Origin of the sequence: Ammoniphilus oxalaticus (assembly GCF_003609605.1) — a bacterium.
Taxonomy (GTDB): domain Bacteria; phylum Bacillota; class Bacilli; order Aneurinibacillales; family RAOX-1; genus Ammoniphilus; species Ammoniphilus oxalaticus.
This window is the reverse complement of record NZ_MCHY01000006.1, coordinates 57,672-172,011: the sequence shown is the minus strand read 5'-3', so window position 1 is coordinate 172,011 and position 114,340 is coordinate 57,672. Positions and strand designations below refer to the sequence as shown.

Below are 114,340 nucleotides of genomic sequence, written 5' to 3'. Positions count from 1 at the left end.
AATAATGCTTCTGGCGCGCCATACTTTGCATATTGTTGCAAAATCGCGCAAATTTGTTCCGCATTGAGACCAGCTGCTGCCGCATTCCACAAACTTAACGGCGTGATTCGATATGTATGAATATATTCCGGGCTTTTGATCAACTCTGTAAAGGGGGAGATGGCGTTACGCGCCTCCTCAAAAAGAGGATGCGTCGCTTCCAACAAAATCGTGCGATCACTTTGGGCAATTAAAGGATTGTTCAGATTAAATTCCATATTGCGCCCTCCTTCTTACATTACTCAAATATTGGAAAAACAATAGCAGACAAAAGGGGTGGTCTGAACAGTTTAGATAATGGTCTCTTATAACGAATCACTAAACTCCCAAGAATGAAAGCGCTTACCTAGTTTCTCCATGAAATTACAGACAAATTAATTCAAAAAAATTGACGATACGTCTTGATATTTTTCCGAAACAAGTCTAGAATGAAAAGTGACAAAGATATAAAAATTCATAAATTATTCACAAATTATTCAAGCAATAGTGATACTTCATCACTAAATAGGACAGAGGAGGTCTTTATAAGATGGCTAAGTATACTTGGGTGGAGAAAGAAACTTGCATTGCATGTGGCGCTTGTGGAGCTGCTGCTCCTGACATTTACGATTACGATGATGAAGGTATCGCTTTCGTAACGATCGATGATAACACGGGAACTGCTGAAATTCCAGAAGTTCTTTGGGAAGATATGGATGACGCGTTGGACGGTTGCCCAACAGATTCCATCAAGATTCAGGACGAACCGTTCAATTTTGACTAATCTTTAAAATATACAAATACAAAGGACCCGAATGGGTCCTTTTTCTTATGCTTCAGGTTCCCCCGCTTTAAAACCCAATCACGCGCCAACACAACCAAGCGATCAATCCGCCCGCCGCTGAGCTGAGCAAGTTAACCGCATCATTGTTACATCCGCCGACTCCTCTAATTCGCCGCGTCTTCGCTCCACAATGCTCGCACCTTTCGGTTTCCCCGCCGCAAATTGAACAGCCATACATCAATTGGACCGTTGCTCCGAGAACACTATCGATCAGCGCCCCAAGCAAACCGCTCAGGAGTCCAATCCATAGCCAAAAGAGTTGCCATCCATTTTCTGCTAAGATCAACTGAAACAACGAGGCAAACAGACCAATCCAAAGTCCCCCCAACGCGGTTCCGAGCGTGCCCCAAACACTGATCCCCCCTGAGGTCCCTTTTTCGACCAGACGTCCCGTAAGAATATGCCGAGGCTTCCCGCGCGATAACACGCCTAACTCTGTGCCCCATGTATCCGCATTGACCGCCGCGATCACACCAACGTAAGCGACCATCCATGGTAACGTATCCATGGACGCCGCGGCAAACCACACAAACAATGTCCCTAACCCGCCATTTGCAAGCACCTGCATCACATCACGCTGTCCGGTCTTCTCAAAAAGATCTTTAGCTACAACATCTTTCTTCTGTTTCTTTAACCTAGAAAGGGCGCTCGAACTGATAAAAAAAGTAAGCAGCAACCCATACCAAAAGAGTGAACCGAACGCGTACACATTCGTCCCGACAACGATGGCCGCAACCGCTCCACTTTTTGACAACGACCGTTTCTGATAGGCAAAAGCGGCGATCAAAAAGCTAAAAAGAAAGCCCGATAAAAGCGAGATCATCATTCTTGTTCTTCCGCGCTTTCAGCGTCGTTTTGCTCCAACAACATCGCGATCGCTGCCATCCCACCTTCCACATTAATTGTTCGAGCATAGCCAAGATGAACGAGATAGTTCGTCACATGCAAGCTTCTCACTCCGTGGGCGCAAACAATATATAAATCCTGCTCTTTGGACAATTGTTCCAGATTTTCAGGAATCGTATTCATCGGAATTAAGCAAGCTTGCTCGAGATGAATCATATCCCACTCATGCTGTTCACGCACGTCGATAATTTTAGACTGCTTTAATCCGTCTTTTTTGTAAAGCGCAACAAAATCGGACGCGCTGATATTGTGTGATTCCATGGCTTCAATCTCCTTCTTTTAAAAAAACATTTCGTTTTATTGTAACATATTGAAGCGTCCGTTGCGTTTTGGGAAACGTTAAAGCGGCACACCCAAATATGAGGCAAGCTGTTGGAGACTAATCGTACACCTGGATTTTATGAATAAGCCCGCGGGCAAACAGGGCCTTCACGGTCCCCTTTCCTCGCTCCACTTTCCCCTGAATCCGTTGGGGGCTCATCCTTTCAACAACGCGAATGAATCCTCTTGACGCTCCCTTTGACGCGTGATAAATTAGTAACCATATATACACTTTACCAATAGTGACAAGACGATGACCAAGATCGTTAACGGATAAAATTTTCTAGGAGTCTGTGATTGCCGCCAACTGATGATTTTCTCGATAAACAGAACGCGCTTTTAACTTTCCAGCTGCGCCTCGCGCTAAACAAGGGTGGGATCACGGAGTCATTCTTTTAAAAAACCTCTCCGTCCCTTTGCTGCAATACGTTTGCCGCGGAGAGGATGGGAGGCTTTTTTAAATCAACTACTATCTTAAATACTTATTATCTATGTCGCTCGCCACATTTACATCGTCTAAAAGAGGAGAGAGGCCATGTTTAAAGTGCTCGTAAGCGACCCGCTTAGCGAATGGGGTCTGCAAAAATTGATCGAAGCCCAAGATGTTCAAGTCGATCAAAAGATCGGTTTGTCTGAACAAGAATTGATCGAGACCATTTCTGAATATGACGCTCTGCTCGTCCGCAGTCAAACCGAAGTAACAGCAGCAGTGATTGAAGCGGCAACTCGCCTAAAAGCGATTGGGCGGGCCGGTGTCGGTGTGGATAACATTGATCTTCCCGCAGCGACGCAAAAAGGGATCATCGTGTTGAACGCCCCCGACGGAAACACAATTTCCACCGCCGAACACTCTTTTGCGATGATGATCGCTTTGGCCCGCCGCATCCCCCACGCTTACTTTTCGATGATGCAGAGCGAATGGGATCGTAAAAGTTTTATCGGGGTTGAGCTCAATCAAAAAGTGTTAGGCATCATCGGACTTGGTCGGATCGGCGCGGAAATAGCTAAGCGAGCAAAGGCATTCAATATGCAAGTGGTCGCCTATGATCCTTTTCTTACCGAAGAGCGGGCTAAAAATTTAGGAGTGCAGGCGGCAACAATTGATGAGCTAGTCCGCCAATCCGATTTTATTACTGTTCACACGCCTTTAACGAAAGAGACGAGACACTTAATTAGTTCCCGCGAATTTGAATTGATGAAACAAGGGGCGCGGATCATCAATTGCGCCCGCGGCGGGATCATCGACGAACGAGCTTTGCTTGAAGCGCTACAGATGGAAAAGGTGGCCGGCGCCGCGCTCGATGTCTTTGAAGTGGAGCCGCCTATTAACAATCCGCTACTCGATCATCCACATGTGATCGTCACCCCTCATTTAGGGGCTTCTACCATTGAAGCGCAAGAAAATGTGGCGTTCGCCGTATCAGAGGAAATCCTGCATGTTTTGCGCAATGAGCCGTTTAAAAATGCGGTTAATTTACCGTCCATCCCACTTAACATTCGGGAAAAGCTCGAGCCCTACTTTAATTTAAGTGAGAGCTTAGGAAAGTTTGTCGCCCAAACGGCAAGCGGTGGTTTACAAGAGGCGCGGGTCACGTATTCGGGCGAACTAACGGAATTCGATACATCTTCGCTCTCCCGCTCTGTTTTAAAAGGGATACTCTCCCACCATCTCGGCGCAGGCGTCAACTATGTGAATGCTCCCCATCTAGCTAAAAGCCGAGGCATCTCGTTTACAGAGCAAAAATCACCTGCTAATCGAGGTTTCACCAACTTGATCACGGTCACCCTTAAGACAAATCAAGACGAAAACAGAATCGCGGGAACGATGATAAATGGATACGGATCTCGCATTGTTAAATTAGACGAATACCGCATCGACATTCAGCCAAAAGGGCATCTCATCTTGATTCATCATCATGATCGCCCCGGCGCGATTGGTAACGTCGGCGCCTTGCTCGGTAACAATGATATCAACATTGCCACCATGCAAGTCGGACGGCGCAACGTAGGAGGGCGGGCCATCATGGTCCTCGAAATCGACCGCCAAGTTTCCGCGCAAGTGCTCGATCAATTGAATGATCTATCTGAAATCATAAGCGTAAGGGAAATCGACTTGACTCAGTAAAAACAAAAAGGTTCTCATTTAAAATGAGGACCTTTTTTACGTTTGCGCCGAATGAGTTGGGTGTAGATGAATGATATTACGATGAATACAAATTTCTCGCCCTCCGCTCTCCTCCGCCGCCCATCTGCCTTGCGCCGAAACAAAAACAGGCGCAGAAAACATTTCGCTTTCCGCGCCTGTTACGCCGGCTCATTCATCTTCTTCTTTTTGTTTACGGTCCAAAATGTTGGCCAGTTCTTCCCAATAGACGCCAGCATCTCGACAGTAAAAGTAATAAATCCCGCCCCACAACATACAGGCGACACATTTCATGCTTTTCAAAATATCGACACGTTCTTCAACCGTAAAGGACATCCCGAACGCTTCGGCTTCCTCCCAAACAATGCGGTATTCATCCTTGATAAATTTTTCATCGATGAATTTTTCATCCCGCATTTCCCACGTTACTTGATAGAAAGGATTACGCACTGGTCGTATAATGTGTAAGCTTAATTTTTTCACTGGGCATCCATCCCTTCATACTTTTCTATTTATATGTAAGGATTCACGATTACGTACACCGCCTCTAGTTTTGCTCCTCGCCAACTATTTCTACAACTTGACGCATGTCGTCTAAGATATAATCGGCTCCGAGCTCCTCAAACTGAGCCCTTGCGGCTTGCCCGCTCAATCCCGTCAAAACGGCGGCAAATCGGCACCCAATACGTTGCGCGGCCATCAAGTCAGCGACGGAATCTCCGACGATTAGCAGTGTTTCCGCTACGTCGATGATCGGTAAGGGTGTCTCCATACATTGTTGTGTCGTCGCTTGCATCCCTAACCAACCTTTAATGTAGCAAAAAGGTTGCGGCTTTGAAAGAGGAGCATATTCAGGACGTTCCCTTTCTGCGTTTAACACGTGACTCGCTGTAACGATGCGGTCCGCTTCGAAATAATCGAGCAAACCCATCTCTTGCAAAGGGATCATCGTTTCTACAGTCGGTCGCCCGGTTCCAATCCCTAGTGTGATCCCTTTTTCTTGCAACGCTGATAATGTGGCTGCCATCTCCTGCGGAGCAACAATCGGGATTTCGTCACTCAAAAATCCGCGTTTCCCCTGCTGGGTCGGAGCCCGACCGATATTGTCCACCACTAATTCATCGCCTAAATACCATTCTTGAAATGTTTCCTGGCAAAGCTGCCAAAGGGAACTGGTTGCCCCAAATAGATGGGTCTCTACTTGCAACTTGCTCAACACCAAGTCGTTTAAGTATAACAGCAAATCCTGCTTTTCAACAGCGCTCTGGCCGAAGTCTGTCAAAAACCGTTCATACTCTATTTCAACCCGCTGATCTTTGAGCAAGCCAGCAATCCGCCTTAATGAATCATACGTGATTTCTCGCTGGATGATGTCTGTAACTTCCTCCCGATGGGCTGGCAACAACTGTTCTAAAATACAAAGCAATTGATGGGCGAAAGAAAGATAGACCATATCCCAATTGGAATTAATCCCGCGATTTTTCATCAGATCTAAAATTTGATCATCGACAAACACTTTTTTGCGGATGGCCCGTATCGTATCCTCGCTTGGTTGCGTCTCGAACGGCTCACCAGGCAAGCCAAGGTAAGTCGGGCTAAACAACATTTCCCACAAGGTTAATGCTGTCGCGTCGAAATAACGCTCCTCGCTTAATAATACGCCGTCTACATCAAATAATATCATTGAAACCATTGTTTGCCTCCCGTTCCTTCTCTTAATACATATTGTAACATAGCCTGTTCTCTATGTCGGCAGATGATTTTTAGGAATGTGAATAGAAAAGGTGGTCCCTTCTCCTAGTTTAGAATGAGCCGCGATTTGTCCGCCGTGCGCTTGCACAATCTGACGCACAATCGACAGCCCCAGTCCCGTTCCTGATTGACCGCGCGTTCTTGCTTTATCCGCTTTATAAAATCGTTCGAACACAAACGGCAAATCTTCTTCGGGAATTCCACTCCCCGTATCTTTCACATCAACAAACAACCCTTGCTCTTTTAAAGCGACGGATAGGATCACTTGTCCATTTGCCTCTGTGTGACGAAAGGCGTTATCAATCAAGTTCGTAAATACTTGTTCAATTCGATCAGGATCCAGTAAAAAATGATCTCCAGGGTTCAGCGTTGTTTCAGCTCGAACAGAAATTTGTTGCTCATTGCCGACGACAGAAAATTTCTTGATAATTTTATCGACCAACGGAATCAACGACACTTCAGTCTTATTTAATTCAATAAACCCGGATTCCATTCTGCCGAGATCGAGCAGGTCATTAACCAACCGTGTCATCCGCACCGATTCTTCGTAAATAATCTGGACCAACTCTTTGGTCTCCTCAGGGTCCGTCGCAATGTCGTCGATAATCGCTTCACTGTATCCTTGCAGCATCGCCAACGGCGTTCTTAACTCGTGAGACACATTGGATACGAAATCTTTGCGCAGTTTATCAAGTTGACGTTCTTTCGTCATTTCACGCAACACAGCAACCGCCCCGCGGACTTGATTTTTATTGTAGAGCGGAGCCATCACAACAGACCAGGTGCGACCTTGGGATGTAATATCGGTCACGGTTTCCATCTCTTTTTTCATCACTTCACAGCTAAAACTAGCGAACGGTTCTGGCAGATTGCTGCCAACAAAGGAGGATTCCGCTCCGCTCCATTCCAAACCTGATTGTTCGAACATGACCGCCTTCATCATCTCCTCTGCTGGCGGATTGGCGATCATGATGTTGCCTTTGTCATCCACAGTGATTACCCCGTCAACCATACTGCGCAGCACACTGGACAGCTGTTCTTTTTCTCGCGATAAAGCATGGATCACTTCATCAAGCTGCTTTGCCATATGATTAAACGTCGATGCTAAGTTTCCAATCTCATCCTTACTGCGAATCGATATTTCGGTCGTAAAGTCCCCTTGCGCAAAAGAATCCGCCGCTTTTTTCATCTGACGCAACGGGTTCGTTATCCGAGTGGATAGGAAAAAGGCAAAGATCGTCGCTAGAATAATCCCAATCGCAGCCGCGTACAAGATGTAGATAGTCGTCTCTCTCGTAGTTTCTGAGAGTTCATCCAAAACTTGATACAAATAGATTGAGCCACCGACCTCATCAGATACGCGCAATGGAACAGACACGGCTAACAGATCCTTCATTTGAGTCTGCTCATTTTCCGGGATGTATATAGGGAAGCGAGAGCGAACGAGTCCAACTTGGCCCCGTTCAGATGCTTTAAGATGCGGGTTGTCAATAATCAACGCCGGATCGACTAACAGTGATCCGCCGATTGCCTCCACCCCTTCGATCCCTTCCAAGCCTGTTACTATCATGTTCATCTGATACGCTCGCAACAGATCGCGGGCGGTTTCGACATGCTCTCGATCAGGATGGGTTTCAATGACTTCCGCAATTTTTACTGCGAGTTGCTGAAGATTGTCTGAACTTTCTTGTATGTAAAAACGGTCCAAAAATTGAACGAGCAATAGGCTCAGCAGCGCAAGAACCACCGCCACTAAGCCTATAATCGTGATCCAAAGTTTTCCTACTACACTATTCCAAAACACTATTTTGGCACCTCAAGTTTATATCCAATTCCCCACACCGTGGCAATCATTTCAGCCGCGTCGGGATTGACCCGATTTAATTTCTCCCGTAAACGTTTGATGTGTGTGTCAACCGTACGCAGATCGCCAAAGAACTCATAATGCCACACGTCGCGCAGTAAATCTTCGCGCGAAAATACTTTATCAGGGTTTTGAGCCAAGTAAAATAATAATTCATATTCTTTTGGCGTTAAATTGACTTCTGAGCCGTTCGTCGACACCCGGTGGGCGTCGTTGTCAATCGTTAGATTTGAAAATACAATCACGTTTTGCGGCGCGCTTTCCTTTGCTAAGAAAGCTGCCGTTGAAGAACGACGCAATAGCGCTTTAACACGGAAGACAACTTCCCGCGGGCTAAACGGTTTGACTACATAGTCATCCGTGCCCGCTTCAAAACCTTGAATACGGTTCGTTTCTTCCCCTTTTGCCGTCAACATAATGACAGGTGTCGTTTTCGTTTCCCTTAATTGATTGCACACTTCCATTCCATCAATACCGGGCAACATTAAATCAAGTAAGATTAAGTCATAATCATTGGCTAACGCCAATTCTAAAGCGGTTTCTCCATCTTCCGCTTCATCAACAATATAATCTTCTCTTTCAAGATACATTCTTAACAAACGACGAATACGTTCTTCGTCATCGACAACAAGAATGCTCTGCGGTTGCTCCTGAACCTCTTGAGCCATTTACTTAGACCTCCTTATGCATATGAATGTAGTCCGACGATCACGAGGTTAACAAATACGAGCGTAATCATGACGACAATGAACCCAATAACTGACATCCAGGCCGACTTTCTTCCTTGCCAGCCCCTCGACAGCCGCAGGTGCAAGTAAGCGGAATAAAATAGCCACGTAATTAAAGCCCACACTTCTTTCGGGTCCCAACCCCAGAATCGGCCCCACGCCTCCGCCGCCCAAATCATCGCAAACACGAGCGCGCCGAGCGTAAAAATAGGGAATCCGATTGCAATCGCGCGGTAACTGATTTCATCGATCGTATCCGGATCTAGATCGCGCACCATCGGAGCAAAAATTTCACCCAATCGCTTGCGGAAAACGAGCCGAATCAATCCATATAATACCAGTCCGCTCGCCATTGACCAGATAATCGTATTTAGCTTTCTTGCCGCGTTAACTCCCTGCATCCAGCCTGGCGCTTCAAACCAGGGCTGCATTTTACCTTCGGTGAGCAACTCACCATTCTGCGGCCCCGCAATCGCTGGCATTTCATACACAACCTGCGATGGCGCTCCATCGACCGTCATCTTAAACTGAGCCTGATAACCCAACGAACTAAAGGTCGTTGTCGCAATAATGAAGCCAATGAGCATTAACATCATGCATAGCACGGCCTCCAACCATTTCGCGTCTCGCTTGTTTTCCTTTTGATTCACCGTGCGCACTAAATACATCAATCCCGCCGCAAAACCAACGGCAAAGGCTCCCTCGCCCAGGGCGGCTACCGTCACGTGGATTTGTAACCAATAGCTTTTTAAAGCAGGAATCAACGGCGCGATCTCACGTGGAAACACCGATGCGTAGGCGAGCATAATCACCCCGATTGGCATTGCAAAAATCCCCAGCACCGACACGCGGTAAACGAGAAAAATAACAAGAAAAGCGACAATGATCGAATAAGCGAGGAAGGCCATAAATTCAAACATATTACTCGTCGGGAAATGGCCCCCCGCATACCACCTTGTAAAAATAAAAGCCGTTTGAAACAAAAAACCAATAGCCGCGATCCAAAAACCGATCCAACCCCAGCGAATCGCCCGCGTATCTTCGGGACTACGGTCTTTCCGTCGGTTCCCCGCAGCTGAAACAAAGAATGTAATCGTTGAAACAACATAGCTAATAAATGCAGCTAACAAAAAATTACTGCTTAAGGCAATCATGACGATTTACCTCCCTTCCCTTGATCTTCTAGTTCGATGGCAAGGTCTGCGCGTTTCATCACATCTTCCATCTCTTTCTTTAAGCCAAACCAGTTTTTATTCGTATGACCCGCATAATAAACCGTCGATCCTTCTGTCTGAATCCAAATGCGACGATGCTGCCAGTAAAAACCCATCACAAGCCCAATCATTGTAATCGAAAATCCAAAGTAGATGTACGGTAAGCTTTTGTCTTTGCGGACCATCAAACCCGTTATGTTCGTTAGGTCTGGCATACCAAACTGAAATCCGTATAGATTTTCCGTCTCAGGAGCTGGGATGTAAGACCCTAAGAATAACCACGATTTTTCACCTTTTGGATTCTCTGGAGAAATGACATTTAAAATAAATGCCGGGTTTTCCGGATTGGGCGTCTTCGTTGATGGTTGTTTGTTTTTGTCCAACTCGAAATCCGGATAATATTTTAACACTTCAATTTTGACTTGATCATCAATTACATAAACATCCTCTGGTTCATATAGGTCAATTTTAAACGCGCCAACTTGCTCGCCGGTCTTTTCTTTCACCAAGCTCATATTGAGCGCGGACAAACTGTTCGGTTTTTGGCCCGATTGAAACAGCATTAAATCTTTATAATGTAAAGGATGATTCACAATGATATCATGGCGATGCACTTCCTTCAGGTCTGGCTCCGCCCCAGCTAGCTCCGCGTTCAAGTTTTCATACAAAATCGCCTTTGTTCGATATTCCTTAACAATTAAATCTCCCTCACTCAACCCGATATCTTCTGGAAATTCATCTTCCTGATAATATTCGACGGTGAACGCTTCGTTTTTAACATAAAATTCGGTGTCGGGCACTTGCCTTGTTTCCCCATCGCGCACCCAAATATATTCATCCAGATGCCAGCCGGGAATCAGACGCATCAAAACAGCGATCAAAAAGATAATCAGTCCGATATGATTCACATACGGTCCCCAGCGACTAAAGCGATATTTCTCCGCAAGCAAAGCTTGTCCATCGCGTCGGATCCGATAACGGCGCTTTTTCAACAGTGTTTCCAGTTCACCTAGTTTTGAAGCTTCCCAATCTTGCGTTGCTTCTAATGTCGTCATTAAGCGTTGACGCGTTAAAAAGTTGACGCTATGTTTGACGCGCTGTTTGTTTAACGCCTTGTAGAGCGGAATCACACGGTCAATACTGCAGACGACAAGGGAGATCCCGATCGCTAACAAGAGCAACACATACCACCATGACGTGTATAGATTATGAAAACCGAGCATATAATAGATTTTGCCTGCTAATCCATAGGCTTCCTCGTAATAAAAGCGAGCGGGTCTGGGCACAGGAATATACATCTCCTGCGGAAAAACAGTGCCTAAAATCGAGGCGAGCAACGCCACAATAATCATATAGACCGCAATTTTTACGGAAGAAAAGAAATTCCATATTTTATCAATTACTGTTCGATTATACGTTTGCGAGCGGCGGGCGACACCTTCATACCTCATATCAATCGGGGCAGAATCCTTCGCCACTTCCTCACTTATCGGATTCCCACAAGCTTCGCAGAGCGCGGTTCCAACGGGACTAACGTGCCCGCACTCACACTTCACATTTTCCAAGCGATATCACCTCTATTCCGGCATAATTTGCTTCATGTTCTCCAGGATGGTTTGCTCAGACATCGGACCGCCAACAATTTTCTTTTGAACGGTTCCATGCTGATCAATAAAATAGGTCGTTGGAATGGGACCAATTTTATAGACGTTGTTAGAAATTTCCTTCTTGCGATCCATTAAAATTGGAAAATCAAGTTGGTATTGATCTCGAAACGGCTTGACGACGACTTCTGGTTCGCCAATATTCAGGGCAATGACCGTCACCCCTCGCTCTTTATAAGCTTCATAAGCTCGGTTCAGATCTGGCATTTCATCTTCGCATGGGTCGCACCAACTTCCCCAGAAATTTAGAACGACGCCTTGTCCTTTATAATCACTCAATTGAAAGGTCTCTCCATCTAACATCGGAAGCACGAAATCTGGCGCGGGTTCACCTGTTTTAACAACCGTTGTATCTTTAATAAAGGCGTTAAAAATAGCAACCCCAATCCCAATAAAAATGATTCCTAATATGGCCGAACGCAGCAATGTTCTTGAGCGTTTCATCATCCGTCCCCTCCACTCTTCTGACCCTATTATTTGACCCGTTTAATTGAAACCAAAACTATTTCAATTATAACTTTACCATTTACATAGTGAAAAAGCGATATATGAACATTGTATGACATTTTTCGAAACGAAAAAAAAGGCTTTGTCGATTAAAAAGCCTTTAGCTTCAAGCATTATTAGCATCCAATCGGAACTTAGGGTCAGGACGGATGCGCGTTTTTTCACAGTTCTCTTAGTTTGTTCACTTCCGCGTCATTTAATAAGCGATATTTTCCAGGCTGTAAATGACCTAACGTCAGAAAAGCAAATTGCGTCCGTTTCAATTCCAGCGCAGGATGCCCGACCGCTTCGCACATCCGTCGGACTTGTCGATTACGGCCTTCATGAATCGTTAATTGAATAACAGCCGAACCGGCGGCGCGGCGCGCAGCGCGTAACAATTTTGCTTGGGCGGGCGCTGTCATTCCGTCTTCTAATAAGACACCCTTCCTTAACGATTCGAGCGCCTCTTGCCGCGGCAGCCCGCGAACCGTCGCTTCATATGTTTTTTCAATTTCAAAACTTGGATGTGTCAAACGATTCGTCAGATCGCCATCGTTCGTTAACAGCAGCAACCCCGACGTATCATAGTCAAGCCGACCGACCGGATAAATCCGTTCTTTTAAATCGATGCAATCAATCACCGTTTTCCGTCCTTGCGGGTCGGTCACACTCGTGATTACCCCTTTCGGCTTATGGAACAACACGTAGCGTAACGTTTCCGACTTAATTGGCTTACCGTCAAGTTCGATGCGATCGCGAACAGGATCGGCTCGAAAACCTAATTCAGTCACCGTCTGTCCATTGACCTTCACTCTGCCAGCGACGATCAACGCCTCGCACTTGCGCCGCGAGGCGACACCTCGTCCCGCTAAAATTTTTTGTAACCGTTCTTCCATCGTTATCCTTCCTTCATCCCAATCTTCCTTCACTTTGTCTATTTTACCGCAAGCGATCGGGATTTATCAAAATAGGGAAGGAATAGAGACGCCAACCGCCTCTATCCGAACACGAGCGTGACAATAAAGATTGAAGCGACGATCCCCGCTAAATCTGCCCAAAGACCCACTTTTAAAGAATACATGGAATTGCGAATCCCAACCGCGCCAAAATAAACGGTTAACACATACAACGTCGTATCGGTTGAACCTTGCATCGTTGACGCTAACCGACCAAGAAACGAATCAGGTCCATAAGTGGCAATCATGTCGGCTGTGACCGCCAACGCTCCCGAACCCGTGATCGGCCGCAACATTGCTAACGGAATGATCTCTCCTGGAGCGCGTACAAGCTGTAGCAGAGGCTCTAGCAATCCCGTCAGCATATCCAAGGCCCCTGACTGACGAAAAATGGAAACGGCAACGAGCATTCCGACGAGATGCGGAATGATTTTGATCGCCGTGCCGAACCCATCTTTAGCCCCGTCGACAAACACTTCATAGACCGGTATTTTTTTATACATGCCGTAGATGAGGATTGTCGCCAAAATAAGCGGAATCGCCCAAATTGACGCGCTGGAAATAATGGCGTACACAGCGCTCACCCTTCCTTTCTACGTAATGTTTTAAATCGATAATAACGGTCCAACAAAATCGCTACGAGCGTGGCGACCATCCCCGCAAAAATGGTTGTGCCAACGATTTCGACCGGATTGGACGACTCATAATTCATCCGTATCGCAATCACTGTCGTCGGGATCAAGGTGATGCTTGAAGTGTTTAACGCAAGCAAGGTACACATTGCCGGCGTCGCCTTTTTCGGATCAGGGTTTAGTTTTTGTAACTCCTCCATCGCTTTCAGTCCCATCGGTGTCGCCGCGTTGCCAAGCCCAAGCAAGTTCGCGCTTAAATTTGACAAAATATAGCCCATCGCAGGATGATCTTTCGGGACATCCGGGAATAAAACGCGCGCAAACGGACCGAGCAGACGCTGCAATTTTGCCAACAAGCCAGATTTTTCCGCGATTTTCATCATCCCTAGCCAAAAAGCGAGAATACTAATCAGCCCAAAACAGACGGTGACCCCCGTCTTTGCCCCTTCAAAAGCGGCCTGACTGACCACGTCAATTTTTCCATTTAAGCCAGCCACAAAAATCCCGATCAAAATCATCCCAAGCCAAATGTAATTGACCATCTAAATCCCACCCCAAATCAACGCTTTAAACAGGGAGAAAAAAGAGTTAGACGATGTCTCCGCGCTGGATGGCTCGATTTCAACTCTCTCTTTCACGAGCCCAATTTTACCGATCAATTGATCCCCTAAGTAGAGATGCAAATAGCCAATCACACCGCCAGGTAACAATTGTTTAAGGTTGCTCTCTTTTTTAACTTCTTGCCTGATGTGATCCCGCTCCTCTTCTTTGAGTGGATAGGAAAAAGAGTTTATCGGGTATAACGGTGATTCTTCGTCTTTAATTGGATCATCCTGATTGACCAATTTCACTTCCGTAAACTGTTGAAAACCGTAGTTTAATAAATTCGTATGATCTTCCCAATCATTCGGCGCGTTTAAGGTCACCACAGCCAGCTGCCTGCCATCCCGCGTTGCGGATGAAACAAGACAGCGACCCGCCAATTTTGTATAGCCTGTTTTGACCCCATCTGAACCCTTATAAAGATGCAGCATTTTATTTTTATTGAGTAATTTACGATCCCAATCGTAGCCTTCATTCGGAATGTTGATTACTTTTGTCTCCGCGATCGTTTGGAATGCGGGATTTTTTAACGAATATGCAGTTAGTTTCGCTAAATCAGCAGCGGTTGAATAATGATTGTCGCTGTCGTCGAGCCCGTGCGGATTGGTAAAATGAGTGCCGCTTAACCCTATGTATTCCGCCTTTTCATTCATCAACCGAGCGAATCCTTCTAACGAACCGCCAATATGATCGGCGATCGATACCGCGACATCGTTTCCAGAACGCAACATCAGCCCGTACAATAAATGTTCAAGACTCAATTTTTCGCCTGGCCGCAAATAAATCGAAGACCCCTCGGTGCCCACCGCATATTCAGGCGTACTCACAATTTCACTCAAATCTCCTTGTTCAATCGCAACGATCGCCGTCATAATTTTTGTTAAGCTGGCGACCCGCATCCGCTCATTGCCTCGCTTGTCATATAAGATCCGCCCTGAGTCCACATCAATTAAAACCGCAGCCTGAGCGGAAACTCCGGGACTCGCCTCCACCTTCCCAAGCGTAAACAAATGCAAAAGTTGAACACAAAGGATGAGCAGGGCAATCTTTCCTTTTCTACTTTTCATGACGTCCTCCTTGCTCGAGCATGTACATTTGTACAAGTATATGGGGGACCCCTTCCAGTTATGAAAAAAAAAGCTGTCCAACTTTCCTCAAAAAAAGAGGAAGTCAGACAGCTTGTCCTTACGCATCTTCGTACATCTTTTCCATCTGCTCTTGGATTTGTTGCTCATTCATTCCTAATTTGACCAGCTGAGCAAACAATGCCTCGACCCAAATGTGGGTCCGTTGTGAAATCTTCTTATACTTTTTCGCCTCGGGAAACTTACGTTGCGTTCGCGATTCGCTGTTCGCTTTCAAATTATCCATGACAAACAACGCATGCAGCCCTTGCTGTTGGTCGTACTTTTCATAATTCGCTTCTAGTTCCCGCAACGTTTGTTTATAATATCCGTCAAACTCTTTAAAGTCAATTTCATCTTCCATATTTAAATACTCTACCATTTTTTCGTACAATGCATTGATCATTTCGTCCACACCCCTTCGTCCTATCTAAGAAACATTCTACTGAATTAGTTCAAACTAATGCAATATTATAACAAAGAAGAAGGGCCGATGGAAAGCTATGTTTCGTTTTGTAACTTCTGGAAAAGAAACTCCACTTCATTTTCCAGCTCCGTATCGAGCGTATAAGACGGCAGCGGCGGTAAATCATCCAACTGTTTCAATCCAAAATACTCCATAAACTCACGCGTCGTTCCATATAAAATAGGGCGACCGATCACCTCGGCTCTTCCCTGCTCTTGCGCTAACCCGCGACTAATTAACGTCTGGATCGACTTTTCCGAGCGAACACCGCGAATATCTTCTATTTCCGCCCGCGTAATCGGCTGTTTATAAGCAATGATCGCTAACGTCTCTAAAGCGGCTTGGGTCAGTCCCGCCCGAGACGCGGCAATCGCTAGTTTTTCAAAATAAGGCGCGTGCTCGAGGCGCGTCGTTAATTGAAACGTTCCGCCCAATTCAATGATTTGCAGCCCGCGTTGCTCGTCTTTAAACTGTTGTTGCAATTCATAGACTAGCTCTAAGGCGGTCTGTGGATCGATGTCAAGCGTCTCCGCGAGAGCGGGGGCGTCGATCCCTTCACTTCCTGATACAAATATACACCCTTCGATCACCCTTTTAAGCTCATCACGCGTCACTCTGCTTTCACCTCAGTTTTCGTTCAAACGGATTACAATCTCAGCAAACAAGGCCGATTGCTCGCAGCGGATTTGCCCTTTCGTCATCATCTCCAAAATAGCCATAAAAGAAGTGACGATTTCCGCTCGATTGGGGGCGGCAGTCCGAAACAATGTTGAGAAACGCAAGCTGCCCGCCGCCATTAACCGCTGCTCGATTTCAATCATGCGATCTGTAATCGAGACTTCATCACGATGCACCGCCACGATCGGCCCATCCCCCTCATGCGCTCGTTTTAAAACTTGCGTGAACGCGCGCGCTAAATCATATAAACTGACTCCCGTAAGAGCGAGCTCTTCTTCGGCGGGACGGTATGGGCTTAAATCGAGGGCTGGTCTGCTAAACAACTGACTTTGTTTCGCTTCCTTTTCTTTCAAATGCTCGGCCATTGTTTTGTATTGCCTATATTTTAACAGGCGTTCGATCAGCGCTTGACGCGGATCCGCCTCGTCTTCCTCTCCATCTAACATCGGTTCCAACGGCGCTTGCTTCTTTTTGGGTAGCAGCATGTTGCTCTTAATCTCAACCAACGTCGCCGCCATCACGAGAAACTCACTGGCAACGTCGATTTGAAATTGTTGCATCGTATCGATATATTCCATATACTGGTCAGTAATCTCTGAAATTGGAATATCGTAAATATCAACCTCAGCTTGATCAATCAGATGCAACAACAAATCTAACGGCCCTTCAAACACATGCAGTCTTACTTTATAGTCCATTTTCATACCCCGCCTTGTGTGTTGCGCTGCTGTTATTATACAACAATCAGGCAGTGGAAGAACTACATTTGCTCGATAGAAAGGAGCCTGATCGATGATGAACTATACTTTTGACGACTTAACAAGGGATCTGATGATTGGACATGAATTACATTTTCGCTACAATGGGAAAAACTACTATATTAGCCAGTCACAAGGAGGATGGGTACTAACAAGGTTTGACCAGCAGTACGAATTGTTTGAATCTCAAGCAGCCTTACTTCAGGGCGGAAAAATTGACGGAAAATCATTGCGAGAAATCTGGGATGAGGTTGAAGTGACCGATCTCTTTTAAATAAAAAGATTGACTCTAGCCTCGGAAGCATCCCCTAAGTAGGCAGCAACACCCCCAAGTTCCACGTCATCGAGCAGTTCTTTCTGTTGGATGCCCAATAGGTCCATCGTCATCGTACAGGCGACCAATTTGACCCCCATCTCTTGGGCGAGCTCAATCAGTTGCGGCAATGACAACGCATTGTGTTTTTTCATCACATGCTTGATCATCTTCGGGCCCATCCCGATCATGTTCAAGTTGGACAAGCCTAACTTATTCGGTCCGCGCGGCATCACCCACCCAAACACTTTTCCCAGCCACCCTTTTTTCACAGTGGGTTGCCGATCTTTGCGCAAAACATTCAAACCCCAAAATGTCGTAAAAATCGTAACTTCATGATCATAGGCAGCAGCCCCGTTCGCAATGATAAAAGCGGCAATCGCCTTATCCAGTTCCCCGCTGAACAACACAATTGTCGTTTTTTGCTTTTGTTCTGTCATCTTTACTCGCTCCTTTTATAACTCAATTAAAAAAATCCACCCATATTTTAATAGCGGTAAACGCCACTACACTCACTAACCCATAACGCAAGGCGGCGACAGATATTTTCCTGCTCATGAATGAACCGAGCGGCGCCCCAATAACACTTCCGAACACAGTAAAGACAGTCGCTAGAACAGGAATTTGGCCCGTTGTCCACTTGCCAATCACCCCGCCAATCGCGGAAATAAACACAATCGCTAACGAGGCCGAAATCGTGACCCGTGTGGGGATTCTTAACACCGTAACCATTATCGGAATCAACATAAACGCCCCGCCCGCGCCAATAATCCCTGAAACGATCCCAATCGAAAAAGCGGACATGACCGCCAGCGGCTTGTTAAAAGAAAGCTGCTTTATATCAGCATCTTCCTCTACTCCTTTCACAGGAATCAGCATCAAGATTACCGCCAGCGTCGCTAATCCGCCGTAAATCAAATGAATCGTTTGTTCGCTTACAAAGTTAGAGCCCACCGCCCCTAGCAGGCTGCCAAACAACGTACTCAGCCCCATATACAACACAAGCTCAAGCGGCGCGGCTGGGGACGACGAATTCACTTTTCGTTGCAGGCGAAAGGAAATCACCCCGCTCAGTGAAGCGAACAACACTTGAAACATGCTCATTGAGGAAACCTGTTGGGCAGTAAAAGATCCGACTCCTAACACATCGGGAACATATAGCAGCAACGGATATAAAATAATTGCCCCGCCAATCCCAAGTAACCCTGAAAAGAAAGCGCCGATCATGCCCAGGCCGAACAGCGCGAGGTAGAGCAATGTCGTCATCGTATCACCTCATTTTTAGTTCCTCCTTACGATGTCGTATGATGTAAGGCGCACCGATTCGGTCCAATTTCTAATTGTTGTTCTTGTTCAGGGCTAACGTGAATTTGGCCGCGATTAATGGCAATGATCTCTTTAAAATTGGGGGGTGTTGCTGTCTCCGCCGCGCCGACAATCGCTTCTATGAACTCAGCTTCGCTCTTGTTCATCATCTGCTCATTCTGTTCTCGGATCTGGCCGAGCGGCGCGCCGATATATCCCGCTTGATTCATCTCCTCGTGAAGATTTCCCGCATGACCAGGTAAGACGATCACTTCATCCGCCATGTTGGCCAATTTATCATACACCGTGCCGTATAGATCTTTTGCCCATTCTTTTACTTTACCGCCTAGGTCAGGGCGTCCTAAGCCACTCACAAACAACGTGTCTCCCGAAAATAACAACGCGTCATTAATCAAGAAGGAAACACTCCCCGGGGTATGTCCGGGCGTTTTTACAGCCAACACTTGCAAGGTAACGTCGGCAAATTGAATTTGCTGGTGTTCCTCAAACGGCAGATGCTCAAACACAGCTCCTTCGCTTTTCATCAAATAGTAATTCGCCCCAGTTTCATCGGCCAGCCTTTTGCCGCCAGAGATATGGTCAGCATGGAGATGGGAATCGACAACATGCGTGATCCGCGCGCCTGCCTTGTTCGCCACTTCTTGATAGACCTCCGTTTGTCTAGCAGGATCAATCACAAGCGCCTCCGTTCCAGAAATAACAAGATAAGACAAGCACCCTTTTCCAACGCGAATCATTTGATAGACTTGCCACTTTTCATCGGCTAAAATGAGCGCCGACTCGATTTGCTCGCTCCAAGCCCGCATCCCGCCAGCTAAATAGAAAACATCTTTTCTACCCGCCGCCACAAGTTGCTCAGCGATAAACATAGATGAACCTTCAATCGCGCAAACAACGAGCGTTTTTTTGTTGGGCGGGATCAACGGCAATACATCGTCCACTCCATCTAGCAACTCAAAATAAGGGATGTTTAACATCTCGATTGAGGGACCCTCAATCTTCCACTCTTCAAAATCAGCTCGATTACGCACATCCAAAATAAAAAGTTCTTCCTTTGTAAACGTCACTTCCGCCACTTGAGCGGCGGTCATCGCTTGCAATTGGCTCATTTTAATCGTCTCCTTCTGCATTTTTTATTCTTTATTCTTTTTCAATTGGTCCTGTCCATTGACTCATTCCAGGCAACACATTTGTCACATTTTTAAACCCAAGTTCTGTTAACAACTGGCAAGCGCGATCACTGCGATTCCCCGTTCGACAAATAATGAAAAGGGGTTGGTCATGATCGAATTGATCCATTCCTCCTTCAAGTACCCCCATAGGTATAGAAATAGCCGTAGGAAGATGTCCAAACAAAAATTCAGCTTGTTCGCGCACATCGATGATCGTTAATGCTTCTGCTTTTTCAAGCTTGGCTTGCAACGCTTCATTCGTGATTGTCTGGGGATGAATCGTTTCCTGCTTCTCTTCATTAGGATCCGCCTTGCGTAGAAAATGTCTGAACACCCCTTCTTTTTCCTTCATACCAAGGTAATGATGCCCTGCGCTTTTTGTCCATCCTTGTAGATCTGCAATCGAACCTTTATCCGTCGCTTGTACTTCCAACACTTGACCTGGCTCAAGTTTCTCTACTGCTTGCTTCGTTCTTACGATTGGCATCGGACACGCCAACTGCTTGGCGTCAATCATTTTATCAACAGATAGATTCATGGAACATTCCTCTTTTCTTTTTATTCTGATACATACCACATAGGGTATTTAAAGGAGTAAAAAAAATAATCAACCGTTATACCCATACCCGTATACTACACCAGCCTTTTATGAGATGTCAACCCTACTATTGAAAAATAAAAAAGGTTGTCTTTGAAAATTCAGCTTGCGCCTTTTTTCTAGACAACCTTTGTGGGTCTTACTCTTCTACAATTTTAACTTCTTTCATCTTATCGCCTTGGTTGATTTGGTCAACATGCTCCATTCCTTCAACCACTTTACCGAACACCGTATGCACCCCGTCTAAATGAGGTTGTGGTTCATAAACGATGAAAAACTGGGAACCTCCCGTATCTTTACCCGCGTGAGCCATCGAGAGCGAGCCACGTTCGTGCTTGTGCGGATTTCCTTGTGTTTCACATTTGATCTGATAACCAGGACCGCCTGTGCCAGTTCCGTGCGGGCATCCGCCTTGAGCTACGAAACCAGGAATAACACGGTGAAACGAAAGTCCATTGTAATATCCATCGTTGATTAACTTTACAAAGTTCTCAACCGTTCCAGGCGCCTCATTCGCAAATAATTCGATTTTGAGCTGCCCGCCTTTTTCTAAATCCATAACAGCAAATTTACTCATATGTATGTACTCCTTCCAAAAATTGAGGTATTGAAGCATATGGTTCGATTATACGCTAAATAAAACCAAAAGGAAAACTTGCAATGGGTTGCGGTGAGATTTGGTCATGATGACTACAATCACAACCATTACAACACGACAACCCGCGAGATTTGGTCATGATGGTATCATTGACGACCGTTGTTTCGCGTATTTGACCAAAAAGCGTCTTCATAACAACATGGATGACCATTTTCCACGAAATTAACTGTCATCACATCGTTCCAGAGGCCGACGCAGCTAGCACCACAATCAGGGCTGTCGAAATGAATGAAGAAGCCACCGCCCTTCCCCTCCCTCCTCGTAAAATCATCTCCATTACATAGTGATCTCACCATCTGTGACCCTATCTCGAACAAACGTTTCTAACAATGCGGGACCCAGATTCGGCTATCATCTTCATGGTTCCAGACAAAAATATCTTCTGTTTCTATTTTTCCATTTAAAATTCAATACCCAAATAAATCGCCGCATCCGTTATCCAAAAAACAAAAAATGATCGAATGGCATGTAAATCTCTTTACACACTTCAAAGCTTCTAAAATTATGTTATCTTAACTCCTATTTCCTCCTTTTTAAGCCGAAAACATCCTGTATTTACCTAATTTAGGTATACACACAATCACCTTCCCTCATTCCATAATAGATTGTGTTGACGATTGAAAAGGAGGATTTGTATGGCGAAAATGAAGCAACAGCAGGTAAGCCCACGATTCAGGAGACTTTGTAGTGAATTCACACGGATTTTGGGAGGTAAATCAGAGATTGAGCAAGGCCCCGTTTGCTTTGTCACTCGAACTCGCTCCCTTCCCGCAACAATTCTTGGGAGAAGGACTCGTTCCTCTTTGGTTAGAGCCCAACTATTTTCATTTGAATCACTGGATAAGTCAGGACGCGCACTTTGCTTAGGGGAGACCGCCGTATTGCAAAATCAAGCCAATCGATTAATTCGAAATCTGCAAAGACAGGGGATTCAAAAAGTAACGGCTTTGCATAATCACTGGCTATTTGATAAGCCTCGGATTATGTACGTTCACTGGGAAGCGATTGATGATCCGGTCGCTTTCGCGCGTAAAACGAAACGATCCATTTCCTTCCTAGGCTAATTTCAACAAGTACCGAAAAGATGAGAGGAGTATGTAAATGGCAAAGATTAAACAACAGCAGGTAAGTCCTCGATTCCGACAACTATGTAACCGATTTAGCAGAACATTAGGCGGGACAGAACACGAAATTGAGCCAGGGCCTGTCTGCTTTGTCAGTCGAACACGAAGGTTTAAGGCTTCTATCCTTGGTAGGCGCACGAATTCTCCTTTAGTAAATTATCAGTTGTTTTCATTCGAATCTTTAGATCGATCAGGACGGGCGCTCTGTTTAGGCGAGACGGCCTGCTTTCAAAATCAAGCCAATAGATTAATTCGTAATTTACAAAAGAGAGGAATTACGGTTACCGCGCTTCATAATCATTGGTTAAATGAATCCCCCCGCTTAATGTATATTCACTGGGAATCAATCGACAACCCGCTGGCCTTCGCCCGAAAAACGAAAGAGTCCATTGCTTTCTTAGGTTAACTCACATAAGCCAACTTTCCCTTGTGAGGGAAGGTTGGCTTTCTTGTTCTATTTTTCTTTTAATAGCGGTATACCTTCTCCTTGCCAGAAGTATTGAGGGAAGAACTTCTCTTCTAATTCCAAAGCAAAAGCGGAATTTCGAATCGGCTGTTCGCGATCATTGTTTTCACCTGCCTCCAAAACCAAGACAGATGTTTTTTTATCATCTGAGAGCATCTTCGCCATAACAGCCCCAGCGGGTCCAGTCCCCACCACAATATAATCAAAAGGTCAATGATGAATTCACATAGATTACACCCTTTCCTTCCTTCAGCTATTCTAGGATATTATGCCCACCCATCCTCGGCGCGCCAATCACCGCCGACAAAACAAAAAAGCCCACAGTTTTCCACTGTGGACTTTCTTCCCTTATTTGGAAGCCATCATTGCTTGAGGGATGCGGTCTCTTTTGATCAAGTCTTCATACGTTTCGCGCTCGACGACGACGTTGGCTTGACCATTTTTAACAAAGACGATCGCGGGGCGAGTTAACAGGTTATAGTTATTCGCCATCGCATACCCATAAGCCCCTGTGCATGATACCGCTAAAGTATCGCCTGCCTTTACTTCTGGCAGTGTGATGTCCCAAATCAGCATATCCCCTGATTCACAGCACTTTCCTGCAATTGAAACGAGGTCATTTTTGTCATCATTTGCGCGATTGGCTAACATCGCTTCGTATTTCGACTGATATAGCGCGGGGCGGATATTGTCTGTCATCCCGCCGTCCACTGACACGTATTTGCGGATGCCAGGAATCTCCTTGATAGATCCGATCGTGTACAAGGTCGTTCCCGCATCGCCTACGATGCTGCGGCCAGGCTCAATCCAAATTTCAGGGAGCGGATAATTTTCCGCTGTAAAACGTGTTTTGACCGCATTTGTAATTGGAGCTATATATTCTTTTGCCGATAGCGGACGATCCTCCTCCGTATAACGAATACCAAATCCACCACCCAGATTGAGCACGGACAATTCATAGCCTGTTTCCGCGCGGATCGCCAACAAGAAATCGGATAACGTTTCAACGGCGGCAACGAAACCGACGGTCTCAAAAATTTGCGAACCAATATGGGAGTGAATCCCAAGCACCTCAAAATGGTCCATTTTTAACGCTTTTATCAATGCTTCTTGCGCTTGACCTTTTGTAACGCTAAAACCAAATTTAGAGTCATCCTGTCCAGTCGAAATATATTCATGCGTATGCGCCGAAACGCCAGGCGTTAAGCGCAGCAATATGTTCACTTTTACATCTTTCTCTTTCGCCAAAGCGTGCAACAAATCGAGTTCATAGAAGTTATCGACAACAAAGCAGCCGATCTTGGCATCAATGGCCATTTCCAATTCCTCAACGCTCTTGTTATTGCCATGGAAATGGATCCGCTCCGCAGGGAAACCCGCTTTTAACGCGGTAAACAACTCTCCGCCCGAAACGACGTCAAGAGATAGCCCTTCTTCCGCGACCAGTCGACACATCGCCATCGTCATGAACGCTTTGCTCGCATAGGCAACTTGATACGTAAAACCTGTTTCTTCAAACGCCTGTACATAGGCGCGACATTTCTCCCGTATCCACTGTTCATCGTAAACAAACAATGGGGTTCCATACTTTTCCGCTAATTCAACGGTATCACAGCCCCCTATTTCGAGGCGGCCTTGCTCATTGATCCTACTGTTTCCATGAAGGTACATAGCTATTGCTCTCCTCTCCCTCCCTTGCGGGCTGTTTCAAAAAAAAGACAGTGATGTTTCACATTTATATTTATAAAATATACCATGGCGCTCCAGAAGTGACAACCCGCGAACGGTTTCCGCTACCCATTCACGCCAGCCGTCATCCGATCAGATCAAACCTTATAAACTCACAAAAAAAAAAGAGGGCAAGCGCCCTCCTTTGTAATGACCTGCGACACCATTCATAATTTCGCCAAGACAATTCAATTAAATCCTGTTATCGTCTTGCGGGTGAACAATGCTCGGTCTGTGTTTCAAGGATGGAATGGCGGGACGAATCAGCACGTGCTTCATCGCTGTCCAATTAAACGGGATAAACGGCCACAAATACGGTGTGTTCAAGGAAGTCGTGGACGCGAGCAATATAATCAGCGCTGTGACGCCGAACATGAAACCAGGAATGCCAAATAAGAACGTTGTCGCCAACAAGGCGAGTCGCGCTAAGCGATTCGCCAATCCTAACTCATAACTCGGTGTCGCAAACATGCCGATCGCGGCAACAGCGAGATAGAGAATCGTTTCGGGCATGAACAAGCCGACGCTGATCGCGACATCCCCGATTAAAACCGCTGCGACCAATCCCATTGCCGTCGCTAACGGGGTCGGTGTGTGGACAGCAGCCAAACGCATCAAATCTATTCCTAATTCTGCAAAAATAAACTGCCAGAAGATTGGAATCTCTCCTGTTTCTTTTGGACCGATAAAAGCTAGCGGAGCTGGTAAGTAGCCTTTATTCAAGGCGTAAAACATCCAAATAGGCAAAACAAACAACGATGTAAAGATACCAATAAAGCGAACCCAACGAATATAAGCCCCAACGATTGGAATTTGCCGATATTCCTCCGCATGCTGTACATGATGGAAAAAGGTTGTCGGCGTAATCATCGCTACAGGCGACGTATCAACAAACACAAGTACATGCCCTTCTAACAAATGGCTAGCCGCCACATCGGGTCTTTCTGTGTAACGCACCATCGGATATGGATGCCAGTTGCGTCGCACGATAAATTCCTCCACCGTCTTTTCCGCCATTGGCAATCCATCAACCTTAATCTTTTTGATCCTCGCTTTTAATAACTCGACCATCCCTGGATCGGCGACATCATCTAAATAAGCGAGACAGACATCTGTTTTAGAACGGGAGCCCACTTGCGTCATTTCCATTCTTAATCGTTCATCCCGAATTCGTCGTCTCGTCAAAGCTGTGTTCACTAATATATTTTCCACAAAACCATCGCGAGAACCGCGCACAACCCGTTCTGTATCCGGTTCCTCAGGAGAGCGCCCCGGGTATTCGCGGGCGTCGATCAAAAGCCCGATTTCTTCATCTTCAATCAATACTAAGACGACACCGGTCAACATGGAATCGATCGCTTCATCGAAGGTTTCCACTTTTTCAACGGATAAATGAATAAAGTACGTTTCTAAAAAGTGTTTCAGTGTATCTGGAACGAGTTGTTCGCGCTTGACCTCGGGCAGCACTTGCATAATCGAGGTCATAATCGATGAATCAACGAGCCCGTTCGTGTAACAAAAGGCGACATCTTTGGAGCCGAAATTCATTTCACGCACTTTTACGTCATAGCTAACCGTTGCCGCAATGCGATCATTAATGATCTTCTTATTCAATTCAATTTTTTTAAAAAGTTTCATATCTTTCTTCGTTTGAATCTCTTTTCGTTGCTGTTTTTTGTCAGGAGTTTTGACTGCCACCATATCCACTCCGTTCTAAGATGATTTCAATTGCTTTCGTGGTAATCGGAGCGCCGCGGAAATGATGGTCTTGACCATGCATTTTCCCGATGTCGCCAACACCGACAATCAGCGGAACGTCGATCTGTTGCAATACATCAACGGTATCCCCTTTAATATGAGGCGGTTGATTCACGAGATCTTGTCCATCTTTATCGACCGCATGATCCACTGCCTCCCCTTTTGCATTCAAACATAAATCAGTGTCGATGCCATCGACTAGCGGCGTATTGGAAGCGACAGCGACGACACCAAGCACATTCATATCGGGATGATTGGCCACATATTCAAGCGCTTTTTCACCCCTACCTCTCTCCGCGTCCCCATTATCATCAAACATCACTAACACGGGATCGCGCTTCGCTTTTTTAATATGTTGAACAAGTTGGACACCACTCAGCGGTGTGGGGTTACCAGCCGACCGAGAGATGCAGCGGCCGCCGACATTTTTTGCGACTTCTTCCACTACTTTTCTGGCAACGTCATCGCCGTCAGTGATCAGCACGATATCACGTTTTTGCTCCATACGCTTCACCCCTTAGGTTTAAATACAAGCGAACCTAAAAATCCGAACACAATTGCGGCGGAGATTCCCGCGCTCGGCACTTCAAAAATACCCGTAATAATTCCAATCAGCCCGTGGGTTTCCGCCTCAGCCCAGGCCCCATGATACAAGGCATGTCCAAAGCTCGTGATCGGCACAGTCGCTCCCGCTCCCGCAAAATCGATCAATGGATCGTATAAACCTAAACCATCCAATACAACTCCTGACACGACGAGCGTACTCATCACATGGGCCGGGGTCATTTTTGTTAAATCCATCATTAATTGACCGATCACACAAATCAAACCACCGACGATAAATGCGATTAAATATTGACTCATGCGCTACTCACCCTTTCTAACACGACGCCATGGGCTATACACGGTATCGATTCACCTTGTTGAAAACTGACTGGACTAAACAATGCGCCAGTCGCGACAACCAACACCCGTTGATAACGGCCCTGATTCAGACCGTCGACAATGTGGCTATAACTGACAATCGCGCTCGCGGCGCATCCGCTCCCTCCTGAAAACACTTCTTGATCGGGACTAAAAATCATAATCCCGCAATCATCATAGCGAGGAGCAACTAACTTTACGTCAACGTCTGCCATCAGATCAACGAGGATCGATGAGCCAACCTTGCCCAAATCCCCTGTCACGATCAAATCGTAATCTTCAGGCGCGCGCGCTAGATCGTGGAAATGCGTAAGTAACGTGTCCGCCGCCGCAGGCGCCATCGCCGCGCCCATATCAAACGGGTCTTTAATCCCCAAGTCGATCACTTTTCCGATCGTTGCATGGGTCACGCGCGGTCCGCTAGATCCCCCAAGCCCAACGACTGTCGCTCCCGCCCCCGTCGTCGTCCATTGAGCTGACGGCGGTTTTTGTCCGCCATATTCGGTCGGATAGCGAAATTGTCGCTCTGCTGTGGAATTGTGGCTGCTGCAACCTGTCAATGCATATTTAGCGAAGCCCCCATCGACAAGGGCGCTTGCCAACGCTAACCCTTGCATCGATGTTGAACAAGCCGCGAATTGACCAAGCAACGGAATTTGCTGATCGCGGGCCGTGTAGTTGGCGGTGATGATTTGATTAAGCAAATCCCCCGCCAACAACACATCCATGTCCTCCGCAGTTAAGCCGCTTTTGTTCAAAGCGACCTCAATCGCCTGCGTCATCATTTTGCGCTCCGCTTGCTCCCAAGTGTCTTCACCCGCATAACTATCTTCAAAAATATGGTCATATTCCTCCGCTAACGGACCTTGACCTTCCAACGGTCCGACCGCAACACCAGAACCAAGCAGTCTAATCTCGTTTTGAAAATGCCACGTTTGCCTGCTAATGCGAGCCGATGCGCGCATAAGATCTCCTCCTTACAGAAAGAGCAGTTTTTTAATTAATACGACGACAAATGAAGCGACCACTCCGAACACGATAACGGAACCCGCGAGCTTAAACATATTTCCGCCCACGCCGAGCACGTAGCCTTCGCTGCGATGCTCTATCGCGCTGGATGCAATTGAGTTTGCGAATCCAGTGACGGGGACAGCTGATCCCGCCCCCGCAAATTGCCCGATGTTGTCGTACACACCGAATCCAGTCAGGAGCACGGCGATAAAAATCAGTGTGGCCACAGTCGGATTCCCTGCCGTCTTTTCCGTAAAATCAAAGAATGTAATATAAAAGTTAGAAATTCCCTGACCAATCGCGCAGATGAAACCGCCAACTAGAAAAGCTTTCAAACAATTGAAACCAACCTTTTTTTTCGGTCGATGTTGTTGCGCTTTTTCACTGTATGCTTCTGGAGTTAATTGCAACGACTTTCGTTGTTTCACTTGATTTTCGGCCATTTTTCTACCTCACATCAAAGATATTGGTAACATTTATCCTTCCTCTGCCACACTCGAACTATTAATGGTAAATTTTCCTGTCGCCCGCCAAAAGGAAAAACCCAAATCGAACTACCATTCGATTTGGGTTTTAATGGACTTTAATATTTTCTTTTCCAATCGCGACACTTGCACTTGTGAAATCCCCAGTCGCTCCGCGACTTCCGATTGGGTTTGATCCTTGAAATAACGCAGGAAGACAATCAGTCGTTCTCGCTCTGTCAACTTATTGATCGCTTCTTTCAAAGCAATTTTATCAAACCATTTACTCTCATCGCTATCCGAAATTTGATCCATGAGGGTGATCGGGTCCCCATCGTTTTCAAACACGGTTTCGTGAATGGAGGAAGGGACGCGATTCGCCTCTTGAGCCAACACAACCTCTTCCGGGGTGACGTCTAGGGCATCGGCAATCTCGACAATCGTCGGTATTCTGCCATTTCGTTTAGACAATTCATCTTTCGTTCGTCTGACTCGATTGGCCATTTCTTTTAACGACCGACTTACTTTAATCGTCCCATCATCCCGTAGAAAACGCTGGATCTCGCCAATGATCATTGGCACCGCATACGTTGAAAATTTAACATCATAGGACAAGTCGAACTTGTCCACTGCTTTCAACAAGCCGATACAGCCAATTTGAAAGAGATCGTCGGCCTCATAACCGCGGTTTAAAAACCTCTGAACGACAGACCACACCAACCGAATATTACAGTTGACTAGTTTGTCACGTGCCCCTTGGTCCCCGTTTTGACTATCTTTAATTAGTTGTTTTACCTCTTCATCTTTCAAATAGGGATGAGTCGCGTTCCTTACATCTGTCTCCATCGGCATATCTCCCTACTAGTTATAGACCGCTTTGTCTTTTACTAGGTTTTTCCTTAGTACAATTCTCGTCCCTCGTTCTTTCCCTGTTACAATTTCAATCGAATCCATAAAATTTTCCATAATCGTAAAGCCCATTCCCGAGCGTTCCAATTCAGGCTTCGTTGTAAACAATGGTTGTCGCGCCTCTTCTATATCAGCAATGCCTGTCCCATGATCTTCAATTAAAACTTCGATATATTCGTCGTCATAACAGGCCGAAATTCGCACCTGTTTAGACGCATCTTCTTCATAACCATGAATAATCGCGTTCGTCACCGCTTCTGAAACGGCCGTTTTAATCTCTTCTAATTCATCCAGCGTTAGATTCAACTTCGACACAAATGCGGCGACAGCGACTCTCGCAAAAGATTCGTTCTCGCTGCGCGCGGAAAATTCTAAATTCATGACGTTCTTTTTGCGCTCCATCATTAAGCCACCCCCAACAGTTGAAGAGCTTCCCCTTCATTTTCTTTGATCTTGATTATTTTAAACAAGCCAGACAATTCGAATAAACGGTGGATCAGCGGATTGATCGAGCAGACGACCAGTTCACCGCCGCGGCTTGTAATTTGTTTATATCGACCTAAAATAACGCCAAGACCAGAACTGTCCATAAAGTGGAGATGTTCTAAACTGAGCACAATATTTTGAACATGGCCGCTCAGAATTTTCTCTTCCATTTGCCGTCTTAAATTTTCAGCTGTGTGATGGTCTAGTTCCCCGCGCAAACGAACAACTAGAACGCTAGAAACGACTTCTAGATCGATCTGCAGACTCAAATTCACTCACTCCTCGTAGGTATCCTTGTTTGTTTTCCTTCACAAGCATAGCTTTCTACATAGGAATAGGAATTTCCTGCCAGTCGACAAAACTAGAAAAAAATCGAGGGCTATGTCGAAAAAAAACTAGCCTCTCGATTTATTAGGCGATTATTCAAAACTAAGGAACATCCGCTTGCTAACACGTTTCATTAACTGCCACCAAGTCGCTTTTTCAACATCGGTTTCAGCAATTAGATCCAACTTACCGACCTCTTTACCATCTAACTTAACGATCATTTCTCCAAGTACATCTCCTTGTTTCACAGGCGCGTTAATCCGCTCATGAATGATCGTTTCTTTTTGCATGTCTTCCGTATTGGTCCCCTTTTTTGTTAAAACGCCAAAGTTTTGCGAGGCGATAATATTCACTTCTGACTCAGCGCCTTTGTTGATCTTCGCTTGCTCAATCAGTTCGCCGCGCTTCACCAACGGGTGGGATTCGTATTGCGAGAACGCAAAATCAAACATCGCGCTGATCTCTTGGTTCCTCGTTTTTGAATCAGGTTCTCCCATCACAACAGATATGACCCGTAAGTTATCCCGTTTCGCGGTAGCGGTTAAACAAAATTTCGCCTCAGACGTATAACCTGTTTTCAGCCCGTCTGCTCCCGGGTAAAAGCGCACTAATTTATTCGTATTCACAAGCCAGAAAGGCTTGTTCGTGTCTTTTCTTAAGTAATCTTGATAGAGACTTGTGAACTTAGTAATCTCTTCATATTTCAATAATTCCTTGGACATCACCGCAATATCATGCGCGGTCGAATAATGGTCTTCTGCTGGTAATCCGCTGGAATTTTTAAATTGGGTGTCTTTTAAACCGAGTTCCTTCGCTCTCTGATTCATTTTAGCCGCAAAATTTTCTTCGGTTCCCGCCAAATGCTCAGCCATCGCGACTGAGGCATCATTCCCTGAAGCGATCGCAATTCCTTTGAGCATATCTTCCACGCTCATCATCTCGCCCGCTTCGAGGAATATTTGTGAGCCGCCCATTGACGCGGCATACTCGCTTGTTCTAACTTGATCTGTCAATTTAATTTCGCCGCGATCCAGCGCCTCCATAATCAGCAGCATCGTCATCACTTTCGTAATACTAGCTGGCGGTAATTTTTCATGGGGATTTTTTTCAAAAATAACTGTCCCCGTATCCGCGTCTATCAGGACAGCAGATTTCGCGTTCGGGGCTAAATTGACCGTTGGTTCCTCCCCGTAACTTACAGCTGGCATCAAACAGAGCAACGCAGTGAGTAATATAATTAACTTCTTTTGCATGATCTCCCTCCAAACAGTTAATCGATCCATTTTCGGTCTATTACTATCCTAGTTTGGACAAAGGGCTGGATAATTATAACAGTAGAAATTGAAATGTGAGGTATGGATTGCGGAGTTCATAAAAAAACGGACATACAACAACATAAGGCTAGCTAGAAAGTCACTTGGGATGACCTTCTAGCTAGCCTCTATTTTTGTTCTTCATATAGATGACACGCAGTAAAATGACCTGATTTCACTTCCTGCCACTTGGGTACAACTTCCGAACAAATGTCCATTACTTTTGGACAACGCTCGCGGAACGGACAACCGGACGGCGGATTAATCGGGCTTGGCACATCCCCTTTTAACATGATCCGTTCGCGTTCGCGTTCAATCGCGGGATCTGGAATCGGAATCGCCGACAACAACGCCTCCGTATACGGATGCAGCGGATCCGAATAAAGCGCCTCACTGTCTGCGAGCTCGACCATTTTACCGAGGTACATCACCGCAACACGATCACTAATATGCTTGACCATCGATAAATCATGCGCAATGAATAAATAGGTTAGCCCCATTTTATCTTGCAAGTCTTTTAGCAAATTGACGACCTGCGCTTGAATCGATACATCGAGCGCGGAGATCGGCTCATCACAAATAATGAACGATGGTTCGACAGCAAGCGCGCGGGCAATCCCAATCCGTTGGCGTTGCCCGCCGCTAAATTCATGTGGAAAACGGCTCATATGCTCGGGATTCAACCCAACCAATTGCAGCAATTGTTGAATCCGTTCTTTTCTTTGTTCACCCTTGGCCAATCCGTGGATATCGAGCGGTTCACCAATAATATCGCCCACCGTCATTCGCGGGTTCAAAGACGCGTACGGATCCTGAAAAATCATCTGAATCTCTTTGCGTGTTTCTTTCAGTTGACGAGGAGAAAGCTTTTGCAGATCCGTCCCGTTAAACAGCACTTCTCCTTCTGTCGCGTCATATAAGCGTAAAATAGTACGGCCCGCGGTTGATTTTCCACAGCCAGATTCTCCCACAAAGCCAAGCGTTTCACCGCGATAGATGTCAAAAGTTAAATCATTGACCGCCTTCACGACTGCGTCGCCACCGCCAAAAAACTTTTTCAAATTTCGAACTTGCAACAACGGTTCGCCTCGTTCAGCCACCAACTGTTGCTCTTTATTTAGCCAAATGACTGACATTTGCTTTCTCCCTCCTTTGCCTGTTTTCCTCCGTTTGCGGCGGTGTCAACCGTTTTTTTGCCAACGGGTGATTTAACCAACATGCAGATTGATGAGAGGGAGTACTCGCCTCCATCTCAGGACTATACTCTAGACAAACTTTCATCGCGTACTCGCAACGAGGCGCAAAAGCGCATCCTTTCGGCGGATTTAATAGATCCGGCGGTGTACCGAGAATCGGGACAAGCGGTTCATCCTTTTTCAAGTCCAACCGTGGCACCGATTTTAATAAACCTTTTGTATACGGGTGTTTAGGGTGATAGAAAATCTCATCAACGGTTCCTGTTTCAATCACTTCGCCGGCATACATCACAACGACGCGGTCACACGCCTCGGCAACGACCCCTAAATCGTGCGTGATCAAAATAATCGAAGCGCCTGTTCGCTGCTGAAGCTCTTTCATCAGATCCATAATTTGAGCCTGAATCGTCACGTCCAACGCCGTTGTCGGCTCATCCGCAATCAACAATTTCGGATTGCAAGCAAGCGCAATTGCGATCATCGCCCGCTGACGCATTCCGCCGCTAAATTCATGCGGGTATTGATCGACGCGTCGGTCCGACATGGGAATGCCAACCAAATCGAGCATCCCAATCGCCTGCTCTTTCGCTTCCGCTTTGGACAATCCTTGGTGTTTAATCAATCCTTCCATAATCTGACGACCGATCGTCAAGGTCGGATTTAAAGATGTCATCGGATCTTGGAAAATCATGCTGATCTCTTTACCGCGAATTTTTTCCATCTCTTTTTCTTTTTTAGGGACGAGATCTTCTCCTTCAAACAAGATTTGACCTTGTTTAATCTCACCAGGCGGCATTTCAATCAATTTCATGATTGTTTGCGAGGTGACCGATTTACCGCAACCCGATTCCCCGACGATCGCGATGGATTCCCCTTTGTTGACATGAAAGCTTACGCCGCGGACAGCCTTCACTTCTCCCGCATACGTATGAAAAGAAACGCGCAAATCTTTGACTTCTAAAATTTTTTCCATTGTGACCGAGTCACCTCCCGTTATTTACGCATCCGCGGATCGAGCGCATCACGCAACCCGTCTCCAAACACGTTAAAAGATAGCATCGTGATGCTGATGAAAATAGCCGGGAAAAACAAGCGCCATGGATAGAAGCGCAAAGCCCCTAAACCGTCGTTTGCCATCGTACCCCAACTTGCGATCGGAGCTTGCACCCCTAATCCTAAAAAGCTTAGGAATGCCTCGGTAAAGATCGCAGAAGGAACGGTTAATGTCATCGTCACGATAATCGGACCCATTGCATTCGGAATTAAATGTTTAAACAAAATTCGAAACGCGCTGGCGCCAAGAGAACGAGCGGCAAGCACATATTCTTGTTCTTTTAATTGTAAAATTTCACCGCGCACAATTCGCGCCATTCCAATCCATCCGGTAATCGTCATCGCGATAATGATCGTAAACAAACCTTGTTCCATGACGACCATCAGCATAATCACAACTAATAGATGCGGCAGACCGTATAAAATGTCAGCGAAACGCATCATCGCCTCGTCCACTTTTCCCCCGTAATAAGCAGCCACGCCGCCCCAAACGATACCAAGCGCCAGGTCGATCAACGCCGCTGCGACCCCGATAAACAGCGAAATGCGCGCCCCGTACCAAACCCGCGTAAAGACATCGCGCCCTAAATCGTCCGTTCCAAACCAATAGTCACTGCTCGGCGGCAAGTTGTTCAACTTCGGGTTGGTATCATAATACGTATGACCGCTCAACCACGGGCCAACAATGGCCATAGCGATTAAGGCGACCAACATAACCAAGCCGAACATCGCTAATTTATTTTGTTTAAGCCGACGCCACGCATCTTGCCAAAAATTCATACTTGGCCGCGTAATTTCTTCCGCTCCAAGCGCCTTTTGGTCAATCGGCTCAAATAATTGTTCAGAAAGTTTCACTTGTTGTTGGGCCATACTCTATTTCCCCTTTCCGGAGAGCTTGATGCGGGGATCGACAATTCCATAAGCTAAGTCAACGAACAGAATCAACGTCAGCAACACAATGCTATAAAAGACCGTTGTCCCCATAATTACTGTATAATCTCGATTACTGATGCTGGTAACAAAGTGACTACCCAGACCAGGAATCGCAAAGATCCGCTCAATTACAAATGTTCCCGTTAAGATCCCAGCGGCAAGCGGACCTAAATACGTAATAACTGGCATTAACGCATTTCGTAACGCATGTCGAACCGTCACCACAAATGGGCTCAACCCTTTTGCTTTAGCGGTCTTGATATAGTCTTGATGCAACACTTCGAGCATATTGGAACGCGTCAAGCGAGCGATAAAAGCCATCGGCAACGCCGCTAGAGCAAAGGCGGGCAATACGACGTGCTGCAAGCTGCCCCATTTGGCAACTGGGAGCACGTTCATTTTCATCGCAAAGAAATATTGGAAGAAGGTCGCCAAAATAAAGCTCGGCACCGAAATTCCAACAACAGCGACGATCATCGCCGTGTAGTCTTGCCATTTATTATGGTTTAAGGCCGCGATCACCCCAAGGATCAGGCCAAAACTAATCGCGATAAACAACGCGGCCGCCCCCAACGTAAAGGAAACGCCAACCCCATCGCTAATAATGTCATTCACCGTTCTACCTTTATACTTAAATGATGGCCCAAGATCCCACTTAGCCACCGACACTAAGTACTTCCCATATTGTACATAGAGCGGGTCGTTCAACCCATAGTGTTCATACATCGATTGTTGAATCTCTTCAGGCACTCCTCGTTCAGATGTAAATGGATCACCTGGGATGGCCTGCATTAAAAAGAATGTGGCGGTAACGATTAAAAAAAGGGTGATAAACACAAATCCGATTCGTCTAACAATATAACGAGCCACCCATTGCACCTCCTCCAAAACCCAATTCATTACAGTTCTGACTATTCAAAAATCCCGATTATAATAGACAAGGTATATGCGGAGACTTGATCTTCCTCACAACATATACCTTGTCGTTTATCCACCTATATTTTATTCTTCGACGTAAGCATATTTGTAATCGATGTCCCCGGTTCCGTGTAAAATAACCCCTTTTACTTTGTCTGTTTTCACATACGATTGTGTGTAAAAATAGATCGGCGCGATCGGCATTTCATCCATTAAAATCTGTTCCGCTTGCGCCAGTAATTCTTTTCGTTTGGCTGGATCTGTTTCTTGATCGGATTGCGTCAACAGTTGTTGATACTGCGCATTTTCCCACAGCGTGTCATTGTTTCCGCCGTGTTTATCTTTGTACAATTCAAGGAATGTAACGGGATCATCATAGTCCGCTAACCAACCCATTCGTCCAATCTCAAAGTTTCCTTGGTGTAAATCTTCAATATATACTTTCCACTCCGCATTAGACAATTTCACATCGACGCCTAGCGCTTGTTTCCATTGATCTTGGATCGCTTGAGCGATTTTCGCGTGGGCCTCGTTCGTATTGTAACTCAACGATACGGATAGTTGATCTCTAGTCATACCAAGTTCTTGTAGCCCTTCATCAAGCAAACGGTTCGCCTCTTCCACGTCATGGTCTTTGAAGTAGTCACCTTCATGCACGGCCACCGTCGGCGGAATCGCTCCCATTGCGGGAATTTCATCTGCTTGTGTTACGTTTTCAATAATCGTTTGACGATCGATCGCATAAGCAAAAGCTTTACGCGCTTTGGCGTTTGTAAATGGTGGTTGTTCTGTGTTGAACTTGTACCAATACGTTCCTGTAATCGGCATGATCACTAAACGATCTTGATCTTTCAACGTTTGCAACGCGTCTTTTGGCAGATCGGATGTCGGTCTTCCCGCCCAATCTAACTCGCCGTTTTCAAACATATTTAATGCGGTAGACTCGTCCTCAACAATGGAGAAGTTAATTTGGTCCAGCTTTACTTTTTCGTAGTCCCAATAATGCTCATTCTTCTCAATTTCTACCTTGCTGCTATGTTTCCACGTTTTTAATTTAAAAGGACCGTTGGATACATATTTTTCTGTCGCATCGTTCGCCCAGTCTGCATTCTCCGTAACGACGGCTTTATTTACTGGCATGTACGTATAAAAAGCAGTTAGTTCAAGGAAAAACGGGGTTGGGTTTTCCAACTCCACTTGTAACGTGCGCGCGTCTAAAGCTTTCACCCCGACTTGTTCAGGGTCATCAATTTGACCTTTATTGTACGCTTCCCCGTTTTTAATGTAGTAAAGTTGGTATGCGTAGTTTGCGGCGGTTGCCGGGTTTAACACACGCTTCCAAGTATATTCAAAATCATTGGCAGTTAACGGTTCCCCGTTCGACCATTTCGCTCCTTCGCGAATCGTAAATGTATACGTTTTTAAATCATCAGAGATTTCTATTTTTTCAGCGGCCGCTTCATGCGGTAGGTCATCTTCTCCAATGCGCGTTAGCCCTTCAAACACTTGACGGATAATCGCCCCTGAGGTGCTATCTTCCGCTAACCCGGGATCGAGTGTTGGCGGTTCGGCCGATAGCGGAATGTTAAGTGTTTGTTCGCTACTATTAGAAGCGCCTCCACCGCAACCAGTTAATAGAATTGCTGAGATAATAACTGTTGATACAACTTTAAATAATGCTTGCTTTTTCACATTCAGTCCCCCTTAACATGTACAGTTCCCCCACCGATGATTTAAAGTCCGTCCCCAGCTGATTGGACGAAAGAAAAGGAATCTTTATATTGTTTAAGTTCAATCGACACATCGGCCGAGATAATTCCTTCAATCTTCGCCAATTCTTGGTTCACAAAATTAACTAGTTCATCATTGGATCGAAAATAGGCTTGTAAAATAATATCATTCCGTCCGGAAAAAGCCCCAATAAATCGCACAGCCGAGAATTCTTGTAACTTACTCGCCACATCTTCTTGAAAGCCAAGTTGAGTTTTAATGCCAATGATTGCTTGCACGAATAACCCAATTTTATTCGGATCGACATGAATGATAAATTCAAAGATGCGATCTTCCAGCATTTTATTGATTCTTGATCGGATCGTTCCTTCGCTCACATTAAGCAAATTGCCCATTTCGGTATAGGATTTTCTGCCATCCCCTTGTAATAACCCCAAGATTTCGAAATCTAACTGATCTAATTTTTTCATATCACTACTCCAAGCTCTGTCTCTATCTCTCAGGCATTTTCTTAAATACGATTATATCATTATTTCGACATGATTCTACGTATTTCGAAACAAACTTTTGTGGAATTTACTGTTTCATTATAAATAGATGTTATTTTTGAATATTAATACGACACTACTTAGTCACATTCCACCCCTATCTAAGACAGTTAGCTTCAAACTTTGTACACAACTGCATGATTATAACTTGACAGAATAGTAGAACTTTTGTAGAAAAACGAAGCGGTTGGTTCAGGGCGAAGTTACTAAGGTTATCACCTTGTTTTGGTTTGTAATGACTTGTTTGTTAGGGCTTAGACTTTAGTTGGATAATAAAAACGCATCGAACGAGGAGACGCTCGGAAAGCGGTCATCATTGAACGAATGAAGACACTTTAGGCGAGATCTCGGGAGGTGAGGCATCCTCATCGAGGTAATGATGACGCGAAACGTGAGGAGTTGGCATATGAGCGCTCTTCATAAGACCGCCGCCATTGAAATTCCAGCAACCAAAAAAGCAGTTGAAGGAAGGGCATTCTCGCCTTTCTCCAACTGCTTTTTTACGCTTGGGCGCGCTGCGTCGGGCTTCACCTGTTTACATTTTTTCGATGATCCCTAACATCAACTTGCTAAATTTCTCTCTTACTTTCTCCGCTGTCTCCACTACTTCCTGGTGGGTCAATGGTTGCGGCAGGATCCCCGCGGCCATATTGCTTATGCAAGAAATGCCTAGTGTCCGCATCCCTTGCTGACTGGCGACAATTACTTCAGGCACAGTCGACATACCGACCGCTGCCGCGCCGAGCGTTCGGAGCATCCGAATTTCCGCTGGCGTTTCATAGCTTGGACCACTTAATCCCGCATAAACTCCGTCACGCAGCTGAACCCCTTGGGCGCTCGCCACGGAATGGGCCAAGTCGGCCAATTCTTTTGTATACGCTTCCGACATATCTGGAAAACGAGCCCCAAATCGCTCATCATTAGGTCCAATCAGCGGATTACTCCCCGTCATATTGAGATGATCGTTAATCACCATCAGATCGCCGGGTTCGAAATCCGTATTAATTCCGCCAGATGCGTTCGTAACGAACAGTGTTTGTACGCCCAAAGCGGCCATTACGCGAATCGGAAACGTTACTTCCTGCAAAGAATAGCCTTCATAATAATGAAAGCGACCTTGCATCGCCACCACGTTTTTCCCTTTTAAGCGGCCAATCACCAATTGACCTTGATGTCCCTCTACCGTTGAAACGGGAAAATGAGGAATTTGTTCGTAAGCAATTTTGGTCGGTTGTTCAATTTCATCCGCCAGGGCACCAAGGCCTGATCCAAGGATTAAACCTAGTTCTGGCTTTACGCTTACCTTACTTTGGATATATTTTGCGCTTTCTTCAATTCGCTCAAATGTTTGCATATCGTTCTCCTCCTAAATCTCCGCTAAAAAACTGCGCCCCCACTTCGGCGGCTGCAGCTGAAAATTGTCCGCGATCGTTGCCCCCACATCAGCAAACGTCTCGCGAACGCCAAGATTCATCCCTTGCGCTAAGCCGGGATAATAGACAAGCAGCGGAACATATTCTCTCGTATGATCTGTCCCATGGTGTGTTGGATCGTTGCCGTGATCCGCCGTGATGATTAACAAGTCATCAGCCCGTAGTTTCCCGATTATCTCAGGTAGTCGTTGGTCAAATTGTTGTAAAGCTTGTCCATAGCCGAGCGGGTTACGACGATGTCCATATTTCGCGTCAAAATCAACGAGATTAATAAAGCCTAGCCCCTCAAACGAACGGTCCATCACGCCTAACAATTGATCGACCCCATCCATGTTGTCTTTCGTTTTAATCGAATCGCTGACCCCTTCACCCGCGAATATATCAGCGATTTTTCCAATCGCAATCGACTCCAAGCGAGCATCCACTAATCCATTCATCACCGTCGGACCTGGCGGTTTAACCGAATAATCGCGTCGATTCGCCGTTCGTTCAAATTGACCTGGCGATGAGCCAATAAACGGTCGAGCGATCACGCGTAAAACGGGATAATCGCTTTGCTCTAACGTCAGTTCGCGCGCCGCTTCGCAAATGGCATACAATTCATCGATTGGAACGACCTCTTCATGAGCGGCAATCTGAAACACCGAATCCGCTGATGTATAAACGATCACATCACCTGTTCGCATATGCTCTTCGCCTAATTCCTCAATAATTTCCGTTCCAGAGGCCACTTTATTGCCTAACACGCCGCGACCAATTTTCGCTTTGAAGGCATCGATTAACGGTTGCGAGAAACCTTGCGGATACGTCTGAAACGGGGTCTCCACTTTTAAACCCATCATTTCCCAATGCCCAGTGCTCGTATCTTTGCCCGCAGACACTTCTGCCATTTTCCCAAAATGCGCCGCGGCTGGATGCTCGGCGCTGACGCCGAGCACGCTCTCAATATGCCCCAGCCCAAGTCGTTCCAAATGAGGGACCGCCAATCCGCCCATTTCTTCCGCGATATGTCCAAGCGTATGGGCCCCGCGATCGCCAAATCGGTCCGCATCAGGCAATTCGCCAATTCCTACGCTATCTAGCACAACTAAAAACACCCTTTTAAACCTCATCCTTTTCCTCCCTAGATTTCATTTGTATCTATCTTCTCCAGAATAGGAATTTTTAGCGCTTTACGCGAACCTGCTATAATCACCGACTTAAGCCGCCGATGCGATCACATAACCTTCTTTTCACTTTTGAGAAGTCGCATTCGCGTAGATTTGCGTCGTTGAAATATCGACATGCCCTAACTTTTTTTGAATCGAACGCAAATCCGCCCCATTTTCCAACAAATGCATTGCAAAGGAGTGCCGTAACGTATGAGGGGTTATATCCGCGCTCATCTGTTCCTGTTCTGTATATTTTTTCATCAATTTCCAAAAGCCTTGTCTCGACAAACGCCGACCGTGATGATTTAAAAAAAGCGCGGCATCCCGCTGCTGCTTCAACATTTCACGGCGAGCGCTTTCTAAATAAAGAGTGATCGCCTCAATGGCTCGGGTTCCAAGCGGGATCATTCGCTCCCCTTGCCTATTCATACACTTCAAGAAACCTGACGATAGGTTGACGTCAGCCACATCGACCCCCAACATTTCTGAAACTTTAATGCCTGACGCGTACAGCAACTCTAACATCGCCCGATCACGTAGTCCCGCCGCATGATCGACAGCTGGAGCAGCCAGCAATCGCTCCACCTCGGACACGCTTAACACTTTCGGCAACCTTTTTTCCACCTTTGGGGCTTCCGCGCCCAACGTCGGATCCTCGTATACGACCCGTTGTTCAAGCAAATACGAATGAAAAGAACGAACAGAGACCAGCTGACGGGAAATGGTAGCGGGAGCCCGTCCTTTTTCTCGCAAAACAAATAGAAAGGCGTTCACATCTTCCGCGGTGACTGCTTTCCAACTATCAGCGCGCCTCGCCCTCAGGAAATGGAGATACGTATGTAAATCCCGTCGATAAGAATCGATGGAGTTTTTGGCAAGCTTTTTTTCCAGCTTCAAATACGTCATAAATCGATTGAGCCACGCTTCCATATGGATGTCTCCTTCTACCAACTTTCTAGAAATCGTGTAACGCGCTGCTCCTATCTGTATTCCACCTCGCTTGCGTTTTTCCTTCACAAAAGGATGAATTATTCTCCGAACCAATAGAAAAACTTGAGCCGATCGACCGCGCTCATATTCGCCGCCGCATAGCCCTGCCACTCAACCTTCATTACCTTAACTGCCCCCCGTTCCGGCTTGCGGTATGGATTGCTTGGTTTGATCACATCAGAAAAGAATGAAATGATACTAAAAAAAATAAAAGTCGTGATGAAAAAGAGGACGATCAATTTGATCGCTTCTAACAACCGTTGAAACGATATAAACATACCCATGCCCCACCCCTCGAACAATTTATCGAAACGCCTCGGAACAAACGGCGCGCCGTTCCAACACGATCTTACGCAACTTCGATATCGACCAATAGATCACACTGGACAAGGTCGGTTCATTCCATGTTATTCCTATCATCGGCAAATTATACGAGGTCTTAACCGCAAAAAAAAAGAAATCATCCGCTCCTCTTTATGAAGACGATGATTTCTTTATGTTGTTCGTTCATTATCGTTCGTTTTATGATTGACATCGGTGACATGTGCCGTGAAAGGTCAGGCGATGATCGACAATCTTAAAATTAAAATCTTGCTCAACGACCTGCTCGACTTCTTCCAACAGATCCTCCTCGATCTCATCCACCGTTCCGCATTGAATACATATTAAATGGTGGTGGTGATGTTCCGCATTTTCCGCCCGAAATTCAAAGCGAGCCACACCGTCACCAAAGTTGATTTTATGAATAACCTTTAATTCACTTAACAATTCTAACGTGCGATAAACAGTAGCTAGTCCGATCTCAGGCGATTTCACTTTCACCAATAAGTAGACATCTTCCGCGCTTAAATGATCCTCTTCGTTTTCTAATAAAACATGTACGGTTGCCTCTCGTTGGGGTGTTAGTTTATATCCTGATGTGTGCAGTTGTTCCTTGATCCGCTCAAGTCTTTCTTTCACGAATATTCCTCCCCCGTGCCTTAACCTACCATTTCGCCCGAATAGGGACCATGGTACTCCATCTCACTCCATATATTATAGAAGAGGCTAGCAAAAGAAGTCAAATGAAAAAGCGATTCCTCCGTCGGGTTAGCCGAGACCGATTTGCTTCATCAGCAACGGGGAAACAAACGTTTCAAATAATGAAGCGACGCTTAAGATGAACCCTAACAGAACAACCAACAACGTATAGCGCAAGAAAAAGGGGTAGATGTGTTCACCCCGACGCATAAAACGAGATCGAATCAAACGCAACGAAAAGGAGACACCTGCTGTGCCCATAATGATAATGACGGGAATGACAAGCAAGTTCTGTGGAAGAACTGACAAACCAGCCATCATTAATCCGCTCCAATGCCATTGATGGGCCAAGAATCCAACGGTAAATCCAACGACAAGCCCTTTTAAGAAAACCATAATTAAAATGATCGGCAAGCCAATAATTGACAACCCGAGCATCCAAATCAACCCGATATATTTTAAATGGTCGCCAAGCGACTGCTGAAAAGCGGCTGTTGGATTGACTTTCAAACCCGAATGCAATTCGCTAAAAAATTGCGTTAAGTACCCCATTAAATCTTGCTTCTGATTCGTGGCGAGAGAGTTGACAAGTATGGCCCCAAAACTTACCCCCATCGTAAATAGAACGATAATAAATAAATAGAGCGATAGATTTTCCTTCAAATGATGCTGCAATGATTGTCCAAACGGTATCCGCCGCAACTCTTTCCCTCCTCAGGCATGGTATATGACATCTTATGCCTGAGGTCGAACCTTTATGTCCACTATTCGAGTACTTTTCCGTAGCGACCGCCGCCGCCAGACGCAATTCGCATTTGACCTTGCCTATTTTTGATAATCGCAGCGGCCAGAGCCGCTCCAACCACATCCGCTAACTGTTGTTCCGTCGCCTCATGGAGCACATTCATTTCCGTTTGAAACTGACCCAATAAACGTTCCATCGTCTTCGGTCCCAATTTGGGGATAAATTCAAGCGGCACTTGATGAATGTAAGGGGGACGGTGCGCAGGATGCAACGGCGCGGGGCGATCGGCGATCACTTGCAAACGATTGAACACCCCTTGAATGAGCTGCGGGTGACCACAATCAGGACACCGTTCGCCCGCTGTTTCAGAAACGAGCTCTGAACAAGCGGCGCACCGAGTCAAATGGTATTTGCCTAGTTTGGGCTGCAAACCGTAGTTAGCGACGATCTGTCTACCCTCTTGTCGCCATAAAGCCATTTTCCATTCCTTAAAATTACACGCCTTCATTCTCATCTTCTGATATTCACGTCCGATTTTTGCTAACGAGTGCGCATCTGAATTCGTCACAAACGATTGATCCGTTAGTTCAGAAAGGCGATCCGCCATTTCCGTATCCGAGCTCAAGCCAAGTTCAACAGCGGGCACTTGACTTAAATCTAACAGCTTTTGTATCGAATCGCTGCAATTACCGTAAACACTTTTGAACGGGGTAAAAATATGGGCGGGGATCAGCACAGCTTGACGCAATTGAACTTGTTCTTGCAACTCTTCCATCGACGCGTATAGTCGTTGCGTACTGAGATGCGGATTAGTCACTTTGGTCGCTAACCAAGCAGAAAAAGCCTTCATCTCCGTTAGCGTTGGACAATACACGAGAAAATGCGCGCTACATCCGAACGCCTCAAAACGCACTTCCACTTCGCATCCCATAATGACTGTCGTCTGCTTGTAACGCAGGCCGCCTTCGGTAAGCTCTTGCACCACGCCTTCGCGGATGAGCAAGTCTACTTCCTCCAACACTTCAGGGGAATGCATGTCGATGATACCGATCAGGTCCAACCCTTTGCGCTCGGAAGCTTCTTCGATAATGTTAGAAAAAGTCAATTGATTCGATGCTGTAATTTTAACCGCTCTCCCAAGATAAGAGCGACCGATGTGAATATGAAAATCTGCAAAGTATTCATTCATATCCGTTAGCCCTGTTTCAGTTGCTGATTTTGCCAATGATAAACAGCAAGAATCGTTTTAGCGTCAATGATCTCGCCCGCTTCAATCCGTTCGAATGCTTCATCCAAGGTCAACTCGACTAATTCAACGAACTCATCTTGATCCGGTTGCGCCTCCCCTTTTGTCAATGAAACCCCTTCATAAATGTACAGGAGCTCATCTGCAAAACCAGGCGATGTGTAAAACTTTGTCACGAACTTCATCTGCTCGGCTCGGTATCCTGTTTCTTCAATCATTTCACGTTTCGCGCAATCAGCCGGATCTTCGCCGGCTTCCAGTCTACCCGCCGGGATTTCCAAAATCGTCTGATCTAATGGCTTGCGGAACTGTCGCACAAACACCATTCGTCCTTCCGATGTAATCGCGATGACCGCCACCGCTCCCGAATGGCGCACGATCTCCCGTTTTGCTCGGTTGCCATTTGGCAACTCCACATCATCAACTTGTACACGAATAATTTTCCCATCGTAAATTTGTTCCGTGCGAATCGTCTTTTCTCGCAAATCACTCATCTTCATCTCTCCTCTTTTTCAGTTCTAGCTTGTACGTCCCTTACATATCTTCTACCAAAACAGTTGCTTGTATCCGGGAGGGATCACATGAAAATTTATTATGATCGTCAATCGATTCGCATGGTTGGGAAAGCGTGGCAAATACGAGCCAGGCTTAGGAGTTGGTCGAAGCGCGCCATAACGATCCAAGATCTGTTGCGGCAAAAGGGGCATCGCGTGAATGATCAATAATCGTTTCCGCAAAATCAGCGGTGGCCGCGACCGATTTGAAAAATAACGGATCTTGTTCCATCCCCCTGCCCATCGTCGTTACATGCAGCGGGTAGGGGGCTAACAGATCGCCCAACGCGCGAATCTTTTCCTCCTCTTTATAATGGAACATATGCCCGTGACTTTCAAGCGGCCATGTTTGCGCCACCTCCGCTAATAGAGGGACATGAATCGGAACTAACGTGTGACGCAAGATCGCCTTCGTATGTTGACTGATTCCATCATGGCGATCGCGACTGTCCGCCCCGCTGACACGCGGGACCAAAATCGGAACGCCCCCTAAAGAATGAGCCGCATGCAACGCCTCGACTTGTTCCATCCCCGTAAAACCTAACGGTGTTGATGTGCCAACGATGCCCGGTCCCATTGCCACAATCGTCACATCCGCCCGCAAAATATGTTTAGCCGCAAGTAAAGCGGTATATATATTCACACATTCCAAATCCCCGCCAAAGGCATGCCCAACCGTAATCGTTCCATCCAACCAGCATAACTCTTTGAGCGCCCGCGCATGCCGACTCAACGCAAGCGGAAGTGAACCTTTGTCGGTCATAATATAAGCCACCCGACGATCACAATCGCCATTTTTAAAATAACCCGCCAAAATAGGAGTCATACTATGTAATCCGCCAACGATCACAGGCATGCCTTCAATCGAATCCTCTTCTAAAAAAACAGCGTGATACGGGCTGCCTTCCTCCTCACAAGAACCGACAGCCAGTTGCAACGGCGTATAACGCAGCTTCATAATGTGTCCTTCTCGCGAAATCGGACCACTTGGCGGATTCGGTCCTTTCAGCACAAAATGATAGCCCCCTGTCCCCAGAGACAACTCGACAGCGGTCGTGTTTAACAACACTTGGTCGCCAATCGCGACTTTCCCCGTTAAGATCGGATAATTAATCGCCTTTTCCATTTTTCCGTGGCTAATGATCTCCAATTCTTGAATTTCATCGCTGTCATACACAATTTTAATGACGGCCGCTTTTCTCGTCTGAAGCAACTTTAGCTCACTCCTCTCATAAGCGTCTTCGATTTAGGGAACATTGAAAGAAACGTTTCTCATATGGAGGTTATGATGAGATGAGCAAACAAATTCATACTACCTTTCGTTCCGCAGAAGACGCCCGCGTGGCCCAACACGTTTTGCATGAGCAAGGTTTTGAGCGCATCCGTATCGAGCAAAACGAATTGATCATGGAAACGGTGGATGAGAATTGGATCGCCGCATTTGAAATTGTAAATAGTCTCGGCGGCGATGTGGAACAGACGATAGCCGAAATTTATGGCCTGGAGGATGAGCAAAGTAAGGGGGAGCAAATACAAGATCCACCTATTCCCGAGCAACAGATGGAACCAAACCTAGTCGACCCACGCGCTTATTTGGACGCAAATCTCGGCTATGGCGATTATGAGCTGATCGAACCGTATATTTTACATCGTTACCAGAAGCTTGACGATGAAGCGGACCCCACTGAACAGCCGTAAATAAAAGGAGCGCCTGATAGATTATCCAGACGCTCCTTTTCCTTCCTAATTTTCAATGGCGGCGCGGGCTAAAGCAACGACAAGTTCCGCCGCTTTATTTAATTCCTCAATCGGCATTCTTTCGCTGGTCGTATGAATTTCTTCATAACCGATCGCCATGTTCACCGTCGGGATCCCGTAGCCCGCGATCACATTGGCGTCGCTACCGCCGCCGCTCGCCAACAACTTCGGTTCGCGTCCAACCGCTCGGACCGCTTGCATCGCTTTTTGCGTAACGACATCTTCTTCACCGTAACGATATCCCGGATACATTACTTCCACATCGACTTCGATATTCGTTTGGAATTCTTCCTCAGCGACAGCGAATGCCTGCTTCATCTTGTCGATCTGGACCTTCATCTTGTCGGGTTCAATGCTTCGCGCCTCTGCTTCAATATCGACCCGCGGGCAAACAATATTGGTCGCTTCTCCGCCTTGAATGACACCAATATTGGCCGTCGTGTCCTCATCAACCCGACCTAACGGCATGCGCATAATCGCGCGACTAGCGACTTGAATGGCGCTAATCCCATCTTGCGGATTGACGCCGGCATGAGCCGCTTTCCCATGCACAACCGCCCTAATCTTCGCCTGTGTCGGCGCCGCGACAACAATCTCTCCTACTTTTCCATTGCTGTCCAACGCAAAACCGTACTCGGCCTGCAATTGCTTTGGATCAAACGCCTTTGCCCCGACTAAACCCGATTCCTCTCCAGCTGTGATCAACGCTTGAATCGTCGCATGTGGGATTTGCTGTTCACGTAAGACTCGCAATCCCTCTAACAATGCCGCGACCCCAGCCTTATCATCACTGCCCAGAATCGTCATTCCATCGGACGTGACATACCCATCTTTGATCTTGGGTTTGATTCCTCTTCCTGGCGTAACCGTATCCATATGACATGTAAAATAAATGGTCGGTCCATCCGTATTCCCTGGTAACGTCGCAAGCAAGTTGCCCGCCCCATGGCCGGTCACTTTCATCGTATCGTCCTCGACTACATTCATTCCTATAGCAATTAACTTTTCCTTTAACGTATCGCAAATTTCCCGCTCAAACTTCGTTTCGCTATCGATTTGAACCAGTTCTAAAAATTCCGCGAGCAGTCTTTCTTCATTAATCAAGGTAAGACCCCTTTCTCGTTGCTAACTAAATATGTACGCCATTTATTATACCGTTTTAGAAGGCCTTTCTCCAAAAAAATGCCACATTTAATTTTCAAATTCGGATCTCATTTGAAACGATTCACACAGTTCAATTAAAACCCCGCGCGTGGAGCTCGGATGTAAAAAAGCGATCTGATTCCCGTCTGCTCCTTGTTTTGGAGTCGGGTCAATCAAATTAATTCCTTGCTCCTGTAAAGCGCGCAATCGTTCGCTTAAACTGTCCACTTGAAAAGCGAGATGATGAATTCCCTCCCCGCGTCGTTCAATAAAACGAGCAATCGGACTATCGGGACTCGTCGCCTCTAACAACTCCAGACGCGTTTCTCCAATTTTCAAAAAGGCGATTCGAACCTTTTCACTATCAACTGTTTCATATCCTTCCAACGTGAACCCTAATACAGTTGTATATAAATGGACTGCCTCTCGCAAATTACTGACAGCAATTCCGATATGAGCGATCTTCTTTGGCCCGTCCCTCTTCATTTTCCTTCACTCCTCACACCGTAAATTCACTGAATTGCTTTATTCTATTCCGAAAACCGCTCAAAATTCCGTTTGCTGCTTAGGACCCGTTGTCCTCCTAGCAAAAAATCGATAAAATAAAGGTATGACTATAATGTGACGGAGGACTGAAGATGATACCGCAAAAATATACAAAGGCTATTGTTTATATCATTATATTCACGATGGTTTTATCGACTTTAGTTATGGGCGTAGGATTTTTTCTTTAGTTGAATGAGATAAGAAGGAGGCAAAAGTTGAAAAAAAGATGGATACTTAGCAGTTTGTTTGCCTTGTTGTTGCTGAGCGCATGCGGCGGCAAACAGCCCGTCACCCAAGACAATGGACCAATCGATGAGATGAGCGAAGTAAATAAAAAGAAGCAAAAAGAGAAAGAATCGTTTGAAATGTATGCATTAGATACGAATGACGCTGAAGCGTGGATGAGACTCGAACCTGGCAAGTACAGCGAAAAGGAAAGGGACTCGGAAGCAATAAAAAAAGAAATCGAAGCTTGGCCAGAAGGATTAAGCGCGGAGGAATATTTCGCGCGCTTGATGGCCTTAACTGCGGATGATTATCGTCCCTATCAAACATTCATAGACGAAACAGAAGTCATCTTTTCGGCGATTACCGACCAACCTGACGGTCTCAATGCTCCAGGTGATGCGGGAGACGCGCCGCTTTTACACACACAAATTTTACTCGATGCGAGTGGAAGTATGGCGGGTAGACTAGATGGAAAAACGAAAATGCAGCTCGCCAAAGAAGCGGTTGCCGAGTTTGTCAGCGGACTACCCGAAAACACGCTCGTATCCTTGCGCGTATACGGTCACAAAGGTTCCAATCAGCCCGCGGGAAAAGAGGAATCGTGCGCCAAAACCGAAGAAATTTATCAATTGAGCGGATACGAACAACAAGCATTTTCAGAGGCATTAAACCGCTTTGAACCGACGGGGTTTACCCCGCTTGCCCGCGCGATTGAAGAAGGAGGCCAGGACCTACTAGCAGCCGCTGTAGATAACCCAAATGTAAAAAGCGTAATGTACGTTGTCAGTGACGGCGAAGAAACGTGTGGCGGCGATCCCGTGGAAGCGGCCAGACAAATTCAAGAATCTGAAATTGAAGCAGTCGTCAATATTATCGGGTTTGATATTGAAAGCCATGAACGCGCCGCGTTAGAAGCGATCGCCTCAGCCGGTAACGGTAAATACTTTCACGCCGACACCGGTAAACAGCTTCGTGATTCTTTCCGAAAAGAAACGACGGAACTAATCAACGCTTGGTACACTTGGGATTCAAAAAATGTCAATACATTTTATACGGAGGAGGCTGACTACTTGAACGCTTCCTATACACATGAGTCAAAAGGGGTTAACCAAAGTTACAGTGAAGAAACGTTTTTAGTGAACCTTACTCGGGAGATGGAAGAAATTAGAGCGGACATCCCATGGCGTCAAATTCGCCCGCTCATTCAAGACCGCGCCAGAGGAATGCGTGTTCACATGAAAGATCACTTTAGGGACATCCGGGTTGAAGCCCGCGAAACAGCGCGTCAACTTCGGATTCAAGTTCGCGATAAAGCCCGCGACGAACGAATCGATTTACGCGAACAACAAAGAAGTCAATAGCAAAAACAAGCCCGCTTCCATACCTCTCTAAAAATGGGGTATTAAAGCAGGCTTGTTTTCTTTTTATTTTAAAGTACGCTTCAAGAAAGCGCGTGTCCGTTCTTGTGTTGGATGATTGAAAATTTGTTCAGGTCTACCCTCTTCAGCGATAACACCGTTGTCCATAAACACAACACGATCTGAGACTTCACGGGCAAACTCCATTTCATGGGTGACGATCAACATCGTCAAGCCTGTTCCCGCTAGTTCCTTCATTATCTTGAGGACTTCCCCAACCATCTCTGGGTCTAAGGCTGATGTTGGCTCATCAAACAGCATCACATCTGGATTCATCGAAAGCGCGCGGGCAATGGCGACGCGTTGTTTTTGCCCCCCCGATAACTGCTTCGGTTTTGCGTTCACAAATTGATCCATCCCAACGACTTTTAAATATTTTAAAGCCATTTGCTCCGCTTCTTCTTTTGACCGCTTTAACACTTTCACTTGTCCAACTACACAATTGGTCATTACGTTATGATTATTAAATAAATTAAATTGCTGAAAAACCATGCCCAAATGGGCGCGATATTTATGAAGATCGTGGTTGTCGTCGAGAATATTTTCACCATTATAAATGATCTGCCCGCCACTTGGCTTTTCTAGTAAATTAATGCAGCGTAACAGCGTCGATTTCCCCGATCCGGAGGAACCGATGATACAGACGACTTCCCCTTTGTTTACGGAAAAGTTAATGTCTCTTAACACTTCATGACTACCAAACGATTTCCTCAAATGTTGAACCTCAATCACCTTTTCCATCGTTTCCCCCTCCTTCCCTTCTAAACTTATCTACGAATTCGTTCTGCGCAACTGATCTTCCGCCGTTTCCACTTGCATCTGATTGCCAATTCGAATGAAGTCTGCCGGCCCATCCAATCTTCGTTCAATGTAGCGCAAAATTCTCGTCACGGTGAAAGTCATCACAAAGTAAAGGATACAGGTGACCAAAAACGCTTCGAATGTGCGATAATTGTTCCCCGCGATTGATTTCGTCTGGAAATAAAGCTCTGTGACAGAAATTACGTTTAACACCGATGTATCTTTAATATTAATGACAAATTCATTTCCCGTAGCAGGCAAAATATTGCGAATGACCTGCGGCAAGACGACATTAAACATCGTTTGCGTATGATTCATCCCGATTGCTTGAGCCGCCTCAAATTGCCCTTTATCAATCGAAACAATCCCGCCGCGCACAATTTCAGCCATATAGGCTCCCGTATTAATCGAAACGATGAAGATCGCAGCCGCAATTCGATTAATATCAAGCCCAAACGCTTGAGCCGAACCGTAATAAATAACCATCGCCTGCACAATCATCGGCGTTCCTCGGAAAAATTCAATATAAGCGGACAGCAATCCATTGACCGTTTTTAATAGGGCTCGCTTCGGCCCGCGTTCTGGCATCGGGACTGTACGAATAACACCGATCAACAAGCCGATAATCGATCCGATAATCGTCCCTGTAATCGAGATGAGCAACGTCACCCACGCGCCTCGCAGAAACATCGGCCAGTATTCCGTAATAATTCTAATGATCCACTCTAAACTCATTTCTATCCTCCTATCCATTACCACCTCAGCGTAACCTACATCCAGATTTTCGCTTCATCTGTGTGATCATCGGTCGGAGGCTCTAACACCTAAAGCAGTTTCTTTCCCTACTTCCCTTTTTTTATAAAAGAAGGGACTATTTACTAAATGTAGTTTTAAAAAAGCAAAACCGACCGCATTACGTTCGCAGCCGGCTTCATTTTATTATTTATTTTGCTGCTGGTTGATTCTTAATCGCCATATTCATAATTTCTGTTCGTTCTTCTTCTGAAATCCCAGCTAAAATTTCATTAATTTTGTCCGTTAACTCGCTGTCTTTCTTAATTCCGACAGCAATGGCCGTTTCGTCCTTAGCGGTGACAAAACCTTCTTCAAGCTCAACCATTTTAAAGTTTGAATTAGCGGCAGATGCGCTGAGTCCCTCGGGACGCTCCGAAACATAGGCGTCAATCACACCTGACTCAAGAGCAACCCGCATTGCAGGGAAATCGTCCATTGCCGTTTGCTTGTTGACCCCTTCAATTTGCTCAATCACACTATAGTGGAACGTATTCAATTGCGCCGTCACTTTCGCCCCATTAAAATCATCAAGCGTCTTGGCATTTTCAAATTTCCCGCCTGTTTTCACAACCATTACCAAATCAGATTGATAGTAATTATCTGAAAAGTCAATCGTTTCCATTCGGTCGGGAGTTGGCGACATGCCCGCCACAATTGCGTCAATTTTACCCGACGTTACCGCGGGCGGCAAACCTGTCCACTCCGTTTTGACGATCACCAGCTCCTTGCCCAAACCTTCCGCAATTCTTTTAGCAATCTCCACATCATAACCGCCCGCAAATTCAGCATTCCCTTCCATCTTGACCGCTCCATTAGAATCGTCCATTTGAGTCCAGTTAAAAGGAGCGTAACCCGCCTCCATCCCAACCTTAAACGTGTCCGATCCTCCTTTTGAACCACTCGACCCGCATCCTGATAGCAAGACGACGGCCGAGAGAGCCATCGTTAAAAAGATAGATAGTTTTCTCATTATATAATGCTTCTCCCTTCTACAACCAGCAATCTATTATTTTATTATTTAAAAATTGATACAACCTCATAAGTAGGTCTATTATAATCCTGAAACCCGCCTAATTCAATCTTGACATTTGAAACTTGTTCAATATGTCTTATTTGCATGTAAAACAGTTTCAAGTGGAGTGAATGTTTGCGTGGGACTTTGGGGTGATTAGGTAAAATGCGCCACAGTGAGCGAGTTTTCCGAACGAAAAGGGGCCGCCAAGCATTAGGCGGTTCAAGCGGCGAAGACGAGGAGGTCGGAGAAAATAGGATTTAGACGGAATTTCTCCTGTTATTTCGATGATCGCAGCTGAATTGACACAGCGAACGAGGGAATAGTGAGATTTAAGCGGAGGTTCTCCTGCTATTGCTCGCGCCCAGAAGGGGTGCGATGGGCCCAGCCGCCCTCTTATGCGAACCTCCTAAATTTGACTTTCTGTTATACTTCATTTTATATCCATAAGCTCTTACACCCCTTGATATGGTTAGTGGCGCGGTTGACCTAGGGATTTTATGTTCATTAGGGATCCGCGCTGGCTATTCTAGTTAAATTCCACTTCCTAAGTTGCACAGTCCAACGACCGCATTTATGTCACATCTTTCCCTTCCATTATCTTCACAGAGCCATAATACGAGAGCGAAAAAAGGAGGGGCGCTACTAATAAAGTGGGATAAAACGCAATCTTTGGCATGCTGAATACGTCGGGTCCAGCGGTGATAAAAGCAGCCAGAGCTAAAGGAACAATCCAACCAATGGATCTAATGAACAACGCCAGCGGAATGTAAACAGAGTTTAACATCAAGTATAACAAAAACATTGCGATCCACAATTCGAGCGAAAAAAAATCGATACTTAAGCCGATAAAAAAGGCTAACGGTAACAAGAAAAAAGTGGTTACTACTGTTGAAATCAGAAACCAAACGATCGCAAGCAAATATTTGGCCCCAATATATTCCCTTTTCGTAATCGGCAGGCTCAACACAAGCTTTCTTGTCGCTTCATGTTTTGTGTTCAACGTGGAAAAACTGGTGATTCCCCACGCAAAGAAAAAAACACTCATATAAAAAGGATGAATCAAGTCACGATTTACGACAAACGCAAAAAAGAACACAGCTGGCAAGAATATGAGATACTCCCATGGTTTAATCATTCGCATTTCGAGTCCCATCACATTTAACATCGATTTCCCACCTTTTATACACGTCTTTTTTTAAATGGTTCCAGGCTTTTTCACCGTATAATACATAATATCCTCAAGTGTCGGTCGCTGAAGTTGGACGCCCCGCTCTTGTAAACTAGAAGCCTGTTGCCTATCGACATCGGCAATGAGCGCTTCGATACTAACAGCAGTTTTTCTAACTCCAATCGGTTGAAGGGATTCGATTTCCTTCGCAAGCGCCGTTGACCCCCGCGCCAGACAGTATTCATCGAACATCGCTTCCTTCTCCTTACTGAACACGATCTTCCCCTGATTCATAAACGTAATATAATCAGCGACTTGCTCTAAATCGGTCGTAATGTGTGTTGAAAAGAATACAGATTTATTTTCATCCTGGATGACGTCCAACAAAATATCGAGCAATTCTCGTCTGAAAATCGGATCCAGTCCTGCCGTTGGTTCATCCAAAATGATGAGTTCCGCATGGTGGGACAACGCGATTGCAACCGCAAATTTCATCTTCATCCCTTTGGACAACTGCTTTACCTTCTTCTTTAACGGCAGTTCAAATATTTCAGCGTATTTGTAAAAAATGGCATCATCCCAATCACGGTAAAAAGGGGCGACAATTCGTTTATTTTTCTTTAACGAAACATCCTCATAAAAGTAGGATTGATCATAAACAAAGCCGATTCGTTGCTTAATTTCTCTCGTATATTGTTGATGGGTCATCCCGAATAATTTTACTTCCCCCGAATCAATCCGATTGAGATTCATCAAACAGCGAATCAAGCTCGTTTTTCCAGATCCATTCGGACCGATCAAGCCCATAATAAAGCCACGTTTAAACTCGAAAGAAATCTGATCCAGCTTGAAATCTTTCAGTCTCTTTGAAACCCTTTTTACTTCCATAATATTTTCCATCACGGTCCATCCTCACTTAACAACTTAAGCATTTGAATTATTTCGTCGACATGAATATTAAACGCTTTGCTTTGCGCCAAAACCTCAGATAACTTCTCTTCAATAAGCTTAAGTTGATTTTCTTTTAATAATTCACGATCTTGCGACGCTACGAACGAGCCTTTACCAGGAAAAGTTTCGATAAATCCTTCGTTTTCCAATTCATCATAAGCGCGCTTCGTTGTGATCACACTGATTTGTAAATCCTTTGCCAACTTGCGTATCGAAGGAAGAGCAACATTTTCTACCAGTTCTCCGTTCAAAATTTGCTCCTTAATCTGCTCCTTGATTTGGTTATAAATCGGCTGATCATTGCTTTTCGAGATGATGATATTCATCTAAACACCTACACATCATTAATAGAATACAACTGTATATACTGATTATATACGGTATATACAACCTTGTCAATTTCCCGTTTTACCTAAACATCAAAAAAAGCCCGCATCCCTGCTTTCATTAAAGCAAAGATGCGAGCCTGATCTCCCCCATTAATTCTTCGGTTGATAATTTCCTTTTATCCAACGATACAAATCATCATACACTTTTCGCAACATTGGAATGTCACTGTTGGCGAGGGTGTGGATCGTTTTGTTGCCGGCGTAATACGCGTTGGTCACTTCCCCATCGAAGCCAAGTTCGTGTCCTTTGTTCAATTGGTTATAGAACGCGTCGTAATGGTAACGGCTGACCAACACCCACTCATCGATTTCGACTTCTACACCCATTTCAAATTTTCTTGCCAAGTTTGCAACATCTGGCATTCGATCATCCTTTGGCACCTCTTTGGCATAAAAATTCGGTTGGATAATGACATGATCAAAGCCGAGTTCCTTCCACTCGGAATAGCCTTTCGCGCCATAGTAAGGAATCCAGAAAAAAGGTTGCTGATGTCGGTGAACAAGACTAGCGGTATGTTTCACGAGCGCCTCTTCGTCCGTATGTTGCATTTCGATTTTTTCTTTCCACCAATAGATCCCGGATAACTCAAGATGCTCATAATTGGCCGCATGCCACTTTGCCATAAGCGTATCTAAGTACCACTTGATCGCCTTTTTCTGGCCGTCAACTGTGTCAATTCCCTCTTTTCCTTCTTCTAGCCAAAAATCAGGTTTGGTCGCATCTGGGAACGGAATGCTTAAAATCACTTTTTGTTTAAAATCACGGTTCCGATGTACTTCCGACGCCGCTTGATTGAGCGCCCCTAATTGCGTTTTATCTTGAAACAAATCGTCGATATACGCAGTCCAAGCCGCTTCTGTACTCTCGACGGCTTCATAAGGCAAAAACAACATCGTATCAAACATCGTGTCTTGCGCGGAGCCATCCTTCATGTAGGCGACGACGGATTTAAATTCGTCCTTATTCCAAATCCCTTTCTCTTCATGAGCGCCCGTATAAATTAAAAGGATGTCCTGATTATTCGGCAAATTCATGTACGAACCTACAGATGCTTGATCGTCTTTGCTCGGTTCCAAAACGACAGGTCCGCTCTCTTGCGCAGTGGGATCGCCCAACACTTTTAAGTTTCGGGCAAACGTCCAAATGTCAACGGGGAAATACATTTTTACATAGCGCGCCTGTAATGGCGCAAACACAAACTGGAACGTACGTTCCACTGTTTCTTCGGGTGAAACAGCGTGATGCATTTGCCCCAACGCGCTCCAGTTTTGTCCGTCCTGGGAAACGTCGACTTTTAGATAGGGCGGCAACATGATCGCTTGCGCAGGATCTTGTCTGAATTCAAGCGAAACCTGTTCAATCGTTTTAAGTTTGCCCAGATCAACGACGACTTCTCGGCCATCTTGGCGAGCAAAGCCTGTCCACGTTGGCGCATTCGAAACAAGTCCTTCGACTGGTCCTGAGTATGTTTTATATTCGAGTTCGCTAAAAGTGGCGTTGGGCAAATCCGCTTTGACCGTATAAGTCGAGCCATACGCAAAATTCTCAAGCGTAGATTCGGGAGACGCGCTTGCTTGCGCTCCCGTGATGGGAAGCATCACTGTCAACAGTATAACTGCGAGCATTAAACGAATAAATCTCATGCCGTCGTCTCCTCCTCTTCCACGTTATTTTCTACTTCCTGATCCAATTCGCGATCCGTCTCTTGATCTACTTCTTCTACGATTTCCTTGGCTGGTTCAATTTTCACAGGAATTTGATACGTTTTATTCCCGATGTTTAAGCTAATCACTCCTTTGCCAGCGGCGGTTGCCGAGAACTCCCCATCGGCCTTGATCGTCCCAATCGCAGGGTTATCCCACCCCCAAACAGGCGTATATGTAAACGTAGTGTTCGTAAACGGTAAAACAATTTGCTGTCGATCACCAACCGTCAGGTTCACTTCGGGAAGTCTTCGAATTTCTTGCGTCTGACGAATCCGCTCATACACTTGCTGGGCAATCACCGCTGTTTCCGCTCGCGACACATTTTTTTGCGGGGAAAAAGTTTGTTGATACCCTCTCATCAACGACATTGCCGCCACACGCTGAACACTTTCTCGCGCATACGGATGAATCTGTTCCTGATCTTTGAATGTAATCGACTCTGTTGATAATGATTGTAATGTCGTTGCTTGCTTAAAAATGTGATCGAGAATCACAGCGACATCCTGCCGTTTTATAAAGGCATCCCCTTTGAATGTGTTGTCATCAAAACCTTGAATGTAACCTAATCTAGCAAATGCCTCAATATAACCAAATTCTACTGACTCTATCGGAACATCAACAAAACTCGGTTCTAGCGGCGTAATCGGCTGAACCCCGATTGTTTTCGCTAACAGCAACACAAAATGTTTTCGTTTGATCGACGCTTGCGGGGCAAACTCATCTTTCGACACACCGCTAATTAAACCTTTTTGATGTAAGGATGCAATCGATGAGTAAGCAAATGAATCAGCTATATCTTTAAATGGAGCAGCTGTTTCAGCCTGAACAGCTGTCATACTCATAGATAGTATAGCCGCCGCTAGGATTGTCCGTTTTAAAAAGACCACGTTTGTTTCTCCCTCCCTAATCTATCTATAAGATTTAACTTTTCAAAATTTGTTTCGTATAATCGGTAAAATCGGTCAAATGTTTTTGAACAATCTGTTTTAAAATTTCAAGATTGATCGTTTGGCAGTCATGGAAAGCAATGTTTCGAAAGCCGACCATTGCTTTCAATCGTTTCGCCATTTCTTCATCTATGATGGAATGAGACTGTAGCATATCAAATGCGTCTCTACTCGTTTGCGGTAAACCAAGCCGTTTTTCAGAGACGATGTGCATAGCGATATCGATCGTGGCTTCACAAGCGCGTTGAATGTTGAGGACAATCGAATCTTGCTTCGTGAAATCTTGAAGATTGAAAGGATTATTCTCGTAAACCTGCTTGATCCGTTGGATACAACGTTCAATCACACTGACTTTATTTAATATTACATCATTCATCATAAATTGATCCTCCTTTTTTAATTTCCCTTAATACGACTGCGCGATCTTCATTCAGTTTTACGTACATGCTCAAGGCCGTCATACGGTGATTTAAATAGAGCGCTTCATCTCTAGCATAAATGAGCGAGCCAGTTGAAAAGATTTGCGCTTTAAAAACGGTGGAGGCGTTCGCTATGTTAATTAAATCAACCTCGACCTGTAGCAAATCAGCTAGTTCTTGCGCAACCAGAAACAAGTCATAAGCATTCGGAGTCTGATCTCTCGTATAAAAAGCGAGATCGATATCACTTTCCTGATGCGCAAAGCCTTTAGCGTAAGAACCAAATACAATGATGTAATCCGGATTTAACTTTTGAACTAGAAATTCTTCTATTTTATCATACATTGAAGTTGTCATGCGCCGCATTCCTCCTTCAAGCGAACACGGTATGCCCCCATCGTCTTCGGGACTCCTTTTATTTCAAGCGTTCCCTGATAAACCAACACTCTTAATCGATATTCCAAAAAGGAGTCCCCGATTTGTTGCTCTATATGGCCGATCACTTCACCAATCACGCGAGCCGCTTTGATAAAATCTGATTGTGGTTGCTCGGCATGTAATCTACTCACCGCGTTTTTGATCACTTCGTCGAAGTAAACTTCATCCACTTCCGCAATTTGATCATCTTCCCATACCCGCGCGACCCCTTTTGAATTTGACAAGACCAACCACTCATGTTCAAGCGCTCTTCTTTGTTGCTCTGTAAGCGGGCTCTCTCCTCGTTTCGTCTGATAGATCTCAGCTAATTTTTCCGGTTCAATTCCGTCTGTTTGGACAAAATGCTGAATTTCATCTGTGTTATATAATTCCTGATAGGCTTTCGTTGCGTTGATAAGGAAGATCTCGTTCGTTTTGTCTCTTAATAAATACAACAAAAAACGCAGTCCTGTTTGTTCATTCGCGTCTTCGGCTGTCCATAGTATGATTGGCGCATGACTGGGGATCGCCTGTATTTGGGAAAGCGTCTCCGCCACTTTTTTTCTATATTCCTCTTGAAAGTAATCGTCAGGATCGCTCAAATGATCCAGTAGCCATTCGAATCGGTTGACCCGCCCTGCTTCTGTATGCAATTGTTCAATCGGTCCCATCTGTAAAAAGTCAGGATAGCCGATGACCTGATTCGCGCGACCGAGTCCAACCTTCATCGATCCAGCGGCTGCTTCTCCGCATACGAGATGGACAGCGGTATAATTGGTTTCAACATGATCTACATTGTTAACATAGCGAATGATTTCATCGAATAGAGAAAACAAGTCTCGCAGCAATTCTGCCTGCTCTATTCCTGTCGCTTCCTTTCCGTGACGGAGACGATACATCAAGTTTAAAAGCAGCGTTCTCGCCTCGCCATCGGTTAACTTTTTGATGCTCTCGCGTAAATCATCCACCGTTTTGCGCCCCCTTTTGCCCATCCCTGCTCATCACATTCAATTATAATTTAAGCCAGTCCTTAAGTACATGGGGTTCACACTGGCTGGCGCTTCGCTCAAAAGAAAGAAAAAACCGCCTAATCAGGCGGCGACGCTAGTTTTATTCAATTAGTGCGTCTTCTAAAATGGTCTGGTAATCATCGACGACGAATCTGCCGTTGTCTTCAGTAAAGATAACTTTTTCTTTCGTTTCGTAAAATGCGGGATTGCTCGTTTGCGTCAGATAAGTGATTTCTGCCGTCATCCCTTCGATTGCGATATCAAACTCTACGACCCAAGGACTAGAAACGCCAATGTTGAAATTCCAGTCTTCCCCGCCTCGAGCGATCTGTTCTAGTTCAAATTTCTCTTTCGCTTTTGCTGACATCATTTCATAGCGCGGTTTGCCATCCCTCGTTTGCAAGGCCGTTGCCCAAATATCCGCTAAGCCCGCGATTTCTTGGGATTGTGGATCATCAGGGATCGGTGTTTTTTCTTTCGTTTCGATGGTGACTGTCCGATTCGCATCATCCCAAACCACTGTTGCTCCGAAAGCGACTGAGAGAAATCGAACAGGCGCAAATACGCGGCCATTGAGATTAACGGGAGGGGCTTCAAGGATCACGTTGATGTTATTTTTGGAAGCGCTCCTCTCTTGCTGAGTCATTCGGATCTGATCCATTCCCTTTACGGCGGTAATCGTCTTTGCCGCGTCATCCCAGCTCACCTGCGCGCCCAACTTTTCAAAAATCGCGCGAACCGGAACCATCGCTTGGCCATTGATCACGACAGGATCATTTTCAAGTTCGAGTTGATTTCCGTTAATAGCCACCTTGATTGGTGTCGGTTGTTGGGACGATTCAGCTTGGACTTGGACGGAAGGGGACATTGCAAAAGAGGTGAGTAATGCTAACGTCATAGAGAGTGAAAGTAATTTTTTCATGTCGGTCTCCTTTAAATCTAATCTAGCGTCTATTATAATCTACTCTGGTAGACTGTCGCGAGAAAAAGCCACGTCGGATTGTAATTAATTAGATTGCAGATATAGGATGGCAAACTTTTAGGCGGAGTTTCTCCTGGTATTCCGTTTCCTCACACCATGTTCCAAGCTCGATCATCGAAGAACTGAAGAAGCGGAACATTTAGGCGGAGTTTCTCCTGCTATTCCGTGCCCTCACAACACGTCCCGAGCTCGATCATCGAAAAACTGGAGATGCGGAACATTTAGACGGAGTTTCTCCTGCTATTTCGTGCCCTCACAACACGTCCCGAGCTCGATCATCGGAAAACTGAAGAAGCGGAACATTTAGACGGAGTTTCTCCTGCTATTTCGTGCCCTCACAGCGCATTCCAAACTCGATCCTTGAAACAGAGGTTGAGAATACAAGGAGGTATCATGATAAATATTTTTATAGTTAGTTTAATCACTTTGTTTTTAGCGGGATGTTCATCATCTGAAAGCGTAGAAGTCGTTGAGCATGTTGAAGTCTTTACTATGGATTATCTCGGAGATACACCTAACAGCGATGGTTTTTTTGAACCGAAAGGGTATAGAAAAGTGAACTCAGTATTGCGTTATGAAACCTCGTCGAGAAGCGGCATGACGACAAAACTATATGAAGTGGCTGATTACTATAATAACGATGGGGTGTACATAAACAGTTCTGTTAAATATGAGATGTTCAGAGGTAGTTCAAACTTTGAAGATTCGAAGGAAAAAATGGAGTTCGATCCACTAACGATTTTAGCTGAAGATCGACCGCCAGAATCACCCGAACCCTCAAAAGAGCTGTCTGAAGATGAAAAAAAGCTTGTCAAAGAACACGTTTTGAAACTAATCAATGCGTTAGATTAAATTCTCCGCTAATCGAAAAAAGGAGAGGCAAAATTGCTTCTCCTTTTTCGAAATCCTTTTCCCCTAGTAGGGCAGCGGATCAATTAAAGCGGAGTGACTCCGACTAGTAGAAGAACTAAGAGTCACACCCTTCGCCTTCCATCTATCACCTTAGACCGCCTTTTCCTCGATCTCAAAACCGAGATCCTCGATCATGCCCCAATCCTCTCTCGCCTCCAGGCCCGACGTCGTTATATAGTCACCTACGAAAATGGAGTTGGCCGCATAGAGCCCCATCACCTGCATCGAACGTAGGTTGACTTCGCGTCCACCAGAGATGCGGATCTCCTTCGTCGGATTGACGAAGCGCATCATCGCCAACAGTTTCAAACATTTGCGCGGATTCAGTTCGCGGCGTCCTTCCATTGGCGTATCATCGATCGGATTTAAGAAGTTGCACGGGATTGAGTCCGCGTCAAGTTCCCTCAAGGAAAAAGCGATTTCGACCGCTTCCTGATCCGTTTCGCCCATTCCGAAAATAACCCCCGAACATGGAGAAATGCCGGCTGCTTTTACCTGTTCAACCGTATCGACACGGTCCTCATATGTATGCGTTGAGGCGATATTTTCATAGTTTCCTTCGTTTGTATTGAGATTGTGATTGTAGCGTTGCACCCCGGCCGCCGCAAGTTTAGCCGCAGCCGTTTCATTTAGGAAACCGAGGCAACAGCAAATCTTCAAATCGGTCGTTTCGCGAATTTCCTCAACGGCGCTGACTACATGATCGATCTCCCGATCAGTCGGACGTCGACCGGACGCAACGATGCAGTAGGTGCCTGCCTTACGACGAACCGCTTCCTCTGCCCCTTCCAAAATTTTCTCCTTCGTCAACCAGGCATATTCATCAATCGGCGCTTCCGATACAATCGACTGTGAGCAATAACCACAGTCTTCAGGACAAAGCCCAGATTTTGCGTTAATGATCATGTTTAACTTCACTTTGTTGCCAAAATACGCGTGACGAATGACATAAGCGGCCTGTAAAATAGCGAGCAATTCCTCATCTCCAGCCTGAACGACCGCCAGCGCTTCCTCCTTTGTCACCTTCCGTCCACCAACAACCTCTTTCGCGATCGATTGCCAATCTTTTTTTACTTCAATCGTTTGTGTCACCTTCGGCTCACCCTCTCTTTTCTATCGAGATAAATAAACAATGATATGTCGCAGTAACCAGATCCTGATCATCGCGGAAATCGCGCTCATAAATGCGCATCATTTTCCTAAACAACGAAGGACGCTGACAGTAGTCGGCCGCATTGCTATTGTTCGCGCCTATTTTTCGAAGCGAGTGAAAAAAAGCCCGCGTATCCGCAAATTTTTCTATCTCGATCCATTCTTGACCATTAACCCGACCGAAACAACCAGCAGCCCCTTCACAAAGCGCAATCAGTTCCCCCAATGTATAAAAAGATTGCCCTGGCGCCGATACACGCGCTTCCAACATCTCGGCAGCTTTTGCAAAGGATGTATGCAATTCATGAAAAGTCGTATCACCAAACGTGGAAAAATGTAGCGCGCCGCCAACCGACAGACATTCAACAAGCCGCCGAACCGTTTGATGCAATTGATTGAACCATTGAAAAGTCGCGTTGGAGAGGATCAGATCAAACGAACCGGATAGTTCCATTTCTTCGATATCCCCGCCAACGAACTCTACCGATTGACCGTCCAATCGCGCCCGCGCCGTTTCCAACATCCCTGGCGCCAGATCGACCGCTGTAATTTGAGCGTTCGGAAAGAGTCGACAAAGCCGTTTCGTCAAATACCCTGTCCCACAACCGACTTCCAAAATACGCTGCGGCGCAATCGATTTAGTCTGCAATCTTTCAAGTAACTGACGAGCCATGATCTTTTGGACGTTAGCATAGCGATCATAGGTTGCCGCATTGGCGCTAAAACGTTTCTCAAGCAATGTTTTATCGATCAACAAATGCACCCCCTTTTACAAATGATTGAATCCAATGCAAGCAAGTCTGCGGCTGCGTATAAAAGGGGACATGACCCGCATCGGGAATCGTTCGCAACATAGCGATTGGCGCCTGTTCAGCGATAAATTGGGCCGACGCGAGCGGACAAACGGAATCTTGCTCCCCGTGAACCAATAAGAGGGGCGGCTGTTCCGACAAGGATAATCGCGCATCAGCCGCGCGCAAATAGTCGAGACCGCCCCCTAACGACGCCACCTCATCCCCCGCAAACTGAGCTTCAACATCAGCGATAAATTGCTGGTCGAAACCTCTCCTCCGCTCTGAGTCAGAAAACATCGATTCGTAAAAAGCATGCAATGTTTGTTGCGGATCGCGAGCAAGTTGTCGTTTCAAACCTTGTAAGCGGCGTGGAGCATAACCAGCTTGCTCATACCCATCCGTTATCGTAAAACGACTCGTCCCGCCAATTAAAATCAGTTTGGAAACAAAGGATGGATAACGTTTGGCAAAATCGAGGGCCACAAGCGAACCAAGCGACCAACCGATCACCATCAAAGGAGCGCGACGACCTATGGCTTTTTCTACGACGCGGTCCATGAAATCAACCTCGCTCCTCACGCCTCGCCAATCGACCATTACCAGCTCACCTAATTCCGCCAGTCCATCCTGAAACGAACGAGATAGGCTCCACACCGCGCTTTCCATTCCCCAACCCGGTAACAATAGAAACGTATTCATCTACCAATCACCCCCAATTCGCGACCGACAGCCGCCAACTGGGCAACCGCCCATTCAAGATCACGGAGCTGGTGGGTGGCCATCACCGTCAAACGCAAACGGGCTTGATTTTCAGGGACCGTCGGCGGACGAACCGCAATGGCGGCAATCCCCGCTTCCTGTAAACGAAGACTGAACGCCACAGTCCTTTCATTAGATCCGATTACAATCGGAATAATTTGTGTATCCCCCGAGCCAAGCTCAAATCCAAGTTGACGCAGTTCACTACGCATGTATTGAGTATGTTCCCACAATTGAATGCGCCGTTCCGCCTTCCTTTGAACGAGTTCAATCGCGGCGATAATCGAACCAAGCGTGGCGGGCGGCAGCGCCGTCGTGTAAATGAAGCTACGCATATGATTGATCAAATAGTCAATCAGCCACTTTTCTCCAACTATGTAAGCCCCTAAGCTGCCAAGCGCTTTACTAAACGTGCCCATTTGAATTTCGACCTGTTCCTGCAAGCCCAATGATTGGACCAAGCCTGCGCCCTGCGGGCCATACAACCCACTGCTGTGCGCTTCATCTACCATCAACATCGCTCTATACCGTTCCTTCAGCGCGACAAGTCCAGCGAGATCAGCTCGATCGCCATCCATACTGAACACACTATCAGTCACAATCAATTTACGACGAGCCGTTGATTTTTTGAGTAGGCTTTCCAAATGATCGAGATCATTGTGGCGATAACGACGATGTTGGGCGCGGCTTAACACAATTCCATCAACAATGCTGGCATGGTTCAATCGATCGCTAAACACAACGTCATTGCGTCCGACCAACGCGCAGATCACCCCTAGATTCGCCGTATAGCCACTATTCAAAATTAAGCCCGCCTGTGACGGTAGATTCCCTTTCCAAGCGTGTAAAGCGGTTTCAGCCTGCTCGTACAAAGGATGATTGCCCACGATCAATCTTGAGGCGGTCGCTCCCGCTCCGTAGACCTCCAACGCAGATTGAGCCGCATCCTTAAGCCGAGCGTCACCCGCCAGTCCTAAATAATTGTTCGAAGCCATGTTCAGCATCCGACGCCCATTGAGCTTCAACCACGGTTCAACCGCCGCTTCTGCAACGCTGAGTGTCCGCAGCTGTTCACGCGCTTTCAACTGGTCCAACTCCTCAATCAATTCACGCCTCCATTGCGGGTCCATGCTTTATTCCCCTTTCGATCGCAGGCAAATCGATGAAGTCCTGAATAGCTTGACACAGTTTCTCGCGAGAGACGTCTTCCAACCAAGGCAACGCTCCCAAAAAGGGAACCTGACTATAACGGGTAATCATTTCCACATTTTCCAACGCAATCGCCGCGCTATCCGCGTAACGATCACCTTCGCAAAAGATAAAACCGAGGATCCAAGCCCCATGTTTGCGGGCGTAATCAATCGTCAGCAGTGTATGGTTCACCGTCCCTAAACCCGGTCTAGCGACAATCAACAATGGGAGCCCCAACTGCCGAACCACATCGATGACGAGTCCATCTTCCGTATAAGGGACAGCCAAGCCGCCAGCCCCTTCGACGATCAGCGCTTCTAAATTGCGGCGTAACCGTTCGTACCCGCGGACCACATCCGCCAAACTCACTTTCCTCCCCGCTCGAGCCAATGCCAATTGCGGAGCTAACGGCTCCTCGACCGCATACGGGCAAATCTGCTCTATACAGCTATCGACGCCAGATAGCATTTTCAAGCGAAATGCGTCCCCGCTCGGGTCTGCCGCAAGCTGTCCGCTTTGGATCGGCTTATAGACGCCAACATCGAGCCCACGTTCGCGCAGAGCCGCTGTCAGACCAGCGGCAACGACCGTTTTGCCAACTCCCGTATCGGTCGCCGTAATAAACAAGCCACTCACGCCGTCCCCTCCGCAATTGCTTGATACAGAATATCTAGCATTTCATTTAGCTCTTCATCCGTGGAAGCAAGTGATGGCATGAAGACGACGACATCTCCGAGTGGTCGCAGCAACATCCCTAACTCGCGGGCTCTGCGGCAAACACGAGCTCCAACTCGATCTTGCCAGGCGTAAGGCTCTTTTGATTGTTGATCAAACACGAGTTCAATCCCGATCATCAACCCAACTTGACGAATATCACCGACATGTTTCAATTCATAAAAACGATGGAGGCGTTGGCCAACCATTTTCGCTTTGCGAGCCACTTCCTCCACTAAATTCGTTTTGCGCATTAACTCCAGATTAGCGAGAGCGACTGAGCAACCTAGTTGATTCCCAGTGTAACTATGACCGTGATAAAATGTTTTTTGTTCTTCGAAATCGGCAAAAAAAGCGTCATATATCTGATCAGTCGTAACGGTGATCGCAACAGGCAAGTAACCACCCGTTAATCCTTTGCCCGCCGTCAAAATATCTGGCGTGACCCCCTCGTGGTCGCAAGCAAACATTTTCCCCGTCCGTCCAAACCCCGTTGCTACTTCATCCACAATTAATAACACGTCATATTTCGTCGCCAACTCACGGATCCCGCGCAAATAACCCGCAGGCATATTAATCATCCCTGCTGCGCCTTGCATCAACGGCTCTACGATGATCGCTGCTGTTTCAGCAGCGTGTTCAATCAATAGTTGCTCTAACTTCCGCAAATGAGCTTGCCCAATCTGTTCGGGATCGTCTCCAAATGGCGAACGGTACAAATACGGATATGGGGCTTTGATCGTCGGAAACATGAGTGAAGCATAGTTTTCATGAAACAGATCGAGCGCCCCAACCGAAATCGCCCCGATCGTATCCCCATGGTACGCCTCTCGCATCGTGATGAACTGCTTCTTATTCGGTTTGCCTTGATGTTGCCAATATTGGAACGCCATTTTAATCGCGATTTCTACCGCCGTCGCTCCCGAGTCGGAATAAAACACTTTGGCCAGTCCTTTTGGCATGATTCCAATGAGTTGTTCCGCCAATAAAATAGCAGGGACGTTTGCCATTCCGAGCAGCGTAGAATGCGCGATCTGGTCCAACTGGTCGCGGATCGCCTGATCTAATTCGGGCACACGATGACCGTGCACATTTAACCAAATCGAAGAAACGCCATCCCAATATTCATTTCCTTGCGCGTCCTTCAGTTTTCGGCCTTCTCCACTGACGATAATAACAGGATCGTCTTCCACATAATCTTTCATTTGCGTAAACGGATTCCAAAGGTATTGTTTATTTTTTTCAAGCAATTGTTCGTATGTATAGGATGTTGTTTGCATCGTCGACTCCTTCCTCAGTTATATGTTAACCAGATTCATATTCAAGTTAACATATAGCTTTATTCTAACATGCCTTCTTGATTTTTCAACAGAAAAAGGAAAATAAAAAAGCTGACCCGCCAAGTTGCTTTTGTTCACAACTTTTTAGATCAGCTCTTAAAAATATCTATAGCATTCAGTTAATAAATGTTTGTGTCTGGGCCATAACTCTCCAACTTACGTTTCACACTTTGCATAAAGTTTCCGCAAACGAGACCGTCCAATACCCGATGATCCAGAGACAAACATAAATTGACCATATCCCGAATAGCAATCATATTGTTGATTACGACAGGCCGTTTGACAATCGTTTCAATACTCAAAATAGCCGCTTGCGGTTGATTGATGATCGGTCCTGATAGAATCGATCCAAATGAACCTGTATTGTTACACGTAAAGGTCCCGCCCGCCGTATCCGCCAACGTTAACTTCCCTGCTCGCGCTTTTTGGACTAACGCGTCGATTGATTTCGCAATTCCAAAAATGCTCTTCTGATCCGCATCGCGAATGACAGGCACATGCAACGCTTCATCGGTCGCCACTGCGATCGACATATGCACCGCTTTTTTCACGATAATCTTGTCGTCCGCCCAAACCGAGTTCATCATCGGAAATTCTTTTAGCGCTTCCACAATCGCTTTCACAAAGAACGGAAAGAACGTTAAGTTTAGCCCTTCCTCGCTTCTGAATTTATCCTTCACTTGGTTACGAAACGCAACCAAATTCGTCACATCCGCTTCAATCATCATCCACGCGTGCGGTACTTCCTGTTTACTTTGCGTCATCCGATTGGCAATCGTTCTGCGAATACCGGACACTGGGATTTCACGATCCTCCGCTTCGAAGTCCGTCGGTTGAGGCGACTTTCCAGCAGCGGATTGCTGCGATGATGGCGCAACTTCTGCCAACGGGACAGATTCCGCTTGGTTGGTTGTTCCTCCCTGTTTTATGAAGGTTAACACGTCTTTGCGCGTGATCCGTCCGCCCGCTCCCGTTCCCGTCAATTGACTCAACTCTAGATCGTGTTCTTGCGCAAGTTTAAATACCGCTGGTGAATATCTTTTTTTAGCTGAGCGATCTGGCTGACGATCACTCACTGACTCCGACGCATTCGGTTCTGTTTCCTTCCGCGTTGTCACGTCCTCCGTTTTCTTCTGCTCAGCCGGCGTAATGTAGCAGATTAACGTACCGACTTTCACCGTTTCCCCCTCGGCGACGATGATTTCAGTCACCGTGCCTGCAACGGTTGCGGGAATTTCCGCGTTGACTTTATCTGTATTCACTTCACACAAGGGCTCATATTTGTTTACGGTGTCCCCCACATTGACAAACCACTTGGAGATCGTTCCTTCTGTCACACTTTCTCCGAGCTGGGGCATCAATACTTTCTCAGCCATAGGTCCCTCCTCGTTGGTTTTAAAATTCAGCCAGTTCTTTCATCGCCTGATACACTTTGTCAGGATTTAACATGAAGAACTTTTCCATCGGCGGGCTATAGGGCATTGCTGGGACATCTGGGCCGCATAATCGTTTGATCGGGGCATCGAGCTCAAATAAGCATTCTTCGGCAATGATCGCCGCCACTTCGCCCGCGATGCCGCCTTCTTTGTTATCTTCATGTATAATGAGCACTTTTCCTGTCTGTTTCGCCGCCGCAACAATCGCTTCTTTATCCAACGGATACAACGTGCGCAGATCTAAAACGTGGGCGCTATAACCTTCTTCTTGCAGCCTTTCCGCTGCCTCCAAAGCAAAATGGAGCGTTAAACCGTATGAGATCACTGTAATGTCTTCGCCGCTCCGCTTTAGATCCGCTTTACCAATCGGCACAACATAATCAGTGTCTGGCACTTCGCCTTTGATCAAACGATAGCAACGTTTGTGTTCAAAAAATAGCACGGGATCCGGATCGCGAATTGCTGCTTTTAGTAATCCTTTGACATCATAGGGCGTTGAAGGGGCGACAACTTTTAATCCAGGAATATTACAAAACATCGCCTCCACACTTTGCGAGTGATACAGAGCCCCGTTCACCCCGCCGCCATAAGGCGCCCGCACAACGAGCGGACACGTCCAATCGCCATTTGAACGATACCTCATTTTCGCCGCTTCACTTACAATTTGATTCACCGCGGGCATAATAAAATCGGCAAATTGAATTTCTGCAATTGGCTTCATCCCATAGGCCGCCGCTCCAATCGCGACACCGACAATCGCCGACTCCGCTAACGGCGTATCCATCACCCGTTGTTCCCCGAACTCCTCATACAAACCTTGTGTAGCTCGAAAGACGCCGCCGCGAACTCCAACGTCTTCCCCTAACACAAAAACATTTTTATCTCGTTGCATTTCTTCGCGCATCGCTGCGGTGACGGCTTCGATATAAGAGATCGTTGGCATTGTTCATCCTCCTCCTACTCAGCATACACCTGACGCAAAACGCTCTCAGGCGTTGGATAGGGAGCTTGCTCCGCATATTCGGTCGCTTCGTCTATTTCTCGATTAATTCGTTCTATCATTTTTTTCTCCGCTGCTTCATCTAGCGTCCCGACTTCTTGCAAATAGCGTTTAAACTTTGGCAGCGGATCATTGCGCTTTGCTTCCTCTAACTCTTCTGGCGAACGATAGGCTCGATCATCGTCGTCGCTAGAGTGTGGAACGAGTCGGTGCATGGTCGCTTCAACGAGCGTTGGACCTTCGCCGCGTCGCGCCCGATCAACTGCTGTTTTCATCATCTGATAAACTTCGAGCGGGTCATTGCCATCAACCGTCACCCCTGGAAAGCCGTAGCCAATCGCCCGATCCGCGATCCGTTCACAGGCTACTTGCTTAGAAAGCGGCACAGAAATCGCATATTGATTATTTTCACAAAATAACACAACAGGTAATTGATGAACCCCAGCAAAGTTAGCGCCCTCATGGAAATCGCCCTGGTTACTTGATCCTTCTCCAAAGGAAGTAAACACGACAGCATCTTCCCCTTGCATACGGGCCGCTAGCGCCAGGCCGACCGCATGCGGAACTTGTGTTGTCACAGGACTGGAACCGCTTAAAATGCGATACTTTTTCCCCCCGAAATGACCGGGCATTTGACGTCCGCCGCTGCTCGGATCTTCCGCTTTAGCAAACGCCGCTAGCATCAGATCCTTTGCTGTCATTCCAAACACAGTCACCACGCCGACATCGCGATAATACGGACAGAGATAATCCTTTTCTCTGTCCAGCGCGAAAGCGGCCCCAACTTGGGCTGCTTCTTGTCCTTGACAGGAAACGGTAAAAGGGATTTTACCCGCTCGATTCAAGAGCCACAAACGTTCATCCACCTTGCGCGAGAGTAACATATAGTAATACATATCTCGTACTTGCTGGTCAGACAAGCCCATTGCCTGATGTCTGTTTTCGCTCATTCAGAACCCTCCTTCACGTATGAATCGCCTTGCCGTCTACCGCTAATGCGGCTTCCCCGATGATTTCACTTAATGCGGGATGGGGATGGATTGTTTTGCCGAGTTCCCAAGGCGTCGCATCCAATAAACGGGCCAACGCCGCTTCCGAGATCAATTCGGAAACACTCGGACCGATCATGTGCGCGCCGAGCACATCGTCTGTGCGGGCATTAGCGATCAACTTTACAAATCCATCCGCCTGCCCATCTATCAAAGCCTTTCCAATCGCTCGAAAAGGGAATGTTCCGATCTTAATCTCAAAGCCTTGTTGTCTCGCCTGTTGTTCGGTTAACCCGATACTGGCTACTTGCGGGCGACTATACGTCACCTTTGGCGCCCGCAGCGGATCGATCAGCAGACGGTCGGCTACCCCCGCCAGATGTTCAATCGCGTAAATCCCTTCATGAGCTGCGACATGGGCAAGTTGAAGCCCGCCGATAACATCCCCTATCGCATATATATGTTGTTCATCGGTTTGATATTGATCATTTACGCGTATCACACCATTTTCTATCTTTACCTCTGTATTGTCGAGGCCGATATTTTCGATATTTGCCTGACGACCGATGGAAACGAGCAATTTATCCGCTTCAAGACGGTGTTGCTGTCCATTTTTTTCAACTACAATCGAAACCCGCCCATTTTCTTTCGTTAGCGTGTTCGCTTCCGCTTTAGCCACAGTATGAATTTTAATGCCGCGCGCCGTCAACAAACGGGTCATTTCATCACTGATCGCCTCATCTTCTAACGGAAGGATTCGCTCCGCAGTTTCGATCAACTCAACTGCAACCCCAAGATCGCTCAACAACGAAGCCCATTCAATCCCGATCGCGCCGCCTCCGATAATCAGAATTGAGTTCGGTAATTGATCTAGTTGTAACGCTTCATCGCTCGTTAATACATATTCCCCATCGATTTCCAAGCCTGATAACAAACGCGGCCGCGAACCCGTTGCAATTAGCAAATATTTTGGCGCTAAAATTTCGGATTCGCCTGTTTCAGTCGTAACCGCGACCGCCCCCGCCTGCGGAGAAAAGATGGAAGGCCCCATGATTCGACCTTCGCCATAAAAAACAGCAATCTTTCCTTTGTCCATCAAGTATTGAACACCTTGATGCAATTGCTCCACGATCTTTTGTTTGCGCTGTTGCGCTTTGGAAAAATTAAATTGGATCCCTGTTGCTTCTACGCCAAATTCCTCGCCATTGTTGATTGTATGGTAAACTTCAGCAGAACGAAGTAACGCTTTACTAGGAATACAGCCGCGATGCAGGCATGTTCCGCCTAATCGATCTTTTTCCACGACAGCTACTTTCAAACCCAGTTGACTCGCTCGAATTGCCGCGACATAGCCCCCGGTTCCTCCCCCGAGCACAACAACGTCATATTCATTCGAAGACATATTCAGCACCCCCCGCTCTCTTTCGTTCAAATCAGCATGATTAGCGGCCGCGATTGAGGAGATGTCTCTCATTTAATAAAAAAGTGTTCCTTGATCTTTTTACGGACGCGATCCGTTCTTCGGCCAAGCGGTCCGCCGCAAGATAAGATGGGATTTGGTCTCTTTTGGCTATTTTAAACACGCGATGAATCGTATCATAAATCGTCTCCACCTTTTTCATCGCCCGTTCACGATTATACCCTAACAGTTCATCGGCCACATTGATTAACCCTCCCGCATTGATCACATAATCAGGAGCGTATACAAGACCCAGTTCCGCAATTTTGTCCCCATGACGATTCTCTTGCAACTGGTTGTTCGCGGAACCAGCAATCACTTTCGCCTTCAATTGCGGAATCGTTTCATCATTAATCACGCCGCCAAGGGCGCACGGAGAAAATATGTCGCAATTTACACTGTAAATTTCATCGATACCAACAGCCTGAGCCCCATACTTTTCGACGGCCCGTTCGACATGAGCTGGATTAATATCGGTGACGATCAAGTTCGCCCCTTCCTCATGAAGATAACCACAGAGATGATAGGCAACGTTGCCGACCCCCTGCACAGCGATGGTCTTCCCTTGCAAGCTATCTGAACCAAACGCTTCCAAAGCAGCAGCCTTCATCCCCCGATAAACGCCATACGCGGTGACCGGCGAAGGATTGCCGCCACTGCCAAAAGCCGGCGAAACACCTGTCACAAACGCTGTTTCCTGATGAATCAAATCCATGTCTGCTTCATTCGTGCCGACATCCTCAGCGGTAATGTAGCGACCGTTTAAACCTTGAATGTAGCGTCCAAACGCTCGAAATAATTCCTCACTCTTGTCTTTATTCGGATCACCGATGATAACCGCCTTACCGCCGCCTAAATTTAATCCAGACGCCGCCGCTTTATAAGTCATTGCCCGCGATAATCGAATCGCGTCGATAATTGCTTGTTGTTCGTTCTCATACGTCCACATCCGCGTTCCACCCAAAGCCGGACCGAGCGTTGTATCGTGGATGGCGATAATCGCTTTTAATCCTGAGTTCTTATCTTGGCAAAAAATGAGTTGCTCGTAGTCGCATTTTTCCAGTTGTTCGAAAATCACGCTTTGTCCCCCTTAATTTAGAATCAACGTATACTATTCTATTAACTTGATCCATTACTATTGATAATAAGCAATTATCATGCCAAATGGGGAAAAATTCTCCTTTAAACGTTTTAGCTCGTGTTTACAAAAGGGCCACAGAGGGATCACCCCGCAAAAAAAATCAAAGGTTCCTGCAACTTATTGCGGGAACCTTCTTTCAACGACGCGACGGATCCTTATTCAAGTCGATTCTTCTCAAACTTATAATACAGGTTGCGCGCGGATAAACCAAACCCCGGAACCCAGAAATTGGTGATCTTAATCTAAGCATAAAATGAAAGTGGAGAAATTTCAAGAAGTAGACAAGAGCAATCTTTTTCTTTATCATAAATGGAGAAGAGGTTATGTAACAGAAAGCGCGGTGAATATAATGCTGCTAGCCCAGCGTCTATTAGCTGTATTAATTATTGTTATCCCTGGAATTATGGCCGGATATGGATGGAACCTGATGCGAGATGCAATCTTTGCCAATTTCACCGCAGCGGGAACACCCTTTCCTGTTTTAAAATTGATTGGCGGATTGACTTTATTTTTACTAGGCACATTTTTTATAGCGGGTTTCTTCCTTTATCGCGATAAAAAGAAGAAATTGTTGCTTTCCCAACACGAAAACCCTGACAGGTAGGCTTGCCACTTGTTCAGGGTTTTTTACGTTTCTCTGCGTCCCAGCCCATCAATCCAAGATAGGATCGCGTTCCGCTGAATCAACGCGGAAATTGACTTTTTTTCAGCATACAATTGAATTAACAAGCTAATCGAAAAAAGGATGAGTTTCAGACCAAGCGAGCCATAAACGACAATCCACATAGCTAACGTAAAGCCGAGCGTATTTGAACCTGTGTCACCCAACATCGCCTGAGCGCGAATATCCTTTTGAAACAAAAAACCAGCCGTAACGAGCAACGGCAGCCATAAATGAAGCGGCATCACGCCAAAAGAATAGGGTAAGAGGACCAGCGCATAGATAAAGAAGCCTTTCAAGGCCCGCCCCGGCCGCAAATCAAGTAAGTTAATCTGATTGATCAGCAACGCAATCAAGCCTGCGTGCAACAGCCACTCCCACCATCCGCGCGCATATAGCCCGCCGACAAACAACGCAACCCATGATCCAACCGCTGCTTTCCACAGGCCTGTGCTCCGTTCACCCGTTTTCCACCAAAGGGAGAGATGACCGCGGATCCCCTTCGTCTGCTTCCCTCCAAACCGATCGTCGCGCCACCCCACATACGCGATCACGAACATGAACAACGTTTGCAACAAATACAAGCTTGCGCTGCCGTGACCGATCAATATCATCCAGGGGATACATAACAAGTAGACGAAAGGAATTACGACGCCGACACCAAGCGGTATCATGGCTCCCTCGTAATTAGAGGCCACCATCCCTTTTTTCTCTAAAAATGAAATTAACGGTCGGTAAAGGGCGGACAGGAGCCACCACAAACCAACCGCCATCAGAAGTGAGCTCATTAAGATTGTATCAACCATTTCTTTCCTAACATCCTTCCTACATCGACCATTTGCCTACCGCGATGCAAAAAACCGGGCAAATCACGCCCTGTCTCGCGATGCGTAAACGGAAGCGGCACCTCCACAATCGACAGCCCCGAACGCAACACGTCGACGGTCATCCCCACTTCAATCCCAAATCGAACATCCCAATCTCGAATCGCCGCAACCGCCTGTTTCGTCAACGCGCGCTGGCCTGAAAGAGGAGATTGTGATTGAAAGCCTGTCAAGCGAAAGATCCCTTGTCGCGCTAATCCTTTTACTAAACCGAAACCGCCCTTACGTTGAGCGGGGGGGAACGCGGCGATACTCATCGCTGCTTGTCCACACAACACGGGCGCCAACAACTGTTCGGCCAACCGAGCGCTATCGCCGAGATCGCTATCCAAAAACAGAAAAATATCCGCATCGAACGCCAGACAGCCTTGTCGCAACGCTTCCCCTTTCCCACGATTGACAGGGAAACGAATTAGCTGATCTGATAACCGGCTCGCCACTTGTCCTGTTTGATCATTGCTGCCGTCGTCAACGACAATGATCTGATCGATCTGATCGATTTCTCTTAAACTGGCAATCGTCTGCGGCAATCGTTTTTGTTCATTATAAGCGGGTAGAATCGCGCTAATATTCATGGTTTTGCTCCTGATACACTTGCTGAATTCGCTCAAGCAATTTCCCTTGCTCCGCAGGTGTTAAGTTCGCTTTTTCAACTTGCAAGGTTAGCTCCTCCGCCCATTCATGCGCCCAGTTTGGCCGCTGCGCGCCGACAAACAAAATCGGATAAGCTGGCAACGGCGACGGAAGCGATTCGTCAATCAAGATTACCTTCATCCCGACCGACTCAAGAAATGGACGAATGAATTCGTCTTTCAATCCTTGATTCATCCATAGTCCAATCGTCTTTTCCTGCAAATCAGGCATAAACCCTTTGCTCACAAACGCGCTGAACTCTTCGTTCGCTTGTTCAATTCGTCCGCTCAACTCTTGAATCTGATTTTGCAATTTGGCATTGCTTTGTAAAGCTTGATCATACTTCTCTTCTAATCCAACCAGTAACGTCTGCTGCTTTTCATTGATCCAATTTTGACCAATACTTCCCCCGAGGATAATACCTAAACCTAACGACAGAAAAACAGCGGCGATTGTGATTATGTGATAGCGAAGACTAATCAATCTCATCACCTACATCACATTGTATTTAATCTGCAGCCATAGTAAATGCCAAAATTGTCTTACAGCAGGGCTAATCAACGTAGCTGCGATTATCGGAAATGAAGCGGCTGTGCTGAGCAAAATAAAGTTTTTCCAACGGACGCGTTTTTGATAAAGCATGCTGACACCTTTGGCGTCAATCAGTCGCGTGCCAATCTTCATCCGCACTAGCACAGTGCTTGCCATCCCTTTGCGACCTTTTTCTAAAAAGTCAATCATGTTCGAATGGGCCCCTAATGCAACGATCCATTCGGCGCCATGTTCATAAGCATATAGCATGGCCGCGTCCTCACTCGTGCCTGGAGCCGGTAACAGATGGCAAGCAACACCGAGCTGGTCCACCCGACTTTTACCTGGGGCTCGGCCATCTGGATAAGCATGGACAATAATTTCCGCCCCACAACAGAGCGCTTGATCCGAAACGCTATCCATATCGCCGATGATCAAATCGGGCTTCCAACCGTTCTCTAGCAAAGCGTCCGCTCCTCCATCGACCCCGATCAAAATCGGTTGATAGTCTTGGATGTAGGAATGGATCGCTTTGAGATCTTCCCGATAACGCTTGCCGCGCACGACAATTAACACATGTCTGCGGGCTAGCTTCACACGCAGCGGTAATGATGGAAGCGCGGAAATGTAATAATCCTTTTCCTGTTGCGCATACGTCAACGTATTTTGGATAAATTGCTCTAAACTCGTTTCCAAATTTCTCCGCGCAAGTTCCCATTTCACCTCAATTTCTTGTTCTGTCACTTCCGTAACCGGGCACAGGCGGATCCCATCCGCAGTAATGAAGTACCCATCCTCTAACTCGATCCAATCGCCGTCTTGCACCTCATTAATCAAATCACGCGTCAGACAATCGTACAACGGAATTCTTCGTTGCGCGAGAATTTTCGCTCCGACACTTAAATAACTGCCTGTAATCGAAGGCGCGGTATTAATCACCGCTTTCACTTTTGCCATTGCCAAATCTGTTGCGGCCATCTCATCGATGTCCTCATGGCGCAAAATCGCAATCTGTCCAGGACGGATCCTTTTCAGGAGATTTTTGGTTCTCGCGTCAACCACCGCGTATCCCCGCAGGGTCTGTTTTAACCTTTTGGAAAACAACACGGCACCCTCCTTCTAAGCTTCCGCTTCTTCCTCCGTCCATTCGTAGAGGACAAAAGCGCTGAATGTCGTTTTGCCATCCTTTTCAAGCGCGTGAGTTTGGATCGAAACGATCTGCAATTCATTTCCCTTGGCGTACAAATTGATTTGATCGGTTAATATAAACTCGTTGTCTGCTGTAAAGCTTTTTAACGTTCGCATCCCATTCTCACCCCAAAGGACTCATTCTTTGACATTGTTAACGAACGAGGGCATTAATATTCATTTTTCTCCCATCGATTTGTCGCTGTACAAATCAAATAACGTTTCCTTGCCCATCACCAAATACTTTGGTTCGTATTTCCCCGTGAAAATCTGGTTAAAATCACCGTGACAAATCGCGGTTAACGGGACCATATACGACTTCTTCCACGCGGAATAGAGCGGATGTTTCAAATTAAACGTGTCAAAGCCGAGTCGTCTCACGCCACGATTGAGCACCGTTACGCCTAAAATGCCCTTCACTTGACTTTCAAGCGGATGTCCTTTAAGGTAATTGGCTAACCCTGGAAGTGACTGCTTAACTGCTTCGTAAACAAATAGCGCTCTCCTGACATCCGATTTTAGATGGCGCATCTTTTTTACTAATGAATAATTATGTAGATGGATTTTAACAAGTAAATCCCCTTTTTCAATTTTGGTGCCATCCCGCAGTTGCAACGGATATCCCCTGTACCTCGTAATTCTCACTCTAAAAATATTATCTTCCAGTCGATCGACAAATTGCAGTCGGTTACAGTGATAATATACTTGATCAATCAGTCCCCAGATTGGCAAAATCATCGTCTGATACAACTGTATTTCACCTCATCCCGCGCCCATTTGAAATGTATTTGCGCTTTTTTATTTTTTCTGTCTTTTTCTTGGTGAAGCTTTGCGCGTTAAAAACAAAAAAAGACACCCTATGCGGGCGCCTTTTACATTAATAGCGAAGATAAGCGACGATTCCTTCTTCATCTTCTAATTGCAACTGAATTCCCGCAGAGAAGGGATCGCGTTGTAATTCACGATCGATCCAAAAACGGATGGCCTCAAGCATATTCGCCTCAATCAACACTTGCTTTCTGCCATGCGTGTATATTTCGGAGGAAAACCCGTATTGTTCATCCCATAAGAGTTCGACTTCGACTTCTTGCGGTTCAACTTGCTTTTTATCAGCAGTGTGAAGGCAAATCGCATTCACAATGTCTTGTTCAGAAAGCTTTATGGTCTCCATGAACGCATATCCTTGTCTCTTTTTTCTTTGAAGTAGCTAATCACTCTTCGCGCAACCATAAATAATACCATAATAGCCAAAACATTAACCGCTAGACCGAGCAATGCCCCAAATCCGCCCATGCCCGCGAATAAACTGCCAAACAATAAACCTGCGAGTCCGCCGTACAACATCCCGCGCATGACACCGCCACGATTAGACTGCGCGCCTGCTGGGTTATTCGTTCTCGTATTCGTTCCCTGATTGACATTCGAATTCCGCTGCGTATTGCCTGGCGTGACATTCGATGAATTTTTAGGCGGCGCGCTCGGTTTAAAACTTCTTGGTCCAGATTTGTAACCCCCGCCACCTCGTCTTGCCTCGGCATGATCATCGACGAGTCCGAGCGTGATTACGCCAAGCGGCGCCAATGTAAGAACAACGGCTGTAAACAACGCAAAAAATCTCTTCATCATGCTACACCCCTCTTTTTTAGAAATAGATAGCTTATAAACATCGTTCACAAACATACTAACACTTATTCTATGCGATTGCGCGGGGAAAATCAAAGCTTTACGGCGTAACAAAGTTTTGGGCGCTGTATATTCCGACCACACCAACCCCCAATGTCGAAAACTGGGGATGAATGATGTTTTCACGATGGCCAAGCGAGTTCATCCAACCGTGATGGGTTTCAATCGCATCCATATAGCCCATTGCGATATTTTCCCCAGCAGCGCGGAAAGTCGTTCCGTGTTGACGCAACCGTTCAAAAGGATCAAGACCCGTCGTGGCAGACACATGATCAAAAAAGTCGCCTTGCCGCATATCCGCGCTATGCGCTCTCGCCACTTCAGCCGCTTGTTCATTCCACTGCAACAGTGGCAATCCGAGGCGCGCCCGCGTTCCATTCGTTAAATCAAAGATCTGTCGTTCGATCCCGCGTTCCACATCCGCTTGCTGTTCGGCTGTTAGCGCAGGCGGTTGCGTGTCAGGCTGTGTCGCAAAATAAGTCCAACGGATCGCGTACAATTTGCTCTTTACAAGATATTCCTTAGCGATAAATCGAATCCCCGCCACTTTATTATCATCATGTTGGTCCAAGTAAAAAAGAACGGGGATGTCGTCAATGATCGTTAGAGCCCGTTCATTGATCGCATCTGTCAACGTAAAGTCAGCCCCATCATACGTAAATGAAATATTTGGAGCAAACGAAATTTGTTCGTTACGTATTTCTTCCGACGTCCCAAGCGCAATGCCTTGATAGCGCCAGTCTTCGCTAGCTGAGTAAAGATCGACGATTTGCCCGTCATCTGTCACTCCAATTTGCAAGAAATGAACACCATCGCGTTGATAAACCCACCACTCATACCCGAGCGCGCTCGGTTCCTTCCGCTGCGGCGATCCAAGAATGGTCAGCGCTTCACTAGCCGATTGACCAATATACACACCATAAATACCGCGCGAATCAGACTCATCTAACACGGGATCTTGGATGACCTGCTCGCTTGCTTTTTCTTGTTCATCATCAACGAACGTAGATAGCGCTGACAACTTTGTTTCAATCTCATCCCATTCAAATGATTCCATTCCATCCGTTACGAAAAAAGCCATCATCCCAAGCAAACACAACAAAACAAATGTCAGCCCTTTTTTTACCATACATTGGCTCCCCTTTGATTGTAGACAAAAAAAATCCCTTCCAATTGCATGGAAGGGAAAACTCTCAAACCTAAACTATCCGTTTTAGTTTAAGCTTATCTATATAGACGCAGCTCAGATCGAAAAAGTTGCGATAAAATGAAGGTTATTTATCATTTCCAATAAGTTCCTCCGACTTGCCCCTTTTATGTACGGCAATCCATGCTATAATATAGATAATCTTTCCTCATTTGGAGTTGAGCGGTTATTATCCTAAGCGTTTCCAGTATAGTTGGAACGCTTTTTTTCTTTTAGAAAATGTTAGACTAGCCATGGTTGCTAGTCCTGTTCGTTTCAGCCAACTTGATGCTCGATGCGTAGTTTATCAGCAACCATCGCGATAAATTCTGAATTCGTAGGCTTCGCTTTTGTATTACTGACGGTGTAGCCAAAGAGCGTGCCGATTGAATCCATGTTTCCTCGAGACCAAGCGACTTCAATGGCGTGACGAATCGCCCGTTCAACACGGCTTGCTGTCGTATTAAACTTTTTAGCGATATCTGGATACAATACTTTCGTGATCGAGCCGAGCAACTCGACATCATTGTAGACCATCGTGATGGCTTCACGTAAGTACATATATCCTTTAATATGGGCAGGAACCCCGATCTCATGGATAATCGACGTAATGTTTTGGTCCAATGATTTTGCCGTGCTCGCCGCTGTCGGTGTTTTCACAATCGGTTTGATCGTATAGGAACTACTGCTGCCCGCTACTTGGCGAATACGGTTAGCGAGAACATCCATATCGAATGGTTTTAAAATGTAGTAAGAGGCGCCAAGTTCGACCGCTTTCTTCGTTACTTCCTCTTGACCAAAGGCGGTTAACATGATGACCTTGGGTTGACGACCGGAATCCATATCGCGGATACTTTCTAAGACAGCTAACCCATCCAAATGCGGCATAATAATATCAAGGATTAGCACATCAGGAATACCCTCGTTTTCAAAAATCTGCAATACTTCATTTCCATTAAAAGCAACACCTGTTACTTCCATATCTTCTTGACTATTAATATACTCCTTCAAAAGTTCAGTAAATTCTTTATTATCATCTGCTAAAACCACGTTAATGGTATTCACTTTAACCTCTCCTTTGATGTCATTCTCACATTTCATCTTTGCGCTTTTGAGCGCTCCTTCACTAAATTACCTTTCGACAAGCCGCAATACGTTTCCTGCTTAAATTAACAAATTCTTTAATTATTTTTAGTTTTTTCCTTTTTTCGACGTTTATCTCCCTTTTTCGATGTTTTTATCGTAGAAAAAAACTCAAGGCCTAGTGTTAACTAGCCTTGAGTTCCTTTTTATTGCCATGAAGATCAATGCCCGCGTCATGCAACATCCATTCAATAAATAAACCGTACCCGGATGTGGGATCATTGACAAACACATGCGTGACCGCTCCCACGAGCTTGCCTTTTTGGATGATCGGGCTACCGCTCATTCCTTGTACAATTCCGCCCGTTTTTTCCAACAGTTTAGGATCTGTCACTTTAATAATCATTCCTTTTGTCGCGGGAAAACGTTGTTGGATGACATTGACGATTTCAATTTCGTATTTCTCGACTTTCTGCCCATCAACAACTGTGTAAATGTGCGCGGGCCCTTCTTCAACTTGTTCCGATAACGCGATCGGTAATGGCTCTTTCACCATGTTGTTTTCTGGATACTTGGTCATTTTCCCAAAAATTCCAAATGGGGAATTTTTCGTAATCGTTCCCAATTTATCGTTCTCATCTTTAAATATAGCAAATTTTTCTCCTGGCGCCCCATTGGTTCCGCGTTCAATGGATGTGACGCGCGATTGAATAATGTGACCACCGCCAACGACAATCGGTTTACCTGTATCAACATCAGAAATAACATGACCTAACGCGCCGTATTTTTTACTAATTGGATCATAGAAAGTAAGGGTCCCTACACCCGCCGCGCTATCTCGTATATAAAGCCCCATCCTATAGGCTTTATCTTTAGCGTCATAGGCGGGAGTCAATTCAAGTTCTAGCTGCTCACCACCGCGCGCGACTAAGATCGAAAGAGGTTTGTTGTTTTCACCTGCTTGTTTGACCATGTTGCCAACCTCTTTCATCTCACGGATTGGTTTTCCGTTGATCTTAAGGATTGTATCCCCCACTTTTATTTTGGATGTTTCACCCGGGGAAGCTTTTTCTCCACCCGTATCTACTAAGTGGTGGCCAACGACAAGCACGCCAGCAGTCTGCAATTGCACGCCAATCGATTGACCTCCTGGGTAAATTTTAAAATCATCTAACACGTTGACTTTGACTGTTTTAATGGGTACATTCGCTACTTTTAACTGTAGTTCGGTTTCTCCCGTCTGCTTTGAGTTAATCGTGACAGGAGATCGATAATTCACTTCAGCTTTAGACGCAGCCAACCCATTTACGTCGACGACATCGGGATTACTCGCAGTAACACTTCCGGTGAAAGGCATAGAAAACTTTAATTGCTCCACCGAGCCTTTGAACAGGCGAATTTCATTGGGAAGAGAAGCAAATTCCTGAAAAGGCGTGGAATAAAAGGTACAGACAGAAAGAACTAATAACATAAACCCTAGCCATTTTTTCTTTGGTTGTTGCGTCAACGAGTATCACACTCCTACTTTCCCCTACCTACACCTCCATCGTTACTGTATTTATAATTTTGCCCCGCGTCCCCGCATTTATAACTGAAAATCACCCATAAAAAAAAGGAATCACTGGAAGTTCGTGATCCCTTTACATTAGGATAACCTGTTTTCGTTTGTTTTCCCTCGCCATTCGCATCATTTCTCTAGCATGCTCACGTGTCGTTTCCGTCACTTCAACCCCGCCAAGCAGACGCGCCAATTCGGCGACCTGCTGTTCATCTTCTAAATAGGTCACTTTCGTTTGCGTCTGATCTTCCGTCGTCTCTTTCATGATCGAAAAATGAGCATCTGCCATACAAGCCATCTGCGGTAAATGTGTAATACACAATACCTGCTTATGACGAGACACAGCGACCAACTTTTCCGCAATCGCTTGAGCAGCTCTTCCACTGACACCCGTATCGATTTCGTCAAAAATTAACGTTTCCGTTGGTTCCAGTTCCGCTAAAGTAGCTTTCATGCCCAGCATGATCCGCGAAAGTTCTCCGCCTGATGCCACTTTAGCGACGGGCCGCAACGGTTCACCAGGGTTAGCCGCAATCATAAATTCAACAAAATCCGCGCCTGTCGACGTCACCTTCACTTTTTGATCGACAAAATCAATGCCCTGCGGGTCCACTTGCTGGCGAACGTCAACAGCAAACTTAGCCTTATCCATTTGCAAATCCTGCAACTGGTTTTCGATTTGTTGAGCCAGCAAATCGGCTGCTTTGCGTCGTTGCGTGGACAATTCCAATGCTTCCAATGCTAAATCTTTCGCTAGATCTGTTACTTTTCTTTCCATCATCGTTAAGCGTTCTTCACGGTTGAGCAATGTATCTAATTCATCTTCAATCTGGGCCGCATACTCCAAAATTTCTTCGACATCCACGCCATACTTACGCTTCAGACGCTGAATCTCAACTAACCGATTTTCAATTTGATTTAACCGATTCGGATCAAACTCGATCTGATCCCGATAGTCGCGCAAACTTCGGGCCGTTTCCTCTAACTGATAAAAAGCGGATTCAGTCTGAGCGAACATTTCCCTAAGCGGCTCATCAAGCTCTGCAATACTTTCCAAATGGGACAGGGCCAGTCCGACCCAATCCAATGAGGCTTGTTCAGCCGTTAAAGCCATGTAGGCATCATCTAATCCGGAAAAAAGTTTTTCACTATGCATCAAACGACTTTTTTCTTTGACGAGCTCCTCATCTTCCAACGGACTTAGTTCCGCTTCCGTAATTTCTTGCAGCTGAAAGGTCAGCATATCTTGCCGTTGAGCTAACTGCGCTTCATTTTTCGCAAAACGCTCCCACTCTTGTTTCGCAATTCGGTATCGTCGATACACTTGCCTATATTCTTCATAAACAGACTTAAGTTCTTCGCCCGCAAACGCGTCAAGCCAGTCCAAATGACGGTCCGTCATCATCAATGATTGATGTTGATGTTGCCCATGGATATTGACCAACCACGGTCCGATTTCCCGTAGCGTGGCCAACGTCACAAGTTGTCCATTCACACGACAAATGCTTCGACCTTGAGCTGATACTTCCCGCTTCAAAATTAAAATACGATCCTCTGGCGGCTCAATGCCTAATCCACCCAATAATTCAAGCGCGGGTTGCTCATCGTCGAGTTCAAACAACGCTTCGATCTCCGCCTTTTTTTCCCCATAACGCACATATTCAGCCGATCCTCTGCCGCCAAGCAGCAGTCCAATGGAATCAATGAGAATCGATTTACCGGCCCCTGTTTCCCCTGTCAAAATGTTCAGCCCGCGTTGAAACCGAATCGTGACCTCTTTAATGACAGCCACATTTTTTATCGTAAGTTCAACAATCATCTCCACTCCCCCTAGCTGTTTAGAGCATGTCTAAAAATCTTTGAGAAGTTTCATTGGCGCCTGCCCCGTTACGGCAAATAATGAGGATCGTATCATCGCCGCAAATCGTGCCTAATAACTCTTGCCAATCCAGGTTATCAATCAAAGCGCCGACCGCGTGAGCGTTCCCTGGCATTGTTTTCATGATTAATAAATTATCCGCTTGATCAATACTAATAAAGCTGTCCATCAACGTTCGTTTCAACTTTTGTTGTGGGTTAAAACGTTGGTCTGCCGGCAGCGAATATTTATAATGCCCATCTTGCGTCGGCACTTTTACGAGATGCAATTCCTTAATATCTCTCGATACCGTCGCCTGTGTCACGTTATAACCTAACTCTTTTAACATATGAACCAGTTCATCTTGTGTTTCGATATCATGATTCGCAATAATTTCCCTTATCTTTATATGTCGTTGTCCTTTGCTCATGCTTGATCCCCCATCAGCTTTTTTCGTACAACGTCAAAGAAACTGCGCTCTTTCCATTTAATTAATGACGTTTTATAAGGAGATTTTTTCAACACGATTTGATCACCGACTTGTAAACGAATACCTAATTGTCCATCCACCGTCAGTCCCATGTCTTCATGCGTTGCAGAGACCGTAATCCGTATTTCTTGTTCAATCGCGAGCACCATCGGCCTTACTGATAACGAATGTGGAGCAATCGGCGTTAATAAAATGGCATGGATCGATGGCGAAACAATCGGTCCTCCGGCGGACAATGAATAGGCCGTGGAACCCGTCGGTGTAGAAACGATCATTCCATCTCCGTTAAAAGTGGAAACATATTGATCGCCCACATGTACCGCGCAATTAATAATCCGACTGAATGTTCCTTTTGCGATACATATATCGTTTAAGGCATGATAGACCGCCTTTGTCATTCCATTCTGAATAAGCTCTGCTTGGATCATCATTCTTTTTTCCAAATAATAATCGCCACGGTTAATCTTATCAATCACATCCGGTAAATGATCAGGTTCCGCTTCGGACAGAAACCCGAGATTCCCAAGGTTGATCCCTAACAAAGGTATATTGTGAACGGAAAATTCTCGAGCGACACCGAGTAACGTCCCATCCCCGCCTAACACAAAAACACATTCTGCCTGTTGATGAAATTCATGGAGCGGAATAGCAAGGTCGTCCCTTTTGACGTATTCTCCTACAAAAGGTTCAATCAACACTTTTATACCTTTGTCTTCTAAAAGCTGGATTAGACCCTTAGCGAATTCAATCGCTCCTGGTTTGCTCTGATTCACTACCATACCAACCGTTTTCACAAAAGAACCTCCCCAATAAAGCCTATACGCATATTATACATATTTTTCACGAAAAGTGTATAAAGATACAAAAGTAAAGGCTGACCCCCCAATGCGCAAGTCAGCCCGTGTTTCTTTTTTAAGTCAGTTTTTGGCTCGCTTTCGCAACGAGCTGCTCAATCTGTTGTTTATCAATTGTAAGAGGAGCCGCTTGCGCCACTCGCTCTAAATGTAATAAAAACTCAATATTTCCTTCACCGCCGGTGATCGGCGAGTAATCCAATCCTTTCACTTCGTAGCCATTCGATGTCACAAACGTAATCATCGCTTGCAACACTTCAAAATGAACCTGCGGATCGCGCACAACCCCATTTTTTCCAACCGAATCTCGGCCCGCTTCAAACTGTGGTTTCACAAGTGCAACCACCTGCCCCCCAGAGGGCAAAAACCGCGCTAAGACCGGCAGGATGATTTTCAGGGAAATAAAGGAGACGTCAATCACGCTAAAATTCGGCGCTTCCCCCTTTAAATCCGTCGGTTCCAGATGGCGGAAATTGGTCCGTTCCATCACGATCACACGCTCATCCGAGCGTAATTTCCAATCGAGTTGACCGTATCCAACATCAATCGCATACACTTGCTTCGCCCCATTTTGCAGAGCGCAATCCGTGAACCCGCCTGTCGAGGCCCCGATGTCGAGCACGACGGCTTGTTCAAGCGATAAATCAAACACTTCAATCGCCTTTTCGAGTTTGAGTCCACCGCGACTAACGTAAGGATGCACCTCACCCTTCAATCGGATGTGAGAGGCCTCGTCCACCTTTGTGCCGGCTTTATCGCATCGCTCATCATTGACAAGCACAAGCCCCGCCATAATCGCCGCTTGCGCTTTCTCCCGACTGGAAAAGAAGCCCTGTTTGACGAGCAGCACATCGATTCGTTCCTTTTTACTCATTTACGCCCGCTGCCTTTTTCTGGGCCATAATTGGATTGTCTTTTTCGCAATCGCTTCCGCCGTTAACCCAATTTCCCTGCGTTGTTCTGTGGAACTGCCATGTTCGACCAACACATCCGGCACGCCGATCATTTCCACAGTCATATCGTGGTAACCGTGTTCCGCATAAAACTCAAGCACCGCAGATCCAAATCCGCCCGCCACAGTCGCTTCCTCAACCGTAATGAGGTGATAGCGCTCTTTCGCCAAACGAATCAATAAATCGTGGTCCAATGGTTTTACAAAACGGGCATCAATCACCATCGGCTGAATCCCTTCTTGCTTCACGTGATCGGCCGCTTCTAAAGCCAATTCCACCATATTACCTAACGCCAGGATCGCAACTTGGCTGCCTTCTTCCACAATGACCGATTTTCCAATCGGAATTTCTTGAAGCTGTTCGTCCATCGGGATACCTAGCCCACCGCCGCGAGGATATCTAACAGCGATTGGACCGTCTGAATATTTCATACTCGTATATAACATATGTTGAAAATCATTTTCGTCTTTTGGCATCATGATTACAATGTTAGGTTGACTTCTCAGAAAACCAATATCATATAAACCATGATGAGTTTCTCCGTCTTCACCAACAAAACCGGATCGGTCAATCGCAAAAATAACATTTAAGTTTTGTCGTGTAACGTCATGAACAACTTGATCATAACCGCGTTGCAGGAATGTAGAGTAGATAGAACATACAGGTTTCATCCCTTGCGTCGCAAGTCCAGCGGCAAGTGTAACCGCGTGTTGTTCCGCGATTCCGACATCATAAAAGCGCTCTGGGTATTGTTCTGAAAATGAGGTTAAGCCCGATCCGCCAGGCATTGCCGGTGTGATTGCGACCAACGACGGTTCTTGTTCCGCCATCTTAATCATCGTGTCGCCAAATACTTTAGCATACGAAGGCGGTCCCGCCTTTTTCATCATTTCTCCGGATTCGATTTTGTAAGGACTAACCCCATGCCACGTGTAGGAGTCCGCTTCGGCTGGCGCATATCCTTTCCCCTTTTTGGTAACGACATGTACGAGCACAGGTCCTTCCGTATGGGTCGCCTGGTTGAGACACTCTAATAATTCTGGCAGGTTATGCCCATCGATCGGTCCGAGATAAGTAAAACCAAGTTCCTCAAATAGGATACCTGACACGACTAAGTATTTTAGACTATCTTTAATTCGTTCTGCTGTTTTTAATAACTTCCCGCCCACAGCTGGAATTTTACGTAATAAATGATCCAGATCTTCTTTCACCTTTTTATAGTGTTGATCTGTGCGTAATTTGCCCAAGTGATTATGCAACGCGCCGACGTTCGGCGCAATCGACATTTCGTTATCATTTAAAATAGCAATTAAATTCTTTTGTTCATGACCTATATGGTTTAACGCTTCCAAGGCCATTCCCCCGGTCAAAGCGCCATCACCAATAATCGCGACAACTTGACTGTCTTCCTTTTTCAAGTCACGGGCTATCGCCATCCCCATCGCCGCTGATAAAGATGTGCTGCTATGCCCAGTTTCCCAAACATCGTGGACACTTTCGCTGCGCTTAGGGAATCCAGATAACCCTTTATACTTTCTTAATGTATCAAACAAATCGATGCGACCCGTTAAAATCTTATGCACATAGGACTGATGTCCGACATCCCAAATCAATTTATCTTGCGGACTATTGAAAACATAGTGCAGAGCAATCGTCAGCTCAACAACCCCAAGGTTAGACGCTAAATGCCCCCCAGTCCTAGACAGCTTTTCAACTAAGAATTGTCGGATCTCGCGAGCAAGCTGTTCCATCTCTTGCAAAGATAATGTTTTTAATTGATCAGGAGAGTTGATTTTTTGTAATAACAACGTAACTCCTCACTTTCCGTATCATCTATCTATATGGTTACCATTTTTTATGTTACTAATAAATGAAAGAATGGACAAGCAATATTAACATCCTAACATATTTCGATCAAATCTTCATATATTTACTCGTTAAATTTTGAGAAAAAGTTATAGAGTGGCAAAAGGATAAGAGGCAATCCCTAGCGGGGCGCCGTTTTACGCCCATTGGAGATGGCGCAAGCGCGAATGCTGGCGATCAAGACCCGAGATCGAAGAATTTAAGGGAGAGCTCGTTGTGAAGTACGCCATCAGGACACGAGATCGGACATTTAAGCGGAATGCGCGTCATGAGCGACACGATCAGAACGCGGGATCGGGGAATTTAGGGGAGGGTGCGTCGTGAAGAACGCCATCAGGACCTAAGAGCGGGAGTCTAATCGAAAACGGGCGTTCATCGACGGCATGAAGACCCGCACAGATCAATCTCGACCAAATGCGGGCGTTCATCGACGGCATGAGGACCCGCACAGATCAATTTCGACCAAACGCGGGCGTTCATCGACGGTATGAAGACCCGTGCAGATCAATTTCGACCAAATACCGGCATTCATCGACGGCATGAAGACCCGCACAGATCAATTTTGACCAAACGCGGGCGTTCATCGACGGCAACATCCCCCAAAAACAACAAAGAAGCAGATCTGAAATTCAGATCCGCTTCCTATTTCATGCTGATTTGCTTATCATCATGCTGTAAACGAGGAGTGGCCATTTTGCAAGTAAACACTGTGGCTTAGGTCCAGTAGGTTTTCCCATGCCCGAACCTAAACGTCGCCGTTCAGGCGGTTTCCCCTTATTCAGACATCAATACTGTCACCATGTATTGGACTGGATTACCACTTAGTCCACACTTTAATCCCTGCAAAACTACGCGCAAAGCGAACAGTCTAGGAGATTTCCTCAACAGCCTTGAACAGTCCCCTAGCCTCTTTTGCAGTGCAGGTTTCATACGGCACTGGAACGCTGGGTCTGGCCAAGACCCGAGCGCACTGAATCCCATACTCCCTCCCGACACCACGCAAGGCAGGCTACGCTGTGCGTCGACTCGCGCATGAGCCGACATCCAGGTTCATACCCCAAGCCATAGCATAAACGCGCGCAACGCTTTACTACGCACTTGGGCCTCCACGGAATCAGGGTCAACGCCCACATGCCATTGTGGATCGCCCCGAAACCTTAACCCCCAGCACAGACCCCTGACTGGGCGTCATAAGCCTGCACCAGGGACTTCATCGATGTGCCCTTTAGCGGATTTTTAGCCCCGCCTTCAGAGAAAGTAGACCGACTAGAATACTGCGCCACTCCTCAGCGAAAGATAAGTATATCACATCTTAAAACAACGCTCAATTCATTTCCGCTAAGATTGAAGCGGTAAACAACGCCAACCCCAATCCAGACAGAATCCCTATTCCTTAACGATCCCGCTGGACGATAAAATCGGCTAACGCATGTAAGATTTCAACGTTAATCCCGGTTTGATTTAAGGCCGATTTTGCTTCGGCGATCAGCTGATCTAATTGTCGGTTGGTTTCCTCTAAACCGAGCAAAGCCGGATAGGTAGATTTGTCGCTCGCTTCGTCGCTGCCAACCGGTTTACCCAACTTCGATTCTTCGCCGAAAATATCCAACAGATCGTCTTGAATTTGAAAAGCAAGTCCGATGTTGCGGCCAAATGTCGTAAGCAATTCCAGTTGCTCTTTATTCGCTCCGCTCAAATGAGCCCCTGCTCGAATGCAAAAGATAAGTAAATCAGCTGTTTTATGTTGATGAATATATTGAAGCTCTGCGAGTTGCAGTTGTTTGCCTTCGCCTAATAAATCGGCCATTTGTCCCCCGACCATCCCCTGCGGGCCCGCGTAACGCGATAGTTCACGGACAACTTTTAAAATCGTTTTCGACTCAACGCCAAGCTGATCCAAACCGCAAACAGTTCGAAACGCTTCAGTCAACAGTCCATCCCCCGCCAACAACGCAGTGGCTTCCCCGTATTGCTTATGATTAGTCGGTTTTCCCCGACGAAAATCGTCATCGTCCATCGCTGGTAAATCATCGTGTATCAATGAGTACGTATGAATCATTTCAACGGCGCAAGCAACAGGCATGCCGATCATCGGGTCTTTGCCAAACGACTCTAACGTCGCAAAAATGAGGATCGGACGGATCCGTTTTCCACCCGCATGCAGCGAGTACTCCATCGACTCTTTCAATAATGGGGGGACGCCCGACGTCGGTAAGTAGTCAGGTAATGCCCGCTCAAGGCGTTGTTTTTTCTCTGTTAAATAGTCTTGCAGCTGAAATGATTCCTTCACTAACGTTCCTCCTCAAGCTCGATAGACTTCACTTCTAGACCGTCATTTCCTTCTAAAAGGGTTTCGATCTTCTGTTCCACTATCTCTAATTTCTGATTGCAAACTTGGGAGAGAAGCATACCGTCTTGAAATAAATCAATCGCTTTTTCTAATGGAACTTCCCCTGATTCAAGCGTATCAACGACATCTTCTAGTCGTTTGATCGCTTCCTCAAAAGTTAAGGCAAGCAAATCACTTTTTTCCATCGTTCTCCCTCTCCTCTATCGCCCAAACCGAGCAATCTATTGCGCCATCCATCAATTCTACCTTCAGGCCATCTCCAGGGTCAAGCTGGTCAATCGACTTGACCAATTGCTTATCTTTGTATACGAGCGAATACCCACGCCCCATAATTTTTAAAGGACTCAGCCCATCCAACTTGGTCATCGCGTATAACCATCGATTTCGAGCGGGTTCCGTTGTTGTTTTTCCTATTTTTGTTAAAGTGGATTGGGTACGTTCAAGGCGCTCTCGATACGATTGAAGTTGCTTTCGGGGATTTTGAAACGCGAGCCGTTGAGTGAGGTTTTGTCGCCGCATCTGATGATCACTTACAAACCGCTGCATCGTCATTTGCAGTCGACTGATCGTTCGATCTAACGTCTGATTCGCGGTTTCAACTTGTTTACGCGGGTGTCGGGCCAACAACGTTCGATGCGCTCGGTCCCATCTTTCTTGAAGTTGAACAACCTGGCCTAGAAACTGTTTTTGCAGCTTCTCTTCCAACCAATTTAGCTTTTGCCTTAATTCAGCAATATGAGGCACCGCTAATTCCGCGGCCGCAGTCGGTGTGGCCGCCCGCATATCCGCCGCGAAATCGGCGATCGTATAATCTGTCTCGTGACCGACCGCCGAAATGACGGGAATGTCTGATTCAAAAATACTGCGGGCGACAAGCTCCGTATTAAACGCCCACAATTCCTCTATTGAACCTCCGCCGCGGCCAACGATCAACACATCGATGAATTCGGAACGATTCATCAATTCAATGGCGTCGCTGATCGACTGTGGCGCCTGATCGCCTTGCACAAGCACAGGCAGCAAAATAATTCGAACGAGCGGATACCTTCTGCGCAACGTCGTAATGATGTCGCGAATCGCCGCCCCCGTCGGGCTCGTAATGACCCCGATCGCTTTTGGATAGACGGGGAGCTGTTTTTTGATGTCTTGCTTAAACAACCCTTCCTCTTCCAGCTTTTTCTTCAATTGCTCAAACGCTAAATACAAGCTACCAATCCCGTCCGGTTGCATTTCTCTGGCAATCAGTTGATATTGACCGCCCTGTTCATAAACCGTAATATTGCCTCGCGCCAACACTTTCGTTCCGTTCTTCGGAATAAACTTGAGGTACCGATTTGAACCGGCAAACATCACCGCTTTTAAAACGCCGTCCTCATCTTTCAACGTAAAATACATGTGACCGCGGCTGTGATGCGTAAAATTGGAGATTTCCGCCCTTACCCATACATTTTGCAATTGGTCATCCGTTTCTAATGTGTGTTTTAAATAGCGGTTAATGTCGCCGACGGAAAAGATGCGCTTGTCCAAAACTTCCTACGCCTCTTGTGTCACGGCTTGATTTTTGCAAGCTTCCACTGTGTTTTTCAACAGCATCGTAATCGTCATCGGTCCAACGCCGCCTGGAACAGGTGTGATGTGGCTCGCAATCTCTTTCACTTCATCAAAACGAACGTCTCCAACCAACTTGCCTGTTTCAATTCGGTTCACGCCAACGTCGATCACAATCGCCCCAGGTTTCACATGCTCGGCTCCGATCATATGAGCAGCCCCAACGCCAACGACAAGAATATCCGCTTGACGGGTGATCGCCGCTAAATCCGCCGTGCGCGAATGACAAATAGAAACCGTTGCGTTTTCTTGCAACAACAACATCGAAACCGGCTTTCCAACGATATTGCTGCGTCCAATCACAACCGCATGTTTTCCTGAAATTTCTGTTCCTGTCCGTTTGATCATTTCAATGACCCCATGTGGCGTGCACGGTAAAAAGCACGGTTGTCCGATCATCATTCTACCGACGTTAATCGGGTGAAAACCGTCAACATCTTTGTCCGGATCAATTGCTTGAATTACAAGGTCTTCAGAGATGTGGTTAGGCAATGGCAATTGCACTAAAATCCCGTGTACGGCAGGATCCTCATTCAATTGTTGAACAAGCCCTAATACTTCTTCTTCTGTTGTCGTCGCTGGCTTTCGAATCACATTCGAAACAATACCAACTTCCTCGCAGCCTCTTTCTTTCCCTTTGACGTACGATTGGGAAGCTGGATCCTCGCCGACTAAAATAACGGTCAATCCCGGTTTCAACCCTTTTTCATTTAACTCGCTTACTTCCTGTTTCAATTCATTGCGTATATCTTGCGCTACTTGTTTTCCATCAATAATCATCGTCCCATCCTCCTCATCTTTTTTCTAAGTTTAGTGGTTGATGGGAAAATTGTAAAGGTTATCAACATATATCGCGCTTTCAGCCTGTTACGCATTTGTTTTCCTCCATCTATTCAAACCGATATAAGCGACGCCGAACGCATTGTCTCCTGAATATTCAGGCTCCGCAAAATAGAGACGGCACCCAACTGCGCGGTGCTCTAATCGTTCTTGCAATCGATCCTTGATATAGCGATTGGCGGCCACACCGCCGACGATTAACACTTCTTTGGGGTGACCTTGTTCGACCGCATAGCGAATCGTTTTTTCCAAACTTCTCGCCACACAACGTTCGGTCGCTCGGGCGATCGCCGCTTTTGAAAAACGCTGTTGTTCAATATGACGAAGCAGTTGCGTCTCCGCCCCCGATAAGTGAAAATCGTATCCTTTCATCGTCGTCGGAACTTGAAATTCATCGTTGTGAGGCTTGTTCGCGAGTTGCTCCAGATAAGGACCCGCGGGAAAAGGCAGACCGAGAGCAACGCCAACCCGATCAACCAATTGCCCCGCGTGCAGATCCAAGGTACCGCCGAGTTTTTCGATGCGATACCCTTCTTCAGTCCTTTCACAGGCGAGCAATTCACTCGTCCCGCCGGATAAGTGAAACGCTAAAAAAACGTCATTTTCGGGGCGTTCGCTAACTGAGTACTCGCCCGCCGCAATATGCATCTCTTGATGACTCGTCTCGATCAGGGGAACCCGCGCAAACGCGGCAATGCCCCGCGCCCAACTTTCGCCGACCTTAAACACTGGCATATACGAATCCGCCACAGGACGCGGTTTCACACTAACGGCAACAGCGGTTAACTTGTAGCCATCCCATTCCATTTGCTCCGCCAATCCGGGTAAACGTTGCGTATGTTGAAACACGGCTTCCGATTGTTGCAAGCCCCGTTCCCCCTGTTTGACTGTCAATAGTCGCTTTTGCTCGGCGACCACTTCTCCATCCAGGTCAAGCAAGCAGAGCGAAGTCCGATAATTACTCGTATCCACGCCCAAAATCACGCTCTTACTCATCGCCGACTTTAATCCCTTCCACTAAGTTAGCGAGCACACCGTTAATATATTTGACCGATTGTTCCATTCCAAACGACCGCGTTAGTTCTAGGGCCTCATTCAACGAGACTTTCCCAGGAATTTCATCCGCCAAATATAAAATTTCATACGCTGCAATTCTTAACACAGCCCGATCGACAGGGGCTAAACGTTCAAACGTCCAGTCCCGTAAATAACGCTGAATCGCTTGATCTAACTTTGCCTGGTGGGAGCGAACGCCCATGACCAACTGCTCTAAAAACGCGATTTCTTGAAACGTTGTATCTTCCTCTAAAACGGTTTGCATCGCCGCTTCTACTTCAACCTCTGTCAGATCCAATTGATACAAAACTTGAACCGCTTTTTCGCGGGCTTCACGTCTTGACATATGATCACCTACTATCTGTTGTTTCTATATAGCTTTTCCTACTTTGGCAAAAGAAAAAAGGGCTTCCTCGCCCTATTTTAAAATCGCGTAAACTTTCCCGGTAAAATACGGTCCAACACATCGGTCAAATCTTCCCGATTATCGAATTTTCTTCCTAAATAAAAACCTGTTGAAACAAACACAAGCACAACGACGGTATCGATAAATCCTAACCAAATATACAGTAAGCTAAACACAAGGCCGGCGAGCGCTCCCAAGGATTTTCCAGGATGATCTGTAAGCAATTGCCTGAACATATTCACTCCCCCTATTCCACTCGACTTAACCGAGTCGACGCTTGTTGGGCCACTTCTGTAATTTTTACATCGATTTGTCTCACTTCAATACCAACGATCTTTTCTACTTGTTCTTTTACATTTTTCTGCGTTTCTTCCACAATCGTCGGAATCGACGTTTCTCCGTCTACCGCTACCTGCAATAATATAGTAGTGCCCGTTTCATCGGTTGTGACCGTACTCTTCGCTTCGCGAACCCCTCTGACGCGCCGAGTCGCTTTCAAAATGATACTGTCTAATGTATTCGTAGAGATACGCACTTGCCCTATCTCTGTATTTTGAGCGATCGCTGCTTTCCCCGTTTTGCTGTCCCGCTTTCCTCTAACACGAAACCCTTGGAACAAAAACTTAAGACTAATCAGGAAAAAAATAAAGGCGACCGTAAAATAAGTATAGCGAATATTTCCAACACTATAGACCGCTTGCAAATTTTCTAACACAAGACGGTAGGGAACAATCTGAACGGTCACGGCCATGACAACAACTGATACAATCGTCAAAGCGAGACTGTACAGCGTCAATATAAATCGATCAAATAAATTCAAACTTAGATCTCCTCCTTCGAATCAATCACGCCTCGTCGAACAGCTTCCCAAAAAACATGTGACATCCGCCTTGGACATTAATTTCATTCAGCTGGGGTTAAAACCCTTATCGAATTCAATACAATTCGCGTGTTCATCCCTACTTAACAAAAATAGGAGACTGCTTCTGAATTCAATTAATATGTATGAGCCAGAGGAATGGCATGAAGAACGAAAGACCCCTCTATAGAAAGGGGTCCGAAGTCCATCTCGGTTATTAACGTACGCGATGAGGCTGTTCCTCAGGTTCTGTTTTTTTCTCAGACTTGAATTCAACATCAACAATATGAACATTGACTTCAACTACTTTTAGGCCTGTCATGTTTTCAATTGCATTTTGCACATTTTCTTGAATTTTTCTAGCTACCTCAGGAATCTTGTAACCATATTCAACGATTAAAAAGACATCGACAGCCGCTTCTTTCTGGCCGACCTCAACTTTAACCCCTTTTGCAAGGTTCTTTCTACCCAAACGTTCAGCAATATCCCCGACAAAACCACCGCTCATATGGGCAACTCCATCTACCTCTGCTGCCGCTAGTCCTGTGATCACTTCAATCACTTCCGGAGCGATTTCGATTCTTCCTAATTCCGTCTTTTCAAAGTCTGCAATCATTTCCATTAAGCAAGCACCTCCTGGGATTTATAAACAAGTGAGGCATTATTTAACAATCATACCCCATTTTCCAATTTCCGTCTACGTCGTTCGTTTTTCTCTACTCTTTCTTAACCAAAAACAACGGCTGGCCATACTCTACAAGCTGTCCGTCCGTGACAAGCATCTTGACAATCTCACCCGAAACTTCCGCCTCAATCTCATTGAACAACTTCATCGCTTCAACTATGCAAACGATAGAATCTGATCTGACCGTGTCCCCAGTTTGAACAAAAGGATCCGCGCTTGGGTCTGGCTTTGAATAAAAAGTTCCAACCATCGGTGATACAATTTTATGTAAAAGATCATCTGCAGTTGCGTCAGCTGTCGAATCCGCAGGAGTCGTTACTGCCAATTGCGGAGCAGAGGATGAACTGAGCGACTCTGCATGTGGAACCGATACGGACTCAACAGAGGTTGGAGGACTCTGGAAAACCGATGCTGTCACATCTCCGCTTCCTTGTTGTTGCAAAGTCAGTCCGTTTTTACGAATCGTTAATTTCGTGCCTTCACTTTCTAATTCGAATTCTTGTAAACTCGATTGATCGATCAGTTTAATTAATTCCCTTAAATCCTGAATCTTAAGCATCCTTTACACTCCTCACCGCGCGTATCATTCTTCCAAAAGTTTATTTTTGCCATTATAACATACTCTCCTTGGAATGACACGGTATTCCTGGCATCAAAAAACAACAAAAGAGGGTCGAGCTTTTCGCTCGAATCCCTCTTTAAACTGAGTTTTCTTTTTAATTATGGCTTGAAACTGACCACAATGTTTTTGCTCGGCACTTCCAAATGTTTGTTAATCAATGAGACGATCTCTACCGCTTGCTTGCGCTCAAGCTTGTCAGCTTGCACGACAACACTAACGCGGTCTTCGTTGGTTACGATCACTGCTTCTTCATAACCCAACGCTTTGATCAAGTTTTCCACATTTAATTCCGCGTCTTGCTTCCCTAATAATACGTCATAACTCTGTTTTGCTTCGGCGATCGCTTCCGCGCTTGCGTCAGAATTGGCCCATACATCCATATATTTTTCTAACGTTTGAGAATTCCAAGCTTCGCGATTCATTTTCACTTCCGCAAAATAGTCCGCGTTCTTCTCAGAAACAACTTCTACATTCCCGTCTACCTGCTCAGGTTGTTCCATCACTTGCTTACTGTCGACTTCCGCTTCAGCCTTAGTTTTCGCCTCATCCTCTGTTACTTCGGAAGCGACGGGAACTTGTTCGACAGGACCTTGCGCCAAATAATAAGCTGATAACACCACCATGATTGTGAGCATTGATAAGAGCCAAACCGTTTGTTTTTTTAAGACCATTCTCGAAACCCTCCTTATCCTTTTTTAGGTAAAATAGATATTTTATGCGGTTCGACGTGGAGCGCTTTTTGAACCGCTTCATGAATCCAAGCTTTCACTTTCATGTTTTCCGCCCCGCGAGCGACGACTACGACGCCCCTCACTTTGGGCTTGACCTTTTTCACGATGATCGGATGCTCGCCTTGGGAGCCTTGGACCAACACAACCTTCTCATCTTTCGATGAATCTTGAATATCGCGGGTGGCCCGCTCTTTATCCACCTCTTTTGTCACTTGTGAGCGCTCGTTGGTGTCTTTTTGCACGATGACCTCTTCTGTCGATTCCAAGTTAACCATGACCGAAACCTCACCGACGCCAATCACTTCCTCTAAAATTTCTTTCAATTGCCCCACGTATTGGGCCTCGTAGTCTGCCATGCTTGGCTCGTCTTTGTTCGATGACTTGGCGGAGAACACCGCTTGCTCGTCTGGCGGCGATTCAGGTTGCTGGTTCGTCGCCGTCCAGGGTTGGCGATCGGTCTGAAATGAAGAAAAGATCATCACCGCAGCGCCGATTGCTCCAAGCACAATCAGTTTTTGTACGGCGCCAATCCGTTTTTTCCCCTCCTCTCCCTTGCCCCATTTCTGCTTGAGTTTGGAAAACCATCCGTTGCCCATTCCTCATCCCTCCTCTTGGTTCCCTTTCAATTTCGTCGTCACTTTACTGCGATCAATACTCCATGTTTGGGCGATATCTGTTGCAATGTCTTCTAGCGTTTTGCGCTCTGCGGCGGAAAGTTCAACCAAGGATGAGACTGGCGTCGTCGTTTCTCCACCGACATCGATCGTGACGGGCTCAACAGGTTGGATTTGGATCCGATCCTCATCTTCGCCGTGGCCCTTGTCCCGAATATCTTTGTCCAATATTAATTGTACGGAGGAAATAACAGGATATGACTGTTCACCCGAACTTTTTTGTTCAATTTCGATTTTAACGAAGTCCACTTTCATGCCATGTTGCTCTTCCACCTTCGCTGTAATGAGGGATTCCAACTGACTTTTAACGAAACCAGTCGTTTCTTGTTCGTGATCCCTCATCAGCTGCTCACTATATTGTTTTAAATGGGCCCAATCCTGTTCAGCATCCTCGTTGTAGTTTAAAATTCTCAAATAAATCTTCTCCAGTGAGAGATCTTTTTGAAACCAATGAATGACGGGCGAGATCATACTGAGCAAAATGAGCAAAGCCATTACAAACTTCACATAACGCTGAATCGATGTGCTCGGCAACAGCATGTCCAGGATCGTCGCAATCAGAACGAGTAAGATGATTTCTTGTAACCAATGGCTTATCGCTTCAATCATGATCTATTCACCTACCGAACCATGACAGATATATTTGCGGCTGTAATAATAATCGTAATGGCGAGAAAAAACATTAAACAAACGGTCGCTAATGCGGCGAACACGAACACCAAGTTTTTGCCGATCGTCGACAGACAACTGATGATGGGGCTATTGCCTAGCGGTTGCATGATCGCCGATGCGAAATGATAGACAAGGCTAAGTGTTAATATCTTCAAGGCAGGAAAGGCGCTAAGCAAAATGAGCACGATCACTCCGACCATCCCCACCCCGTTTTTGACGAGTAATGAGGCGCCAAGCACCGTATCCGCCGCATCTGAAAACATCCGTCCGACGACAGGCACAAAATTACTAGTCACATATTTAGCAGTGCGGATCGTCACCCCATCAGCAACCGCGCTCGTTGCTCCTTGCACCGAAATGATGCCGAGGAACACGGTAAGAAAGGCGCCTAGCAGTCCCATACTAATGTTGCGCAGTAAATTCGCTAATTGCGTCACTTTGTATTTTTCCGAAAAGCTGCTAACGATCGACAACACGGACGACAAGAACAACAACGGAAAGATGACATTGGAAATGACGGTGCCGCTGACATTGACCATGAAGATAATAAGCGGATGAAACATCGCCACAGACGTCAAATTTCCCATCGCCGCCAGCATCGCCAACACGAGTGGCATTAGGGCGAGCATAAAACCAACCATATTTGTGATTGCGTCTTGGGCATAACCGATCGCGATTCGAAAACTGTTGATCGCCAAAATAATAAGCACCATATACGAAACGGCATAAGCGGTCTTACTGACCGTATTTTTTTCGAAAGCGCTTTGCATCGTTTCTAAAATCATCGCGAATACGGTGATGATAATAATTGAACCTAACAACTTTCCGTTGACGACAATCTCATGGAAAAAGTATTTCATAAATCCGACGAACAACTGTTTTATTGAAAATTTGCCGTCTTCATTCAGAATCAGCGCCCCGATCCCCTCGAGTTCGCTGCCAGGCAAATACCCTTTGTAGTCATTCATTAAATCTTTCCAATACGCCTCGACCTGGCTAAGATCCAGTCGTTCCACCTGAGACTGTACGACCGAATCCTGAATGGCAGCCTCAGCTGAAGCGGGATACACAGCGCAGATCGTCTGTAGCGCAAAGATGAAAAGCAGTACTTGTCTCAATGGGTATCATTCCTTTATGAGGGGAATAATCCGATCACGGTTTCAATAATGACCGTAATGATTGGCACAGCCATCACCAAAATTAAAATTTTCCCCGCGAGTTCAATTTTTGTAGCGATTGAGCCTTGTCCCGCATCCCTTGTAATTTGCGCCCCAAATTCGGCAATATAAGCAATTCCGATAATTTTCAGAATCGTCTCTAAATAGATCATGTTCAGATTGGCCTGAATCGCGATTCTCTCAATGATTCGAATCACCTCTGAAATCTTGCCAATCACAAACAAAAAAATAACGATCCCGGTGACCAAGGCGATCAGGAAAGCGAACATAGGCTTCTGTTCTTTTATGACAAGTGTAAGAATCGTTGCGATCAGTCCAAGTCCAACAATTTGTATGATGTCCATAGGCCTTCCCCCGCTATCCGCGCGTTCGTATTGATTTAAGCTAAGCTGCTACTTGAATAAAAATACGCGCTTGATCTCTTGAAATAAATCATTGACATACGAAGCAACCATATACAATACGATCACGACCCCAACGAGCGCGATCCAATCGGCCCAATCCCCTTTGCCCGCCTGTTTTAAAACGGTGTGAATCATCGCGACAATGATTCCGATGCCGGCGATTTGAAATATGGTATTCACGTCGTAAGGCATGTTCCTCCACCCCTTAATACATCAATATAACGGCTAAAATGCCACCTAATATCCCTAAGCTTCTGCACATCTTTTCATATTTCTGTTGTTCGTCTCTTGCGACCATTTCTTCCTGTTGGAGGTTCATTAAGGTAAGCCGAATGTGCTTCCGTTGATCTTCTTTCTCGCTCTTCCCTAGCACAGAGCCGAGGTGCAGCATAATTTCCTTTTCTGCCTTTTTCATTGTCATGCTGGACCACACCTGCTCGACCGCTTGCTCCCAGCATTCAGCCGTTGAGCGTCCATCCTCCGCCAGCAAACGCTGCGCAGCCTGTTGAAACAATCGCCCGACTTCACCGCGGGCCCGCTTCGAGACATAATCTAAGGCGAGCGGCAAGGCGGTCGCCCCATAACAAATCTCGGTTTCAAGCAGTTGTAAAGCAATCCCTAATTCGCGAATCTGTTGCGGACGCTTGGCATAGCGTGTTGCAGTGTGGAACCCGAGCATGGTCGCTGAAAACAACAAGATGCACGCGCCAATCAACTTCATTAGGAAACACTCGCCTCTTCTTGCAAACGAAGACACTGATCATTGAAAATTCCTTCAACCGTCCCGACCCCTTTGGATCGGCCTAAAATGATATAGCGTTGAAACATGCCTTGTCCAATCATCCGACTTAACGTTGGTCTCCGATTAATATCAGCCAAACTGGCCCCATGAACACTGGTCATAATACACACCCCTGCATTGAGCGCTTCCTGGATCGCGGCGACATCTTCTGGCCTGCCGATTTCATCGGCGATAATCACATCGGGCGACATCGATCGAATCAACATCATAATTCCTTCCGCCTTTGGACACGCATCGAGAATATCCGCGCGCGGTCCAACATCACGTTGGGGAACCCCTCGCACACATGCCGCGATTTCAGACCGTTCATCGACAATCGATACCTTTTTGCCTGACAAATGAAGATTTCCGTAACTGATCACGCGCGCTAAATCGCGAAGCAAGGTCGTTTTACCGCATTGCGGCGGAGAGATGATTAATGTGTTCAGCAACTGACCTTTGTCGATCAAGTAAGGCAGAACAGGCAACGAGACACCCTTCATCTCTTTCGCAATTCGAATATTTAACCCTGAGATGTCTCGCATCGTCTTGATTTCGCCTTTTTCGAGCACGACTTTCCCTGTAATCCCAATGCGATGACCACCCGTGATCGTGACATAGCCTCTACGCAACTCTTCCTCTAAGGCATAGATGGAATGCTGACTGATCAGATTAATCATTTTTTCCATATCGCCAATTGTAGGAATCCACCCTTTACCAGGATGAGCTGTAAGCGTCGCCTCTTTTGTTAAGAACCGCGACATATTATTGTAAATAAACTCAATCGGTTGTTGTTTTCGAACTCGTATCTCTTCTAATTGATCGATGACATCGATCGGTAATTTCCTCATTTTCTCCCGCCACGCTTGGGGCATCATCGATAAAAGTAGCTGATCCATTTGTTATCACTCCTGCTACAAAGTTTGTCCCATGTTACCTTCATCTTATGGGCGACCTGTTCTGAATATGACTGTCAAACATAACTTGTCTATTTTTTTAAACACAAAAAAGCAGGCGAGAATTTTTCTCGCCTGCTTTGCGCAACATTTTTTAGTCCGTGACATAATAATCGAATTCATTTTCTTCCTGAACATCGTCGTTCACAAGGATTACTTCATGGCAATCTGGACAGAGCACCTCTGCGATCATATCGTCATCGAACACATCTTGGTCGATACTGACCAGCTCTTGACAATTGGGGCACTCCATTTCAAAGTAGCCCAGATCATCGTCATCGTAACCTTCCATTTCATCATAGGTCCCATCAACAACAATGATATTATCACCGACCGCCAAATCACCATGCAAGCGCTGGCGTCTGCTGAGGGCGCGAGCAGTAAACTCGTCGTCATCATCGTCAAGCTCAATGATCAACTCATCATCGTCGTCTTCTAAGAACAAAAAATCTTCGACGTCGTCTAAATCCTCGTCGATCGCTCCAACATACTCTTCAAGATCCGCCAAATCTTCATCAACAGCTTCTAGATATTCATCCTGTTCTTCGATGCGGTTATCCATCGTATCCAGCTTAGCGACCATTTCCTCCATGACATGCATCAGTTCTATTACGATGCGACCTTCTTTAGACTGGTTTGAAATTCCAAGACCATCGGCCATACCATGCAAATAAGACATACGCTCACGCAGCTTCTCCATTTTCAGCCATCCTCCTTTTTCATAGGGTCTAAAACTTAGTATGTCTCATTGCAAAACCATTTACACTCGCTATCGACTTTTAACGCCAATTAAAATAAACGCGACACCAAGCAAGATCCACATGATCTTTGTAAACGATACTTTATCTGCAATTCCCACAAGCCCGATTGAAGTGGTCAAAATGAGCACGAGCGGACCGACCAACGCCAACGAACCGTTGATCATCATCGCTTTTTCCACTTGATTCACTTTCAACATCATCAAAGCCGCAAAAACTTCAATGCTGCCGGACATGATTCGCAGTAGGGCCATTCCCAGCACAGCCTTCTCAAACACTTGCCACATTGCCTCTTCCTCCTCTTATCCCGCATAGCTTTCTACCTCTATTTGTATGCGGCATGTCCCCGAAGTAAGACAAGTTCCTGAAGTAGGCAAATACGCATATAGTGATTGCAGTCGGACTACCGTGAAATTAGATTATTGAACAAGCGAGGAGAGCGCGATGACCGAATTAAATGGTTCCTTTCACGAAATAGCTTTATCCGATCCGTTGAAAGCAAGAGAGAGCAATCCGAGAAACGGCAAGACGATGATCATCGACAAAGGACTTGGCATCCGGCAATTTAAAGATTTACTGGAAACGGCCGCGAACTACATTGACTACATTAAACTCGGGTTTGGCACGACGGCTTTGTATCCCGCTGCTATTCTCAACGAAAAAATAGCGTTAGCGGAGCAATTTCAAGTTGGGCTCTATCCAGGCGGAACTTTTTTTGAAGTCGCTTTTTATCAAGGCAAAGTAAAAGCATATTTAAAGTTGATGAAACGGTTAGGGTTCAAAAAAATAGAAGTTTCCGACGGAACGATCGAACTTCCTGAACAAGACCGACTACAAGCGATCACACTAGCAAAAGAATTGGCGTTCGATGTCATTACAGAATATGGGAAGAAAACAGACGGTTCTGAAGTCGAACTGGAGGCAATGGTTCAAACGATTCAATCCGATCTTGAGGCCGGGGCCAGCTACGTCATTATTGAGGGCCGCGAATCTGGAGAAAATGTCGGTATTTTTAAAAATGATGGGAAGATTCAATCGGAATTTGAACACATTGCGCAAGCGGTTAGCGCCTATCGGGAAGTCGTCATTTGGGAAGCGCCTAAAAAGAAGCAACAAGTTGAATTAATGAAGTGGTTTGGTCCGAACGTTCATTTAGGAAATATTGCTCCAGAAGAAATCTACGCCGTCGAGTCGCTTCGCCGCGGATTGCGTTCAGACACTTTTTTCCTGCAAATTTAGGGAGGGAACTCGGTTGAGAATTGAAGTCATATCGACAGTTGACGAGGTGATGATCGAGCATATTAAACATAAAACAGTCATCGTAATCGATGTTTTACGGGCTTCCAGCACAATCGCCACCGCATTGGCTCATGGCGCGACCAAAGTGATACCTGTGGATACGATTGGTCAAGCTAACCTGTTTCGACAAGAAGGCTATCTATTGGCTGGCGAGCGGTACGGAAAAAAGGTGATCGGATTTCCTTTCACAAATTCTCCGATTGAAATGACGCAGGCTCCGTTGAAAGGCAACGCGCTCGTCTTGACTACAACAAATGGAACGAGGGCGATTCAAAAAAGTTGGAAGGCCGCTTCTACGCTCATCGGATCTTTCTTAAACAGTAATGCATGCGCTCAGTTAGCAATGCAATTGAAGCGTGATTTGACGATCTTGTGCGCGGGGTCCCGCCAACAATTCTCTTTTGAAGATGGTCTTTGCGCGGGCTACATCGTCTCATTGATCGAAGCGCAGGTCCCCCATCTCTTTGTCAATGACTTAGGCAAAACGTTAAGCGCCGCTTATAGATACGTTGACGAACATTTACCCGCCGTCTTAAAAACAAGCGCCGCAGGGAAACGTCTTGTTCAATCGGGTCAAGAAGACGATGTCGCCTATTGCGCCCAAAAAGATATTTATTCTTTTGTTCCCACGCTTGTTGAAGACGCGATCATCATCCCCGCGGACCCGTTTTAAACTGGTATAAACCCCCTTGTCCACTCATAAGTACTAAAAGAGATCTTTGGACAGGGGTCATGTACATATGAATGGAGAAATGATCTTAGTCACCTTAATTATCATTGGGCTCATCGGCCGTTCGAATGTGATTGCGACCGCCGCAAGTCTGCTGCTTATTCTTAAACTAACTTCTTTAGAGCACTATTTTCCCGCTGTGGAACGAAGAGGATTAGAGTTGGGACTATTGTTCTTGACGATGGCTGTATTAGTCCCTTTTGCCAATGGAAACATTCGCTGGCGCGACGTTACCCCTCTTTTCAACACGCCTTACGGTTGGATGGCCTTATGCGGCGGCGCCCTCGCCACCTACATTAACGGAAGCGGACTCGGCATGCTGCAGACAGAACCGCAAATGATTATTGGACTCGTAATCGGTTCGATCTTCGGCATTATTTTTTTGAGGGGGATCCCTGTCGGCCCATTGATGGCTGCGGGAATTACAGCGATGTTTGTGAAGCTCTCGGAACTCCTCTTTCGATAGCGCTCTGTTTTTCGCAATGGACGACAACAAACAAGGACTTCCGCCAACAAATGTTAGTAGAAGTCCTTGTTTAGTTTAAGTGAAAGGTTACGCTCTTGACACATACTCCCCATCGCGCGTATCAATCACCAGTTTATCATCGACATTAATGAATAACGGCACATGCACAACGAGACCTGTTTCCAGCGTGGCTGTCTTGCTGCCGCCCGACGCTGTATCCCCTTTGATGCCAGGTTCTGTTTCAGTCACCTTTAATTGAACCGTGTTCGGCAGCTGAACCCCAATGATTTCACCGTTATGAGTCATGATTGAAACCATCATATTTTCTAACAAGTATTGTAATTCGCGCTCCAAGCGCGTTGCGGGGATCGATACCTGTTCATACGATGATGTATCCATAAAGACATGCTCATCCCCGTTTGCGTATAAGTATTGCATCTCATTTGATTCAATTCTAGCCCGCGCAACGCGTTCACCGCCGCGAAATGTCGTCTCCGTAATCGAACCGCTGCGCAGATCGCGTAATTTCGCCCGCACAAAAGCGGCTCCTTTGCCTGGCTTCACATGCTGGAAGTCAATTACTTGCAGCAGACGCCCATCCACTTCAATCGTTTGACCGGTTCTAAAATCATTTACTGAAATCATTGTTTTCCTCCCGCTTTCATTTCTACAAAATAATCAGTTCTTTTGGCGATTGGGTCAGAATCTCGCATCCATCGTCTGTAATAACAATATCATCCTCAATCCGAACGCCGCCCACTTTTGATACATAAATGCCTGGCTCTACCGTAACGACCATGCCCGCTTGGAGCGTCACAACGCTACTTGACGATAAACGCGGACCTTCATGCACTTCAAGTCCAATCCCATGCCCAGTACTGTGACCAAAGTTCGGACCGTAGCCTGCGGCAGTAATAATGTCCCTTGTGAGCGCATCCGCTTGCTTCGCTGTCATGCCCGCTTTAATCTGCGTCACACCAGCCAATTGCGCTTTCAACACGACACCATAAATCTCTTTTAATTTCTCAGAAGGTTCGCCCACGGCGATCGTGCGTGTAATATCGGAAACATAGCCATTGTAATACGCCCCAAAATCTAAGGTGACAAAATCGCCCGACTCGATCACTTTATCGCTGGCAACCCCATGCGGCAATGCGGAGCGTTCACCCGAAGCGACTATAATGTCGAATGAAGAAGATGTCGCTCCTTGCTTTCTCATGTGAAACTCCAATTCCATTGAAACATCCCGTTCTGTGACACCAGGCTTTATGTACGTTAAAATATGCTCGAACGTATTGTCCGCAATTTGGCAAGCTTGCTTAATAACCGCGATTTCTTCAGCCGTTTTCACCAAACGAAGTTCTTCTATTAATCCGCCAATACCGATCCATTCAACCTCTGCTTGACACTCTCCCAAAGCTTCATATAAGGCATAGGATACAAACTGTTTCTCAAACCCCACATTTTTCACTTGCAATTGTGTCAACTGCTTGCCGACCTCGTCTAGAATAGCGGCGTCATGTCGAATCACTTCGAAAGCGGGCGCTTGCTGAGCCGCCTGTTCTTCATAGCGGAAGTCGGTGATCAATAGGGCGTGTTGTTCTGTGATCAACAAATAACCCGCGCTGCCCGTAAAACCGCTTAAAAAACGACGATTGTACGGACTCGTCACCAACATCGCTGAGATGTTTTGTTCCGTCATTTTACTTCTTAGTTGCAACAGTCTTTGCTTCAATTCCTTCACCTCCCGCCCTTCTTGTTGTAACATGCCAATTTTATCAAATTTTTCTCGTTTTGAATACTGTCTCACATTTTTGGCTCTTTACTTGAAAATTCAGCCGACAAGGAAAACCCGACAAATAAACCGTATAATAAAAACAAACTGAGCGTCGTCGAGAACGTATTCATCCCAATTTGATGCAGTGGTTTCTTTGTCCATTGGAAGAGTGGATTTAGCGCATAGAAGAACAGCGCGAATAAAACAACACCGGAAGCAATCCCAATCCACGGCGTGTAATATTTTGAAAACAGATAGACATATAATAGAGCAAACCCAATTGACAACGCCGTGATCACAGCCATCCCAGTGAATTGGGCCAGCGGTTTGTCCGCCGCTTTTGAAACGAAAAACGGGCTGACTACGACGGCGGGACCTAGTTTCGTAAAATTCATGGAATAAAAAGCATAACCGAGCAGAGACCAAAACAGACCGCCGACAGCCCCGACGACCAGGGCCTTTTTCATCTTTTCAAATTGTTGTTCCATCCGTGCTTTTGCTGCCAATGGCGCGACCTCCTTGTAAGCTCTCACGCTGCGCGTAAACACCTTTTCGTTTTGGAATCTATTCCTCATTCAAAGGTAGTATTTTCGTTTAATGCGGATAACATACAACAAGTTTTAGCGCTGGCAGCCAGGCAGCCATGTCCATCTATACAACCATTCTAAAATAGTAAAAAACCAGAATAGTGGATAGCCACCATTCTGGTTATGTACAGCATTATTTGTGATCAGCTAACCAAGTAGCAACAAGCTCAACATCCGCTGGATCTTTTATCAAACCCTTCGGCATGGTTCCTTTTCCGTTGACAATAATGTCAGCGATCTCATCTTTATTATACTTGGAACCGATCGTAACCAATTCAGGCGCAGTGCCGTTCGTTAAGTCTCTGCCATGACACATTAAGCAGTTGTTATTGTAAAGCTCCTCAGCCGCGGCAACGTCAACAGTCCCCGTCCCATCTTCAGAGGATTGCTCGTCCGTTCCTTCTTCAGTAGCTGGCGCTTCACCATCTGCTCCTGGCTCGCCTTCTTCAGTAGCTGGAGGCGTCTCTGGAGGTGATTGATTGTTGCCACCACCACCGCAAGCCGCCAATACAGCAACGAGCGCAAAGCTAATAGCAAAAGTAAATAACTTTTTCATTTCGTTTCACCCCCTTCCCCTCATTATACCTATTTTATCCCATATTTTTCAAGTGTAAATAGGGATTGACATAAAATATCCACAAAAATAACTTTTTTTGATCACAAACTGTCAGATTCATACATATTGTATATGAACTACCACTAGTATACAACCCCAAAGTATTGTAAAATGGAAATAAAACTCTCAAAAATTGGGATAGGCATAGCAAGCCTAGACCACGCAAATGAAAGGAAGGAACATTTTGTCCACTCAAAAGCCAATAGCCTATGGCGGTCAGGCCGTACTTGAAGGGGTTATGTTTAGCGGTAGAAAGGTCACTGTGACCGCCATTCGCCGTCAGGATCAATCAATCGAATATTTTCATGAGGAAAAAAAACAATATCCTATTTTACAAACATTGAAGAAGATCCCATTTTTAAGAGGGATGATCGGACTTATTGAGGCCACTGCAACAGGCTCTAAACATTTAAATTTCGCAACGGAACGATATGACATAGAACCTGGGGAAGAAGATTCCGCCAAAGAAGAGAAAAGTGGTTGGAGTTTATCGATGATCCTTGGTGTTGCCGCTGTCGGTGTCCTCTCCTTTATTTTCGGGAAGCTAATTTTTACGATTGCTCCGGCGGTGTTAGCCGATTTGTTGTTCAAGCAATGGGTAACACACAACGTGTTGCAAAACTTGATCGAGGGAGGCATTAAGATCATTTTGCTGCTCATCTACCTGTCTGCAATCGCTCAAACTCCGCTAATTAAACGACTTTTTCAATATCACGGGGCGGAACATAAAGTGATTAACACGTATGAAGCAGGCGCCGAGTTAACCGTTGATAATGTGCAGAAATCTTCTACGCTTCATTACCGTTGCGGCAGTAGTTTTATTATTTTCACCGTACTTGTTGGAGTTATTATTTACTCTTTCTTCCACTATGATTCATTATGGGAGCGCGTATACCAACGTATTTTGTTACTGCCACTCGTCATTGGCGTTTCTTATGAGGCGTTGCAATTGACGAATCACTTGCGAGACACGCCAGCGCTTCGCTTGCTCGGTTACCCCGGATTATGGCTGCAAAAGTTAACGACGAAGCAACCAGACGATAAACAAGTCGAAATCGCCATTGCTTCCTTCAAAAAGATGATGGAACTCGATCAGCAAGCTGACCAAGGTAAGTTGTTATTCGTAAAGTAGAGCAAGGACAGCCCCCTAGAGCATTTTGATTTCCCTAAACGAGTAACAACCGACCTTTTATTAACAAAAGGGGTGAGATATGTGAGCAGTACGACAAAACTTTTCTTAGGGATTGTATTTTCGTTGGCGGCCATCGGTCTGTTCATCGCATTAAAGGCAAACCCTCTCATGTTCTTTTTCAATGTCGCTCTTGCTGTCGCTGTTGTCTTTTTATTCAACCGCTTTATGAGCAATCGTCAACCGACAGATCAAGGGTATCAACAAGCTTTGCGCAAGCAAAAGAGAAAGAACAAGCTTACTACCTCAGACCTACGCAAAATAACAAGACTTAAAAACCGCGAACATTCTTTACGGGTCATCAAAGGAAACAAAGGACGAGACGACAATGACAAGGAAAGAAAACGCGAAACGAATATCCATTAAAAAACAAAAAGACGGTCAGTCGTCGAGCATTGCGACTGATCGTCTTTTTGTTCATTTCTTTTCTTCAAGCGCCTCTTCATCCGCCTGCTCATCCATTTCTTTGAGACGTCTTAAATCCGCTAAACGAGATGGGTCTTCGGTGAAGTATTGAACGAGGTATTCGATACACGTAATGGAGTCCCAACTTAAATGATGTTCGATCCCTTCCACATCTTCGTATATCTGATCTGGATCCACCCCGATAATTTCAAGGAAATCCTCTAACAAGTCGTGTCGATCCACTAACCGCTTCCCAACCTTTTTCCCCTTCGCGGTCATAACCAATCCTCGGTATTTTTCGTAGATTAAGTATTTATTTTGATCTAATTTTTGAACCATTTTTGTAACGGAGGATGGGTGCACCGATAAAGCTTCAGCAATATCGGATACTCTCGCGTAACCTTTCTCGACAATCAATGTATAGATCTTCTCCAGATAATCTTCCATACTTGGCGTAGCCATGGCTTATTCTCCCACTTTCATGCCGATATAGTCCAACAGTAATCTTACCTTATGTTGGCACCGCAAAGCAAGTAAATATAGGTCGCCTAACCCGCATACTAACAGGGAGGTGAGCCTAAATGAGTATTGTTTTAGATCGAGAAAAAAGACAAATACACGCTCCGTTATTTAAACCGGATGTCGTCTTTTTCGAACCGCAAGCGTTAGAGTATCCATTAGGGAAGCAGTTATGGGAACATTATCAACAACAAAGCGATACCCCCGTGCGCATGACGACTTCTCACAATCAAGTTCGCGGTATCGAAGGGGATTCAGGTTCCCCCGAGTGGTACCGCAATGCCAAACGAACTTTAGTGATCGGAGTCAAGCGCTCTTTAAAATTTGAAACCTCCAAGCCTTCTGCCGAATATGCGATTCCGTTAGCGACAGGATGTATGGGGCATTGTCATTATTGTTACCTAAACACGAATGTAGGGACCCGCCCGTATATTCGGATTTATGTCAATCTAGATGAAATCTTTGCCCAAGCCAGCAAATATATGAACGAGCGCGCCCCTGAAATCACGCGATTTGAAGCGGCGTGCACGTCCGATCCAGTTGGGATCGAGCACATTAGCGGCTCTCTAAAAAAGACGATTGAATTCTTTGGTCAACAGGAACTGGGACACCTTCGATTTGTTACGAAATTCGCCCACGTCGACCCCTTACTTGACGCTAAACACAATGGTCGAACACGTTTCCGTTTTAGTGTCAATGCGGATTACGTTGTCGACCAATTCGAACCCGGCACTTCCCCGTTGCAAGACCGCATTGAAGCGGCGCGGAAGGTAGCGGAGGCAGGGTATCCACTCGGCTTCTTGTGCGCCCCATTGTATCGATTTGATGGATGGCAAGAAGGTTATGAGCGACTGTTTCAGAAGTTATCCGCCGCCTTACCTCCCGCTTCCGTCACTGATTTGACGTTCGAATTGATCCAGCATCGTTTTACGAAAGTGGCAAGGAACTTAATTTTAACGCGCTACCCAAAGACAAAATTAGAAATGGATGAAACGAAGCGACAGTACAAATGGGGAAAATACGGTCGCGGTAAATACGTATACAAAAAGGATGAAGCTCTGGAGTTACACCAGCACCTGAAACGACTCATCAATGAATACTTCCCGCAAGCGGAGATTGCTTACTTCACGTAGATGACAACGAGGAGGACTAGTTCGGCCACTGTAAAGGGAGAAAAGACCGTTGGAGATGAGCTGCTCTAAAAATAGGGGTTGTAAGCGTCAAAACTCCCGTTGCAATCGAAAAAACGGGGGGTGACAACGAATATTGGTGTGTAAGCGTCCCTATGACACTTACAGAACAGATGTAATAAGGCGAGACGCTCTAACGGCCTAAACTCCCGCTACAGCAGGACGCGCGGCATCGGCATCGACCTCTCTCCTAAAATAAAAAGGGTGTCTAGAAAAATCGGATAACGCCGACTTTCAGGACAACCCTTCCTTTTTATTCCTTATCTTAGTCACAATATTTGTTATACGCTTGTTGCAAATTAGCTACAACACTCTCAGCTGTTTGACCCTCAATTTGCTCACGCGGAATAAAATGAACGATCTCTCCATCTTTAAAAAGAGCGATCGACGGGGAAGATGGCGGGATTCCATCGATGTATGTCCGAGCCTGCGCCGTCGCTTCCTTATCTTGTCCAGCAAACACGGTTACGAAATGGTCCGGTTTCTTCTCGCTTTCTTTCACCGAATAAATCACAGCAGGGCGGGCAATGCCAGCGGCGCATCCGCAGACAGAGTTAATCACCATCACTGTTACGCCTTTCGTATCCTTAAAGAAATTATCGACTTCCTCTGGTGTCGTTAACTCCTGAAAGCCTGCTTGCGTCAATTCGTCTCTCATTGGCTGGACCATTTGTTTCAATTGGTTCATATAGGCATCAAAAGGCATCATCGTCATCATCACTCCTAAATGGTTGTATTTAACCTTATTCTAACGATTTCAAACTAGTTTTAAAAGCTTAGAAGCGGTTTGATTCATTTGCAACGCTCTTTCCATTATAGTCGGTTACAGCATCAGTCACAAAACAGGTTGCTGAAAGCCCCCCGAACAAGCTGTTTTTCCTTACCGTCGATAATCAAGCGCCTTCTTCAAAACATCAATGTTCTCATCCATTATCGCAAAATAATCTTTGCCGTCCGCCACTTCTTTTTCCGTTACATTTTCAAGTGGATTTAAAGTAAGAGCTTCCGCGCCGACCTCTTTTTTAATCACTTCCGCGATTTTCCCCGAAACGAGCGTTTCAAACAAAATATAGGTAACCTGGCGCGCTTCAATCTGTTCAATAATCAATTGCAATTCCCGTTGCGTCGGCTCATTAGCTGGCGATAGTCCGGCGATTGCAATCTGCTCGAAGTCGTATGTTTCTGTTAAATAGCCAAAAGAAGCGTGAGACACAACGAGTGATTTTTGTTGGACATGCTCTCGCAAATCGTCTAAGCGGGCGTCAAGTTCGTCAAATTGCCTAGCGAGTTGCTCATAATTCCGTTCATATTCGGTCTGATGAGCAGGATCCACTTCAATCAGGGCGTCTCGAATCGTTTCTGCCTGCTGTTTCGCCCGATTTGGGTCCAACCAAACATGCGGATCCCAAGGGCCCGATTGTCCATGCCCGTGATGCCCCTCCTCACCCAACGCTTCTTCCCCACTTCCTTCAGCGGGCAGCAGGTCAATCCCCTGGCTCGCATCGACTTGTTTCAATTTGTCATTGTTAAGGGCAGCGGATACTTTCTCGATCCACCCTTCAAATCCAGCCCCATTGTAAATGAGCAGATCAGCATCATTTAACATCATCATATCTTTAGCTTTAGGTTCGAAGTCATGCGCCTCGACACCGGGCGGAACAATATTTTTCACTTCCGCGCGTTCCCCCGCAATTTTTCTCGTGAAATCATATAAAGGA

The 114,340-nt window shown here is 46.0% G+C and carries 133 protein-coding genes and 1 pseudogene (2 of these 134 only partly in view); 17 read left to right on the top strand and 117 right to left on the bottom strand.

Annotated elements, in window-relative coordinates; all coding sequences use genetic code 11:
- Positions 1–257 carry the 5' portion of a DNA repair helicase XPB gene (locus BEP19_RS02950; protein ID WP_120188345.1) on the bottom strand. Its footprint begins 1,396 nt before the window's first position, so 257 of the gene's 1,653 nt are visible here — the first part of the coding sequence; it begins with the start codon at positions 255–257; its stop codon lies beyond the left edge, outside the window.
- Between the two features lie 311 nt (positions 258–568).
- Here BEP19_RS02950 and BEP19_RS02945 point away from each other — a divergent pair, with 311 nt between their 5' ends.
- Complete coding sequence (locus tag BEP19_RS02945) at positions 569–802, top strand: ferredoxin (protein WP_120188344.1); 234 nt, start codon at positions 569–571, stop codon at positions 800–802.
- A 67-nt stretch (positions 803–869) separates the two neighbouring features.
- On the opposite strand, the gene BEP19_RS02940 is transcribed toward BEP19_RS02945, so the two are convergent.
- Positions 870–1,688, bottom strand: a complete 819-nt coding sequence (locus tag BEP19_RS02940; RefSeq protein ID WP_342767384.1) for a DUF92 domain-containing protein — start codon at positions 1,686–1,688, stop codon at positions 870–872.
- Complete coding sequence (locus BEP19_RS02935; RefSeq protein WP_120188343.1) at positions 1,685–2,029, bottom strand: rhodanese-like domain-containing protein; 345 nt, start codon at positions 2,027–2,029, stop codon at positions 1,685–1,687. The genes BEP19_RS02940 and BEP19_RS02935 overlap by 4 nt, the downstream gene beginning before the upstream one ends.
- Positions 2,030–2,624: 595 nt before the next feature.
- Between BEP19_RS02935 and serA the strand changes: the two genes are divergently transcribed.
- Positions 2,625–4,214: a phosphoglycerate dehydrogenase gene (gene serA, locus BEP19_RS02930; RefSeq protein ID WP_120188342.1), complete on the top strand. Its 1,590-nt coding sequence runs from the start codon at positions 2,625–2,627 to the stop codon at positions 4,212–4,214.
- Between the two features lie 189 nt (positions 4,215–4,403).
- On the opposite strand, the gene BEP19_RS02925 is transcribed toward serA, so the two are convergent.
- The 14 genes from BEP19_RS02925 to BEP19_RS02860 all read right to left on the bottom strand — a co-directional run bounded on the left by BEP19_RS02925 (position 4,404) and on the right by BEP19_RS02860 (position 17,100).
- A complete protein-coding gene (locus BEP19_RS02925; protein WP_120188341.1) occupies positions 4,404–4,715 on the bottom strand; it encodes a hypothetical protein in 312 nt (103 codons plus the stop codon).
- 64 nt (positions 4,716–4,779) lie between these two features.
- Entirely contained in the window at positions 4,780–5,925 is a 1,146-nt protein-coding gene (locus BEP19_RS02920) for an HAD family hydrolase (protein ID WP_120188340.1), read from the bottom strand.
- A 51-nt stretch (positions 5,926–5,976) separates the two neighbouring features.
- Positions 5,977–7,788, bottom strand: coding sequence for an ATP-binding protein (locus BEP19_RS02915; RefSeq protein ID WP_425452702.1), 1,812 nt, complete (start codon positions 7,786–7,788; stop codon positions 5,977–5,979).
- The gene (locus tag BEP19_RS02910; RefSeq protein ID WP_120188338.1) at positions 7,788–8,516 is read right to left on the bottom strand and encodes a response regulator transcription factor; all 729 of its coding nucleotides are present in this window, start codon (positions 8,514–8,516) and stop codon (positions 7,788–7,790) included. Before BEP19_RS02910 ends, BEP19_RS02915 begins: the two co-directional genes overlap by 1 nt.
- 14 nt (positions 8,517–8,530) lie before the next feature.
- Positions 8,531–9,736: a c-type cytochrome biogenesis protein CcsB gene (ccsB, locus tag BEP19_RS02905; RefSeq protein ID WP_425452719.1), complete on the bottom strand. Its 1,206-nt coding sequence runs from the start codon at positions 9,734–9,736 to the stop codon at positions 8,531–8,533.
- Positions 9,727–11,346: a cytochrome c biogenesis protein ResB gene (resB, locus tag BEP19_RS02900; protein WP_245983359.1), complete on the bottom strand. Its 1,620-nt coding sequence runs from the start codon at positions 11,344–11,346 to the stop codon at positions 9,727–9,729. The genes ccsB and resB overlap by 10 nt, the downstream gene beginning before the upstream one ends.
- Before the next feature lie 21 nt (positions 11,347–11,367).
- The gene (gene resA / locus BEP19_RS02895; protein WP_120188335.1) at positions 11,368–11,901 is read right to left on the bottom strand and encodes a thiol-disulfide oxidoreductase ResA; all 534 of its coding nucleotides are present in this window, start codon (positions 11,899–11,901) and stop codon (positions 11,368–11,370) included.
- A 221-nt stretch (positions 11,902–12,122) separates the two neighbouring features.
- Entirely contained in the window at positions 12,123–12,839 is a 717-nt protein-coding gene (locus BEP19_RS02890) for a pseudouridine synthase (protein ID WP_120188334.1), read from the bottom strand.
- A gap of 101 nt (positions 12,840–12,940) precedes the next feature.
- Entirely contained in the window at positions 12,941–13,474 is a 534-nt protein-coding gene (locus BEP19_RS02885; RefSeq protein WP_120188333.1) for a spore maturation protein, read from the bottom strand.
- A 5-nt stretch (positions 13,475–13,479) separates the two neighbouring features.
- Entirely contained in the window at positions 13,480–14,073 is a 594-nt protein-coding gene (locus BEP19_RS02880; RefSeq protein WP_120188332.1) for a nucleoside recognition domain-containing protein, read from the bottom strand.
- Positions 14,074–15,201, bottom strand: coding sequence for a D-alanyl-D-alanine carboxypeptidase family protein (locus BEP19_RS02875; RefSeq protein WP_120188331.1), 1,128 nt, complete (start codon positions 15,199–15,201; stop codon positions 14,074–14,076). It abuts the gene before it with no gap.
- A 118-nt stretch (positions 15,202–15,319) separates the two neighbouring features.
- A complete protein-coding gene (locus BEP19_RS02870; protein ID WP_120188330.1) occupies positions 15,320–15,664 on the bottom strand; it encodes a hypothetical protein in 345 nt (114 codons plus the stop codon).
- Between the two features lie 95 nt (positions 15,665–15,759).
- Positions 15,760–16,338, bottom strand: a complete 579-nt coding sequence (scpB, locus tag BEP19_RS02865) for an SMC-Scp complex subunit ScpB (protein WP_120188329.1) — start codon at positions 16,336–16,338, stop codon at positions 15,760–15,762.
- Positions 16,339–16,350: 12 nt separating this feature from the next.
- The gene (locus tag BEP19_RS02860) at positions 16,351–17,100 is read right to left on the bottom strand and encodes a segregation and condensation protein A (protein ID WP_120188328.1); all 750 of its coding nucleotides are present in this window, start codon (positions 17,098–17,100) and stop codon (positions 16,351–16,353) included.
- 94 nt (positions 17,101–17,194) lie between these two features.
- Between BEP19_RS02860 and BEP19_RS02855 the strand changes: the two genes are divergently transcribed.
- Complete coding sequence (locus tag BEP19_RS02855) at positions 17,195–17,434, top strand: hypothetical protein (protein ID WP_120188327.1); 240 nt, start codon at positions 17,195–17,197, stop codon at positions 17,432–17,434.
- On the opposite strand, the gene BEP19_RS02850 is transcribed toward BEP19_RS02855, so the two are convergent.
- The 6 genes and pseudogenes from BEP19_RS02850 to BEP19_RS17905 all read right to left on the bottom strand — a co-directional run.
- Complete coding sequence (locus tag BEP19_RS02850) at positions 17,431–17,913, bottom strand: DsrE/DsrF/DrsH-like family protein (RefSeq protein ID WP_120188326.1); 483 nt, start codon at positions 17,911–17,913, stop codon at positions 17,431–17,433. The two genes, BEP19_RS02855 and BEP19_RS02850, sit on opposite strands and share 4 nt — an antisense overlap.
- A gap of 22 nt (positions 17,914–17,935) precedes the next feature.
- Positions 17,936–18,739 carry a sulfite exporter TauE/SafE family protein gene (locus tag BEP19_RS02845; RefSeq protein WP_120188325.1) on the bottom strand — a complete coding sequence of 268 codons (804 nt, stop codon included), beginning with the start codon at positions 18,737–18,739 and terminating at the stop codon, positions 17,936–17,938.
- 26 nt (positions 18,740–18,765) lie between these two features.
- Entirely contained in the window at positions 18,766–19,908 is a 1,143-nt protein-coding gene (locus tag BEP19_RS02840) for an MBL fold metallo-hydrolase (protein ID WP_120188324.1), read from the bottom strand.
- A 31-nt stretch (positions 19,909–19,939) separates the two neighbouring features.
- Positions 19,940–20,509, bottom strand: coding sequence for a sulfurtransferase TusA family protein (locus BEP19_RS02835; RefSeq protein ID WP_120188323.1), 570 nt, complete (start codon positions 20,507–20,509; stop codon positions 19,940–19,942).
- A gap of 199 nt (positions 20,510–20,708) precedes the next feature.
- A complete protein-coding gene (locus BEP19_RS02830; RefSeq protein ID WP_120188322.1) occupies positions 20,709–21,146 on the bottom strand; it encodes a peptidylprolyl isomerase in 438 nt (145 codons plus the stop codon).
- Between the two features lie 404 nt (positions 21,147–21,550).
- Positions 21,551–21,707 (bottom strand): annotated as a pseudogene (locus BEP19_RS17905) (SMI1/KNR4 family protein); the annotation flags it as partial.
- Between the two features lie 164 nt (positions 21,708–21,871).
- On the opposite strand from BEP19_RS17905, the gene BEP19_RS02825 reads away from it, so the two are divergent.
- Positions 21,872–22,291 carry a DUF1259 domain-containing protein gene (locus BEP19_RS02825; RefSeq protein WP_425452718.1) on the top strand — a complete coding sequence of 140 codons (420 nt, stop codon included), beginning with the start codon at positions 21,872–21,874 and terminating at the stop codon, positions 22,289–22,291.
- A 37-nt stretch (positions 22,292–22,328) separates the two neighbouring features.
- Positions 22,329–22,757, top strand: a complete 429-nt coding sequence (locus tag BEP19_RS02820; protein WP_120188320.1) for a DUF1259 domain-containing protein — start codon at positions 22,329–22,331, stop codon at positions 22,755–22,757.
- 48 nt (positions 22,758–22,805) lie between these two features.
- On the opposite strand, the gene BEP19_RS02815 is transcribed toward BEP19_RS02820, so the two are convergent.
- From BEP19_RS02815 to BEP19_RS02695, 25 genes are all read right to left on the bottom strand, one after another.
- On the bottom strand, positions 22,806–22,982 hold the full coding sequence (locus BEP19_RS02815) for a hypothetical protein (RefSeq protein WP_342767388.1): 177 nt from the start codon (positions 22,980–22,982) through the stop codon (positions 22,806–22,808).
- A gap of 183 nt (positions 22,983–23,165) precedes the next feature.
- Complete coding sequence (gene lysA, locus BEP19_RS02810; protein ID WP_120188319.1) at positions 23,166–24,488, bottom strand: diaminopimelate decarboxylase; 1,323 nt, start codon at positions 24,486–24,488, stop codon at positions 23,166–23,168.
- 249 nt (positions 24,489–24,737) lie between these two features.
- Entirely contained in the window at positions 24,738–26,246 is a 1,509-nt protein-coding gene (locus BEP19_RS02805; protein ID WP_120188318.1) for a spore germination protein, read from the bottom strand.
- Positions 26,224–26,808 carry a stage V sporulation protein SpoVABEA gene (gene spoVAEA, locus BEP19_RS02800; protein ID WP_120188317.1) on the bottom strand — a complete coding sequence of 195 codons (585 nt, stop codon included), beginning with the start codon at positions 26,806–26,808 and terminating at the stop codon, positions 26,224–26,226. The genes BEP19_RS02805 and spoVAEA overlap by 23 nt, the downstream gene beginning before the upstream one ends.
- Before the next feature lie 5 nt (positions 26,809–26,813).
- On the bottom strand, positions 26,814–27,167 hold the full coding sequence (gene spoVAE / locus BEP19_RS02795; protein WP_120188316.1) for a stage V sporulation protein AE: 354 nt from the start codon (positions 27,165–27,167) through the stop codon (positions 26,814–26,816).
- Positions 27,164–28,192 (bottom strand): stage V sporulation protein AD, encoded by a 1,029-nt coding sequence (gene spoVAD / locus BEP19_RS02790; protein WP_120188315.1) that lies wholly within the window; start codon positions 28,190–28,192, stop codon positions 27,164–27,166. The genes spoVAE and spoVAD overlap by 4 nt, the downstream gene beginning before the upstream one ends.
- Before the next feature lie 12 nt (positions 28,193–28,204).
- Complete coding sequence (gene spoVAC, locus BEP19_RS02785; protein WP_120188314.1) at positions 28,205–28,681, bottom strand: stage V sporulation protein AC; 477 nt, start codon at positions 28,679–28,681, stop codon at positions 28,205–28,207.
- A gap of 111 nt (positions 28,682–28,792) precedes the next feature.
- Positions 28,793–29,548 carry an RNA polymerase sporulation sigma factor SigF gene (gene sigF, locus BEP19_RS02780; protein WP_120188313.1) on the bottom strand — a complete coding sequence of 252 codons (756 nt, stop codon included), beginning with the start codon at positions 29,546–29,548 and terminating at the stop codon, positions 28,793–28,795.
- Between the two features lie 15 nt (positions 29,549–29,563).
- Complete coding sequence (gene spoIIAB, locus BEP19_RS02775; RefSeq protein WP_147393769.1) at positions 29,564–30,013, bottom strand: anti-sigma F factor; 450 nt, start codon at positions 30,011–30,013, stop codon at positions 29,564–29,566.
- A 2-nt stretch (positions 30,014–30,015) separates the two neighbouring features.
- Entirely contained in the window at positions 30,016–30,366 is a 351-nt protein-coding gene (spoIIAA, locus tag BEP19_RS02770) for an anti-sigma F factor antagonist (protein ID WP_120188312.1), read from the bottom strand.
- A gap of 150 nt (positions 30,367–30,516) precedes the next feature.
- Entirely contained in the window at positions 30,517–31,677 is a 1,161-nt protein-coding gene (locus BEP19_RS02765) for a D-alanyl-D-alanine carboxypeptidase family protein (RefSeq protein WP_120188311.1), read from the bottom strand.
- 188 nt (positions 31,678–31,865) lie between these two features.
- Positions 31,866–32,873 carry an ABC transporter ATP-binding protein gene (locus BEP19_RS02760; RefSeq protein ID WP_120188713.1) on the bottom strand — a complete coding sequence of 336 codons (1,008 nt, stop codon included), beginning with the start codon at positions 32,871–32,873 and terminating at the stop codon, positions 31,866–31,868.
- A complete protein-coding gene (locus tag BEP19_RS02755) occupies positions 32,851–33,906 on the bottom strand; it encodes an ABC transporter ATP-binding protein (RefSeq protein ID WP_120188310.1) in 1,056 nt (351 codons plus the stop codon). The genes BEP19_RS02760 and BEP19_RS02755 overlap by 23 nt, the downstream gene beginning before the upstream one ends.
- A 20-nt stretch (positions 33,907–33,926) precedes the next feature.
- Entirely contained in the window at positions 33,927–34,856 is a 930-nt protein-coding gene (locus BEP19_RS02750) for an ABC transporter permease (RefSeq protein ID WP_120188309.1), read from the bottom strand.
- A 3-nt stretch (positions 34,857–34,859) separates the two neighbouring features.
- Positions 34,860–35,789, bottom strand: a complete 930-nt coding sequence (locus tag BEP19_RS02745) for an ABC transporter permease (protein WP_120188308.1) — start codon at positions 35,787–35,789, stop codon at positions 34,860–34,862.
- 132 nt (positions 35,790–35,921) lie between these two features.
- On the bottom strand, positions 35,922–37,529 hold the full coding sequence (locus BEP19_RS02740) for a peptide ABC transporter substrate-binding protein (RefSeq protein ID WP_120188307.1): 1,608 nt from the start codon (positions 37,527–37,529) through the stop codon (positions 35,922–35,924).
- A gap of 41 nt (positions 37,530–37,570) precedes the next feature.
- A complete protein-coding gene (locus tag BEP19_RS02735) occupies positions 37,571–38,038 on the bottom strand; it encodes an Lrp/AsnC family transcriptional regulator (protein ID WP_120188306.1) in 468 nt (155 codons plus the stop codon).
- 613 nt (positions 38,039–38,651) lie between these two features.
- A complete protein-coding gene (locus BEP19_RS02730) occupies positions 38,652–39,470 on the bottom strand; it encodes a purine-nucleoside phosphorylase (protein WP_120188305.1) in 819 nt (272 codons plus the stop codon).
- A gap of 12 nt (positions 39,471–39,482) precedes the next feature.
- Positions 39,483–40,661: a phosphopentomutase gene (gene deoB / locus BEP19_RS02725; RefSeq protein WP_120188304.1), complete on the bottom strand. Its 1,179-nt coding sequence runs from the start codon at positions 40,659–40,661 to the stop codon at positions 39,483–39,485.
- A gap of 120 nt (positions 40,662–40,781) precedes the next feature.
- On the bottom strand, positions 40,782–41,630 hold the full coding sequence (xerD, locus tag BEP19_RS02720; protein WP_120188303.1) for a site-specific tyrosine recombinase XerD: 849 nt from the start codon (positions 41,628–41,630) through the stop codon (positions 40,782–40,784).
- A 98-nt stretch (positions 41,631–41,728) separates the two neighbouring features.
- On the bottom strand, positions 41,729–41,974 hold the full coding sequence (locus BEP19_RS02715; protein WP_120188302.1) for a DUF4227 family protein: 246 nt from the start codon (positions 41,972–41,974) through the stop codon (positions 41,729–41,731).
- Between the two features lie 238 nt (positions 41,975–42,212).
- Entirely contained in the window at positions 42,213–42,650 is a 438-nt protein-coding gene (gene fur / locus BEP19_RS02710) for a ferric iron uptake transcriptional regulator (protein WP_120188301.1), read from the bottom strand.
- A 129-nt stretch (positions 42,651–42,779) separates the two neighbouring features.
- Positions 42,780–43,412, bottom strand: coding sequence for a stage II sporulation protein M (gene spoIIM, locus BEP19_RS02705; RefSeq protein WP_245983269.1), 633 nt, complete (start codon positions 43,410–43,412; stop codon positions 42,780–42,782).
- Between the two features lie 62 nt (positions 43,413–43,474).
- Positions 43,475–44,644: an endonuclease Q family protein gene (locus BEP19_RS02700; protein WP_120188300.1), complete on the bottom strand. Its 1,170-nt coding sequence runs from the start codon at positions 44,642–44,644 to the stop codon at positions 43,475–43,477.
- A gap of 5 nt (positions 44,645–44,649) precedes the next feature.
- Positions 44,650–45,195: an NUDIX domain-containing protein gene (locus BEP19_RS02695; RefSeq protein WP_211329301.1), complete on the bottom strand. Its 546-nt coding sequence runs from the start codon at positions 45,193–45,195 to the stop codon at positions 44,650–44,652.
- Between BEP19_RS02695 and mciZ the strand changes: the two genes are divergently transcribed.
- Positions 45,127–45,426 carry a Z-ring formation inhibitor MciZ gene (gene mciZ / locus BEP19_RS18250; RefSeq protein WP_425452701.1) on the top strand — a complete coding sequence of 100 codons (300 nt, stop codon included), beginning with the start codon at positions 45,127–45,129 and terminating at the stop codon, positions 45,424–45,426. The genes BEP19_RS02695 and mciZ overlap by 69 nt on opposite strands.
- Here mciZ and BEP19_RS02685 read toward each other — a convergent pair.
- Positions 45,350–46,468, bottom strand: coding sequence for a DUF3866 family protein (locus BEP19_RS02685; RefSeq protein ID WP_120188297.1), 1,119 nt, complete (start codon positions 46,466–46,468; stop codon positions 45,350–45,352). The two genes, mciZ and BEP19_RS02685, sit on opposite strands and share 77 nt — an antisense overlap.
- An 80-nt stretch (positions 46,469–46,548) precedes the next feature.
- Here BEP19_RS02685 and BEP19_RS02680 point away from each other — a divergent pair, with 80 nt between their 5' ends.
- On the top strand, positions 46,549–46,953 hold the full coding sequence (locus BEP19_RS02680; protein WP_120188296.1) for a hypothetical protein: 405 nt from the start codon (positions 46,549–46,551) through the stop codon (positions 46,951–46,953).
- A 45-nt stretch (positions 46,954–46,998) separates the two neighbouring features.
- Here BEP19_RS02680 and BEP19_RS02675 read toward each other — a convergent pair whose 3' ends face one another.
- Both BEP19_RS02675 and mce read right to left on the bottom strand, forming a co-directional pair.
- Positions 46,999–48,114, bottom strand: coding sequence for a M20/M25/M40 family metallo-hydrolase (locus BEP19_RS02675; RefSeq protein WP_211329313.1), 1,116 nt, complete (start codon positions 48,112–48,114; stop codon positions 46,999–47,001).
- A gap of 90 nt (positions 48,115–48,204) precedes the next feature.
- Positions 48,205–48,642, bottom strand: a complete 438-nt coding sequence (mce, locus tag BEP19_RS02670) for a methylmalonyl-CoA epimerase (RefSeq protein WP_120188294.1) — start codon at positions 48,640–48,642, stop codon at positions 48,205–48,207.
- A gap of 152 nt (positions 48,643–48,794) precedes the next feature.
- On the opposite strand from mce, the gene prli42 reads away from it, so the two are divergent.
- Together prli42 and BEP19_RS02665 are read left to right on the top strand one after the other, a co-directional pair.
- Positions 48,795–48,890 (top strand): stressosome-associated protein Prli42, encoded by a 96-nt coding sequence (prli42, locus tag BEP19_RS17500; RefSeq protein ID WP_170145234.1) that lies wholly within the window; start codon positions 48,795–48,797, stop codon positions 48,888–48,890.
- A gap of 27 nt (positions 48,891–48,917) precedes the next feature.
- Positions 48,918–50,291 carry a vWA domain-containing protein gene (locus BEP19_RS02665; protein ID WP_120188293.1) on the top strand — a complete coding sequence of 458 codons (1,374 nt, stop codon included), beginning with the start codon at positions 48,918–48,920 and terminating at the stop codon, positions 50,289–50,291.
- Positions 50,292–50,354: 63 nt separating this feature from the next.
- Here the strand turns inward: BEP19_RS02665 and BEP19_RS02660 are convergent, their stop codons facing one another.
- The 12 genes from BEP19_RS02660 to BEP19_RS02605 all read right to left on the bottom strand — a co-directional run bounded on the left by BEP19_RS02660 (position 50,355) and on the right by BEP19_RS02605 (position 60,889).
- Positions 50,355–51,089: an amino acid ABC transporter ATP-binding protein gene (locus BEP19_RS02660; RefSeq protein WP_120188292.1), complete on the bottom strand. Its 735-nt coding sequence runs from the start codon at positions 51,087–51,089 to the stop codon at positions 50,355–50,357.
- Between the two features lie 30 nt (positions 51,090–51,119).
- The gene (locus BEP19_RS02655) at positions 51,120–51,884 is read right to left on the bottom strand and encodes an amino acid ABC transporter permease (protein WP_120188291.1); all 765 of its coding nucleotides are present in this window, start codon (positions 51,882–51,884) and stop codon (positions 51,120–51,122) included.
- 208 nt (positions 51,885–52,092) lie between these two features.
- On the bottom strand, positions 52,093–52,914 hold the full coding sequence (locus BEP19_RS02650) for a transporter substrate-binding domain-containing protein (RefSeq protein WP_211329300.1): 822 nt from the start codon (positions 52,912–52,914) through the stop codon (positions 52,093–52,095).
- Between the two features lie 616 nt (positions 52,915–53,530).
- A complete protein-coding gene (locus tag BEP19_RS02645; RefSeq protein WP_120188289.1) occupies positions 53,531–54,124 on the bottom strand; it encodes an ABC-2 transporter permease in 594 nt (197 codons plus the stop codon).
- A gap of 30 nt (positions 54,125–54,154) precedes the next feature.
- On the bottom strand, positions 54,155–55,027 hold the full coding sequence (locus tag BEP19_RS02640) for an ABC transporter ATP-binding protein (RefSeq protein ID WP_120188288.1): 873 nt from the start codon (positions 55,025–55,027) through the stop codon (positions 54,155–54,157).
- Entirely contained in the window at positions 55,027–55,404 is a 378-nt protein-coding gene (locus BEP19_RS02635) for a GntR family transcriptional regulator (RefSeq protein WP_120188287.1), read from the bottom strand. Before BEP19_RS02635 ends, BEP19_RS02640 begins: the two co-directional genes overlap by 1 nt.
- 153 nt (positions 55,405–55,557) lie before the next feature.
- A complete protein-coding gene (locus BEP19_RS02630) occupies positions 55,558–57,111 on the bottom strand; it encodes a DUF4855 domain-containing protein (RefSeq protein WP_120188286.1) in 1,554 nt (517 codons plus the stop codon).
- Complete coding sequence (locus BEP19_RS02625; protein ID WP_120188285.1) at positions 57,108–58,061, bottom strand: S-layer homology domain-containing protein; 954 nt, start codon at positions 58,059–58,061, stop codon at positions 57,108–57,110. The genes BEP19_RS02630 and BEP19_RS02625 overlap by 4 nt, the downstream gene beginning before the upstream one ends.
- Before the next feature lie 34 nt (positions 58,062–58,095).
- Entirely contained in the window at positions 58,096–58,500 is a 405-nt protein-coding gene (gene hepT, locus BEP19_RS02620; protein ID WP_120188284.1) for a type VII toxin-antitoxin system HepT family RNase toxin, read from the bottom strand.
- Entirely contained in the window at positions 58,490–58,897 is a 408-nt protein-coding gene (mntA, locus tag BEP19_RS02615) for a type VII toxin-antitoxin system MntA family adenylyltransferase antitoxin (RefSeq protein WP_120188283.1), read from the bottom strand. The genes hepT and mntA overlap by 11 nt, the downstream gene beginning before the upstream one ends.
- Positions 58,894–59,925, bottom strand: coding sequence for a DUF1835 domain-containing protein (locus tag BEP19_RS02610; protein WP_245983266.1), 1,032 nt, complete (start codon positions 59,923–59,925; stop codon positions 58,894–58,896). The genes mntA and BEP19_RS02610 overlap by 4 nt, the downstream gene beginning before the upstream one ends.
- A 142-nt stretch (positions 59,926–60,067) precedes the next feature.
- Positions 60,068–60,889 carry a stalk domain-containing protein gene (locus BEP19_RS02605; RefSeq protein ID WP_120188282.1) on the bottom strand — a complete coding sequence of 274 codons (822 nt, stop codon included), beginning with the start codon at positions 60,887–60,889 and terminating at the stop codon, positions 60,068–60,070.
- 453 nt (positions 60,890–61,342) lie between these two features.
- Here BEP19_RS02605 and BEP19_RS02600 point away from each other — a divergent pair, with 453 nt between their 5' ends.
- Positions 61,343–61,801, top strand: coding sequence for a hypothetical protein (locus tag BEP19_RS02600; protein WP_120188281.1), 459 nt, complete (start codon positions 61,343–61,345; stop codon positions 61,799–61,801).
- A gap of 150 nt (positions 61,802–61,951) precedes the next feature.
- Here BEP19_RS02600 and bioB read toward each other — a convergent pair whose 3' ends face one another.
- From bioB to BEP19_RS02545, 11 genes are all read right to left on the bottom strand, one after another.
- Complete coding sequence (gene bioB, locus BEP19_RS02595) at positions 61,952–62,953, bottom strand: biotin synthase BioB (RefSeq protein WP_120188280.1); 1,002 nt, start codon at positions 62,951–62,953, stop codon at positions 61,952–61,954.
- 7 nt (positions 62,954–62,960) lie between these two features.
- Positions 62,961–63,767, bottom strand: a complete 807-nt coding sequence (bioC, locus tag BEP19_RS02590) for a malonyl-ACP O-methyltransferase BioC (protein ID WP_120188279.1) — start codon at positions 63,765–63,767, stop codon at positions 62,961–62,963.
- A complete protein-coding gene (locus tag BEP19_RS02585; RefSeq protein WP_120188278.1) occupies positions 63,757–64,506 on the bottom strand; it encodes an alpha/beta fold hydrolase in 750 nt (249 codons plus the stop codon). Before BEP19_RS02585 ends, bioC begins: the two co-directional genes overlap by 11 nt.
- Positions 64,503–65,696 carry an 8-amino-7-oxononanoate synthase gene (bioF, locus tag BEP19_RS02580; protein WP_120188277.1) on the bottom strand — a complete coding sequence of 398 codons (1,194 nt, stop codon included), beginning with the start codon at positions 65,694–65,696 and terminating at the stop codon, positions 64,503–64,505. The genes BEP19_RS02585 and bioF overlap by 4 nt, the downstream gene beginning before the upstream one ends.
- A complete protein-coding gene (gene bioD / locus BEP19_RS02575) occupies positions 65,674–66,393 on the bottom strand; it encodes a dethiobiotin synthase (RefSeq protein ID WP_120188276.1) in 720 nt (239 codons plus the stop codon). The genes bioF and bioD overlap by 23 nt, the downstream gene beginning before the upstream one ends.
- Entirely contained in the window at positions 66,390–67,751 is a 1,362-nt protein-coding gene (gene bioA / locus BEP19_RS02570; protein WP_120188275.1) for an adenosylmethionine--8-amino-7-oxononanoate transaminase, read from the bottom strand. Before bioA ends, bioD begins: the two co-directional genes overlap by 4 nt.
- A 179-nt stretch (positions 67,752–67,930) precedes the next feature.
- Complete coding sequence (locus BEP19_RS02565) at positions 67,931–69,187, bottom strand: dihydrolipoamide acetyltransferase family protein (protein WP_120188274.1); 1,257 nt, start codon at positions 69,185–69,187, stop codon at positions 67,931–67,933.
- 19 nt (positions 69,188–69,206) lie between these two features.
- Positions 69,207–70,190, bottom strand: a complete 984-nt coding sequence (locus BEP19_RS02560) for an alpha-ketoacid dehydrogenase subunit beta (RefSeq protein ID WP_120188273.1) — start codon at positions 70,188–70,190, stop codon at positions 69,207–69,209.
- A 14-nt stretch (positions 70,191–70,204) separates the two neighbouring features.
- The gene (locus BEP19_RS02555; RefSeq protein WP_120188272.1) at positions 70,205–71,197 is read right to left on the bottom strand and encodes a thiamine pyrophosphate-dependent dehydrogenase E1 component subunit alpha; all 993 of its coding nucleotides are present in this window, start codon (positions 71,195–71,197) and stop codon (positions 70,205–70,207) included.
- A gap of 13 nt (positions 71,198–71,210) precedes the next feature.
- Positions 71,211–72,638, bottom strand: coding sequence for a dihydrolipoyl dehydrogenase (gene lpdA / locus BEP19_RS02550; RefSeq protein ID WP_120188271.1), 1,428 nt, complete (start codon positions 72,636–72,638; stop codon positions 71,211–71,213).
- Positions 72,639–72,678: 40 nt separating this feature from the next.
- Positions 72,679–73,773 carry a Leu/Phe/Val dehydrogenase gene (locus BEP19_RS02545; RefSeq protein ID WP_120188270.1) on the bottom strand — a complete coding sequence of 365 codons (1,095 nt, stop codon included), beginning with the start codon at positions 73,771–73,773 and terminating at the stop codon, positions 72,679–72,681.
- A gap of 322 nt (positions 73,774–74,095) precedes the next feature.
- Between BEP19_RS02545 and BEP19_RS02540 the strand changes: the two genes are divergently transcribed.
- Positions 74,096–74,440: a DUF2627 domain-containing protein gene (locus BEP19_RS02540; protein WP_245983264.1), complete on the top strand. Its 345-nt coding sequence runs from the start codon at positions 74,096–74,098 to the stop codon at positions 74,438–74,440.
- A 23-nt stretch (positions 74,441–74,463) separates the two neighbouring features.
- Here the strand turns inward: BEP19_RS02540 and BEP19_RS02535 are convergent, their stop codons facing one another.
- From BEP19_RS02535 to BEP19_RS02360, 36 genes are all read right to left on the bottom strand, one after another.
- On the bottom strand, positions 74,464–75,303 hold the full coding sequence (locus tag BEP19_RS02535) for an MraY family glycosyltransferase (RefSeq protein WP_120188269.1): 840 nt from the start codon (positions 75,301–75,303) through the stop codon (positions 74,464–74,466).
- Positions 75,285–75,956 (bottom strand): glycosyltransferase family 2 protein, encoded by a 672-nt coding sequence (locus tag BEP19_RS02530; protein WP_120188268.1) that lies wholly within the window; start codon positions 75,954–75,956, stop codon positions 75,285–75,287. Before BEP19_RS02530 ends, BEP19_RS02535 begins: the two co-directional genes overlap by 19 nt.
- Complete coding sequence (locus tag BEP19_RS02525; RefSeq protein ID WP_120188267.1) at positions 75,946–76,503, bottom strand: copper transporter; 558 nt, start codon at positions 76,501–76,503, stop codon at positions 75,946–75,948. Before BEP19_RS02525 ends, BEP19_RS02530 begins: the two co-directional genes overlap by 11 nt.
- Positions 76,504–76,506: 3 nt before the next feature.
- Positions 76,507–77,652, bottom strand: a complete 1,146-nt coding sequence (gene steA / locus BEP19_RS02520) for a putative cytokinetic ring protein SteA (protein ID WP_425452700.1) — start codon at positions 77,650–77,652, stop codon at positions 76,507–76,509.
- A gap of 12 nt (positions 77,653–77,664) precedes the next feature.
- The gene (locus BEP19_RS02515; RefSeq protein ID WP_120188266.1) at positions 77,665–77,850 is read right to left on the bottom strand and encodes a hypothetical protein; all 186 of its coding nucleotides are present in this window, start codon (positions 77,848–77,850) and stop codon (positions 77,665–77,667) included.
- A gap of 60 nt (positions 77,851–77,910) precedes the next feature.
- Positions 77,911–78,483 (bottom strand): YkoP family protein, encoded by a 573-nt coding sequence (locus BEP19_RS02510; RefSeq protein WP_120188265.1) that lies wholly within the window; start codon positions 78,481–78,483, stop codon positions 77,911–77,913.
- A 127-nt stretch (positions 78,484–78,610) separates the two neighbouring features.
- Positions 78,611–78,904, bottom strand: a complete 294-nt coding sequence (locus BEP19_RS02505; RefSeq protein ID WP_120188264.1) for a YxcD family protein — start codon at positions 78,902–78,904, stop codon at positions 78,611–78,613.
- On the bottom strand, positions 78,892–79,359 hold the full coding sequence (locus BEP19_RS02500; RefSeq protein ID WP_120188263.1) for a hypothetical protein: 468 nt from the start codon (positions 79,357–79,359) through the stop codon (positions 78,892–78,894). The genes BEP19_RS02505 and BEP19_RS02500 overlap by 13 nt, the downstream gene beginning before the upstream one ends.
- Before the next feature lie 97 nt (positions 79,360–79,456).
- On the bottom strand, positions 79,457–80,545 hold the full coding sequence (locus tag BEP19_RS02495; protein WP_120188262.1) for a CAP domain-containing protein: 1,089 nt from the start codon (positions 80,543–80,545) through the stop codon (positions 79,457–79,459).
- A gap of 333 nt (positions 80,546–80,878) precedes the next feature.
- Positions 80,879–81,667, bottom strand: coding sequence for a sporulation transcription factor Spo0A (gene spo0A / locus BEP19_RS02490; RefSeq protein ID WP_120188261.1), 789 nt, complete (start codon positions 81,665–81,667; stop codon positions 80,879–80,881).
- 202 nt (positions 81,668–81,869) lie between these two features.
- Positions 81,870–83,192, bottom strand: a complete 1,323-nt coding sequence (spoIVB, locus tag BEP19_RS02485; RefSeq protein WP_120188260.1) for a SpoIVB peptidase — start codon at positions 83,190–83,192, stop codon at positions 81,870–81,872.
- A gap of 133 nt (positions 83,193–83,325) precedes the next feature.
- Entirely contained in the window at positions 83,326–85,062 is a 1,737-nt protein-coding gene (gene recN / locus BEP19_RS02480; protein WP_120188259.1) for a DNA repair protein RecN, read from the bottom strand.
- 19 nt (positions 85,063–85,081) lie between these two features.
- Positions 85,082–85,531: a transcriptional regulator AhrC/ArgR gene (gene ahrC, locus BEP19_RS02475; protein ID WP_120188258.1), complete on the bottom strand. Its 450-nt coding sequence runs from the start codon at positions 85,529–85,531 to the stop codon at positions 85,082–85,084.
- Positions 85,528–86,385, bottom strand: coding sequence for an NAD(+)/NADH kinase (locus BEP19_RS02470; protein ID WP_120188257.1), 858 nt, complete (start codon positions 86,383–86,385; stop codon positions 85,528–85,530). Before BEP19_RS02470 ends, ahrC begins: the two co-directional genes overlap by 4 nt.
- 118 nt (positions 86,386–86,503) lie before the next feature.
- On the bottom strand, positions 86,504–87,319 hold the full coding sequence (locus BEP19_RS02465) for a TlyA family RNA methyltransferase (RefSeq protein WP_120188256.1): 816 nt from the start codon (positions 87,317–87,319) through the stop codon (positions 86,504–86,506).
- Positions 87,320–89,206 (bottom strand): 1-deoxy-D-xylulose-5-phosphate synthase, encoded by a 1,887-nt coding sequence (dxs, locus tag BEP19_RS02460; RefSeq protein WP_120188255.1) that lies wholly within the window; start codon positions 89,204–89,206, stop codon positions 87,320–87,322.
- 1,451 nt (positions 89,207–90,657) lie between these two features.
- Positions 90,658–91,554 carry a polyprenyl synthetase family protein gene (locus BEP19_RS02455; RefSeq protein WP_245983258.1) on the bottom strand — a complete coding sequence of 299 codons (897 nt, stop codon included), beginning with the start codon at positions 91,552–91,554 and terminating at the stop codon, positions 90,658–90,660.
- Positions 91,554–91,799 (bottom strand): exodeoxyribonuclease VII small subunit, encoded by a 246-nt coding sequence (xseB, locus tag BEP19_RS02450; RefSeq protein WP_120188254.1) that lies wholly within the window; start codon positions 91,797–91,799, stop codon positions 91,554–91,556. The genes BEP19_RS02455 and xseB overlap by 1 nt, the downstream gene beginning before the upstream one ends.
- Positions 91,786–93,141: an exodeoxyribonuclease VII large subunit gene (gene xseA / locus BEP19_RS02445; protein WP_120188253.1), complete on the bottom strand. Its 1,356-nt coding sequence runs from the start codon at positions 93,139–93,141 to the stop codon at positions 91,786–91,788. The genes xseB and xseA overlap by 14 nt, the downstream gene beginning before the upstream one ends.
- Before the next feature lie 6 nt (positions 93,142–93,147).
- Complete coding sequence (gene folD, locus BEP19_RS02440; RefSeq protein WP_120188252.1) at positions 93,148–94,002, bottom strand: bifunctional methylenetetrahydrofolate dehydrogenase/methenyltetrahydrofolate cyclohydrolase FolD; 855 nt, start codon at positions 94,000–94,002, stop codon at positions 93,148–93,150.
- 87 nt (positions 94,003–94,089) lie between these two features.
- Positions 94,090–95,058: a Kae1-like domain-containing protein gene (locus tag BEP19_RS02435; RefSeq protein ID WP_120188251.1), complete on the bottom strand. Its 969-nt coding sequence runs from the start codon at positions 95,056–95,058 to the stop codon at positions 94,090–94,092.
- Entirely contained in the window at positions 95,051–95,464 is a 414-nt protein-coding gene (gene nusB / locus BEP19_RS02430; protein WP_120188250.1) for a transcription antitermination factor NusB, read from the bottom strand. Before nusB ends, BEP19_RS02435 begins: the two co-directional genes overlap by 8 nt.
- Before the next feature lie 77 nt (positions 95,465–95,541).
- Positions 95,542–95,760 (bottom strand): DUF2273 domain-containing protein, encoded by a 219-nt coding sequence (locus tag BEP19_RS02425; protein WP_120188249.1) that lies wholly within the window; start codon positions 95,758–95,760, stop codon positions 95,542–95,544.
- A gap of 11 nt (positions 95,761–95,771) precedes the next feature.
- Complete coding sequence (gene amaP, locus BEP19_RS02420; RefSeq protein WP_120188248.1) at positions 95,772–96,344, bottom strand: alkaline shock response membrane anchor protein AmaP; 573 nt, start codon at positions 96,342–96,344, stop codon at positions 95,772–95,774.
- A 256-nt stretch (positions 96,345–96,600) separates the two neighbouring features.
- The gene (locus BEP19_RS02415) at positions 96,601–97,005 is read right to left on the bottom strand and encodes an Asp23/Gls24 family envelope stress response protein (protein ID WP_120188247.1); all 405 of its coding nucleotides are present in this window, start codon (positions 97,003–97,005) and stop codon (positions 96,601–96,603) included.
- A gap of 94 nt (positions 97,006–97,099) precedes the next feature.
- A complete protein-coding gene (gene accB / locus BEP19_RS02410) occupies positions 97,100–97,627 on the bottom strand; it encodes an acetyl-CoA carboxylase biotin carboxyl carrier protein (protein WP_120188246.1) in 528 nt (175 codons plus the stop codon).
- Positions 97,628–97,788: 161 nt separating this feature from the next.
- Positions 97,789–98,361 (bottom strand): SpoIIIAH-like family protein, encoded by a 573-nt coding sequence (locus BEP19_RS02405; RefSeq protein WP_120188245.1) that lies wholly within the window; start codon positions 98,359–98,361, stop codon positions 97,789–97,791.
- Between the two features lie 14 nt (positions 98,362–98,375).
- Positions 98,376–99,017 (bottom strand): stage III sporulation protein AG, encoded by a 642-nt coding sequence (gene spoIIIAG / locus BEP19_RS02400; protein WP_120188244.1) that lies wholly within the window; start codon positions 99,015–99,017, stop codon positions 98,376–98,378.
- Between the two features lie 3 nt (positions 99,018–99,020).
- Entirely contained in the window at positions 99,021–99,704 is a 684-nt protein-coding gene (spoIIIAF, locus tag BEP19_RS02395; protein WP_120188243.1) for a stage III sporulation protein AF, read from the bottom strand.
- A gap of 11 nt (positions 99,705–99,715) precedes the next feature.
- Positions 99,716–100,885, bottom strand: a complete 1,170-nt coding sequence (gene spoIIIAE / locus BEP19_RS02390; protein ID WP_120188242.1) for a stage III sporulation protein AE — start codon at positions 100,883–100,885, stop codon at positions 99,716–99,718.
- A gap of 14 nt (positions 100,886–100,899) precedes the next feature.
- Entirely contained in the window at positions 100,900–101,289 is a 390-nt protein-coding gene (gene spoIIIAD, locus BEP19_RS02385; RefSeq protein ID WP_120188241.1) for a stage III sporulation protein AD, read from the bottom strand.
- Positions 101,290–101,337: 48 nt separating this feature from the next.
- Positions 101,338–101,541 carry a stage III sporulation protein AC gene (gene spoIIIAC / locus BEP19_RS02380; protein WP_120188240.1) on the bottom strand — a complete coding sequence of 68 codons (204 nt, stop codon included), beginning with the start codon at positions 101,539–101,541 and terminating at the stop codon, positions 101,338–101,340.
- A gap of 13 nt (positions 101,542–101,554) precedes the next feature.
- Positions 101,555–102,070: a stage III sporulation protein SpoIIIAB gene (spoIIIAB, locus tag BEP19_RS02375; protein WP_120188239.1), complete on the bottom strand. Its 516-nt coding sequence runs from the start codon at positions 102,068–102,070 to the stop codon at positions 101,555–101,557.
- Positions 102,070–103,029, bottom strand: a complete 960-nt coding sequence (spoIIIAA, locus tag BEP19_RS02370) for a stage III sporulation protein AA (protein ID WP_120188238.1) — start codon at positions 103,027–103,029, stop codon at positions 102,070–102,072. Before spoIIIAA ends, spoIIIAB begins: the two co-directional genes overlap by 1 nt.
- 151 nt (positions 103,030–103,180) lie before the next feature.
- Positions 103,181–103,786: a CD1247 N-terminal domain-containing protein gene (locus BEP19_RS02365; RefSeq protein WP_120188237.1), complete on the bottom strand. Its 606-nt coding sequence runs from the start codon at positions 103,784–103,786 to the stop codon at positions 103,181–103,183.
- Between the two features lie 69 nt (positions 103,787–103,855).
- Positions 103,856–104,122 (bottom strand): YqhV family protein, encoded by a 267-nt coding sequence (locus BEP19_RS02360; RefSeq protein ID WP_425452717.1) that lies wholly within the window; start codon positions 104,120–104,122, stop codon positions 103,856–103,858.
- A gap of 166 nt (positions 104,123–104,288) precedes the next feature.
- Here BEP19_RS02360 and comA point away from each other — a divergent pair, with 166 nt between their 5' ends.
- From comA to BEP19_RS02345, 3 genes are all read left to right on the top strand, one after another.
- The gene (comA, locus tag BEP19_RS02355) at positions 104,289–105,083 is read left to right on the top strand and encodes a phosphosulfolactate synthase (protein ID WP_120188235.1); all 795 of its coding nucleotides are present in this window, start codon (positions 104,289–104,291) and stop codon (positions 105,081–105,083) included.
- A 13-nt stretch (positions 105,084–105,096) separates the two neighbouring features.
- The gene (locus tag BEP19_RS02350; protein ID WP_120188234.1) at positions 105,097–105,816 is read left to right on the top strand and encodes a 2-phosphosulfolactate phosphatase; all 720 of its coding nucleotides are present in this window, start codon (positions 105,097–105,099) and stop codon (positions 105,814–105,816) included.
- 67 nt (positions 105,817–105,883) lie between these two features.
- On the top strand, positions 105,884–106,339 hold the full coding sequence (locus BEP19_RS02345) for a DUF441 domain-containing protein (protein WP_120188233.1): 456 nt from the start codon (positions 105,884–105,886) through the stop codon (positions 106,337–106,339).
- A gap of 87 nt (positions 106,340–106,426) precedes the next feature.
- Here the strand turns inward: BEP19_RS02345 and efp are convergent, their stop codons facing one another.
- The 4 genes from efp to BEP19_RS02325 all read right to left on the bottom strand — a co-directional run bounded on the left by efp (position 106,427) and on the right by BEP19_RS02325 (position 109,259).
- Entirely contained in the window at positions 106,427–106,984 is a 558-nt protein-coding gene (gene efp / locus BEP19_RS02340; protein ID WP_120188232.1) for an elongation factor P, read from the bottom strand.
- Between the two features lie 22 nt (positions 106,985–107,006).
- Positions 107,007–108,107 (bottom strand): M24 family metallopeptidase, encoded by a 1,101-nt coding sequence (locus tag BEP19_RS02335; protein ID WP_120188707.1) that lies wholly within the window; start codon positions 108,105–108,107, stop codon positions 107,007–107,009.
- Between the two features lie 38 nt (positions 108,108–108,145).
- Positions 108,146–108,622, bottom strand: coding sequence for a YqhR family membrane protein (locus BEP19_RS02330; protein WP_170145233.1), 477 nt, complete (start codon positions 108,620–108,622; stop codon positions 108,146–108,148).
- Between the two features lie 214 nt (positions 108,623–108,836).
- Positions 108,837–109,259: a c-type cytochrome gene (locus BEP19_RS02325; RefSeq protein WP_120188230.1), complete on the bottom strand. Its 423-nt coding sequence runs from the start codon at positions 109,257–109,259 to the stop codon at positions 108,837–108,839.
- Between the two features lie 244 nt (positions 109,260–109,503).
- On the opposite strand from BEP19_RS02325, the gene BEP19_RS02320 reads away from it, so the two are divergent.
- Together BEP19_RS02320 and BEP19_RS02315 are read left to right on the top strand one after the other, a co-directional pair.
- Complete coding sequence (locus BEP19_RS02320; protein WP_425452699.1) at positions 109,504–110,451, top strand: DUF1385 domain-containing protein; 948 nt, start codon at positions 109,504–109,506, stop codon at positions 110,449–110,451.
- Between the two features lie 81 nt (positions 110,452–110,532).
- Entirely contained in the window at positions 110,533–110,874 is a 342-nt protein-coding gene (locus BEP19_RS02315) for a hypothetical protein (protein ID WP_120188228.1), read from the top strand.
- Positions 110,875–110,925: 51 nt separating this feature from the next.
- Here BEP19_RS02315 and mntR read toward each other — a convergent pair whose 3' ends face one another.
- The gene (mntR, locus tag BEP19_RS02310) at positions 110,926–111,375 is read right to left on the bottom strand and encodes a transcriptional regulator MntR (RefSeq protein WP_120188227.1); all 450 of its coding nucleotides are present in this window, start codon (positions 111,373–111,375) and stop codon (positions 110,926–110,928) included.
- Positions 111,376–111,494: 119 nt separating this feature from the next.
- Between mntR and splB the strand changes: the two genes are divergently transcribed.
- Positions 111,495–112,565: a spore photoproduct lyase gene (gene splB, locus BEP19_RS02305; protein ID WP_120188226.1), complete on the top strand. Its 1,071-nt coding sequence runs from the start codon at positions 111,495–111,497 to the stop codon at positions 112,563–112,565.
- 322 nt (positions 112,566–112,887) lie between these two features.
- Here splB and BEP19_RS02300 read toward each other — a convergent pair whose 3' ends face one another.
- Both BEP19_RS02300 and BEP19_RS02295 read right to left on the bottom strand, forming a co-directional pair.
- A complete protein-coding gene (locus BEP19_RS02300; protein ID WP_425452698.1) occupies positions 112,888–113,331 on the bottom strand; it encodes a BrxA/BrxB family bacilliredoxin in 444 nt (147 codons plus the stop codon).
- Positions 113,332–113,502: 171 nt separating this feature from the next.
- On the bottom strand, positions 113,503–114,340 hold the 3' portion of the coding sequence (locus BEP19_RS02295; RefSeq protein WP_120188224.1) for a metal ABC transporter substrate-binding protein. It continues 131 nt past the right edge of the window; 838 of the gene's 969 nt are visible here — the last part of the coding sequence; the start codon falls outside the window, past its right edge; it ends in the stop codon at positions 113,503–113,505.

Excerpts from the sequence above, each read along its gene's own strand:
- BEP19_RS02945 (WP_120188344.1), top strand. The coding sequence starts at position 569 with ATGGCTAAGTATACTTGGGTGGAGAAAGAAACTTGCATTGCATGTGGC.
- BEP19_RS02940 (WP_342767384.1), bottom strand. The coding sequence starts at position 1,688 with ATGATGATCTCGCTTTTATCGGGCTTTCTTTTTAGCTTTTTGATCGCC.
- BEP19_RS02935 (WP_120188343.1), bottom strand. The coding sequence starts at position 2,029 with ATGGAATCACACAATATCAGCGCGTCCGATTTTGTTGCGCTTTACAAA.
- serA (WP_120188342.1), top strand. The coding sequence starts at position 2,625 with ATGTTTAAAGTGCTCGTAAGCGACCCGCTTAGCGAATGGGGTCTGCAA.
- BEP19_RS02920 (WP_120188340.1), bottom strand. The coding sequence starts at position 5,925 with ATGGTTTCAATGATATTATTTGATGTAGACGGCGTATTATTAAGCGAG.
- BEP19_RS02910 (WP_120188338.1), bottom strand. The coding sequence starts at position 8,516 with ATGGCTCAAGAGGTTCAGGAGCAACCGCAGAGCATTCTTGTTGTCGAT.
- resA (WP_120188335.1), bottom strand. The coding sequence starts at position 11,901 with ATGATGAAACGCTCAAGAACATTGCTGCGTTCGGCCATATTAGGAATC.
- BEP19_RS02890 (WP_120188334.1), bottom strand. The coding sequence starts at position 12,839 with ATGGAAGAACGGTTACAAAAAATTTTAGCGGGACGAGGTGTCGCCTCG.
- BEP19_RS02880 (WP_120188332.1), bottom strand. The coding sequence starts at position 14,073 with ATGGTCAATTACATTTGGCTTGGGATGATTTTGATCGGGATTTTTGTG.
- BEP19_RS02875 (WP_120188331.1), bottom strand. The coding sequence starts at position 15,201 with ATGAAAAGTAGAAAAGGAAAGATTGCCCTGCTCATCCTTTGTGTTCAA.
- BEP19_RS02870 (WP_120188330.1), bottom strand. The coding sequence starts at position 15,664 with ATGATCAATGCATTGTACGAAAAAATGGTAGAGTATTTAAATATGGAA.
- BEP19_RS02860 (WP_120188328.1), bottom strand. The coding sequence starts at position 17,100 with ATGGACTATAAAGTAAGACTGCATGTGTTTGAAGGGCCGTTAGATTTG.
- BEP19_RS02855 (WP_120188327.1), top strand. The coding sequence starts at position 17,195 with ATGATGAACTATACTTTTGACGACTTAACAAGGGATCTGATGATTGGA.
- BEP19_RS02850 (WP_120188326.1), bottom strand. The coding sequence starts at position 17,913 with ATGACAGAACAAAAGCAAAAAACGACAATTGTGTTGTTCAGCGGGGAA.
- BEP19_RS02845 (WP_120188325.1), bottom strand. The coding sequence starts at position 18,739 with ATGACGACATTGCTCTACCTCGCGCTGTTCGGCCTGGGCATGATCGGC.
- BEP19_RS02840 (WP_120188324.1), bottom strand. The coding sequence starts at position 19,908 with ATGAGCCAATTGCAAGCGATGACCGCCGCTCAAGTGGCGGAAGTGACG.
- BEP19_RS02835 (WP_120188323.1), bottom strand. The coding sequence starts at position 20,509 with ATGAATCTATCTGTTGATAAAATGATTGACGCCAAGCAGTTGGCGTGT.
- BEP19_RS02830 (WP_120188322.1), bottom strand. The coding sequence starts at position 21,146 with ATGAGTAAATTTGCTGTTATGGATTTAGAAAAAGGCGGGCAGCTCAAA.
- BEP19_RS02825 (WP_425452718.1), top strand. The coding sequence starts at position 21,872 with ATGAAGCAACAGCAGGTAAGCCCACGATTCAGGAGACTTTGTAGTGAA.
- BEP19_RS02820 (WP_120188320.1), top strand. The coding sequence starts at position 22,329 with ATGGCAAAGATTAAACAACAGCAGGTAAGTCCTCGATTCCGACAACTA.
- BEP19_RS02815 (WP_342767388.1), bottom strand. The coding sequence starts at position 22,982 with ATGGCGAAGATGCTCTCAGATGATAAAAAAACATCTGTCTTGGTTTTG.
- lysA (WP_120188319.1), bottom strand. The coding sequence starts at position 24,488 with ATGTACCTTCATGGAAACAGTAGGATCAATGAGCAAGGCCGCCTCGAA.
- BEP19_RS02805 (WP_120188318.1), bottom strand. The coding sequence starts at position 26,246 with ATGGTGGCAGTCAAAACTCCTGACAAAAAACAGCAACGAAAAGAGATT.
- spoVAEA (WP_120188317.1), bottom strand. The coding sequence starts at position 26,808 with ATGGAGCAAAAACGTGATATCGTGCTGATCACTGACGGCGATGACGTT.
- spoVAE (WP_120188316.1), bottom strand. The coding sequence starts at position 27,167 with ATGAGTCAATATTTAATCGCATTTATCGTCGGTGGTTTGATTTGTGTG.
- spoVAD (WP_120188315.1), bottom strand. The coding sequence starts at position 28,192 with ATGCGCGCATCGGCTCGCATTAGCAGGCAAACGTGGCATTTTCAAAAC.
- spoVAC (WP_120188314.1), bottom strand. The coding sequence starts at position 28,681 with ATGGCCGAAAATCAAGTGAAACAACGAAAGTCGTTGCAATTAACTCCA.
- sigF (WP_120188313.1), bottom strand. The coding sequence starts at position 29,548 with ATGGAGACAGATGTAAGGAACGCGACTCATCCCTATTTGAAAGATGAA.
- spoIIAB (WP_147393769.1), bottom strand. The coding sequence starts at position 30,013 with ATGGAGCGCAAAAAGAACGTCATGAATTTAGAATTTTCCGCGCGCAGC.
- BEP19_RS02765 (WP_120188311.1), bottom strand. The coding sequence starts at position 31,677 with ATGCAAAAGAAGTTAATTATATTACTCACTGCGTTGCTCTGTTTGATG.
- BEP19_RS02760 (WP_120188713.1), bottom strand. The coding sequence starts at position 32,873 with ATGTCAGTCATTTGGCTAAATAAAGAGCAACAGTTGGTGGCTGAACGA.
- BEP19_RS02755 (WP_120188310.1), bottom strand. The coding sequence starts at position 33,906 with ATGGAAAAAATTTTAGAAGTCAAAGATTTGCGCGTTTCTTTTCATACG.
- BEP19_RS02750 (WP_120188309.1), bottom strand. The coding sequence starts at position 34,856 with ATGGCCCAACAACAAGTGAAACTTTCTGAACAATTATTTGAGCCGATT.
- BEP19_RS02735 (WP_120188306.1), bottom strand. The coding sequence starts at position 38,038 with ATGAAAAAATTAGATCAGTTAGATTTCGAAATCTTGGGGTTATTACAA.
- BEP19_RS02730 (WP_120188305.1), bottom strand. The coding sequence starts at position 39,470 with ATGCAAACATTTGAGCGAATTGAAGAAAGCGCAAAATATATCCAAAGT.
- deoB (WP_120188304.1), bottom strand. The coding sequence starts at position 40,661 with ATGAGGTTTAAAAGGGTGTTTTTAGTTGTGCTAGATAGCGTAGGAATT.
- xerD (WP_120188303.1), bottom strand. The coding sequence starts at position 41,630 with ATGGAAGCGTGGCTCAATCGATTTATGACGTATTTGAAGCTGGAAAAA.
- BEP19_RS02715 (WP_120188302.1), bottom strand. The coding sequence starts at position 41,974 with ATGGGTATGTTTATATCGTTTCAACGGTTGTTAGAAGCGATCAAATTG.
- BEP19_RS02700 (WP_120188300.1), bottom strand. The coding sequence starts at position 44,644 with ATGAATGAATACTTTGCAGATTTTCATATTCACATCGGTCGCTCTTAT.
- BEP19_RS02695 (WP_211329301.1), bottom strand. The coding sequence starts at position 45,195 with ATGAGTGATTTGCGAGAAAAGACGATTCGCACGGAACAAATTTACGAT.
- BEP19_RS02680 (WP_120188296.1), top strand. The coding sequence starts at position 46,549 with ATGAGCAAACAAATTCATACTACCTTTCGTTCCGCAGAAGACGCCCGC.
- mce (WP_120188294.1), bottom strand. The coding sequence starts at position 48,642 with ATGAAGAGGGACGGGCCAAAGAAGATCGCTCATATCGGAATTGCTGTC.
- prli42 (WP_170145234.1), top strand. The coding sequence starts at position 48,795 with ATGATACCGCAAAAATATACAAAGGCTATTGTTTATATCATTATATTC.
- BEP19_RS02660 (WP_120188292.1), bottom strand. The coding sequence starts at position 51,089 with ATGGAAAAGGTGATTGAGGTTCAACATTTGAGGAAATCGTTTGGTAGT.
- BEP19_RS02655 (WP_120188291.1), bottom strand. The coding sequence starts at position 51,884 with ATGAGTTTAGAGTGGATCATTAGAATTATTACGGAATACTGGCCGATG.
- BEP19_RS02650 (WP_211329300.1), bottom strand. The coding sequence starts at position 52,914 with ATGAGAAAACTATCTATCTTTTTAACGATGGCTCTCTCGGCCGTCGTC.
- BEP19_RS02645 (WP_120188289.1), bottom strand. The coding sequence starts at position 54,124 with ATGTTAAATGTGATGGGACTCGAAATGCGAATGATTAAACCATGGGAG.
- BEP19_RS02640 (WP_120188288.1), bottom strand. The coding sequence starts at position 55,027 with ATGGAAAATATTATGGAAGTAAAAAGGGTTTCAAAGAGACTGAAAGAT.
- BEP19_RS02635 (WP_120188287.1), bottom strand. The coding sequence starts at position 55,404 with ATGAATATCATCATCTCGAAAAGCAATGATCAGCCGATTTATAACCAA.
- BEP19_RS02630 (WP_120188286.1), bottom strand. The coding sequence starts at position 57,111 with ATGAGATTTATTCGTTTAATGCTCGCAGTTATACTGTTGACAGTGATG.
- hepT (WP_120188284.1), bottom strand. The coding sequence starts at position 58,500 with ATGATGAATGATGTAATATTAAATAAAGTCAGTGTGATTGAACGTTGT.
- mntA (WP_120188283.1), bottom strand. The coding sequence starts at position 58,897 with ATGACAACTTCAATGTATGATAAAATAGAAGAATTTCTAGTTCAAAAG.
- BEP19_RS02605 (WP_120188282.1), bottom strand. The coding sequence starts at position 60,889 with ATGAAAAAATTACTTTCACTCTCTATGACGTTAGCATTACTCACCTCT.
- BEP19_RS02600 (WP_120188281.1), top strand. The coding sequence starts at position 61,343 with ATGATAAATATTTTTATAGTTAGTTTAATCACTTTGTTTTTAGCGGGA.
- BEP19_RS02585 (WP_120188278.1), bottom strand. The coding sequence starts at position 64,506 with ATGAATACGTTTCTATTGTTACCGGGTTGGGGAATGGAAAGCGCGGTG.
- bioF (WP_120188277.1), bottom strand. The coding sequence starts at position 65,696 with ATGGACCCGCAATGGAGGCGTGAATTGATTGAGGAGTTGGACCAGTTG.
- bioA (WP_120188275.1), bottom strand. The coding sequence starts at position 67,751 with ATGCAAACAACATCCTATACATACGAACAATTGCTTGAAAAAAATAAA.
- BEP19_RS02565 (WP_120188274.1), bottom strand. The coding sequence starts at position 69,187 with ATGGCTGAGAAAGTATTGATGCCCCAGCTCGGAGAAAGTGTGACAGAA.
- BEP19_RS02560 (WP_120188273.1), bottom strand. The coding sequence starts at position 70,190 with ATGCCAACGATCTCTTATATCGAAGCCGTCACCGCAGCGATGCGCGAA.
- BEP19_RS02555 (WP_120188272.1), bottom strand. The coding sequence starts at position 71,197 with ATGAGCGAAAACAGACATCAGGCAATGGGCTTGTCTGACCAGCAAGTA.
- lpdA (WP_120188271.1), bottom strand. The coding sequence starts at position 72,638 with ATGTCTTCGAATGAATATGACGTTGTTGTGCTCGGGGGAGGAACCGGG.
- BEP19_RS02535 (WP_120188269.1), bottom strand. The coding sequence starts at position 75,303 with ATGGTTGATACAATCTTAATGAGCTCACTTCTGATGGCGGTTGGTTTG.
- BEP19_RS02530 (WP_120188268.1), bottom strand. The coding sequence starts at position 75,956 with ATGAATATTAGCGCGATTCTACCCGCTTATAATGAACAAAAACGATTG.
- BEP19_RS02525 (WP_120188267.1), bottom strand. The coding sequence starts at position 76,503 with ATGAGATTGATTAGTCTTCGCTATCACATAATCACAATCGCCGCTGTT.
- BEP19_RS02515 (WP_120188266.1), bottom strand. The coding sequence starts at position 77,850 with ATGCGAACGTTAAAAAGCTTTACAGCAGACAACGAGTTTATATTAACC.
- BEP19_RS02505 (WP_120188264.1), bottom strand. The coding sequence starts at position 78,904 with ATGGAGACCATAAAGCTTTCTGAACAAGACATTGTGAATGCGATTTGC.
- BEP19_RS02500 (WP_120188263.1), bottom strand. The coding sequence starts at position 79,359 with ATGATGAAGAGATTTTTTGCGTTGTTTACAGCCGTTGTTCTTACATTG.
- BEP19_RS02495 (WP_120188262.1), bottom strand. The coding sequence starts at position 80,545 with ATGGTAAAAAAAGGGCTGACATTTGTTTTGTTGTGTTTGCTTGGGATG.
- recN (WP_120188259.1), bottom strand. The coding sequence starts at position 85,062 with ATGATTGTTGAACTTACGATAAAAAATGTGGCTGTCATTAAAGAGGTC.
- ahrC (WP_120188258.1), bottom strand. The coding sequence starts at position 85,531 with ATGAGCAAAGGACAACGACATATAAAGATAAGGGAAATTATTGCGAAT.
- BEP19_RS02465 (WP_120188256.1), bottom strand. The coding sequence starts at position 87,319 with ATGAGTAAAAAGGAACGAATCGATGTGCTGCTCGTCAAACAGGGCTTC.
- xseB (WP_120188254.1), bottom strand. The coding sequence starts at position 91,799 with ATGGAAAAAAGTGATTTGCTTGCCTTAACTTTTGAGGAAGCGATCAAA.
- folD (WP_120188252.1), bottom strand. The coding sequence starts at position 94,002 with ATGATTATTGATGGAAAACAAGTAGCGCAAGATATACGCAATGAATTG.
- BEP19_RS02435 (WP_120188251.1), bottom strand. The coding sequence starts at position 95,058 with ATGAGTAAGAGCGTGATTTTGGGCGTGGATACGAGTAATTATCGGACT.
- nusB (WP_120188250.1), bottom strand. The coding sequence starts at position 95,464 with ATGTCAAGACGTGAAGCCCGCGAAAAAGCGGTTCAAGTTTTGTATCAA.
- BEP19_RS02425 (WP_120188249.1), bottom strand. The coding sequence starts at position 95,760 with ATGTTCAGGCAATTGCTTACAGATCATCCTGGAAAATCCTTGGGAGCG.
- BEP19_RS02415 (WP_120188247.1), bottom strand. The coding sequence starts at position 97,005 with ATGGAAATGATTGCAGACTTTGAAAAGACGGAATTAGGAAGAATCGAA.
- accB (WP_120188246.1), bottom strand. The coding sequence starts at position 97,627 with ATGCTTAAGATTCAGGATTTAAGGGAATTAATTAAACTGATCGATCAA.
- BEP19_RS02405 (WP_120188245.1), bottom strand. The coding sequence starts at position 98,361 with ATGGTCTTAAAAAAACAAACGGTTTGGCTCTTATCAATGCTCACAATC.
- spoIIIAG (WP_120188244.1), bottom strand. The coding sequence starts at position 99,017 with ATGGGCAACGGATGGTTTTCCAAACTCAAGCAGAAATGGGGCAAGGGA.
- spoIIIAF (WP_120188243.1), bottom strand. The coding sequence starts at position 99,704 with ATGATTGAAGCGATAAGCCATTGGTTACAAGAAATCATCTTACTCGTT.
- spoIIIAD (WP_120188241.1), bottom strand. The coding sequence starts at position 101,289 with ATGGACATCATACAAATTGTTGGACTTGGACTGATCGCAACGATTCTT.
- spoIIIAC (WP_120188240.1), bottom strand. The coding sequence starts at position 101,541 with ATGCCTTACGACGTGAATACCATATTTCAAATCGCCGGCATCGGAATC.
- spoIIIAB (WP_120188239.1), bottom strand. The coding sequence starts at position 102,070 with ATGAAGTTGATTGGCGCGTGCATCTTGTTGTTTTCAGCGACCATGCTC.
- spoIIIAA (WP_120188238.1), bottom strand. The coding sequence starts at position 103,029 with ATGGATCAGCTACTTTTATCGATGATGCCCCAAGCGTGGCGGGAGAAA.
- BEP19_RS02365 (WP_120188237.1), bottom strand. The coding sequence starts at position 103,786 with ATGGAGAAGCTGCGTGAGCGTATGTCTTATTTGCATGGTATGGCCGAT.
- comA (WP_120188235.1), top strand. The coding sequence starts at position 104,289 with ATGACCGAATTAAATGGTTCCTTTCACGAAATAGCTTTATCCGATCCG.
- BEP19_RS02345 (WP_120188233.1), top strand. The coding sequence starts at position 105,884 with ATGAATGGAGAAATGATCTTAGTCACCTTAATTATCATTGGGCTCATC.
- efp (WP_120188232.1), bottom strand. The coding sequence starts at position 106,984 with ATGATTTCAGTAAATGATTTTAGAACCGGTCAAACGATTGAAGTGGAT.
- BEP19_RS02335 (WP_120188707.1), bottom strand. The coding sequence starts at position 108,107 with ATGTTACAACAAGAAGGGCGGGAGGTGAAGGAATTGAAGCAAAGACTG.
- BEP19_RS02325 (WP_120188230.1), bottom strand. The coding sequence starts at position 109,259 with ATGAAAAAGTTATTTACTTTTGCTATTAGCTTTGCGCTCGTTGCTGTA.
- mntR (WP_120188227.1), bottom strand. The coding sequence starts at position 111,375 with ATGGCTACGCCAAGTATGGAAGATTATCTGGAGAAGATCTATACATTG.
- splB (WP_120188226.1), top strand. The coding sequence starts at position 111,495 with ATGAGTATTGTTTTAGATCGAGAAAAAAGACAAATACACGCTCCGTTA.
- BEP19_RS02300 (WP_425452698.1), bottom strand. The coding sequence starts at position 113,331 with ATGATGCCTTTTGATGCCTATATGAACCAATTGAAACAAATGGTCCAG.